This is a genomic window from Pseudoalteromonas sp. JB197, assembly GCF_002332205.1.
In the GTDB taxonomy this organism is placed as follows: domain Bacteria; phylum Pseudomonadota; class Gammaproteobacteria; order Enterobacterales; family Alteromonadaceae; genus Pseudoalteromonas; species Pseudoalteromonas nigrifaciens.
This window is the reverse complement of the sequence record NZ_NRGZ01000003.1, coordinates 1-115,343: the sequence shown is the minus strand read 5'-3', so window position 1 is coordinate 115,343 and position 115,343 is coordinate 1. Positions and strand designations below refer to the sequence as shown.

Genomic DNA, 115,343 nt, shown 5'->3' with positions numbered 1-115,343 from the left:
CTGACGGGTATTTTGTTTGCTCAGTTGGAAATGCTTCTGCTGATACAATTCGAAAATACATTCAAAATCAGGGCTAGTTATTCCGATTCATCCCATCGACGCCGCTTCGCGTCGATCAATGGGTTTTCTCGGAAGGATTCGATAAAAATTGGATAAAAACTTCTAACATAGTCTTTTTTAAATAAATTATTTATTGAGGAAAATACAATTTCATTCGGTATATCGCTTAACTGATAACTAAAAGAAAGGAAGTCGATATGCAATTCTTACATAGCCCTAAAATACTCACCTTATTACTCAGTGTTCATCTTGGGGTTACTAGTTTAGCAATGCCGATATTGTCACATGCGGCTAGTCCAATTACACATACATTTAATATTCCCGCGGGTAAACTTAATAATAGTTTAAATCAGCTCGCGATAACTGCAGGTATAGAGTTCCATTTAGATGCTCGTTTAACACATAAAAAACAAAGCCCTTTACTTAAAGGTAATTATAGCGCTGAGCAAGCTTTGAGTATTTTGCTCTCTAATAGTGGACTTTATAGTTTAATACAAGCAGATGGTTCATATAGAATTTTAGCAAAAGTAGATGAGAATAAAATAATTTTAAATACAATTAATGTAGCAACAGGAGATAACAATGGTGTCACTCGTGATGAAGCTGGTAAGCATGCAATTTATGATGACGATATATCTACGGTATATACATCAATAGATGAAATAGAACGATATAAGGGCAAAGATGCTGCTGATTTATTCAAAGGTATGCTCAATATTTACAGCGGTGATGCACGAAATGGTGGTGGTGTTGACCCCAGTATTCGCGGAGTGCAAGGACCTGGGCGAGTGCCATTATCAATAGACGGTACTGAGCAAGCAATTACTGTGTGGCGTGGTTATAGAGGGGTTTCAAATCGAAATTACGTTGATTCAAATTTAATTGGCAGTATTAAAGCAATAAAAGGTCCCTCTTTAACTCCGAATACACATACTTCTGTTGGTGGTGGGGTGCAAGTTAGTACTATTAGTGCTAGCGACGTACTGCTTGAAGGGGAAAGCAGCGGCGGGGGGCTTGTCATAGAGAGCAGTAATAATGCCGTTGATCCTAAGCTGCCCACTTTATTCACAGGGCAGGATTACAGGGATGTAGAAGGTTTCCCGCAAATGTCACCTAATTTTGCATATGGAGATCCTTCATTATGGCAAGAGATGAGTGGTAATAAAGAAAATAACCCTTTGTCAGGTGAAGATTACGCTTATCGTTTAGCGCTAGCTACGCGCCAAGATAACTATGAATTACTCGCCGCCTATGCATATCGTAATAAGGGCAACTACTTTAGTGGCACCAAAAAATCAGAGTTTTACAATAACCCTAATGATCAAGAGTTCAATATTACTAAAATGAATCCGCGTTCTCTAGCGCACCGTCAACGACCAGGTTATGAAGTGCCAAATACATCGAGTGAGTTGGAATCTTTCTTACTCAAAGGTGAATTTAAAATTAGTGAAAACCAGCAATTAAACTTAGGTGCACGTGTCACTAATGCGCAATATGGTGAAATTATGGCAAGTCGAGCTGGTGACATAGGTGAAAATGGTGAAATGGCGCAATGGCCTCTTAGTAAAGTTGAAGCACAAGCCTATAACATAAAATATCAGTGGAACCCGAAAAGTAAGTTTATTAACGTCACTTCAAACCTATGGAGCACCCATACTATTAGCAATACTAATTCTGCTGGCGGGTTCCCAAATTACGCTAATGCAATATGGGAGTTAGCGGATCCTGATGCAAGTCCAATAATACGTAATACAGCAGTTGCCAGTAACCGTGAGAACCGTTTTGGCTTTGATGTAAGTAACCAAATGATGTTATCCGATGAGTTGGAGCTAACTATGTCAGCGCGTTATCAATATCATAAAATTCGCTCAGAAGATGAATACCGGGGTACAGTCGATGGTTGGAAGCACTGGCCACGCGAGGGTAGACGAGAAGAGCTTGAAGGACAGTTTAATTTTAAATGGATGCCTAGTGAGTCGCTGATACTTTCAGCAGGTGCAAGTTATAAAAGTTATTGGGCGATAGATGACTTTTTATCAAGCCGTATTTCGGCTGGAGACGAGCGCTTTACGAAAGAACACTCTGCCGCTGAAGGTGTATATTTAGAATATAAAACAGCTTACACAGAAGCTGAACACCAAGAAATAAGAGAGCAAGAGAGAGAGCAGTTTGGTGATTCAAGCTTCTTTGTTGATAATCCTGCAGGATTGGAGAGTTTTCTTGATTTTAGAGAGAGTGATCGTAGAAAAAAACACAAAGCGGTCTTAGATCCATGGTTACATAATGGTGAGGGTAAATACCGCAGAGAGAATAATATATGTGTTAACGGGGAATTGAATAACGTAGCTAATTATATAGAAGGCAGTTGTCGCCAAGCGGGTGGGCCTGTAAATGAGTACGATAAGCAAATTGATGGCGGTAAAAAAAAGGGGAACCACTGGGCTCCAGCACTTGCTGCAACCTACTTATTAAATGAACATAGTCGAGTGTACATACGTTATACCGAGGGTATCCGCTTCCCGAGTATGTTCGAAAGTACCTTAGGCTTCTCGGCTAATAACAACCCTTACACAGGTATTAAACCAGAGCATACCTATAATTATGAAACTGCGTTTGTACATAACTTTGAGCAAGGGGATATTAAATTAACCTACTTTCATCATAAAACAAAAGATGTCATAGAACGCTCAGGTAATTTACTACGCTTTTACAATATTGATAAGCAAACATTGCAAGGGTTTGAGTTTCAAGGTCGCTATGACAATGGTTCGTTTTTTGCTGATTTAAGTTTATCTCATATGACTAAGAATGAAGTCTGTGATGAAAGCCTTGCAATTACTCAGGACCCTGTCGAGGGCTCAGTTCCGAATTGTGTACATGCTGGTTTTGCAGGTGGTTACTTAAGCGATCAAGCTATTCCTAATGACTCGGTTAATTTGAGCCTTGGTGGTCGTTATTTCGAAAATTCCCTAGAAACCGGATTACGAAGTGTTTATCTATCAGCAAGTAAAAGTGAAGAAGATCTTGAACGAGATAAAGCGCTGACTTTTGACGCATATGCAAAGTATAGCTGGAGTGAGCGCCTCAACGTTGAGTTGATAGCCACGAATTTAACCGATCTTTATTATATTGATCCACTGGTTCGTTCGAGTGTTCCAGCTCCTGGTAGAACTGTGAAGTTAAAACTACAAATGAGCTTTTAATTTATTGAATTAACTTAGTTGATTAGCTTAAAAAATAAACCCACAAACTAAATAGTTATTATTTTTTGTGGGTTTTTGTTTTTCGTTCGGTGTAGTTAATGAAAGCACCTTAGTTGTGCTTTTTATTTCATTGATTTTTATTTAAAAGGAACTGAAAAATGAACAAGTTATTCGCAACACTCGCAGTACTCACAACCACTTTTAGCTTTGCTGCTCATGCAAACTACGTAGGTACTCAAAATGACAATACCAATATTGAAGTAGGAGAGTCTACGGTTAATGGGTGAGCGTCTAGCGAACTACACCTATGTTTTAAAATTCCAGGGTAACAAGCTGTCGATATCGGGCTCAGGCTGGCACAGTTCATCAAGGCAAGCACAGATGTAATTAAATGGGATTAGACCATTTATCTTGGCGGTTTCCACAATGCTGTAAAGGGTGGCACTAGCATGGGCACCGTTAGCCGTTTGGCTAAATAACCAATTCTTTCGGCCTATCACAAACGGTTTTACCGCGCGTTCTGCTCTATTATTATCGATGCTAAGTCGGCCATCATCAACATAGCGTATGAGCTTGTGCCATTGATTTGCCAGGTAATTAGCTGCCTCTATCAGTTTGCTGTTCCCCACTAAATTTGGCTGATCCTGCTCAAGCCATATTTTTAGCTTGCTAAGAATAGGCAGGCTAACCTCTTGTCTTGCCGTATATTTGTCATCCACACTTTTATCTTTGATGCGTGACTCAACGCCGTACAGTTTTTGGATAAGGCTCAATACCACATCCACTTTGCCGGTTTTGTTTTTACCTTGTAGCTTTTTCGCGTCGATAAATTTACGACGAGCATGCGCCCAGCAGCCGATTAAGGTTGCCTCTGTTCTGGCATAGGCTTGATAGCCATCCACGTGCAAGTACCCTTGATATCCATCAAGATAATTGACCACGCAGGCGGCCGCGCGACTATTGTGGAAGTCGTAAAGTACGATATTAGGGATGGGATTATTCGGGTCTGGTGAATCTCGACCCGAGCAATACACCCACATGTAACTGTTTACTTTGTCCGATTTCACCACCTTTAATGGCGTTTCATCGGCAAACAGCGTGGGTTGCCTTAACAGCTCGGCTTTAAGCCGTTCAACTAATGGCGCGAAGAGTGTGGCTGATTTGTCTATCCAGCTGCTCATGGTCTGTCGACTGAGTTCAATACCGTATTGCTTAAACATCGCTTCCTGGCGATACAGCGGTAACCCGTATTGGTATTTACTGGTGATAAGCTGACTGAGCAAACTGCTGGTTGCAATGCCTTTGTTGATGGGCATGGCAGGCATTGAGGCTTGTTTAATCTGTGTCTGAGTTGAGGATTTATCACAGTGACGGCAGGCGTATTTAGGCCTAATATGCTCAATCACTTTGATTTTAGCGGGTATGAACTCAAGCTTTTCTGACTTATCTTCACCCATTCTATGTAGCTCACCGCCACAGCAATCACAGGTTTTGTCGATGATGTCGTGAATAACCTGCTCACGAGGTAAGTCTTTTGGCAGTGGCTTACGCACCGGCTTTTTACGGGTATAGCTAATGGATTGTTGCTCTGCCTCAACTTCCTCAACAATTTCTTCCACTTCATTGAATAACTCGCCTTGCCCGGCAAAGCCTTCAGCACTTTTGCCGAATTGTTTTTGTTGGGCCAAGCTCCAGCGCTCTTCCAATGCCGCAATCTGGGCATCCTTCTGCGCTAACAGTTTTTCAAGTTCAGCAATGCGCTGTTTAAGGGCGAGTTCATTTTTCATGACGCCTATTTTAAGGCATCCTCAAAGGCTTTGCAGTGCTAACTGAACTCACTTTGATGATCATCAATCGATCGCAAATATTAAAGCATTTTCTTACCTGCGACATCAATTTTACTGTGTCCAATCACATCATAACCCGATAATAACCAGTGTAATTGCTGCTCGCTTAAGGTCATGGTGGGTGACATGAGTTTGGGCCATTTGAACTTATGCTTATCTAATCGCTTATACCACAGTGCAAAACCGGTGTTATCCCAGTAAAGCAGTTTGAGTTTGTCACGGCCTTTATTACAAAACACAAATAGCGCACCACTGAGCACGGGTAGTTCAAGCTCTGCTTCCACCAACGCCGCCAGACCATTAATTGATTTTCGAAAATCAACGGCATCGACACATAAATAGACGGTGGGTACATCAACGAACATCCTCATACCGTTAGCCCTTTAATAATGGCAACGATATCGGCCGTCGCTAAATCGATAGGAAACGTGAGTTGGCCGGTTAGCGTATCAAACTGCAGCGTATTTTGACGAGTTTGCGCGCAGACTTCAGTAGTTTGTTTTACCTGGACAAAACGTGATGATGTAAGGCACTGCGTGTGCACTGGCAAGGTGGAATTAGGCTGGTCTTTTGCCAGTAAAGCACGTTGTTTATAATAAGTCGTAATAGCGACATTATGGTGTTGGCAGAATTCAATATTAGTACCACTAAACGTACTGCGTTGCAGCAAAAGCTGCTGCCACTGTGCGCTTGTTCTGTAAGTTTTCATCACCTGCTCCGAATTTATCATTGAGCAGGTATTTTTAGATAATCAGAACATCGATGCTAGGTGTGGTTCGCTAGACGCTTACGTTAATGGTGGTCCTCATGTAGCAGGGCGAGCTGGTATTGGCATCGCAGCAATGGGCTCTACTCAACAGAAAGTCGATTTTCAGGCATTATCAGCTTATGCTCAACCAACTAACGGTATTCACTCTTTAAGCATGGGTCATGGTGGTATTGGCGCATTTAATTTTGCAAAAGTGGGTACTAGTGATGTTTGGTTTGGTGAATGGTCACAAGATTTTAACGGTAATGGCAACGACCGCGCAGTATATTATGTTGGCAATAGTACCAACACGACAGTACCAGTAAGCGGCACGGCTAGTTATGCCATTAAAGGGGTTAATAAATTTAGCGGTAGTAATCAGTTAACCGGGGATTTTACGGCTAATTTTGGTACACAAAAGTTAACTGGTAGCTTGGCTAATTCAGCGCTTTCAGTGAGCATTGATGCAGATATCGTGACATCTACGGCAGCTTTTTCAGGAACGGCGCTTGCCAATGGTGTGGTATTTGGTAATAGCGAAGGCCATTTCTTTGGTGCTGATGCAGCATCACTTGCAGGTATTGCCACTTTTGCAAACCGTCAATTAGATACTGCGTTTGGTGGAGCTAAAAAGTAATCGCAATTATTTAGTTGGGGCTAATATTTAGCCCCTTTAATTGACGCTTTTGAGTATTATTATGAGCCATCAAAATAAAAATCATTACTACCGAACAGTAATACAATTATGGGTACTAATGTTAGTGTTAAACTCCCCTTTCTTATCTGCATCGACTGAAACGCGATTACATTTACAGCAACGTATAGAGCAAAATATAAAACAAAATGAGCATTCAATCGTTGCCGATGCGGCGCGTGATTCAGCTAAACCTTCCTCTTTTACAATTAATGGGCAACAAATCCAAGTTAATAACAATGTTCATGAGTTGGGCCAAGCAGTCTATTTTTTAATTCAGCATAAGCAATGGCCAGCTGCACAAAATTTGTTATCTCGTTATGTGGCATTAGAAAATTACGATGTGATGCTAGTTCATTATGCGCAAGGTGCGATTGCTCGATCTGCTGGACGTTTAAACGAAGCTGAGCAGCAACATTTGGTTGTGTTGGCTCAACAACAAGATTTTTTACCTAGTCAATTAGAGTTGGCGCGGGTGTTGTTTGATAACAATAAAAATACTGATGCGCTTATATTGTTTGAGCATATTGCTGAGCAGTTACCAAATGACAACCCTAAGGTTGACGGTGTTCGTCACACTGTAAACAGTTTTATTGATGCGCTTAACTATCGTCAAGCTTGGCGAGGGTCTTTTTCGTTAGGGCCAAGTCTTAGTGATAACTTAAATCAATCATCACAAAGTTATACGTGTTTGCTTTGGCTACCGACTGAAGAGTGTTTAATCGAGCGTAAAACCCCGCCTGAAATATCGGGAGAGGGCGTTGACTTTGATGCAAATATTAGTAAACGATTTACGTTTTCTGGTCACCACGGGTTGAGTTTTCGAGGCCTTGCTTATGGCAGTAATTATTTAAATAACAGTGAATATAATGAGCACACTGTGATTGCTAGCTTAGGTTATAGCTATCAAACGGCTTATGAACAATTTTCAGCATCTGGGCAATTTAAATACAATGCATTAGGTAATAGCACACTTTACAGTGCTGCGGGTATTAAGCTTGATTGGCTAAAAAACCTTTCAAAAAAACTAAATATAAAACTTGAACTTGAAATTGAGCAGCAATCTTATCAACCTCAGCACTATAGTTATCAATCCGGTACACAATTGGCAAATTACAATACCCTTTGGTATCAGCTTAATGAACAATGGTTACTATTTGGTGGTCTAGATTACAGTAAAAAGAATAACAGTGAACAGGTACATGCTTACCAATTATTTTCGAGTAGATTTGGTGTCAATAAGCGCTGGGGTAACGGGGCAGAGGCAACATTATTTGCATCACTCAGGGCGCGTAAATATGAGCAGTATAGTGCTTTATTGGCACATAAGCGTAAAGATCTTGAACAAAATTACACACTGATTGTAAGCATGCCAAGTCTAGCCGTATTTAGCATGACACCAGTTTTTACCTTAAATCATATAACAGTAAACAGTAATGTTGATTGGTTATACAGTTACGATAAAAATACGGTGAGTTTAAAGTTCGAAAAAATATTTTGAGCTTTAACGCTTGTCACAAGCAGAAAAATTAATTAAGCGCTACTTTAAGGTTTCATTACTTTTAATTCAAGCCTAGATTCAAATTGTAAGTGCATAACTTGTTTTTGCTAGATTAAGTGGTCAGTTGCCTAATTCCTGTTGTATAAAATCGACAAAAACTCTTGTATTTGTGGGCAAATAACGACGATTTGAATAAAGCGCGCATAAATGTAATGGAGCCGCTGGTTGCTCAAACTCAACCTCTATTAAACGTCCGTCAGTAATACTGGACTGGCAGGCTTCTCTAGATAAAATAGCAAAGCCAACACCAGAAATTGCAGCATGCAAGGCCATCTCACCGCTGTTGACACGATAGTTTCCATTCACCGTGATTGTCTCGAATCCCCCCTTTATATTGACGAATTGCCAAGGGACACCTTTTAGTGCACTTACCGTCGTAATACAGGGTAATTTTTTAAATTGGTCAATATGAGTGGGTGTGCCCCAACGTTTAATAACCGAGGGGGCAGCAACGATGGTACAGGGGATAGTGGCTAGGTTACGGGCTATATAATCACTGTCATCCATCTGTCCACGGGTAATGATAATGGCTAGATCTAAATCTTCTCGTAGTGATTCGAGGCCCGACAAATTCGTGATACAGCTAAGCTCTATATCTGGGTACTGATTGGCAAAATTGGCAATAATAGTCCCCAGTGTTGCAGGTCCAATTTCGTTTGGAATACAGATACGTAATGGACCTTTAATTTGAACTTGCCGTGACGTTAACTCGACTTCTGTTTGTTCCAACAACTCCAGTAATGGCTTTGATCGCGCATAGAGTAGTTGGCCTAACTGAGTCAATTTCATGTGTCGGGTACTGCGCTCAATAAGCTGAAGATTCAGTTTTTTTTCTAACTGAGAAATACAGCGACTTACGTTTGATGTGGGCATTTTAAGGGCTTTAGATGCTCCGACAAAACTTTCCTTTTCCACCACCGCAATGAAAATTTTTAAGGTTCTGAAATCTAGAGCAGTATGCATATATTATCCCAGTATTGATAATAGAGAGTGCTAATTGTACCTACTAGTGCTCAATATTGATAGCGGTTAAGCTGTATGCATCTTTAATCTATAGGTCGCCGATGATGCCACTAGCTAAACATAAATTTAAATATAGAGCCCTAATTCAAATAGCGGTTGTAACATCATTCATCCAGTTTACGAATGCACTAGAGTACATGGTGTTCAACCCTATTTTTACTTTTATGGCAGGGGATTTCTCAGTTCCTGTATCATTCTCAGGCTATGTATCCGGTGTTTATACATTCGGTGCAGTCCTTTCCGGAGTTTTTGCTTTTTATTGGTTAGACCGGTTTAATAAAAAGCGTTTTTTAATCATAAATATGGCGTTACTAGGCACGCTGACACTTCTGATTACGCTCACTACCAATTTTGGTGTCCTTCTGATACTACGATTCTGCGCAGGGTTGGTTGGAGGGACGACGATGGGGGCAAGTATCAGCTTATTGATTAACTGCACTCCGATCAACTTGCGTGGCAAAATGCTGGCAACGGTGATTGCATCATTTTCGGTGGTAAGCATTGTAGGAATGCCCATGATATTGTTCTTGTGCACACATTATGGCTGGCATGTCGCCTTGGGGTTAATTTGTGCATTTTGTCTGTTGGCGTTGCCATTGATCGTATTTATCATTCCCAAAGATTCTGTCCACTCAGAGACTAAGAACAGACTGTCTCTCGATGCTGACACTTTACTATTTGCCTCAAGTAATGCACTGGTACAGTTCAGTCCGATGCTGATTATTCCCATTTTAGTGCCATTAATGACGCAGCAGTTAGGCGTGCCGCAAAACTTGTTGCCCTGGTTGTTCTTCACGGGAGGTATCGCAGGTTACCTATCTACAAAGATAACTGGCTCATTAATCTCACATTATTCCACTCCGCTTTTGGCTATAGGTTCAACCGCAGTTTTTATGCTGAGTTTGTTAATCCTCGCCATGAACTATCAGAATGCGACACTGTTCATCATCTTATTTCTCGGTGCATCGTACAGTCGCTTGGTCTCATCTTCGACTATTGCGATTCAGTTCCCTGATGATAAGCAACGAGCTGGGTTCGTTTCATTGCAAACTTCAATTATGTATCTGGTAACAACCATTGCATTCTTTCTTTCTCCTCTGCTGATACCCAACGACGACATGACGCTACAGAACCTGGACAGATTGCTTATGATATGTGCAATAGCCGCATCAGGGTTTCCAATTATTGTGTTTATCTTGCAAAAGAAACTAACTAAAAACTTTCGCTTGTTAGAAAGAACATCCTAATCGCCAGCCTTCCCTATGGATGTAAAGAAGAAGATGCTGTTACTACGGCTTCTATTGCGCCAACAACAACTCAACACCTTTCTGCGAATAGAATTGGGGATGGAGAGTTAAAGGATAAATGTGTTGTGGACTTTGTAGAATTTATTAATATGACAAAGTCCCAGTTTCCAACTATTTTGTCCGTCTACAATTATGAATAGGTACAACTCTTGAACTAATTGCGAATGAAATGTATTATCATTACCATTAGGTTGTTTGGAGTAATACTAAGTGATGGTGATCAATCCTGCTAATATCGCGTGCGTTGATGATATGTATAGAAAACACAATAATTGGCTGTCCATTTATATTCAACGTCGATTAGGATGCTTAGAAGTAACTGCTGATTTAGTACAAGATACTTATTTGCGTATTCTAACAAAAGCATCATTACCAGATATAAAAGATTCCCGTCGCTATTTAACTCATATCGCAAAAGGGTTAGTCATCGATTTGTACCGAAGACGCAATATTGAAGCGGCTTACTTAGAACTAATAGCGAATGATCCACTTACTTCGTCTGAATCTCCAGAGTCTCATCTTATTATGGTTGAGGCATTAAATGAGATTGATATGCTTCTACGGCAACTTCCGGAAAAAGTACGCCAAGCATTACTTATGCGTCAACTCGAAAATATGAGCTATAAACAAATTGCAGCAAAATTAAAGGTGTCAGTATCATCGGTAGAAAAGTACATTGCTAAAGCTTTGCAAAGTTGTTTAATAGTTAATATTGAGATGCAGTCTTGACTATGGAAAAAATTTCTTCAAATACTATTCAACAGGCTGCGATATGGATGGCAAGATTATGGGCTGACGATGTTAATCAACAAGATGAAATTGCTTTTCAGACTTGGTATGAAGAAAAACCTGAGCATGCTTTAGCATGGCAACAACTGGAGTTATTACAAGAAAAATTTCATAAAGTCCCGCAATCTGAGCTTAGTCGGAAAGTATTAATAAGTCAGGAAAAAGGATTGTCGCGTCGACATCTACTTTTATTAGGACTTTTTACTTTAGGGAATCTGAGTTTAATTTTTTCTGGCTTGGCAGGGCACCCTGGCAGGCGTGAATATGTTACTGCCGTAGGTGAAATAAAAACAGTTACTCTAAGCGATGGAACAGTAATGTCAATGAATACAGATACAAGTGTCTATGTTGACTTTGAACAATCAGAACGTAGGTTGTATTTGTTGAAAGGTGAAATTATGATTTCTAGTGCACAGGACATAAAACCTTTTTATGTAACGACGCGTGATGGCAAAGTGGTACCAATTGGAACTTATTTTATAGTAAATCAACGTGAGCAAGAAACCATAGTGAGCGTGTATGAGGGAGTTGTGGAGTTACGGCCAATGAGAAGCATACAGTTTGTGCAATTAAAAGCGATGCAGCAAGCTGCTTTTAATACTAAGGGGACTATGCCGATCCAGCAATTATCGACTAGTCGAGCATTATGGCTGGAGCATAAAATACAAGCAACCAACAGTAAATTAACTGATTTTATAATCGAACTCGCTAGATACCACCGTGGTGTTATCAATGTGGCGCCAGAGCTTGCTAAATATAAAGTAACAGGTATTTTTTCAATAACGAATATAGATAAAACCCTACATCATCTTAGTGAAATTTTGCCGATAGAAATTACTTACTATTTTAAACGTTGGATATATATTAAGGAAAAGCCTAAAAATCTACATTAAAACCTTGGTCTAAGTTGAGTGTTAATATTGTATCTGGTCATAAAATTATCTATCCAACTATCATAGGTCGTGTTTATATTAATGCAGAAGTTAGGTTTTGATTTAATGATTATTAGTTGTTATTGTAGTAATTACTGTTGTACCTCCAGTCACTCAATTAATAGGGCGCTGATCCATTTCTGTGTTGGTCTGCTATACTGATTAAATCAGATTATGTATAGGAGCACTTATGAATAATATTCAGTTTGCCAATCTTCAATCTACTTTAGAAGAGCTAACTTTTGTTCAGTTGAAAAGGCTCCGACAGCATATTGAGGATATGATTTCTTCGAATCATGCTGGCAAAGCTATTGCTGTCCATGAGGAAGGTGTTGCTGAGTGTGCTCATTGTGGAAGTCACGAGTTCACTAAATACGGCACTACTGCGCGAGGCCAACAAAGATACATGTGTAAAGTTTGCTCTCGAACATTCAATTCGCTCACTGGTACACCACTATCTGGTATGAAAAAGCAAGATAAGTGGCATCAGTATTCTGAAGGTATGTGGTTTACAGCAAAGATCAGAGAGGCTGCAAGTGAGTTGGGCATTAACGTTAAAACCGCTTGGCGATGGCGGCATCAGTTATTATCCAAGCCAAGACAAAGCAAGCCTTCAGAGCTTCACGGCATTATTGAAGCTGATGAGACTTTTATCAATGAGTCGTTTAAGGGGAAGCGTCAACTGGATAGGCCAGCACGTAAGCGTGGAGTTAAAAGCAATGATATACGCAAAGTCCCTGTCACTCATTTTGTCTTGCAAAGGAACACCAGAGAAGAGTTGGAGAGGTCGCTAGCTCCAGTATTAACGCCAGAGAGTGTCTTGTGTACTGACGGCAACTTATCTTATCAAACTATCGTTAAAAACCTGCCTTTTGAACTTGATCATAAACGGCTTATAGCTGTGGATAATCAGAGAGTTATAGATGGAATTTATCACATACAAACACTGAACAATTGGATGATGCGCTGGAAACAATGGCTTAGACAGTTTAATGGCGTTGGAACTGATTACCTCGATAATTACGTTGCTTGGTTTAGGCAAATGGATCAGTCACAACAAGACGATAGCTGGATAGTTCTGGCACTATAAATAGTTGGAATTTTAATGAAGATACTTAAGATATTTACCGTTTTTTTTATTACGTTTTTCATAGCTTCATTTGGGTACTTTAAAAAAGACGCTATTGCTTGCGAACTGATAGGGATCTACCACTTTAATGAAGTGTCGCCAAACTTTTATGTTGATCAAAGCATCGACAACCTACAGCAAATTGAGCTATCACATGCTTTACAAGATGCAATACAAAGAGTTTCAGATATCTATGGCGTTCCTACCTCCAGTCCTAGAATCATTGCAACAGCCGAAACTAAATATGCCAAATTCGGATTTAACCCCACAGGTATGCAAAGTTCTGGGTTCTTTGGAGAGTGTATATTTCTGGGTCCAAAGGGACTAAATACTGACGTAATAGCCCATGAGCTTGTTCATGCCGAAGTAAGGCACAGAACAAATCTGTTTGTCGAACTAACTCAGCTACCAGCTTGGTTCATTGAAGGTACAGGAATCAAGGCAGATTACCGAAAGCCTTTTTTATTAGAAAACATTGATGTGACAAATGATGACGTAACTAAGATTAAGTCGGTGTTTTACCTTAGTGACTTCCCCAACACCGACGTAAAGTATTACCAAGCATCGCTAATCGCTGTCGAGCCGATGGACCCAAAGAGCATGTATAGTGGCCTAGAAAGATTGAATAATGGCGAACAGTTTGAGGACGTTTTTAACGAACTTTTTAATTATTGATTAATCTTGAAAATTTTTATTATCAAAACAGAAATGGAACAGCGCCATTAATAGGCATTGATGCTTCCCAAAAAAATTATATTTTATATTACGGTAAAGGGCGTGAAATTACATAATATGCACATATCATTAAAAATAGTGCCACAACACTAGCCAGCAATAAAGAGGGTTGCCCCCCTAAATAAAACAAAATATAGCCAACGGACATGCCGAGACTTGCGATTATCTTTACTGGTTTAGAAATAGTGCCATGCGTTTGCCAATTGGTGAGAGTTTTCCCAAAACGAGGATGATTAAGTAGCAGGTACTCAAAACGCTTTGATGAGCGGCTAAAACAAAAAACTGCACCAATCAAAAAAACAGTTGTAGGCATAATAGGTAAAAATAAACCTATTATGCCTACTCCGGTTAATAAAAATCCACTTACCAAGTATGTTATTTTTTTTAAGTTACCAGCAATTATTTGCGGGCTAGTTTTATTTATGAATTTCATAATTTACCATTTCGTTTTTGCCAGCTCATACAAATAGTTACACTACTCGTTATTCAAATACACTATCAACGGTACTACGTACTAGGCTAAAAGCATCCCGGGCACCATCAATGACAAGGCTTTGCTGTTCATACGTGAGCTCAATAGCATTTAAAGCGGTTGTAAATACTTTCCATGACTGTCCGCGACCAATCGCTGCTGGAGCCAAATGAGTGGCACCAAACTCTTCTGATAGGCCAATACGTTTTGCTGCTTTTAATAAATACTCGGCACCTAAGTTAGATCCTTCAGATACATAAAGCCAACCAAGAGAAGCTGGGTAGTCAATGTTTGGCAAATTATTCTCGGCTTTCATATCATTAATATCGGCATTTAAATCTAAATAATCTTTTTTAAGATAACTAAGACGCGCTCGTTCAGGTAAATCCGTAAATAAACATAGCAGCTTAGGATCACAATAGAGAGGCGCTATGGCTAAATGAAAACGATACTGTACCGCTAAAAATAAAGCGTAACGGCCTAAGTCTGTAAAAGGTCGTTTTGTCATAATCATCTTATCTAAGCTGTCATGTGTGGTTGTGGTGTCGAGCTTTAGCCTTTGGGCCAGAGTGAGTATTTTAGCTTCTTCGTTAACGTGTAACTCTTCAATCATGGTCTATCCTTTAGTATTAACTATTTATCATGTAATTAGTAATGGTTATATAAACACAGCGATATCACTGTTAATGAATAAAAAACGCAACAGGAACGGCCATGCTAATTGGGTCCCCTGTTACTGTGTTAGGAGGTGCAGGCAAAGGCTCTGCACGTCTAACTAATTCGATGACCTCTTGATCTAATGTAGCTATTCCACTGGGCTTAAATAGGGTGACATCCAGTACATTCCCCTCTCTGTCCATGGTAAAGCTTACCCACGGAATACCTTGTTGACCCCGTAATTTAGCCATTCGTGGGTAACGTTTTTTCCTTTCTAAATGTAGCTGTAACGCACTTTGCCAAAGTTGTTTAGCCGAACTTTCATGTTCACTCAAAGCACCTTTTACAGGGCCAGATGCCACTTTGGCTTCTTTTACTGGTAACGCAGCAGGTGCACTCGTTTGATCTACGTATTGTTCACTCGCCCCCGTTGCCGTTGTGCTATTAGGTTGTGACTTCGGCACAACGTCTATTTTTTTCTCAGTGGTTCTTTTTAATGGTTTACTTGGCGCAGGCTTAATTAGTTTGTCTTTAATGGTAAAGTCAGACTTACTTTCTATAATTGGCTTTACTAAAGGCTCTATTTTTGTAGCCTCAGGTTCACTGCGCTGCTGTTTCATTGGCGTTGATTCTTGTTGCTTTGGCCCAACAGGTAGCGCTAATTGTTCAGACTTTGGTGCAGCAACAATGCTTACCTCAAAGACCTGTGGGGATGCTTGGATAGGCACATTGTTATTATGTTCTTTTGGTAATAAAAAATAACCTGCAATAGCAAAGTGTAAAATAACAGCCCCTAAAATAGCGATAATTACTTGCCATGATACTAAGCGAGAAGCTTTCTCAGTGGTGCCTATAAACATACTCACTGGGCAACGTCCGTTTCGTGTTTTAAGCCCACTAGCGCCACTTTTGAGTAGCCTGCTTTGGTTAATTGATTCATTAATACCATAAACTGCCCATATTCAACTTTGCTATCAGCACGCAATAAAATACGTTGCTCAATTTCAATTCCATACTGCTTTAGTTCTTGAGCCAAATTTTGTTGTTGAATGACATCGCCCTCACCAAATATTAAGGTTAAGTCTTCTTGTAACGTTAGATAGGTAGGATCGTCATTCTCTGGATGCGCTGGGGCTGCAACTGCAGGAAGTTTAACGGGCACGCTCACTGTAGCAAGGGGGGCTGCGACCATAAAAATAATCAGTAATACCAACATCACATCAATAAAAGGGGTAACGTTAATTTCATGCTGTTCATCTAAACTATCGTTATCGGTATTTTTAGTAGTAAATGTCATTATTTAAGACTCTTTAGATACGATGTTAACAGGGCTTTTATCATCATTAAGTAAGATAGCTAAAGGCTTTGCTTGAGGGTTTTTTCTATCAAGATCACGACTAATTAGTATCATGGTGGCAGTAAGAATGTCAGTCAACATAGCTTTATAACTGCCAATCGAACGAGAAAAATGGTTATACATAACAACAGCTGGAATTGCTGCAACTAAACCCAAAGCGGTTGCAAGTAGTGCTTCGGCAATACCTGGTGCGACTACGGCAAGGTTCGTTGTTTGTGTTTTAGCAATGCCAATAAAGCTGTTCATAATGCCCCAAACAGTACCAAACAAACCAACAAATGGTGCTACAGACCCAATAGTTGCCAGTACACCAGTGCCTAGATTCACATTTGCAGATATGGATGCTTGTACGCGTTCTAAACGAGCTACTAAGCGCTCTTTTAATGCTTCGTCTGTAGTCGGCCCTGCAGCACTAAGATGTAACTCATGTTGAGTTGCCGTTAAAAATATTAGCGCTTCGCTTTTTTGTTGTGTTAAATCATGGCTCGCCTCTGAAAAGCTTGTGCTTTGGAGTAAATGTGTAAGTAATTTTTTACTGTGCCGTTTGGCAATATTTAGCTGTATAGATTTAAATATACAGATAGCCCATGATATTAATGATGCAATAAGCAGCCCTATAATTACACTTTTCACTACAATATCAGCGGCTTTGTACATTCCCCAAGGAGATAGGTCATGTGTTTCAAAAGTGGCTTCACCAAGTTTATGCTCTACATTAGTTACGTTAATGGCCTCATCACTAGATGGTGTAATAGATGGTTGTTCGACGACTGATGAAGTAGCTACTATCTCACTTGTTACTATTGACAGAGGTACCTCAGCGGCGTGTATTGTCATAGACAATTGTACAATTCCAATACTTAGCAGGGATAATAACAATATAGCTTTTGTAAACATTTTGATTCCTTATCTTTTTTAATATGGCCCACAAACTCAGCTGTGTATTAGCAACAAGCAATATTAAAGTATGCATCTGATGGGTTACTTTATTAGTTATATAACTAGATGCCGAACGAGAATCGGTTTTCATCAATTAATAACAAAATTATTTTAATTAAACTTTACTGAACATTATAACTAACTGTTGAATGAGAATGAAAATCATTTATAGTGTTGGCTGATATGCTACAGGAAGACCAAAATTTTGACCAGAAATACCGCTAATTCAGCAGGGTTTAATACGCTTTATCAGGAACACCATGAGTGGCTTGTTCGCTGGATTGCGCGTCGTACCTATAGCACTGACACTGATAGTGCACAAGATCTTGCTCAAGATACGTTTATACGTTTATTAAATAAAACTTCTTTATACAGCGAAATACGTAGCCCAAGAGCATGGCTTACAAAAGTTGCTGGTAACTTAGTAACCGATGACATACGGCGCAAGATTTTAGAAAAGAACTATGTAGATTTTTTAGAAAGCATGCCAGAAACAGCCTATTTCTCACCGGAAGAGCAATTTCAGTTATTGAGGCTATTAGAACAAATAGACCGGTTATTAAGTGGTTTAAGGCCAATTGAAAAAACAGCATTCTTAATGGTTAGACTAGATGGGCTCAGCTATAAAGAAGTGGCAAAACAACTCGATGTAAGCTTATCATCTATTGAAAAGTACATCGCGAAAGCCATGTTTGAGTGTTATACCCTCACTTATTCGGATTAAAAGTAATAGATGGATACCACTGTTGTGCAAAAAGCAAAACACACGCCGTTACCTGATCAAATTGTGCAACAAGCGATTGCTTGGTGTATTTGTTTCGAGTCAGGCAACGCACAATCTAAAGATCTTGATGAGTACCAACGTTGGCGCTTAGCTGATCCTATGCACGAACTGGCATGGCAGCGGATTGAGTTATTAGAATCAACATTTTCAGGCGCGACAAAAAAAAGCGCCAGCATCGTTCATTCAACGTTACAAAAAACAGATCGTGACATACAGAGCATGAGCCGCCGCCAAGCATTAAAGAAAATAGCAGGTACCACACTTAGTTTAGCAAGTGTTAGTTGGTTAGCTGATAAACAAGGCGCTTGGCAATACCTTAACGCAGATTATGCAACCACTAATCAACGTGAACTTTTTACGTTAGCCGATAACAGTCAGCTTTGGCTTAATAGTGGTAGTACCGTTGAGCTTAATTTTAACAACTACAATAAACACATTCATTTAACGCGTGGAGAAATGCAATACACCGGCTCAGTTAGCACACAGCCGATCCAAATAAAACTTAATCATGGAGTGCTAATAAGTGATAGTAAACAGTTTTTTGTGCGTCATGAAGATGACCATGCACTAGTTAAAGTTATGCAGGGCAGTATTGTTGTACAGCAGCCAAATACTTTCCTCACTAACCAAGTAATGAATGCAGGAGCGCTTTATAAAATAACCTCAAATTCAGTGCAGCAGTTAGATAATCATATATTTGATTACAGTAGTTGGACCGAAGGGCTTCTTTCTGTGCGGAACATGCCCATAAAGCACTTTTTAGCGGAGTTATCACGTTATCACCGTGGGTTTGTAAAATGTGCGCCAAATTTAGATGATTATTTAGTATCTGGGGTGTTTCAATTAAATGATACTAACCTCATTTTAACAACTCTTGCTCGCACTGCTCGCGCCAAAGTGCATTACATGACTCGTTGGTGGGCTGAAATACGGCCTTAATTATTCAATTAGTTACCCAGTTCAATAGAGTTATATAAAAATATAAAATAATTATCATTTAACCTTACGGGGTTTCTATTTTCATGCGTCATATAAGTATGCATTAAAGAAATAGGAAATCATTCATGCCCCGCGCTGCACTACACTTATTATCCGTTGTAACTTGTTTGTTGGTTATCACACCCACTGCAAGTTTAGCTGAACAAGCAACAGCGACATCACAAATAAAAATGATCAATTTTGATCTACCCGGGGGCGAACTAGGGGATGTACTTAGATTATTTTCGCGCCAAGCCGGTGTAACGCTGTCATTTGAAGAGCGGACTGTACGTGGTTTTTCAGTTACTGCAATGTTAGGTCAATACAGCACTGAATCAGCATTGTTGACGCTATTACAAAATACTGACTTACAGGCCTTACCAATTAGTAGTCGTGCATGGTTAGTACAAGAAAAAAATCAACAAGATTTAATAACCCTAAATACTATTAATGTGCAAAGCCGTAACGTTGATCTAAAAGATCAAACCTACACCGAAGCTGCCTCAGTAAACTTGATCACTCAGCAAGATATTCAACGTTTTAGAGGAACCAGTGTTGGCGATATTTTTCAGGGCACGCCGGGTGTATTGATCAGTGAAAACCGCAACTCTGGTGGTCTCGATATAAATATTAGAGGTATGCAAGGACAAGGTAGAGTACCTGTGGTGATCGACGGCAGCCGCCAAGAAACCACGGTTTATCGCGGTTACTCTGGGGTGTCAAGTCGTAGCTACATTGACCCTGACTTAATTGGATCACTTAAAATTAGTAAAGGCCCGGTAATGAGTGCTGATGGCACCGGCGCGACTGGTGGCTTAGTGAGTGTAAGCACATTAAACGCCGATGATATTGTAAAAGAAGGCGAGTTAACGGGCTATCGATTGCGTGTTAGCGCCATTGGAAATAGCTCAAATGCACCCGATCCTGGGACTTATGCGGGTTATTATTTAGCACGTAATGCGTACCGCTCCGAATGTCGGTTTTCGAGCTACTGTAGTGATCAATATTTAATGCCAGAGCGCTTTGCACCTGATGAAGGCATGGATAGACCAAGCTTATTTGAATTTAGGAGTTATGCCGGTAGTTTTGCAGCAGCTAAACATTTTGAATGGGGCGACCTTATTGGCGCCTATGCAAAAAGAGAGCAAGGTAACTACTATGCAGGCAGTAATGGCCCTGCACCAGAGGTCATTTACGGCGAGCCAGACAAACTTGCTTGGTACACTGAAACGCAAGTATCAATGCAAGGCGCGTCACGTTTTCGTGCTAATGAGCGTATCCCCAATACTAACTTTTCGAGTGAATCTTGGCTGTTAAAAAGTAATGTACTGCTGCCCGATGATCAAAGTCTAGAAATGAGCTATATACGTTATAACAGCGCGTATGGCGAAATGATGCCTTCACAAATACGTTCTTTTGGTCAGGCAAGACAATGGCTTGATAGCGAAGTAACCAATCAAACTTACACATTGCGATACCGTTGGCAGCCAATTAAATATGACTGGGCTGATTTTAAAGCCAATATTTGGCATACCGATGCACTTACTCAGTTAAATACCCCAGGTGTTGGCTCAGTAGATATTGTTGATAATGTCGCTCGCAGTGATGACTATCAACGCTTTGGAACTGATATAAGTAATAGCATGATGTTTTACTCAGCAGGCGAATTAGAACTAAGTTATGGCTTTGCTGGACAGTATGAAAACATGGACACTAACACCCCTGAAACCGAAGGTTTTTATGTGGGTTCGCGCAGCGGGTGGCGTAAAGAGTTCAGCGCTTTTAGTGCAATAGATTGGCAATTTGCATCAGCATGGTCACTAGAAGCAGGTTTACGTTTTACTCATTTTTCTTCTAAAGACAACAATCCTCTTGCTATAAACACGAATGATCCCGCCTGCATATCTGACGATGCAGGTGGTTGCTTAGAAGTGCAATATGAAAATAGTCATTCAGGTACTGCGCCGTTAGTCGCTATAAAATGGCAAGCATTTAAAGGATTACAGTTTTACCTTCGCCATAGCGAAGCATTGCGCATGCCGAGTTTATTTGAAAGCACCTCAGGCTGGTCTGTAAGCCCTGTATTAGATATCCCTTTAGAACCTGAACATGCAACTAATCAAGAAGTTGGCCTAAATTATTTAAACGACTCATTACTGGCCAATGATTATAAAGTGGGTTTCAAGCTCGCGTATTTCCAAAACCACGTTGAGGACTACTTAACCCGCACCCAGCCAAATGCATGGGAGCAAAAGCAAGGTGGCTTTGACTTCTTCCGAATGCGAAATATCGACAGTCTTGATCTAAATGGCTGGGAACTTAATTTTAGCTACGACACAAAATACTGGCTTGTAGAATTAAGCGGTACGCATTACACCCATATTGAAGTGTGCAATGTAGGGAGTTACGTACGTTACTACTGTAATGATTGGGGCCTACCTGAGAGTTATATAAACAACATGATCCCGCCAAATTGGCATGCAAGTGCTCACCTTGGTGTGCGTTTATTTGAACAGCGGTTAGAAGCGGGACTAAGAGGCACTTTCATGGGGCAACGTAACTCAATCCCTCGTTACAACGCTCCAACAGGGTTTAATGAACCCGTCCTTTGGCACAGTTATAACCTGCTGGATATCTATGCCAGTTATAAATTTAACGATGATACGACACTCGATTTCACCGTAGACAATGTCACCGATCGTTATTACCTCGATGCCTTGAGCTTGGGTTTAGTACCTGCACCAGGAAGAACAGCACGACTGAGCTTAACCTTACAATTTTAACTGATAACACCTATCAGACAGGAGAATAAAAGCATGAAAAAAATATTTGGCGTAATCGCTATCATCGGGCTTTCGCTCACTATGTCGGCCTGTGGCGGCAGTAGTGATAAAAAAGCCGACACCGAAGTACAAGTCCCGCAGCAAAAGCCAATTGCTGTCATTGAGTTACAATCGCCCACGGAACAAATATTTTCATTAGAAGCTGGCGCGGTACAAGTAACACTCAATGCTGATACAAGTACCCATACCGAAGGTACTAGCTTAACTTACACGTGGCAGCTTATTGAGCGACCAGCTGCAAGTAACTCAGATATTACCAGTGCAGACAGTGCAATAACTGAATTTACAGCTGATTTCCCCGGTGTATATGTAGTGAGCTTAATCGTAAACGATGGCACCAAAAACAGCGAAGCTGTTCGTTTTACGCTCACTGCAACCAGCCCGTATCCAATTGCAATTACTGAGTCAATTTATAGTGTAAACTTGGGCACTGATAGCATTGGTCTTGATGGTAGTCAAAGCGTAACACCGACTGGTGAAACCGGCTCATTAGAATACCAATGGGAGCTTATTGAAAAGCCAATAGATAGTACGGGATATTTAAACAATGCAGATCAAAGTCAAAGTACTTTATTTGTTGATTTAGCCGGTGATTACAAACTGCAATTTATAGTGACTTATAATGGCATTGCCAGTGAACCCGTTAATGTTACGGTTAGTGTGGCAGAGGGTAATGCACCACCAGTTGCTAAAGCAGATGATATTACTATTATTTTAGGTGAAGAAGCCGTACTTGATGCCTCATCGAGTATTGATCCAGAAGGTGAGCAACTGCAATATCGCTGGCAATGGGGTTATAGCCCAACGGAGCCTGATAATGTACCCTTGCCAAAACTTGACGGTGCAACAACCGCCAAAGTGCGTTTTACTCCACAAGCTGTAGCAAATTATAAAGTCATGCTATTTGTATTTGATGGCACGCGAAAAAGTGAAGAAAAAGAAATAATCGTCACAGTCAATAAAAACCCTGAAGCGACAACCAATGCGGCACCTATTGGTGAGTTATCAGCAACTGGTTATTATCCGTCTTACAGTATTGGTGAACAAGAAGTTGGTCTTCGCGCCGAGTTTAACTTTACTGGTTATGATCCAGAAGGTGAAGCGCTGCAAATTATCGACGCGACACTTGTTGAAAAACCTGAAGGTAGTTTAGCTGAGCTTGTTGATATAGGCTCTTGGAAACCGATGGGTAAAAAAATCCAAAAGTTAGATATAGCAGGTACTTATTTAGTTCGAATGGTGATTTCTGACGGTGAAAATCAAATGTCACTTGATGCCACGATGGAAGCAAAAGTAGGTAACGTTAACGGCCAACCTTCAACAAGTGGCGTTAATGCACAATCAAAATCAGTATTGGTTGGTGATGCGTTAGTATTTGATGCTTCAAGTAGCGATCCTAATGATGACCCAATTACCTTTCACTGGGAGCTAACAGATAAACCCGATGGCAGTAACGCCACAATTGAAGCCGTGATCGAGCCAGAGAGCCAAGAGTATCGCCGTGCAAAAGTGATCACCGATGTGCCAGGTTCTTACACTGCACGTTTGATTGTAGAAGATGACCGTGGCTTATTTGCCAAAACATATGCGCAAGATGATGGTTTAGCTAAATTAACCAACACAACACCAGAGATACGCTCAGTAGTATGGGCACGTAACTGGGGGCGTTTAAGGCCGGGTGAAGACTATTATCAAATTCTAACATGTATGTCGTTATTGCATCGCCCGGTGACAATTGATGCCGATGGTGATGAAGTATTCACGCATGAAGAGCTGATCAGTACACCTGAAGGCGGCGAGTTTACCAGTAGCCCAAGTGAGGCCGATTGCTCTAACACCCGAGGTCAAGTATTTACTAAACCAGGAACGTACACATTCAGATACTCTGCAACAGACTTAATTGATGATGCTCCACAGTACGATTTTGTAGTAAAAGTTGACCCAATAGCTGAGGCTAAAGGTGTTCGTTTACGCAGTTTAAATGACAATAATGAAAGCTTATGGCAGCCATTACCATATGAAAATATCCCTCCATTTGCTAATGACTTTTATGCAAGCTCTAAGCCTTTCCTTGAAGAAGGTTATGTAAGGTGGTCATTAACTGCAACAGATGCAGATTACACCATCGAAAATCTACATGTTAGTCATATCAATGGTGATTTAGAAAGCTTAACACCTCGCTTTGAAAACTTAATGCAAGGGCAAGTTATTGGCAAAGGTGAGTCAGTTGAGTTTAAAACTGTATTACCTGCGGTAACGTGTGTTGGAAACAAAGAGGCATCAGAAGGATTTCATTTTTCATTCAGAATTAAAGAAATTCCTGAGATCACTTTTGTATATGAAACATGGCGCACAGCTAACCAATCAAGCTTATTTGATGAGTGGAGAGAATGTGAGAGCGACTAGTTAGCATAAATCGATACTATTTAAAAAGTGTAGAGTGATTTTAATGCCACTTACCTTAGAGCAAGTGGTATTTTTTATTGGAAAGTTATGAGTCTGTAACGGATTCTGTGTAACTGCCCGTTTTTAGATTTTAAATATGTTTACTGAGGTTTTCCTCAAATTCAATGATAAAACCGCCAGTCTCGTATTGGTATCCGTCCATTTTTTTGATGCCTCTTTTATTCCTGAATAAATCATTTTTCTTGCAGAGTCGTCATTTGGAAATAGCTTACGGTTTTTAATCGCTCGGCGAATAACGCTTTTGAGTGATTCAATGGCATTCGTTGTTTAAATGGCTTTTCGTATCGCCTCAGGGTAATTAAATAACGTATTTTGATTGTCCCATTTCTCTGCAAACCGTTCCAACTCTAGCAATGTCTCTTCTTCTGTCGTAATGGCTTTATAATTTTTCCATGAAACCTATTTCAATGAGTTGGGAACCATATGATCTATGTATAAGTTATTTTTGTGGAAATATGCATCACAATCCCAGATAAATAGGGAATGCTCCAATTTATCGTAAGCGTCTAGCGAACCACACCTAGCATCGATGTTCTGATTATCTAAAAATACCTGCTCAATGATAAATTCGGAGCAGGTGATGAAAACTTACAGAACAAGCGCACAGTGGCAGCAGCTTTTGCTGCAACGCAGTACGTTTAGTGGTACTAATATTGAATTCTGCCAACACCATAATGTCGCTATTACGACTTATTATAAACAACGTGCTTTACTGGCAAAAGACCAGCCTAATTCCACCTTGCCAGTGCACACGCAGTGCCTTACATCATCACGTTTTGTCCAGGTAAAACAAACTACTGAAGTCTGCAAGCAGTAATTTGTCATCTGCATACATACTCAGTAATAATTGATACACATCACTATCAGCATCTTTCAATCTACTCGGGTACCATGTATTCGCTTGTGGGGTGTTGCGTAAGCTAAGGGGGGTTGAACGTGCAAGAGCAATCGCATTGACATTTCTTTGAGTTATAGCCCTTGCTAGCCAGCCTGAATCATGATCAATTTTAGGTAAACCACTTTCTAAATAATCTTGACCATCAAAATGAGATCGTTCTTTATAACCTGATGAAACTGCAACTATGGGTGTTAGCTGCTTACATTTATACCATTGATGTAGGTTCACTAGTGCAGGGTGAAAACCATAACCATTATCAAGCGGGAGTAGTTGATCCTTGATACTACTTGCGAGCTTTGGTCGTTGCTTGAGTAAGTGAGGGGCAAATGCCGGTACGACAGTATTTAGAGAGTCCATAGCCCCTCGTAACATGACCCATACAAGTTTTGACGGCTGTGTTTTAATTGGCTTACTTGTTTTTAAATCCATAGCTAATAAAGGAGTTTGAAAAACCACTAAACTTGCGCTTAACGCTTTAATAAAGTCTCGACGTTCCATCATTATCTCCTTAAAAACTCTGGGCTCATTAAAAACAATGTAAGGGCTTGCTTGCGACTTTCCGCTCTAGATATGGTTTCATAGCTCAATTGACTTATAGACTCAGAAAAACTATTTTTTATGATGGCTTCAACCTGTGCATTTTTGGCTCTAGCTGCAACTGTTGATGCCCAGTTAACCCTTGAAATTAAAGCACTAGCGCCATCCCAATCATCTTGCTTATCACTGTAACCTGCCGGAGACCCTGCTTTAAATGGTTGCTGACCCAGTGTTACAAGCGATGAATATAGCTGTCGATTATTGGTTTTTAAATCCAGCGCTCTAAGCGATGAAATTATAAATTCACGAGGGGTTTTAAATTTTAGCTTCTCTGCGTGCCATGCTTCATCAGCGTTGATCAATGTGGTCATGACTTCTTTGATATTACCATTTGTGGCCTGCCAACGAGCAGCCATTTTATTTACTAGACTTGCAGGAGGATCATCACTGATAAAATGATGAGCTAACTTATAGCTAATATGGTGAGCTGTTGCTGGGTACATGGCTAAATCGCGAAGCATGCTTTCGCCTTGCTCAATATCTTTTTGTGAATACGTTTTATCTAATAGAGTACGAATTCCTGGTTCATGTCCTGAGCGACGATATTTAAAGCCCTGCGCTTTATCTTTAAGTGAGTTAGCTACGCTCCAACCTGTAATTCCTTTAGCTAATTCAATTACATCTTTTTGGCTGTAGCCACTATTTACTCCCAATGTATGGAGTTCTAAAATTTCACGCGTTAAGTTTTCATTTAAACCTCGGCCACTCTTTTTAGCAACCTTTGAGTTAGGTCCAAATGATTTCTCGTTGTTTAAATAAATTAACATGGCAGGGTGTTGTATAACACTAATAAGCAAGTCATCAAATTGTCCCAATAAGTTGGGAGCAATGGCTTCACGCTCTAGCATTGACGCTAATGCGGTCATCACAGGACCTGCGCTACTAACACTAAAATGATTAGAGAAAAAGTCTAATAATCGCCAATTCAAACTATGCTCTGAGCTAATAGCATGTTCAAGCGTATCAATACTCAGTTGTAGGTGAGTTTGTCGGTGATAACTTACTTTTGGTGCTTTGGTTTGCGGTGTCTCAGAGGGATTATCACTTTTGAGATTATTTTTATCCGATTTCTTTTGCTCACGTAATTCAGCCAACTTTTGCATGATTTCACTTGAGTGAGCTACATTTGAGTCAAAGTGAATAGCAGGTTTAAGATGCAATTGACTAATAAGCTATTGCTTAGGATCTTTATTAGCAGCAGTGAGCTCTGAGGGTTTTGCTCCCAAACCAAAGCGGTTTATCGCAATAGTAGCTTGAACTGACATAATGACCTCAAAGAATTGTACTTAATTATTGAAAATAAACCTTCCAGTTTTTATCGCTATTTAATTTACATATCTTTACTCAGCTTTCTTATATTCAGGGCAAGGATATCTACCAAAGTTCACATTAATTAATATAAATCGACTGAATAACCTAGGAAAAACTATTGGTTGCGCGCGTTAAAGGTATAAAAGAGACAATAACGCACAGTAGGAGCTGCGGTAACAGTATTGTTTTATTATTAGCTCGATATAAGAAATAGTGTTTTTTATTATTGCTGGTATACAGCTAATAATAACTGACGTAAATTGTAATCAATTTATAATAATTACAGTTTTTTTGGATATAAAATGATTATTTCAGCCTCTACAGATTATCGCAAAGCCGCTAAAGCTAAATTACCGCCATTTCTATTTCACTATATTGATGGGGGGTCTTACAAAGAACATACTTTAAATAGAAATGTACAAGACTTGTCGGATATTGCTTTAAGGCAACGTATTTTAAAAGACATGTCAGAGTTAGATTTGAGTACTGAGCTATTTGGCGAAAAATTAAGTTTGCCTTTAATTTTAGCGCCAGTGGGCTTAACAGGTATGTATGCTAGACGAGGAGAAGTGCAAGCTGCTAAGGCCGCAGAAAATAAAGGAATTCCTTTTACGATGTCTACCGTATCAGTGTGCCCAATTGAAGAGGTTACGCCTAATATTGATCGCGCTATGTGGTTTCAGTTATATGTTTTAAAAGACCGCGGTTTCATGAAAAATGCGCTTGAAAGAGCGAAGGCGGCAGGCGTAAAAACGCTGGTGTTTACGGTTGATATGCCGGTTCCAGGGGCACGATACAGAGATATGCATTCTGGAATGAGCGGCCCATTCGCAGCTTCAAGAAGAATTTTACAAGCGATGACACACCCTCGTTGGGCGTTGGATGTTGGTCTACTGGGAAAGCCGCATGATCTTGGCAATATTTCTGCATATCGTAATGAGAAAACCTCATTAGTTGATTATATTGGCTGGCTTGGAAGCAACTTTGATCCCTCAATTAGTTGGAAAGACCTAGAGTGGATCAGAGATTTTTGGGATGGTCCAATGATCATCAAAGGCATTTTAGACGAAGAAGATGCAAAAGATGCCGTACGATTCGGAGCTGATGGCATTGTAGTTTCAAATCATGGTGGTCGACAACTTGATGGTGTACTTTCCTCTGTAAAAGCATTACCTAAAATAGCTGATGCAGTGAAAGGAGATATCAAAATTCTAGTAGATTCAGGGATTCGAAATGGACTCGATGTAGTAAGAATGCTGGCTTTAGGTGCAGATGCAGCGATGCTTGGGCGCTCTTATATATACGCCTTAGCTACAAACGGTCAGAAAGGGGTTGAGCATTTACTTGATTTGTATACCAATGAAATGAAAGTCGCCATGACGTTGACTGGTGCAAAATCAATTAATGACTTGGGAGCACACTCCTTAGTCTCGTATTAACGACTTATTCAACGATCTAAAGTGTTTAGCCAACGGATTTGGTTTTATTTTCTGAGCTTATCAGGATGAAGCACACTAATTATCTTATAATACTTCAGAATCAAAGAAATTTGCCTCATAGGGCAAAAGAGCCCTAAGGGCTACTACTGGCAAAGCTTACGTTTTTAATTTATGCCTTGCAGGGCAATATAGCCCTGTAAGGCATTTTTATCATTTGAGCCGAAAAACTCCGTCCTTTAGGTCGGGGATGTAAGGTTTTAGCGCAACGCGCTAACAATAGAGCTTGAATCTTACAAAAACACTGTGTATCTTGTAAGGCATGAAAGAGATAGCGGTTAAACAACGGTTCTACCCAACACCTGAGCAAGTAACCTTACTTGAACAGACGTTTGGCTGTACGCGTTTTGTTTACAACTCTATTCTTCGTTGGCGTACTGATGCTTACTACAATGAGCAAATCAAGATTAACTACAGCAAAGCATCAAGCTATCTAACTGAACTCAAGAAAAACCCTGAGTTCCCTTGGCTTAATGATGTTTCTAGCGTTCCTTTGCAGCAAGCAATCAGAAACCAACAAACTGCTTTTAAGAACTTCTTTGAGGGTCGAGCTAAATACCCAACTTTCAAAAAGAAGCGCTCGAAACAAAGCGCACAACTAACCAAAGCAGCATTCAGATATACTGATGGTCAGTTGTTCATGGCTAAATCTAAGCAACCTATAAATGTTCGTTGGTCGCGAGAGCTGCCTAGCGAACCAACCACCATTACAATTAGCAAAGACAGTGCGGGTCGCTACTTTGTATCTTGTCTGTGTCGCTTCGAGCCAAAACCACTATCGATTAGTAAAAATACAGTCGGTATTGATTTAGGTTTGACTGACCTTGTTATTGCCTCCAACGGTTTCAAGTCTGGAAATCCCCGTCACACCAAGCGTTACGCTAGTAAACTAGCTAAGACTCAACGTGTGCTATCGAAGAAGAAGAAAGGTTCTTCTAACTTCCACAAAGCCAGAAAGAAAGTCGCTCGCGTTCAAGCAAAGATTGCTGATTGTCGTCACGACTTCACCCACAAACTGACTTCCCAATTGATAAACGATAATCAAGTGATTAGCTGTGAAAGTCTGAGCGTAAAAAACATGGTCAAGAATCGAAAACTTGCTAAAGCAATTAGCGATGCCAACTGGGGCGAGTTCGTGCGCCAACTTACCTACAAAGCTGAGTGGTACGGTCGAACTGTAGTTAAGATTGATAAGTGGTATCCAAGCTCTAAACGCTGTAATTGCTGCGGTTACGTTGTCGATCCCTTGCCGTTACATATCCGCAAATGGTCGTGTCCTCAATGCTCTAGCGAGCTAGACCGCGACATAAATGCGGCACTGAATATTAAAGCTGTCGGGCAGACAGTGTTAGCCTGTGGAGCGTAAATAAGACTTTAGATTCTTTTGAATTTAAAGCGATACGCTATGAAACAGGAATCCCCCTCCTTTCCCGACTTGTCGGGCGCGAAGCGAGGTGGGGGAGGATGTCAAAAGTTTTGAAAATAAGCAATCAAATCGATGTAAATCAAAGGTGTTTCTATGTCGGAATAGAGGCTTATATCAATTATATAAAGCGGACATTTATCAAAAATTTGATGTGTTTAATTTCTTTACTTAATTAATATGGTTATATTTTTTACGTTTGTAACACAATAATTAAGCGTTACTGGTTAAGCCAGTAACGTAGGGAGTAGGGCTTCGTATCAATTATTTAAAGCTGATAATTCTCTATAGTTAATACGATTTATTTTTTATATATTAAATTCAGTTGGTTATAGGTTCTTGTTTGCGCCGTAAGCGCGCATTCAGCGTTGATATCGTACTGCCTAAAAAGGCACACAAAATACCAATATTACTAACACGAGATGAGGTTCATCGCCTGTTTTTAAATACGGTATCTGTACAAAAAAAGTTATGCTTTGTATTTGCTATGGGTGCGGGCTCAGAATTAGTGAATTAGTGAATTAGTGAATTACTGAATTTACGGGTTGTTGATATTGAATTCAGCCAAGACTGCCTATGGGTCAGAGCAGGAAAATGGATAGTGATGAATAGTAAGTCGAACAGTTAAAAGCAACTCGTTAACTAAGTTGGTGTAACACTGAATCAGCTTAGATGTGGTGCTGCCCAAAATAAATACAAAGGATGACAGTAGACAATAAGCAGGCAGAAACGATATAAAAAAGCGTAGAAATGTAATTAATAAACAGTAACTAACCTGTCTAGTAGTAAAAGGGTGTCGAATAAATCTGCAATCAACAACTTCCCTAAAAAAAGAGAATACCTATAGCATTATGCATACCAATAAAAATGTTGGATGAGGAGCATACTTCGTTCAACAAGGTATTTATACGATACAAACAACGTAACGTATAAATACTAAGACGTTAGATACCACTAAGCGCATAGATGCTCCTCACAACTAAACTAGCACTTCAAGCCTGACATTATTATTTTTAATAGTTTACAATAAGTCCTATAAACATTAGGAGATATATCATGAAAGGCTGGCTTTTTCTTGCTATTGCAATAGTTGGCGAAGTAATCGCAACATCCGCATTAAAATCTAGTGAGGGATTTACTAAGTTTGCCCCATCCGCCGTCGTAATAATCGGCTATGGCATCGCATTTTATTTTCTTTCACTGGTTTATTAGACGTCAACTAACTTGTCCGGTCGGCGTCAATTAACTTGGCCGGTATTTGAGTTTAGTTTCATTGCTTGTTTTTTACGGTAACTTTCACCTTGTATTTGATAGATATTACTATGGTGAACAAGTCTGTCTATAGCGGCAACTGTCATCATGTTGTCACCGAATATGTTATCCCATTCACTGAAGGCTTGATTGGATGTGATCAACAAACTACCTCGTTCATATCGATGAGCAATCAATTCAAACAATACCTGACTCTCACTATCAGTCTTTTTCACGTAGCCGATATCGTCCAAAATCAATAGCTCATATTTATCAAGTTTTCTTAGGGCATCATTTAAACCCAGCGTTTCTTTCGCGCGTTGAAGTTCTTGAACAATAGCCGTACTAGTACTGAATTTAACGCGCACTGCTTTTTCAAGTAATGAGTAGCCAATAGCGCAAGCTAAGTGAGTTTTCCCTAAACCACTAGCGCCAAACAATAAGATATTATGGCCCTGTCTAAGCCAATCAATCTGACTAACTTTTTGTTTGATTTGCAGTGACGTAACTCCTTCTACTTCGTCAAAGTTATATTGATGAAGCTGCTTACCTACGGGTAATTTACTTTCTTTAAGTAACCGTTTTAATCGACTTTCATGACGATGATTAGCTTCAAGCTCACATAGCTCGGCAAGGAATAACTCTGGCTCCCACTCCTGTGAAACAGCCTTTTGGGCAAGAGCCTCCCATTCTTTGGCTATCGCACTTAAGCGCAGCTCTTTGAGTAATATTGGTAAGCTTTGAACATTAGCCATGTAACCCTCCAAGTAAACTATCGTAATCACTTATTTTGTGTTGATGACTGACAATATTTGGTATGACGACCGTGCTAGGACCAAACAATTTACGGCACATATCAATGGTTATACGCTTACCTTGCTCGTGGTTTTTCAAGACATAACGACCAAGAGCCTGCTCGCAATTATAATTATGAGCGAGTAACAATAGCTCAACCATATAACGACAGTCTTTATCGCTGACATGCTCAGATGTTAACTGCTGCCACAATAAACTGAAATCACCTTCTGGGATCAAGTCTTCTCGTAACTGCGAGTATTTAAACGCATTAGGCTTTTTCGCCAGTGAGTGGATCACATGTTTATAATCTACTGCGCGTGATCTTAGATGTCCTTGAGCATAGACTCTGGTTAGGAATAACGTCTTTTCATGACCAAGAAATAAATCCAGCCGGGTATCATAAATGTGTACCAGTAATCGATAACCAATCAGTCTGGAAGGTACGGTATACGTCACGCGTTTAACACTGATGGTACTGCTTGATGTGACTTTAACGTATTGCTCGCAGAAGTCGTTGGTGCGACGTTTAGGCAAATCATTTAAATGTTTTCGTTCTTCATCAAATCGAGTTTTGCATTGGCGATTAATTTTGGCGACAATTACATCAAGAAACGATTGGTACTCGGTAATTGTCGCGAAATCTCGACTGCCACGTAATCGTAACTGCTGATCTACTTTTCGTTTTAAATGACTATGCGCTACTTCAATCGCCCCATTTTCGTGAGCCACACCTTTATTGTTACGCGTCGCAACGACGCTATAGTGAGCACATAGCTTTTGATAACGTTCAGTTAACGTTTCCTGTTCATAGTGGTTATTAAATGCAGCACTTAAGCTATCGGTTCGGTGTGTTTGTGGTACACCACCACTACGCCAAAATGCATTTTGTAAACCAGTAGAAAGTGATTCGAAGCTTTCACCACAAAAGACAAGTTGAACATATGTCCAGCCACTAAACACTAATTTGTAATGAAAGAGCTTATGAGAGAATACTTGGCCTGCAATGGATATTTCAAGTTTGTTCATCCAAGTATAATCAGATATTCCCATAAATCCGGGCATGTACTTTTGACGAAAGATAACTTCTTGCTCTGGCCCTTCAGTTGCTAACCACTTTTTGACTCGACGCTGTAACGTACGTAAATGGTTGTGACCAAACTTACCTGGCATGAGGGTATCGAGCTGATCTAATAACGTTATAGGTTGAAGCTTAGGATCTGCTTTGAGTAATGGCACTAGATGTTCTTCAAACGCACCATCAAATGGGTCTTTGCGTGTTCGATAGATTCTGGGGGTATTTTCTGTTGAATGTTGACCTGAGTCGATGCGCCGAGCCGTACGCTCTGACATACCAGACTGAGCTGCGGCTGTTGTTTGTTTATGATCCTTACGATAAGACATATATAAATTAACCTGTTGCTTGGTTATGGGTTTTCCAGACATATCTTTCTCTGTTGAATTTGATATATCTGAAGTGTACCAAAACCGGTCAACCTAATTGTCGCGACTCGGCCAAGCTAATTGTCGCCTAATACTGGTTCTGAAGTCCATCCCTGTAGGTGTTGCTTATGCAGTCTGGTCTGGTCTCGGCGTAGTCATAATTACAGCGATTGCCTGGCTGCTTCATGGTCAAAAGCTTGATGCATGGGGTTTTGTAGGTATGGGGCTCATAGTCAGTGGTGTAGTAGTTTTAAACATGCTTTCCAAAGCAAGTGCTCATTAATCAAATCAGTCATCTAATTACGCGCTTACTTTTTAAGTACAGTCGGAGCTGCCAGTGTGATGGCAACTTTCCCTTCAATTGCTCGTGCAATGGCTATCCCTGCTCAAGTACGTAGCGGCACCATCAAAGACATTGAGCACGTAGTTATTTTGATGCAAGAAAATCGTTCATTCGATCATTATTTTGGTACGCTTGCGGGATTTCGCGGTTTTTCTGATCCTTATCCAGCGCCAGGAATGTAAGCGTCTGGGCATCTACACTTACTTTTTAACATTCCATGGTAACAGGCTGTCGATATCAGGTGCTGTCTGGCACAGCTCATTAAGGCAAGCCATGATGTAATCAAATGGCACTAAGCCATTTACCTTTGCGGTTTCCACAATGCTGTAAAGTGTGGCGCTTGCATGAGCCCCATTTGCCGTTTGGCTAAATAACCAATTCTTTCGGCCTATCACAAATGGTTTTACCGCTCGCTCTGCACGATTATTATCAATACTCAGTCTGCCATCATCAACATAACGAATGAGTTTGTGCCATTGATTAGCCAGGTAATTAGCCGCCTCTATCAGTTTGGTATTACCTACTAAATTCGGTTGGTTTTGCTCAAGCCATGCTTTGAGCTTGTCCAGTATTGGCACACTGACTTGTTGTCTTGTCGTGTATTTATCATCCGCACTTTTTTCTTTAACGCGTGACTCAACAGCGTACAGTTTTTGGATAAGGCTCAATACCACATCGGCTTTGCCGGTTTTATTTTTCCCTTGTAGCTTTTTCGCGTCGATAAATTTACGACGAGCATGCGCCCAACAGCCAGTTAAGGTTGCCTGTGTTTTTTCATAAGCTTGATAACCATCCACGTGTAAATACCCTTGATATCCATCAAGGTAATTGACCACGCACGCGGCAGCGCGACTATTGTGGAAGTCGTAAAGCACGATATTAGGGATAGGATTATTCGGGTCTGGTGAATCCCTACCTGAGCAATACACCCACATGTAGCTGTTCACTTTATCTGATTTCACCACTTTTAATGGCGTTTCATCGGCAAACAACGTGGGCTGCTTTAGCAGTTCGGCTTTAAGCCGCTCAACGAGTGGCACGAAGAGTGTGGCGGATTTGTCTATCCAACTACTCATGGTTTGGCGACTGAGCTCAATACCGTATTGTTTGAACATCGCTTCCTGGCGATAAAGCGGTAACCCATATTGGTATTTACTGGTGATAAGCTGACTGAGCAAACTGCTCGTTGCCATGCCTTTGTTGATAGGCATGGCAGGCATTGAGGCTTGCTTTATCGGTGTATGAGTCGAGGATTTATCACAGTGACGGCAAGCGTACTTAGGACGAATGTGCTCAATTACTTTGATTTGAGCGGGGATAAACTCAAGCTTTTCTGACTTGTCTTCACCCATTTTATGTAGCTCACCGCCACAGCAATGACACAATTTATCTTCAATATCGTGAATAACCTGCTCACGGGGTAAGTCTTTTGGCAGTGGCTTACGCACCGGCTTTTTACGGGTATAACTAATGGATTGTTGCTCAGCCTCAGCGGCTTCAATAATCTCTTCCACTTCATTGAATAACTCGCCTTGCCCTACAAAGCCTTCAGCACTTTTGCCGAATTGTTTTTGTTGGGCTAAACGCCAGCGCTCTTCCAAGGCTGCGATTTGTGCATCCTTCTGCGCTAACAGTTTTTCAAGTTCAGCAATACGCTGTTTAAGGGCGAGTTCATTTTTCATGAGGCCTATTTTAAGGCATAACAAAAGGCTTTCCAGTGCTAACTGAGCTAACTTTGATGATCATCAATCGATCGCAAATATTAAAGCACTTGCTTACCTGCAATATCAATTTTGCTGTGGCCAATCACATCATAACCCGACAATAACCAGTGTAATTGTTGCTCGGTTAATGTCATGGTGGGTGACATGAGTTTAGGCCATTTGAACTTATGCTTATCTAAACGCTTATACCACAGGGCAAATCCTGTGTTATCCCAGTACAGCAGCTTGAGTTTGTCGCGGCCTTTATTACAAAAGACAAATAGTGCGCCACTGAGTACAGGTAGTTCAAGTTCAGCTTCCACTAAGGCGGCTAGTCCATTAATCGATTTACGAAAATCGACCACATCGGCACATAAATAAACGGTGGGTACATCAACAAACATCTTCATGCCGTTAGCCCTTTAATGATGGAAACGATATCGGTCGTTGCTAAATTGGCAGGAAACATTAACTGGCCTGTGCGGATATCAAACTGAAGCACATTTGGATGAGTTTGCGCGCAGAATTCAGTGGTGGTTTTATTTACCTGAATAAAACGTGATGAAGTGGCATTAAGTGATTGCTGCGGTAAGTTTGGGTTTGACTGCTTAACAAGTAGGGCGCGCTGTTTATAATAAGTGGTAATAGCGACATTATGGTGTTGGCAGAATTCAATATTAGTACCTTTAAAATTACTGCGCTTCTGAAGTAGCTCTAACCACTGTGCCGCTGTTCTGTATGTTTTCATCACCTGCTCCAAATTTATCGTTGAGCAGGTATTTTCAAATAGTCAGATTAACGATGCGAGGTGTGGTTCGCTAGACGGTTACAATTTATCCCTGCAATAGCTATGTATAAGCTATTTTTGTGGAGATATGTATCACAATCCCAGATAAATAGGGAATGCTCCTATCAATCCTCTGTAATAGCTATGTATGAGCTATTTTTGTGGAAATACGCATCACAATCCCAGAAATACAGGGAATTCTCTTATCAATCCCCTGTAATAGTTATGTATAAGCTGCCTTCGTGGAAATATGCATCACAATCCCAGATAGATAGTTATTTGGGAAGTGATTGGAAAGTTCCATGGGGTTTATTCTAAGTAATGAGGCAGAGTATTTTCCCCATTTAATGATAGAAGTTCTGCAGATGAGAGGTTTTGTTTACTAACGAAATACTTGAAAGCAAGTCGTCAACAAAGAAGGGCGTTTCGATAGTACAATTATCAAATCGGTACGGATGTGAAATCCCTAATAAGAAAACTTTTTATCAACTTTTTGCCGTAAAACACCGTTCCTTTAGGTCGGTGATATAAGGCAATAGTCGCGAAGCGACTAAGTGGGTTGTTCCTTTTTGATTGACTGTATATAATAACAGTATGATTATTCGCAAAGCTTATAAATTTCGTTTAAAAACAACACCCGATATTAACGCTAAAATGGCGCAATATGCGGGAAATTGTCGATTCTTGTGGAATAAAGCCTTAGCGATTAACTTATTTAAGTTACAGAATGAACAAAAAATTTGCTACTACCAAGAGTTGGATTTCTTTTCCAAACTTTGGAAAAAAAGCGAGGAGTATGGCTTTTTAACACTATCGCCCGCACAAACTATCCAACAAACATTAAAACAGCTTGAACGCGCCTTTAAAGACGCATTCGATAAAAACCAACCACTCAAACGGGTGCCTACTTTTAAGAAAAAAGGAGAGGTGAATAGCTTTAGTTTTCCACAAGGCTTTAAAATCGACAAGAATGGGAAACGTATTTTTTTACCTAAAATCGGTTGGGTTAATGTTAGAAAAAGCCAAGCTATTTTAGGAAAAGCTAAAAACGTCACTGTTTCACAAAAAGGAAAGCACTGGTTTGTTTCAATCCAAGTTGAACAAGAAGTAGCACCACCTAAGCACCCATCAAACGCCATAATTGGCGGAGATTTAGGCGTGAAACGCCTAATTACCTTTTCTGATGGCAGTTTTGTGGAGCCGATAGATACCAGTAAACAGACAATCAGGATCAAACGATTACAGAAGCAACTTGCTAGAAAAGTGAAATTTTCAAGTAACTGGAAAAAATTAAAAGCAAAGATCACAACATTTCATACGAAAGTTGCCAATATTCGTCATGACAAATTACATAAGATCTCAACACAGTTGAGCAAAAGCCACGCAATCATCGTGCTAGAAGATCTTAAAATTAGAAATATGACGAAAAACAGCAAAGGCAACAGTGAGCAGCATGGAAAAATGGTGAAACAAAAATCTGGCTTAAACCGCGTCATTCTCAATCAAGGATGGGGAATGTTTAAAGAGATGCTGAAATATAAGCAGGATTGGCTCGGCGGTCAGGTTATTTTTGTTGATCCGAAACATACCAGTCAAACGTGTCCAGCGTGTGGTCATCAATCAAAAGATAACCGATTAACGCAGTCTAAGTTTGAATGTGCGAAGTGCGGTTATCAAGATAATGCGGATCATGTTGGCGCATTAAATATTTTAGCGCGAGGTCATCGCGTTCTAGCCTGTGGAGAGATTGACATTAGTCAGCTTGTTGAAGCAGGAACTTGCCTTATGAGTGATCATAAGGCCCCGATGGTTTTAAACTAATCGGAATCCCCCTCCTTTCCTGAACTTGTTCAGGCGCTTAGCGAGGTGGGGGAGGATGTCAAAAGAGGGTTGCTCAATGCTGGCACAAACTAGCGATAAAAACCTTTACCCCAATCAAACTTAGATTACGAAGAAGTAAGTTGCGGGCTGGTGACTTCTTTGGCCAGCTTTTGTGATGTCAGGATAGATAGCGCTTTAACTAGTTTTTAAAAGCGCTACCTACGGCCCACCACCTAAACCCTATAGTTGGTTGCATCGGTTTTCCCAGATAGAGCCGGAATAACCCCCTGAAAACACCTAAATACAGGGAAATAAATCAAATTCCAACCTAAGTCATTGATCTATAACTAGAGGTTTACTGCATCGGTTTTCCGAAGAAATCCCAGATAAACTCTCTTTCAAGCCTAAGAGAAGCAGAGCTTAAAGCACAAAATAAACCTAAGCCATTGTTTTATAACTATAGGTTTGTTGCATCGGTTTAAAGCAGGGTATATAGGTTTGCTGCATCGGTTTGAGTGATTGACAATGGTGAACAAGGATTGATACATCAGAACATACGTCAAATGGATAAAAAACAGTCTAATATCACAACTTATTTCATAAAATACAAAAATCACCTGTGAGCAACTGAGGTAAATAGACCGAAAAACCCTATAGGTTTAGTGCATCGGTTTAAGAAAAATAGTGAAAACTCCGATATTACAATCATAAACGCACGAGGAGGCGTTTGTAACTGTGCGTTCTTAGTTCTTCTTACTACCCAACATCAACTGTGTTGATATGAGACACATGATCATTACATAATCTTTGCCCCTTAATCTTAATGTGTATATTATCTCAACTAATAAAACAAAAGGATTAGCTGTTTAGTTATTAACTAATACGGCTTGGCAGGGAATAGTATGTCGTTATCAGATTACCAATCATTCATGACTCCATTACTGCAGTGCTTAGCTAACGGTAAAACCGTCAAGCTTAAAGACATTGAAGCAAGCGTTTATCAAAACCTCGGTTTATCAGTAGAGCAGCTTAAGCTACGTATACCTAATGGTAAACAAACCTATGCCTACCATCGCTTGCAATGGGCTAAAACATACTTAGTTAAAGCAGGGTTAATTGAGCAACCTAAAAGAGCCTTTTGTACCATTACGAGCAAAGGTTTATCTGCGTTAGCAACAGGTGAACAAATCAATAACCAGTATTTAAGCCAATATCCTGAGTTTTTAGATTTTAAAACCCGTACTAAAGATACTAGCGACTCACTAGACGAAAACACCACTAGCTTAGTAACACCCGAAGAGCTTATAGAAGCAGCGGTAGATACACTCAACACTAACTTAAGCGACGAAATACTACAGGCCGTGCTGTCAGCCTCCCCAGCCTTCTTTGAAAACCTTGTAGTCGATTTAATGCTAGCCATGGGGTACGGTGGCTCTCGCAAAGATGCAGGGCAAGCCACACAATATACTCAAGACGGTGGTATTGATGGGGTGATCAAAGAAGATAAACTCGGCCTCGAAATGATATACTTGCAAGCCAAACGCTACACCAACAAAACGCTACACCAACAAAACCGTAGGTAGGCCAGATATACAAGCCTTTGCAGGTGCGCTAGATATGCACCGTGCAAAAAAGGCGTATTCATCACTACCAGCAGCTTTAGTAAAGACGCACTTGAATACGTAGGTATGATTGAAAAGCGTATTGTACTGGTGGACGGTAAACAGCTTACAGAGCTAATGCTTACCCATAACTTAGGCGTTAGCACCAAACAAGTATTTGAAGTAAAAGCGCTCGATAGCGATTACTTTTTAGAAGATTAACACGCACGTGCAGTGCGTATGTAGAAGCTCTACACAACTAATTAAGAGATTAGATTAATGGTTCAACAACACCAACAAGAATTAAAAAAGCAGCTTTGGAATATTGCTAACAGCTTGCGTGGCAATATGTCGGCTGATGACTTTCGTGATTACATACTTGGGCTTATTTTTTATAAATACCTGTCAGATAAGCTCAATACCTATGCTGATCAGCTACTAAGTGAAGACGGTATTGTATTTGCTAAAATTGACGAAACTACAGCAAAGGGGCAAGAGTACTTAGAAGCTGTAAAAGAAGAGACACTTGATAAGCTTGGCTACTTTTTAAAACCAGCAGAGCTGTTTCATGTATTGGCTGAGCGCGGTGCTAACGATAAGTTTATTTTAGACGATGTAACCAACGTACTTAACCATATTGAACAAAGTACTATGGGCGTAGACAGCGCTGATGACTTTAACGGTTTGTTTGATGACCTAGACCTAACCTCTAACAAGCTAGGTAAAACACCGGATACGCGTAATAAGTTAATAGCCAAAGTATTAGAGCACCTTGATAACATCGACTTTCACCTAGAAAGTAGCGAAATAGACATACTTGGCGATGCTTACGAATACCTTATTGGTATGTTTGCTAGTGGCGCGGGTAAAAAAGCAGGTGAGTTTTATACTCCGCAAATGGTATCTAAGTTACTAGCAAAATTAGTAACCTTAAATAACCCGCACATTAAATCGGTTTACGATCCTACCTGTGGTTCTGGCTCATTGTTGTTACGTGTTGCAAAAGAAGCTAATAACCCCGATTTAAAGTTTTACGGACAAGAGCAAAACCCAAGTACTTACAACCTAGCCCGTATGAACATGATTATGCACGATGTGCATTACACTAAGTTCGATATTCAAAACGACGACACGCTAGAAGTTCCCGCGCACTTTGAACAACGCTTTAGCGCCGTAGTAGCTAACCCGCCATTTTCGGCGGACTGGTCTGCCAACCCACTACACATGAATAACGAGCGATTTGCCGACTACGGTAAGCTTGCACCAAAAGGCAAAGCCGACTTTGCTTTTGTACAACACATGATCCACCAGCTTGACGACAATGGAACAATGGCAGTGGTGTTACCGCATGGCGTGTTGTTTCGTGGTGCTGCCGAAGGGCATATACGTAAACACCTTATTAAAGAAAAAAACTACCTTGATATGGTAATAGGCTTACCTGCTAATATATTTTTTGGCACGTCAATTCCTACCTGTGTATTGGTGCTAAATAAACACCGTAAAGCCGACGACAACGTATTATTTATAGATGCCAGTAATCACTTTGAAAAAGGCACTAACAACAACGTAATGCGTGAGGAAGATTTACAACGCATTTTAGATGCCGTAAGCAAACGCGATTTTATTGATAAATATGCTTTTACTGCCACGCAAGCTGATTTAGCAGAGAACGACTACAACCTCAATATTCCGCGTTACGTAGACACCTTTGAAGATGAAGAACTTGTGGATTTAAATGAAATTGCAAAACAACTTATAGCAAATGATAAAGCGATGCTTGAAACGGACAAAACAATTGCAGGTTTTTGTGATGAGTTAGGAGTTAGAGCGCCTTTTGGAGTTTTAAAATGCTGAATATTATAGATAAACCTCCTTTACACTTTAACTCTTCAGTTAATTATGCCCACGCTTATTTAGGGGCTTTGGCAGATATATCGACAGGAGGAAAAGATACAAAAGACGCTGTAGATAGTGGAAAGTACCCTTTTTATGTTCGTTCTGATAGCGTTAAAAGTATCAACTCTTTTTCTAAAAATACTGAAGCTATTTTAACTTCTGGTGATGGTGTGGGAGTTGGTAAAAATTATCACTACGTTAATGGAAGGTTTGATTATCACCAAAGAGTTTATTGTTTAGATAACTTCAAAGGTGTTTTCGGTAAGTACTTATATTTTTTATTCTGTAAGAACTTTTATAAAAGAGTTATCAGGCTAAGCGCGAAAAACTCTGTAGATTCGGTTCGAAGAGATATGCTCACAGAAATGGACGTCTTTATTCCTGACTCAATTGATGAACAACAAAAAATAGCAAACTTCCTTGCTTCTGTAGATACAAAAATCAGCCAGTTAACTGAAAAGCATCGCTTATTAAAAGACTATAAAAAAGGCGTAATGCAACAAATTTTTAGCCAAAAAATCCATTTTAAAGACGATGATGGAAACGCTTTTCCTGAGTGGAATACACATGAATTAGCTATGCTTTCTGAATCAGGTATTTCTAATGGAGTTTTTAATGACCCTAAAAAGGTAGGAAAAGGCTTCCGATTGATTAATGTTAAAGATATGTATAAAGGTGATTCAATTGAATATTCTGAATTGACTCTTTTGGATCTGGAGCCAAAACTATTCGAAAAAAACAAAGTGAAATACGGAGATATATTTTTCACTCGATCATCAATCGTTCCCACAGGAATTGCTTTTAGTAATGTTAATTTATCTGAGAAAGAAGATATAACTTTTGATGGACATTTAATGAAAATAAGCCCTAATAAGAAGCTTGTTGATCCTCTTTTTCTTGCATATTACCTCAGAAGTTACACTCCACGTAAAACATTAGTTTCTCGAGGTAAGCAAAGCACTATGACTACTATTGCTCAAGATGATATTAAAGATATTAAATTAAATATACCGGCTTTAAAGGAACAGCAAAAAATAGCGCAGTTCTTACAATCGATAGATAAAAAAACAAGCGCTGTTAATGAGCAGATTGAACAAACTAAGCTATTTAAAAAAGGCTTACTACAGCAAATGTTTGTGTGAGAAATAATGACTAATAAAATTAATGACAATCCAATAGCGAATATTATTGATATTCAAACTTTGCAAGAGAGCGTAGAGGTTGAGTGTAAGCAGGCGAGTGGCCGCGATGGCCATGGTGCAGTGCCTAATGATATGTGGGAAACTTATAGCGCGTTTGCCAATACTCGTGGTGGCTTAATTTTATTGGGCATTAAAGAAAAAAAAGGCACGTTTACAGTTGAGGGTATAACAAACCCAGCGCCGCTAATTAAGAATATTTGGGATATTGTTAATAACCCCAATAAAGTGAGTATTAATTTGCTCAGCGAAAGCGATGTGCGCGTTGAAACACTTGAAGGCAAATCGGTTATTGCGATTACTGTGCCACGCGCTCCGCGTCAAAGCCGCCCTGTATTTATAAATGCAAACCCACTTAATGGGACCTATCAGCGCCGTTATGAGGCCGACCAAAAGTGTTTGCCACCGACAGTAAATAAAATGCTGGCAGAGCAAGAGGAAGTGCGTGATAACCGCATTTTAGAGCACTTTACCCTAGACGATATAGACCCCGAAAGCTTGCGCATTTACAGGCAAATGTTTGTTGACGCTAAACCGCAACACCCCTTTTTAGAATTGAGCGACCAAGAGTTTTTGCGCTCAATACGTGGCTGGCAAAAAGACCGCGTAACAGGCAAAGCAGGCTTAACCCTTGCAGGCCTGGTAATGTTTGGTAAGTGGGATGCAATTCAAGACGCACTACCAAGTTTTGCACTCGATTATCAAGAAAAAGACGACAGTACACACCGCTGGATAGACCGAATTTATACCGATGGTTCTTGGTCGGGTAATGCTTTTGATTTTTATCGTAAGGTGTATCGTAAGCTCACGGTAGATTTAAAAGTAGGCTTTAACCTAACCGATGGCGGGCAACGGCAAGATACAACCCCAGCGCATGAGGCTATTCGTGAAGCACTTGTTAATACACTCGCACATGCAGACTTTAGTACCGAAAGTAATATTTTAATTGAAAAACACCCTGACTTTATCGGCTTTAGAAATGCAGGGCTTATGCGAGTGCCTGTACATGAAGCTAAAGCAGGCGGTAATAGCCAGTGCCGTAATCCCGCTATTCATCAAATGTTTTTAAATATTGGTTTGAGCGAAAAAGCAGGCTCGGGTATTCCTAAAATATACAGTAATTGTAAAGCGCAAAACTGGCAGCCCCCACATCTATACGAAAAAGACGAGTTAAACCAAACCTTATTAGAGCTGCGTATGGTAAACATGGTATCGCCAGAGTTACACCAACGCCTAATTGAAACGTATGGTGAAGGTTATAACAAACTAAGCGAGCTAAAACGCACCATTTTAATGACCGCTATCACTGAGTCATGGTTTAACCACGAGCGTATTTGTTCGCTCACTTCAGAGCATACGAGAGAAGTGACACTTGCGTTAAGCCAGTTAGTTAATGCAGGGTACTTGGAGTCGGCAGGCCAGCACCGAGGCAAGATATATCATTTAAAAGGGATAGAAGTGCCAACGCCAGACAATGAGGCTGGTAGGAACATTAGCTTTGTATTATCACCTAGTCAGGCAGCGTTGCCCTTGATTGGTAGTAAAACAATTAATGAAGTGCCGGACTTAACAGAGCCAATGCCGGAGCTTAACCCGCCAGTGCCGGAGTTAGTGCCGGAGCTCAATCCGCCAGTGCCGGAGTTCGATTTAAGTGCTTCTAACCTTTGGCTTGAACTCAAAGAAATAGCATCGTCTATTGCCAAAAATTCAGGACGTAAACAAAAGCCTGATGTACAAAAAGCGATAATTGATTTATGTACTAAGTCGGCTCCTAATTGCTTAAGGCTTAGCGATATAGCGCAGTTGCTTAACATGAATACTGATACATTGAGAAAGCATTACTTACGTGAGATGGTTAAAGAGCAGGTATTATTTTTGGCCTACCCAACAATACCGAATCACCCTGAGCAGGGTTATAAGTTACACAAAGATTAGCAACAAGCTATGAATGTATTGCATAAGGCTAGTACCAAGGAATTGTAGATATAATGACTTACCAAAGTGAACAACAATTAGAAGATGACTTAATTGCACAGCTTAGCGAGCAAGGCTTTACGCGCGTAGTTTTAAAGGACAACGCCGCTCTTGAGGCTAACCTTAAACACCAGCTAGAAAAAGTGAATAACTGTAAGCTGAGTGATACTGAGTTTACACAAATACTAGGTAAGCTTGGTAAAGGGAATATATTTGCTAAAGCCAAAATATTGCGCGACCAGCTTGATGTAGCACTTGATAACGGCGATAGCAGGCACTTAACCTTGTTGTTTGATGAGCCGAAGCAAAACAGCTTCCAGGTAGCGCAACAAATAACGATAAAGGGCACGTACACTAACCGATACGATGTAACGCTATTGGTTAATGGCTTGCCGCTGGTACAAATAGAGCTAAAGCGCCGTGGTATTGAACTAAAAGAAGCGTTTAACCAGATTAAGCGTTATCAAAAGCATTCGTTTCATGCCAACCATGGTTTGTTTAACTATGTGCAGCTGTTTGTAATGTCGAATGGGGTTAATAGCCAGTACTTTTCTAACAACAGTGAAATGTCGGCTAAGCAAACCTTTGACTGGACTGATAGCGAAAACAATAAAATAAGCCAGTTGCATGACTTTGCCGAAGCGTTTTTAACGCCTTCCCACCTAACGCATATGCTCACTAAGTACATTGTGCTTAATGAAACAGGTAAGTACTTAATGGTGCTTAGGCCGTACCAGTTTTATGCAGTTGAGGCGATTGTAGAGCAAGTTAAAACCACAACTGATAATGGCTATATTTGGCATACAACGGGCTCAGGTAAAACATTAACCTCGTTTAAAGCCGCACAGATTATGACCTCTCTGAGTGAGGTTGATAAAGTTGTGTTTGTAGTTGACCGTAAAGACCTAGACTACCAAACAGCGCTTGAGTTTAATGCGTTTGTAAAGGGCTCTGTAGACAGCACTGACAACACAAGTATGTTGTTCCACCAGCTGTTAGATAAGCCTATGAAAGGCAGAAAAGTTAACCAAAACCGTAATACTAAGCTGGTGGTAACTACACTACAAAAGCTTAATAACGTGGTGACTAAACAGCGCTACTTAAAAGAAATGCAAAGCCTGCAGGATAAGCGCATTGTGTTTATATTTGACGAGTGCCACCGCAGTCAATTTGGCGATACGCATAAAAACATTACCGAATTTTTTAATAACGCGCAGTTGTTTGGTTTTACGGGTACGCCTATATTTGCCGACAATGCCGTTGCTAAAAATTCAGTTAAGCGCACCACTAAAGATTTGTTTGGTGAATGCCTACACCCGTATGTAATTGTGGATGCGATACGCGACGCTAACGTGCTTAAGTTTGCTATTGAGTATGTTGGGCGTTACCAATACAAAGATGGCTCTAACAACAACCTAGACATTGAAGTTGAAGACATCGACACCAAAGAGCTTTTAACCTCTCCTGCGCGCTTAGATAAAATAACCGATTACATTATTTCCCAGCATAATCGTAAAACGCATAGTCGTGAGTTTAACGCTATGTTTTGTGTTTCAAGTGTGGCTGAGCTTATTCAATACTATGAGCTATTTGCAGCGAAAAAGGCACAGGGAAAACATAATCTTAAAATTGCCACCATATTTAGCTATGAGGCTAATGAAGAGGAAGAATACGAACTAGGTAATAGTGATGCACCAAGGATTAAAGAAACCTCTGTTAAGTATTTAAATGAAGGGCAAGCCGTTAAGCTACATAGCCGCGATAAGTTAGACTCATTCATTAACGACTACAATGCTATGTTTGGTACAAGCTACTCCACTAAAGATGGCAAGTTATTTGATGACTACTACAAAAATATATCTAAGCGTGTTAAAGCCAAAGAGATTGATATATTGCTGGTGGTGAATATGTTTTTAACAGGCTTTGATGCCCCAAAACTCAATACGTTGTACGTTGATAAAAACCTTAAATATCATGGTTTGGTGCAGGCCTTCTCGCGCACCAACCGATTATTGGGTGAAACTAAATCGCACGGTAATATAGTGTGTTTTAGAAACCTTAAAAAAGCTGCTGACATTGCTTTTACACTGTTTTCAAACAAGCAGCCTAAAGAATATATAGAAACCCCTTCGTATAATGAGCTGCTAGCCGATTTTAACGACGCCTATGGTGCGCTAATAGCAATTACGCCTACCGTTGACTCAGTTGATACTTTACCTGATGAAGAAGCTCAGGCGTTGTTTGTGAGGCAGTTTCGTGAGCTTATGCGCTTAAAGAACATGTTAAGCAACTTTGCTGACTTTGATATGGACTCTACCGCGATGGGCGAGCAAGAGTTTCAGGATTATACGAGTAAGTATGCCGACCTTGGCAGGCAGCTACGTGAGAACTCAAGTAAAGAGAAAGTATCGGTTTTAGATGACGTTGATTTTGAACTAGAGCTACTACACAGTGATATAGTAAATGTAACCTATATTTTGCAGTTATTACGAGAGTTACACGGCGAAGAAAGCGGCGACGAAAAAGCCCGTAAACGTCAAGTAATAGCAAACCTGATAGCCACCGACCCAACCTTATTAAGTAAAAAAGCACTTATAGATAAGTTTATGGATGAGCACTTACAAGGTATACCTGCCAGTGCTGACGTTGATGAAGAGTTTGAGCTTTATTGGGAGAAAGAAAAGCGCCTAGAGCTTGAGAAGTTTGCCCACGAGCAAAAGCTAAACCAAGAACGCTTAGAAAAGCTAGTAACGCGTTATGAGCTAAGTGACGAAATGCCATTAAGGGATGACTTTGCTGATGTACTAGAAACCAAACCCAGCCTTTTACAGCGCAGAAAAATGCTGCCTGTAATAACGGATAAATTTAAACACTTTGTTGATACGTTTATCGCAGGGTTTTAAAGGAATGAGGTGTTTTTCGTAAACCGTGAGCGGTTTGTTAGGGACGTATAAGAAAATGTTGTATTTATGAATTTCAAACGTATTTGGAGTGAGTTTACGAAAACTGTATCTTAGTGTAGCAGGGCAACGTGGATTGAAATTACACAACAAAGTATAAAAATGAGACTGTAAGGCTGATAACTTTTTGGACTAGTTTTTTCGGCCGCTACGTGCCATAAGCCGACTATCAGCCGTAACTCGTTTCTGCCCCATTATTAGTTAGAATAATGGGGCTTTTGCATTTTGTTCATCCGGTTTTGCGATATAAAAATTTATCAGCCCTCACTATTACCGCTCTATGTTTCGATAATAGAAGGTTCTTGTCCTTGAACGTTAAATAAAACGCCCCAGGGATATTGAGTAGTTTGATCTGAGTTATTGACGTATTCATAAACTATGCATTCTGGATGGTTGCGCTCAACTTGTCGTCCCATTGCGAAATTAAATGATGACTGCGCGGCACAAAATATATGAACTCGCTTAACTCCATCAGTATTAAATGTTTTCAAAATCTCTCTAAACTTCTGCTGAAACCCCTCGATTTTATCAAGGCTAGACATACTGTCATACTTAACTTCAGGCATACTTACGGATACAATACCTCTTCCATTTAATAAACTACCAACTTGTTGATGAGAAACTTCAAAAGAAATTCCCATTAGTAAACAAACATCTTCTGTTTTCTTATAATCCTCCCAATTTATAATTGGAACATTCAAGTCTGATGGGGTGTCTTCAAGGGCATACCACTCTGATTTATCGCGATCAAAATCCCATAAAGAAACTTTAGAAGTATTACCTATAGAGTGTCCAAGTACGAAACCAATAGGAACAGATGGTGTACCACCATAGTGCAATGTGACATTGGTTGTATCTGCATTTCGCATCAAATTCGAGAACGTGTTTTTGAAACAAGCAAGGGAATAGTCTAAAGCCTGTTTATTTGAAACTAATAGCCCCTGATTATAATAATTTGATATGTCTATGTATAGACTACTTCCTAGCCCTGTTTTCTTTTTTGCTGCTTCGGTTAAACTTTGATTTTTGGGATATCTAAGGCCTATGTGCTCAATGAATATATTTGGATTTCGTCGCTCACGTTTAAAACCTAAATAAGATGCCAGAAAAGCTGATATAATACCTATTAAAAAAGCTGAGTATGTAATCATGGCGGTTACTGAATCTTGCGTAGAATACCCTGTACTTATACTCTGTGTGTCAGAGTACTTCCAAGTCACATTAATTGCACTATATAGCCCACCACAGATTCCTGTTGATAGAAGAAGCAGAGCTAACTTCCAAAGTCGGTTTTCTAAAGTCTTTGGTTTAAAATACCAATTAAAAACTTTATTGAAATAATATTTCATATAATCATTCTGCCACTACCCTTTATGAACACTATTTTTAAGAGAATACTCTCCTAGAAGTGTTATTTTATAATTTTTGTTGTTGCTTATCCAGAGTCGAATGTCTTTGTGCCCAACGATAATAAAAATTAACGACTGGCCTTCATATTGACCTTGTTTTAAGACTTTATGCCAATCTTTCTTATCCTCATTAGAGTACTCAGGCGTTGGTTCAGGGTGTGTATGCCAAAGGCCAACTAGGTACGCCTCCCCATTACTAGCTTTCCATTTTCCATTTAAAATTTTGTTATGAGCATTCGAGCGAAAAAATGAGTACCTAGTTCTTTTATCACTTGGTTGAGGTAACGTTAAGTCATTTACCTCAATTTCATTGTTTCCCCGTAGACAGCCCATAAGTGCTCCTCCTGCCTCACAATCATGCTTACCTAGTTGCCTGTAACTAATCAGGGTATTAATTACTTCTGAGTCAATTACTATATTCCCATATTCATCTGACTCAATTAACCAATTCTCAGTTATTACTGTCACAACATATACACTCATCGTTTTTTGATAAACTTATTTCTTCCATCAATGCCATACTTTTAAATCTATTAGTTGTTTGTAAGGTGCCTTTATCAATACCTTTCCATGATGTTACTTTTGGTTCCATTTTACCCGAAGTTAAAAAAGTAATAGCTTGCTGAGCTGCTGCTGAGGCGGTTTTAGTTGAATCTAAGTAAGAGAATGGTGTAAAAACACCCGCGCAACCTGTTAAGTTTTTGGATATAGCTTGTCCGAACTCAACTAAATTTATAGAAGTGCTCGGACTACTTTTTTTGTATAAAACACACTCAAGACAAACTTGATCTAAATTTAGAGCAACAGAGTGCCCACCGTAACCATCGGGCTCATTCCAGCAATAAATAACATTGTTGAATTGATGCTCTTTCAAGCTGCGATTGAGTAATAGACTGATGGATGGATTTCCAATAGCTACAATAACAATATCTACCCCTTTCATTACGCTTTTTACGTTGTGAGCTGAAAGTGAATACTGGCAAGCTTCAACGTGAATATGGGGAATATTTACCCTAATTTCTTTTGCTAATGCTCTCACCTTAGATATCTTTCGCACTTTTCTATCCTTGACAGAAGGACTGAAGTTTAAGTAGCGACCACCAAGGCTATGCCTATAGATATTGTCTGCATCAAGTAAATCGTCATCGATCAGTTTAATAGCCCCTACACCTGATTTGGCTATTAACATAGCAATTTCACTACCTACAGAGCCACACCCTACCACTGCTACTGTTTTGTTGTTTATGCTTAAATTGGCTCCGCCTCTTTCGAGTAGGTATTCTTTGTTATGCCTATTCAAAAGGAAAAACTTCAGTTGCCAATCTGTACTATCAGTGAGAATTGGGTGTAGCGCTGGTGCTTTAGCTTTGAACTGACAGATAAACTCACTTCTCTCTCTAGAGCTTCTTGGCATACTTACCAAAACAAAAAATTGGCGTTGTTTCTTAGAATTTTGTCCCAACAGCTTTATAAGTATTTTTGAGTTTTCTTCTGATATCTGCTGTTTTAACTCTGAAATGAAACGGGACGCTGATTCGCTTGTTGTAGACGGAACAACTGGAGCACTTAGGGGAATGTGAACGATATTCACTAATTGGTGTTTATTTAGTGCTTGGGTGTTGCTGAACCCGCAAGGTATATCGCTTGTGCTTTTGGCTAAAGCTATAGGATTTATGTCGGAAGGAGCTAATAGGTTGCTTGATGGTGCTATACGTAGAACTAACTTTTCTACCGAGCTACCTGCTCTGTAGAAGGAGTTAATGGTATCTGCGCCATGTATAAAGCCTTCTAGTTCATCATACAATTCACCTTTAAATACCCGCAAAGAGGAGCGTTCTAGAGTTTTTAAAGTTTGGCATAAGAACGTTTCGATAATCTCACTTGGTGAATGATAATCAACTAGTATCGAATCTCCCTCTTCAACACATAAAGTTCCTTTCGAATTCACATGTGGCATTTTGCCTATGTATTCTTCATTGAGGATTTGCGCAAGAGGTAAGCTAAATGGGAATGTTAGGTAGAAGTACAGGCGGACGTTCCATTTAATGGATCGCCCTTGTAGTTCAAAGTCAAAGGTTCTTTCATCGACTTGCTGTTTCGAAATAAGCTGATTGAATGTGATGCTTTCAATCAAGCCAGCTATTATTTCTGGGGTCATGCACTCATGCCTGTAGGCAAGTAGGGCTGCTTATTCGATTTAACAGCGTCGCTTATCACAGGGAAGTCGCCAAATACCTTGTTTAAAATTGTACTACTCTCCGAGAGACTCTCTTCTTCTTGAGCGGCCTCCAACGCTTCGACTAGTTCATCAACTTTGTTATAGTAGTTATCAAGTTGCTTTTTAGTCATCTTATAGTAAACGTTTTTGCCTGGCGCAACTGGTAGTGGCACATCCACGACTTTATAAAACTTCATATCATCAACACTAAACGATAAAGTAAAGCTATCACGAATACTCTTTGCTATGCCTATAAGGCAAGATAGGTCGTCTTCTTTTTTGTAAACAAAAGAAGTTTTTGCTTGGATTGTTAATCCAATTGAAGGGGGAGCAGTATTGCCGTTAGATGTGAAATTTTTGTTTTTCCAGCGCTTAAGGTATCGCACACAGCGTCTGAATTGTGCTCTTTGCTCACCATCGTTAGAAACGTCCTTGACCCATTGCTTTAAACCTTCTGGGTCTGACTCATACCAGACGTGTTCTGAGGACGTTTCTTTGCCCCATGCAATATGTATATTTCCGCCATTTTTGGCATATACAGGTATATCAACATGATAGCCTGCGGCATAGTTGACGCTAATACAAGGTCGGTTATATGAAACGTTTCTATTATTTTGTTTATCGAGTTTATCTCGAACAAGTTTCTTCAATTTTTTTGAATCATAGTCATCAGTATTGATGTCAAAGATCACCCCAACATCGATATCATAGTCATCATCAAGAGGTTTGACTCCTGTATGCATCGAGTAAGAGCCTTGATCGATCTTAGAAAAGGTCAGTTTCTTTTCGGTATTAGGAATCTTCTCGTCACGTAAAGACTCTTTAAGCCCATTTATCAGTAAGTCTCGCTTATCGCGCAACGCCTTATTTTCATCATATGTGCCTAGTTTTATTTGATCATGATAATCTATAAATGCTTTCTGAATATCAGCCACTGCAACCTCCACGATAAATTACTCAGTATTAAGCATTAATTATATGGGGGCGTTGTGGGTAAACCCAACCCATAAGATTATGATTTAATTAATGGTTGATCTGTCAGTAGTGCTAACTTGTCAGAGCGAACAGTATCACTTTCAATCCGTTAAGTATGATAAGTCTAAATTATCTAACACGCAGCCAAGTAACTCGCACCACTCAGATTGAACACTTCATTAAACGAGTTTGTCATACTTAAGATAATTTATTGATTTGCTAATTTAGTAAGGTTACTGAATTGTTTCTGTCCAAAAACGAGTTTACTCGACCGTCTGCTTCTCGCTCTTTGCCGAAGTTCGGCTCAGTGCCAATTGCGGACATTAGTAACTCTGCACTCTGCCGCTCGTCGGCAGCAGCTTGTTAGGCTATTTTTTTCGATAATTCACCTGATTAAACAGGTTTTCCGTCGTACCAATTTCAAGCATCGCTTTTACCAAAGACTTCAACAGCATATCTGATGCTTCGTACAAACCAGTCAAAGCTATGGAAAAATCCATGATTTTCAGCTCTGAGATAATTTCGTACTGATGTAGAGCGTCGGCCTCTCTATGGGCAATAGTGTTGTGCCTTGCCTCAGAAATTTCATTTTCAATTGCTTTTCTTGCTTTCTTTAATTTTTTTAGGGCATCAACAACCATACTCCTTGAAGAATCAGACAATCCTGTCGATTCGTATATAAACTGCATTCGCCGTCCAGTAACTTTTCCCATATCCCACTCATAAATGGTTAAAAGCAGTGCACGTAACGCAATATTCCTTTTTGTCTCATTAGGATGAGCGAAAGCATCAGCTTTTAAAGCTTGGATATCTCTCTCAGCAAGCAAGAAATACAGGCCAATATTTAGAAACTGCTTTGTCGCAGGAAACAGCTCCTCATTGACCTTCTTGCATTCTTTCACTGTGATTTCTATAGCTCCGTTTATAACTTTATCTTTTGCTTTAAATTCTTTTTCCAATTTACGGTAAAGTCGCCACAAGAAAACAGCTTTTATCTGCAGCCCAAAATTTCTGTGGAATTTCATTCGAAACCACCGCTCTTGAACACTTCTATCTTTATCGAAAAACCTACTATTGAGCATCAAACTTCCATTGGTTTATTGCCTAACTAGACTGTAGAATAACTCCAACAGTCAAATTCAATTAAAAAATAGCTCCTACAATTCACTCTAAGCCTTTTTAGAGCATTAGGTAATGCATTTGGAACACATAAAACAGGCTGTTTTCCTTAAAAAAAGTAATTCTGCAGCCTCAACTCCACGTTAAAGTGTGACAACCGTGTGCCATATTGTGAGCGCAGCAAAACTAGCACACGTTTGGAGTTACTCTTGAACGTTTTTTTCGTTACATTTATATTTCGAAGGTAAACATTGACTTAAAGCCACAATCAACGCGATGTTGAATGATTTTATGAACTGAATCATGTAACTCGTCAAACCTTTGCTTCTCTCGAATCACTCCATCCATATTTTGTCTACTGCTTACAAAATGGAATAATTGATTGTTCAAAACTGAAGATATCACACTAATATTGTCCAGTGACTTATTCAAATAGTTGTAGTCTTCTACAGCCTCTTTAGCTAGACAAACATTCCAGAATGATAGCTCTCTATTAGATTTATAAAGGTTTCGCCGTGCTTGATATAGGTTGCCCCAAACAATATTAAGATGCTCAATACGTTTGATTGATACATCTTTATCCTCAACCATCAATCCTGGTGTAGGACATATATGATCATAATGAAATCGCAACTCATGTAAGTTTTCTTCTATTTCATCTATAGCAGCGATGTATCTTTTGGCGACTAAATATGAATCCTCCTTTCGCTTGTTATTTAACCATTGAAAGTAGGTATAGAAACCAAAAATAAAACCAAGAGATGTAACAACTAAAGTACCAACATCAGTCCATTTGACCCCGTCAAACATAGCCGCTCTATCTGTAACACCAATGAAAAAGCCACAAGCTACCAGATACAATCCAACAACCATAAGTATAAGTACATTTTTCAACTAGTTGACACCTTTAATTCTGAATAACTCAAATATAAAACTAACATTTTATAGTCCGCTTATCGCGCATATTTCTGCCGACTTAACGCTCATTTTTCTGCTTTATATAGTTTTAACAAATAACCTAAGGTATTACTATCACTAAGTTTTCTAAAATTTTTGAGTAAAGTTAAATAGATCAATATGCGCGAGCAGCTCATTTTCATGAATATATGAGTAAAGAGCAGTTTGACCAATCAATTAACTATTATATTTAGCTAATCTCAATGACCGGTTATCGCTCAAAGCTGCTCATTCTGAATTAAAAACTAACTAATAAAAGCTGAGAGTTTCACGTTAAAAATCACTTGATTGATTATTAATTCTAAGCTTTCATAAATCATGATTAAGATGATATGTTTAAAGACCTCTACTCTCACAGCGACTTTTTACTACATCATTTTGATTCTTTTGTAGCTTTGAAATTTTTTCTGCTCTAGTACATTCCCAAGCATCTACAGGATACATTTTATCCCACGCATTCATTAGCTGGCTTTGTGCTTTACTCATGCTGTATCGTTTATAGGTGTTCTCCATATACAGATAAGTACGCGCAATTTGACCTCTAGCCATTTCAGGTGGCTCAGCTTTGCTGTCGTCAATCTTCATCGCACAACGTCCAAAATCGCTTTGAGCCGCTGGAAGCATAGTAAAGTTATGATTACTTCTCAGCGCATTCACGGCACCAATGGCCGGATAGAGGTTGAACATATCAGCTTGCATAAAACGGTATTCTGTATTTACTTTTTCTGCACATCTTCGACCCTTAAATGACTTCCTCACACTATTTACACACTGCTTATGTCCATCTCGCCATTCGCTAAAAGTACGACCAAAGTTTTCTGCCGGAACGACATGTTCCCATTCAATTTTTTTAGCTCGTTTGACGTACTTTGTTGTAGAAAAGCCCTCCGGTGCGGTTACTTTTTTACTAGCGTCAAATGTCGCACCACAATAAAGTGTAACGCGGTGGTTGTTATAAACTTGTTTTTCTAACAGTCGTTTAGCTTTGCTAAATGAGTCGATTTCTTGATTTGCTGAAGAGGCAGCAGAGAAAATAAGTGTTGCTAACAGTGAAATTGTGGATGCTTTCATTATGATTCTAGGTACCTATTTCAGTTTAAATATGTCACATATAATAAATGAGTTAATAAGCTAGTTCTCATTTGTGGTTACTGATAATTTTAATTTTTAGAACTAAGATATTGTGCTTTTAAAATTAATTGGGAAAGCTACTTCCCAGTCCATGTATTATCATTTTGATACTGTCCAGAGCAAGCGCTGTTATTTGCAAATTGGCCCGTAGACTTATCTCGACAGCGCCAGACTAAGTTGTAGTTACCATCATAAAACTGGTCCCATGCATAACCAGAAGAATAGTTATTTGACCCGCCAGCTCCTGCTGCCGCAACAGCTAAAACAACGACACCTACCGCAACGACAGCTGCAACAACGCCTTGAGCGATTTCTTTTCTGTCTTGCGCGGCTAATATCTCACATTTGTACTGAGTGAGTGCTCTATATTTAACTTCTCTATTAAGCGCGTAGATATAGTTCGCTTCATCAGTATTTTCGGCGGTATAATTTTTAGCGAGGATATCTTTATCATTAAGGTAATTTCGACACACTTGAGCATCTGTTAATTCAGAGTCACCGGAAATGATGGCGTGTCTAGAGGCTGAACAGCCAGTAATAAAGCTAAGTATCAGAAAAGATACAATAGTGTTTTTAACTAAAGTCATCAGTAAATTATTCCGTAATTAAAATAAGCTTTGAGTAAGCTCATAATTCCTTTGTGAAATTTTAACAAACCGATGGTAATTTTACTAATTGTTATTAAAGGGGTTTTTAATCTTTAAGTCTAAAACATGCTTATACCAGATCTAATTAAACTATCGTCTTCACAAAAAGAACCTTGGCATAATTTGAACCTTAAATTACACTGTATATATAAACAGTGCTTGAGGTGTGTATGTTCGTTATTCCAATTTTTATAGAAGCAGGCATTACCGGCTTTGAATCTCCTGTCGCAGAATATGTAGAGCTCGGTATTTCAATCGATGAACTAATCATTAAACACCCGAATGCTACTTTTATTGGTATAGCTTCTGGGCAATCCATGCAAGAAGTAGGAATATTCGATGGTGACTTATTAGTCATTGATAGAGCTGAGGATGTAAGTACCGGCGATATTATTGTTGCAAGTTACAACGGTTCGTTTGTTTGTAAAATCATAGATAAATCGAAACGCTTACTTATCTCTGCCTCTAAAGATTATAAGTCTGTTTATATCTCTAATGATGATGACTTTAAGCTCGAAGGCGTCGTTACTGCGAGCATCCGCCTACACAGAAATAAAGCTGAGGTAAATCGATGTTTGCCCTCGTAGATGCAGTGGCATTTTATGCCAGTGCGGAGAAGGTATTTGACCCATCCATTCGCTTTAAACCCGTTGTTGTTCTGACAAATAACGATGGATGTATTTGTGCCATATGTCCTATTGCTAGAAAGCTCAATATCCCGAAATTTGAACCTTACTTCAAAATTAAACCCTATTTAGAGCAGCATAATGTCATCGTACGCTCTTCAAATTATGAACTTTACGCTGATTTGAGTGAGAGAATGATGACGGTTATTAATCGTTTTTGCGATGACCATTATGTTTATAGTATTGATGAGTCATTTTTACGCTTTACTGGTTTTTCTAAAATCATTAATGACTGGGCTGATTACGGACACACAATACGACGAGCTGTATGGCGTGAGACAGGATTGCCTGTTGGTGTAGGCTTTGGCATTACGCCTACGCTAGCTAAAGCAGCCAATCATGCGGCAAAAAAACTCTCTGGTTATAACGGGGTTGCTGTTATTAATGATGATATCTCACGCCAGGAAGTCCTTATGCGTATGGATGTTACCGATGTCTGGGGTATTGGCTCTCGACTCGGTAGAAAACTTAAGGTCATGGGGATTAAAAGTGCATGGGATTTAGCAAACCAGAACCCTAAAGCAATGCGACGCATGTTTAGCGTTGTTGTTGAGAGGACCGTAAGTGAGCTTAACGGCATCGCCTGTTTAAGTTGGAATGAAGTAAAACAGAATAAAAAAGAAATCTACTCAACGAGAAGTTTTGGGGAAAGAGTAAGTGACTTAAATACATTAAAATCAGCCCTCGTAACACATGCAGCGATTGTTGGCCGCAAACTAAGGAAACAGCAATCATTAGCAAAACGACTCGTTATATTCGCTGCAAGCTCGCCACACGAAGACGTGTATTATAAAAAATCGTTGCTCTATGATTTCCCTATACCTACATCAGATACCAGTGTTATAGCCAATGCTGTTTCAGGTGTTATTGATGATATTTTTAAGGCTAACACGCGCTTTTATCGCTGCGGTATTGGCGCAATAGAATTAGAAAGTGAGTTATTTCAACAAGCGGATATGTTTTCTGTAAGTAAAGATAACCCAGAAGTAATGGCGTGTTTAGATGCTATAAATAAACGTTATGGGGTCGGCACTTTATCTTTAGGAAGTGAAAAGCTCACAAAATCATGGAACATGAAACGGGCTTTTTTATCGCCCCATTACACAACTCGCTGGTCAGATATTCCAATCATAGATTGTGATTGAACTGGGTTAGAACCATCAAATATTGAATGTGATAACAAGTGGTCAATAAAATTTGGCCACAGTTTTAGAGTCTTTATATCTAACCTCAGATTCATTGCCTGACATAGATTTCCTAAAAGTTAACTGATTTATCGACTAATTAGAAGTTACAATGTAACTAATTTGGTGCCTAGCAAACTAGAGAAGTCCACTAACGCTTCAATTTGTTAAGTGTTAAAGGCACGATACTAAAAACTCTGGGTTGAAGTACAGTTTTACCCGCCCCTTTCCAGATTCATATACCACGTTATCCAAAAACTTTATAGGTTCTTTTTTACCTTCGAACTGAACCATAGCCTTGGAGAAGGCAGAGGCAGCCCTTTTCATGTATCTGTATGGATTCTCCGAATTAATAAAAACTTCTTGCCACTCACTTGCAAAAATTGTTACTGGGTTGGAGATGCCAGACAAATAACTTAGAGGCTCTAATTTCGACAATGCTAATGTTCTCAAGCGCATGGCGCTGAGTGGCATATTATAGGAAGCATTAGTTAATTTGTTCGGCACATAATAGGAAGCTTCAATTAATTTGTTAGGCATATTAATCATGGTAATACTTTTCTCCTGAAGTGAAATTTTTTATATCTTTTCACTTTTCGAAACTAAAGTAACGACCATTCACCCATACTTACGTTTTTTACATTTAACACCTTATTGAACACCATTTTGGTGGTTTAACGTACCAAAATGGCATATATTACATACCTTAATAACTCCATTAATATGCCGTTTTACAATGTTATGGGACAGATTAAGAGTCAAATCAAAACAAAAATAAGTTTAACTCTTCAATATCCGTTTATCGCTCAAAGCTGTCATTCTTCTTCTAAATTCCAACTCTAAGCTGATGAGAATCGGTGACCAAAGTCATGAGAATATCAGCTAGGTGCTGTAAGTAAGTAGAAATATAGTCATGCACCATGATAACGATGATTATTTTACAGATCTAATGCCGTGGGAGGGCTTAGCTAGACTTCGATTATAGCTAAGCTGTCTGTACACACTTCATCACTTTGAAGTAGGGGGAAGTCTGAGATTAAAATTCGCTTGTCGTAGTTGCTTACCTAATTAGCTTTCAAGCTTACTCCAAGAAAGTATCAATTTTCCTGAATTCACTAGGCGCTATACCCACTGATTTTTTAAACCGTTTAGAGAAATTAAATATATTTGGATACCCCACGTAAACGGCAATATGTGCAATAGGCCAGCGGGTATTTAATAATAAGTTTTTAGCCCGCTCTATTCGTAAATAAATAAGCTGTTGTATGGGGCTTTTACCAAATTGAGCTAGACATAAACGATGTAAATGCGGCGGTGAGTAATGTGCATACTCGCACATTTTCTTTATTGTCCAACCAAACTGTAAACGCTTATCTACCTCTTCAAATAAACCAATTAAACGATTATGCGCCGCCCCCTGAGAGTTGTTTTGTAATGTAGTATTTAAATAATGACTTAAAACAGGCGTTACGCTTTTGCGTAAGTTAGCGTTGGGTTCGCTGTATAAAAGCTCCATAGCAAGATGCAACGACTCAAGCTTTTGATCGGTTAATACCAATGCTTGCGCAAGGTTTAAATGCTTCCAACGTTTGGTGTTTGCAAGGTTTAACCAAATCACATCCCAATGTTCCCCATCTATTTTAACTTCAAAGCTTTGCTTAGCTGGTAACACAATAAGTGTATTGGCATTAAGCGTGTACTGCTCATTTTGTGTGGTTAATTTACCTTGCCCCGCAAGCGTATAAAAAAGCGTATGTTCTAAGGGGGCTGTACGTGCCACGCAATAACGCCCCAATAGGTTTGAACAACCTGCTAGCGCTATTTCTAGGTTTGGCATTTGTGCGAGCGTTTGTGAATCTATAAAGCGCTCTGTGCAGTGCGGGCCAATATCGAGTATATCTTTAATGTTGTAGCGCATAATACAATGATAGCTTTGGATAAATAAATGAGAGCTTTAAGCATAACCCCTGTGATTATTTTTAGCTATATTTAGCGCATTATAATTGCCCGCTTATGCAACAGGAATAAACATGACCTCTTTACAGCACATAATTAATCGTCGCGATTGGGAAAATCCAATTACAGTACAAGTTAATCAAGTAAAAGCACATAGCCCACTTAACGGCTTTAAAACAATTGAAGACGCCCGTGAAAATACACAGTCGCAGAAGAAAAGTTTAAACGGGCAGTGGGATTTTAAATTATTTGATAAGCCCGAAGCGGTCGATGAGTCGTTATTGTATGAGAAGATAAGTAAAGAGCTAAGCGGCGACTGGCAAAGTATTACTGTGCCTTCTAACTGGCAACTACACGGCTTTGATAAACCCATTTACTGTAATATTAAATACCCATTTGCAGTAAACCCGCCATTTGTACCAAGCGATAACCCTACTGGTTGTTACCGCACTGAATTTACAATCACACCTGAGCAGTTAACGCAGCGTAACCATATAATTTTTGAAGGCGTTAACTCGGCTTTTCATCTTTGGTGTAACGGGCAGTGGGTGGGGTATTCACAAGATAGCCGCTTACCGAGCGAATTTGATTTAAGTGAGCTTTTAGTTGTCGGTACTAACCGTATTGCCGTTATGGTTATTCGTTGGAGTGATGGCAGTTATTTAGAAGATCAGGATATGTGGTGGCTAAGCGGTATTTTTCGCGATGTTAACTTACTTACAAAACCGCAAAGCCAAATACGCGATGTGTTTATAACCCCCGATTTAGACGCTTGCTATCGCGATGCAACGCTACATATAAAAACTGCGATAAATGCGCCAAATAACTACCAAGTAGCAGTACAGATTTTTGATGGTAAAACATCACTGTGCGAGCCGAAAATTCAAAGCACTAACAATAAACGTGTTGATGAAAAAGGGGGGTGGAGCGATGTCGTATTTCAAACAATAGCAATACGAAGCCCTAAAAAGTGGACCGCCGAAACGCCGTACTTATATCGTTGCGTAGTAAGCCTGCTTGATGAACAAGGCAATACAGTCGACGTTGAAGCCTATAACATTGGTTTTAGAAAAGTAGAAATGCTTAACGGGCAGCTGTGTGTAAATGGCAAACCGTTACTTATACGGGGTGTTAACCGACACGAACATCACCCAGAAAACGGCCATGCTGTTAGCACTGCCGATATGATTGAAGATATTAAGCTGATGAAGCAAAATAACTTTAATGCCGTACGTACAGCTCATTACCCTAACCATCCACTTTTTTACGAGCTATGTGACGAGCTAGGTTTATACGTGGTTGATGAAGCGAATATAGAAACCCATGGCATGTTTCCTATGGGGCGTTTAGCAAGCGATCCGCTATGGGCAGGTGCATTTATGTCGCGTTATACGCAAATGGTTGAGCGCGATAAAAACCACGCCTCAATTATTATTTGGTCACTTGGAAACGAATGCGGGCACGGCGCAAATCATGATGCTATGTATGGCTGGTCAAAAAGCTTTGACCCTTCTCGCCCAGTGCAATACGAGGGCGGCGGTGCAAACACGACAGCTACCGATATTATTTGCCCAATGTACTCCCGTGTAGATACCGATATTAAAGACGATGCGGTACCTAAGTATTCAATTAAAAAATGGCTGAGCTTACCGGGTGAAACTCGTCCACTTATTTTATGTGAGTACGCCCATGCTATGGGTAATAGCTTAGGTAGCTTTGACGATTACTGGCAGGCATTTAGAGAATACCCACGGCTGCAAGGCGGCTTTATTTGGGATTGGGTAGATCAAGGTTTATCTAAAATTGACGAGAACGGCAAGCATTATTGGGCTTACGGCGGCGACTTTGGTGATGAACTAAACGACCGCCAGTTTTGTATAAACGGCTTATTGTTCCCGGATCGTACACCGCATCCTAGCCTATTTGAAGCTAAATACAGCCAGCAACATTTACAATTTACACTGCGCGAGCAAAATCAAAATCAAAATCAAAACCAAAACCAATACAGCATTGATGTATTTAGCGATTACGTATTTAGGCACACCGATAACGAAAAACTCGTTTGGCAATTAATACAAAATGGCGTGTGTGTTGAGCAAGGCGAAATGGCACTTAATATTGCTCCGCAAAGTACGCACACTTTAACCATTAAAACTAAAACAGCGTTTGAGCATGGTGCGCAATATTACCTTAATTTAGATGTAGCACTAATTAACGACTCACACTTTGCAAACGCTAATCACGTTATGGATTCAGAACAGTTTAAGCTTATAAATAGTAATAATTTAAACAGTAAATCATTTGCATCAGCTACAGAGAAAAGCGTTATAAGTGTTAATGAAACCGACTCCCACCTAAGTATTGAAAACAATACATTTAAACTTGTTTTTAATCAACAATCAGGACTTATAGAGCAGTGGTTACAAGACGATACACAAGTTATTAGTAGCCCACTGGTTGATAACTTTTATCGTGCCCCACTTGATAACGACATTGGTGTAAGCGAAGTGGACAACCTAGACCCTAATGCATGGGAAGCACGCTGGTCGCGCGCAGGTATAGGGCAATGGCAGCGCACATGTAGCTCAATCAATGCTGTGCAATCAAGCGTTGATGTCCGTATTACTTGTGTATTTAATTACGAATTTAATGGCGTGCTACAAGCACAAACACAGTGGCTATATACGCTCAATAATACAGGTACTATTAGCTTAAATGTTGATGTGAACTTAAACGACACCCTACCACCAATGCCGCGAATAGGGTTAAGTACAACGATTAACAAGCAAAGCGATACAAAAGTAAACTGGCTAGGGTTAGGTCCTTTTGAAAACTACCCAGATCGTAAATCCGCTGCACGTTTTGGTTATTACAGCTTGAGCTTAAATGAGCTATATACACCGTATATATTCCCAACTGATAACGGTCTGCGTAGCGATTGCCAATTACTGAGCATTAATAACTTAATCGTGACTGGCGCGTTTTTGTTTGCCGCCAGTGAGTATTCGCAAAATATGCTAACGCAAGCTAAACACACTAACGAACTAATTGCTGATGATTGCATTCATGTACATATTGATCATCAACATATGGGTGTAGGTGGCGATGATTCGTGGAGTCCAAGTACCCATAAAGAGTATTTATTAGAGCAAAAAAATTATAATTACTCGCTTACACTTACTGGGGGGATTACAACTTAACCTGTTTACTTATCATAAATTCATAGTAAGTAGATTATGTTTATTCAGTAATTTAATTAAAAGGAAAGTATTTTGATTGCTAAAGAAAGAAATTCTTTACAGAGTATCCAGCTTAGTGATGGTGAGAACTTAATTGCAGAAATAATACCATTCGGCGCAATAGTAAAAAGTATTAAATTTAAAAAACAGGAGGTTACGCTTAGTGTAGATGATCTCCAATACTATGTTGAAAACCCTTTTTATTTAGGTGCCACTATTGGCCGGTATGCAAATCGGATTGAAGGGGGGTGCTTTAATTTATCAGGTACACAATATAAGTTAGCAAAAAACAATGGTCCAAATAGTTTGCACGGTGGCATAAAGGGTTTTAATAAAGTGCTTTGGGAAGTGAGCAAGCAAAGTGCTAATGAAGTAGAGCTTTATTATTGCTCTGCAGATGGCGAGGAAGGGTTTCCTGGTCAGCTGCAAGTTTGGCAAACCATTACCGCAAACAATGGTCAATTAGTCTTGAGTTTTAAAGCCGTCAGTAATAAAGAAACTCTAGTCAATTTTACTAATCATTGTTACTTCAACCTTGAAGGTAGCGACACTATTGAAAATCATTTATTACAAGTAAATGCCACGCACTTTTTACCTATTGATGAAAACAATATTCCAATCAGTGAGCCTATTCCTGTTGCTAAAAGCTGCTTTGATTTCACTCAATCTAAACTGGTGGGTAGCGCACTTGAACAAAGTCATCCGCAGTTAGACATAGCTTCTGGAATCGACCATTGCTATGTATATGAAGATGATAATAGCCTCAAGTTAATGGCTAGCTTAACATCCACTCTTACTAATATTAATTTAACGCTTTTTAGTACTCAGCCAGGTATGCAGCTTTACACTGCTAACTTTGTTGACTTACCTTTTAAAGCGCGCCAGGCATTGTGTTTAGAGGCGCAAAACTGGCCTGATGCACCAAATAAAAAGGGTTTTCCTAAAGCAAATTTATTGCCAGGTGAAACGTATGAACAAGTTATCATTTATGCATTTTCATAAAAACACACTGAATAATGTTAATTTAAATGAGTTAAAAGTTACTCAAAGTTAAGTGAAAGGTTGCGCTTTAAGTCAATTTAAAGTATTTATAGTATAAATACTATTTGAAGCAATTCAGACCACACGACAATAAAATGACTACACACAATCAGGAGTTTTTTAAAAATGGTAATTAACAATAAGTTATCGTTCAACAAGAAAACCGCACTCAGTATTGCTATCACAGGTATATTGGCAAGCGGAACTGTTGCGGCTCAAGGTGTTGAAAACGACACACCTACAGTCGCGAATAAAGATGTTGAAGTTATCGCAGTAACAGGTATTCGTAGTAGTTTGCGTTCATCGATGTTGGATAAAAAAGCATCTAATGTGGTAACCGATGGAATTAAAGCAGAAGATCTTGGTAAATTCCCTGATTTAAACGTAGCAGAATCTCTGCAACGTATTACAGGTGTAGCAATTGACCGGAGTGGTGGTGAAGGACAAGCGGTAACTATCCGTGGTTTTGGTCCACAATTTAATACTGTACTTGTTAATGGCCGTCAAATTGCAACAGACAGTGCAGGCCGTGAGTTTAATTTTGATGTATTAGCTGCGGATCAAATCACCGGTGCTGATATTTATAAAAGTAACACAGCAATACTTCAGGAAGGCGGTATTGGTGGCACTGTTAACGTAACTACAGCTCGCCCTTTTGACTTTGGTGGTTTGCATGTTTTAGGTTCAGTTAAAGGTATGTACGAAAGCCTTTCTGAAGAAGTCTCACCGTCAGCATCATTTTTGATAAGTAATACGTTTAATGATGACAAGCTAGGTGTTCTTTTTGCTATCACTAACCAACAACGTAAGCTTCAGAATAATCAAATACTAACAGCAGGTTGGCGCGGCGGCCAAACAATATCTAATCCACAAGATGGCGTATTGTTTGACAATGCATACATTCCACGCAACTGGGACCAAATAGTTGATGAGCAAGATCGTGAACGTACGAACGCAAGCTTAGTACTTCAATATGCGCCGTCGGAGGATGTCACAATCACTGTTGATGGTATGATTTCTAAATTTGAAGTCGATTCAACGGTACGAAGTTTAGCATCGTGGTTTGAACCTGATCGCGTTGGTAGCGCAACTATCGATCCAAAAACAGGCACGCTTTTGACCTTTACTCAAGAAGTTGGTTTAGGCGCACCTAGTGGTGACCCTGCAAGTGACTTTGTATCAAAAACAAGTAATTCACGCGATGTAACTAATAAAGCATTTGGTATTAACGTTGATTGGCAAGTAAACGATTCATTAAAAGCAAAATTTGATGTTTCTCGTTCAACGGCTGAAAACGACCGTGCCGGTAAAGATCGCACTAACGTCGTAGGTATTATTAATAGCTATAACTTTGATGGTACAGGTAGTATACCAACAGTCCAACATGATGGTTTCGAAAACGGGGCATTACCAGATCCTAGTCTTGCACGCCTTCATATCAACGTAAAGGGTGATCAATTTACAGACGAAGATGAAATTACTGAAGTAAAGGCTGACTTCGAATATGTGCCCGATAAAGGTCCTGTTGAAAGAATTAATTTTGGTGCTTACCGTCAAGAGCGTGAAAAGTCGAGTTTCCAAATTTATGGAAATCAAGGTCATTTTAGTGGGTATACAGTTCCAGCACCACTTGATGCTATTGATTTTGAAGCCTACTCTGCTAGTAATTACTTCCCAGGTTTAATTGATACATTTTATAGCTATGACGGCGATAAGATGGTTAGTTATTTAGCTGAACAAGGTTTTCCTATTGAGCCAACGCTACAAAATAACCGTTATACAATCAACGAAGATATCACTAGCTTATACATGGACTTTACACTTGGTTTTGACCTAGCTGATATGCCTGTAACTGTTAACTTAGGTGCACGTTATTCTGAAACTGACATTGATGTCGCAGCAGTACAAAGTTTTATCAGTGATGTAGTACCAACTCCTGATGCAACATTGTTTGCTAACGTATTTGGTCCAGCGACAAATATTGAACAAGGAACTAGTTACTCAAACTTACTACCATCTCTCAATGTGAAGCTTGAACTACAAGAAAATATGATACTACGCTTTGCTGCATACGATAGTATAACACGCCCAACCATGTCGCAGTTATCTCCTGCTACAACATTTAATGAGCCACGCCGTCAAAACTTAACAGCCAATGGTGGTAACCCTGCACTCAAACCATTCCAATCAGAAAACTGGGATATCTCTTATGAGTGGTATTATAACGATGCAAACTTATTTAGTTTTGCAGTGTTTAGTAAAGAAGTTGATGATTTCATAGTCACATTAACAGGTTCTGAAACTTATGAAATGGCTGACAGAACAGGTCCTGGCTTTGCATGTACTACATGTACAGGGCAAATCGATGATGAGCTAAATGGTAGTTCAGAAGTATACACTACCACTCGACCTCAAAATGGTGAGTCAGCGAAAGTAACAGGTTACGAACTTGGTGTAACTCATATGTTTGAAAGTGGCTTTGGCTTTATAGCTAATGCGACCGTAGTTAATAGCGATATTAGCGTTGGTGCTGACACTACACAAACATTCGCACTTGAAGGGTTAGGCGATTCACAAAATTTGGTGTTGTTTTATGAGCAAGATAACTGGCAAGCGCGAGTTGCATTTAACAACCGTGAAGGTTTCTTACGCTTAGTTGATAATGGATTTAATGGCGAACCTGTGAATGTTGAAACCTACGGGCAATGGGATATTAGCGCAAGCTATGATATCAACGAGAACTTTACTATTTTTGCAGAAGGGATCAACATTACTGAAGAAGAGTTAGTACAAACAGGTCGTTTTGCTAATCAAATTTATTCTATAGAAGATAATGGTTCGCGATACGCGTTTGGTATTCGAGGGTCGTTTTAACTAATAATAGAGGCAAGTACTTTGCCTCTGATTATTTTATTAGAGTGCTACATGTGCTAATGCCAATAAGTTTGGCTTAGCCATAGCGCCCAACCCTAAGAAATTACGTCTATACAGCAAATGCCCGTTAGGGCATTTGCTGTATAGACGTTACTAGAAAGCGTTCAAAGAGCAGTTCATTATGAATAAAACAATAAAAACAGTCGCGGTAATTGGTGGCGGTACAGCCGGATGGCTAAGTGCTGCAATTATAGCATCACATCACCAAAGTCAAAATGGTGATGGCTTAAAAGTGATGTTGGTTGAATCCTCAGATATTCCAACTATTGGCGTAGGTGAAGGTACTTGGCCCACGATGAAAAATACACTTCAGCAAATAGGTTTGCGTGAAGTTGATGTTTTTAAAGCCTGTAATGCCACTTTTAAACAAGGCGGGAAGTTTGTAAATTGGACCCATGGCAATAACGACTTCTATTACCATCCATTTACTGTACCACTAGGTTACGGACGTATAGATTTAGCTCCTTACTTAGATAACGTTGAAAACTATGCACAACAAACTAACTTCCAACATGATATTTGTGAAGAAAACCTAGCACCACGCAGTATTACACAAGGTGAATATCAAGGTGATTGTAACTATGCTTATCATTTCGATGCAGGTGCCTTTGCTGATTTATTAAAGCAGCACTGTAAAAATAACCTAGGTGTTGAGCATATTATTGGCACAGTTGATAAAGTAAAGCTTGATAATAGTGGAGAGATAAACGAGCTTACTCTGAAAGATAGTACTCATACTATAAACGCCGATTTATACATAGATTGCACTGGTTTTTCATCGCTGTTGTTAGGTCAAACGCTTAACGTACCATTTAAAAAAATAGACCATGTATTGTTTAACGACAGTGCACTTGCTATGAAAGTCCCTTACGGTGAAGATGATCAATCCATTGCTAGTCATACTATTGCTACCGCTCAAAATGCAGGTTGGATTTGGGATATAGGCTTAACAGACCGCCGTGGTGTAGGTCACGTATATTCAAGCAAATTTTTATCGGATGACGAAGCTGAGGAAAACTTACGGAACTATTTAGGCGATGCAGCGAAGGGCTTAACCGCTCGCAAAATAAGCTTTGAATCAGGGTATCGTGAGAAGTTTTGGCATAAAAACTGTGTTGCTATTGGTATGTCGGCAGGATTTGTAGAGCCACTTGAAGCAACCGCAATTATGTTAGTAGAGATTTCAGCTCGCTTCGTAGCAGAACACATGCCAACTGATACACAGGTCATGCCTATTATAGCTAAACGCTTTAACGAACAGATGGATTACCGTTGGCAGCGTATTATCGATTTTTTAAAACTGCATTACATGCTGTCTAAGCGTCCAGAACCTTATTGGCAAGCACATGTTAAACCTGAAACTATTCCACAAAGCTTACAAGAAGACCTGTTGGTTTGGGGAGGGCGCGGTCCACTTATTCAAGATTTCCATGGTTCATTAGAGTTATTCCCTGCTGCTAGTTATCAATATGTTTTGTATGGTATGGGTTTTAAGCCCGACTTTACTAAGCAAGCGTATTTATATACACAACATACGCAAGCAAAACAAATAATTGAACGTAACACTCAATTAACACAGCAGATGTTGCAAACTTTGCCGCCACACCGTGCTTACATAAACCAGTGGTTGGCAGCTAACTCAATTTAAGGATGTGTGAAGATGGCAATTAAAAAATTATCAAACACAGAACATCAAGCATTAAAAGTTAACCCTAATGCTGCGGCAATTTATGCATCAACCAAGCATTTACTTAATTTAAGAGCAACAGAAGTAGCTAAAGTAACGTGCGATCTTCCTGTGTTTTTTGCACGTAATGCACAAAATGGTAGCTATACAATTTCAGCCCTAACCAGTTTTAATGCTAATAAAAATTTATTAGTAAATAACACAAAATGGCACGCACTTTATACACCAATGTGTATGCAATCATATCCACTTTATTTATTAACACACGATGCTAATAGTAGTGATTACTTTGTTGCTATAGATGAAGAAAGCTCAGTAGTAAATATAGAGCAAGGTGAAGCGTTATTTGATAATAAAGGAACCCCAAGTTTATTTTTAAGCGCGCAGAAAAAACTACTCGAAGCTGATTTAAAAAACGATTATCTCACTTATAAATTTACACAAGAGTTAGTGCGTTTAGGGCTTATAAAGGATATTGATATTATTTTGCAGTTCGAACAAGGCGACCCTCAAACTATTCAAGGCTTGAGTACCGTTGACGAAGATAAGCTTCAAGCACTTGATCATGACACTATTGTTAACTTACATAAGCAAGGTTACTTAAATGTGTTAAATAGCATGTTAATTTCACTTTTTCAGCTTAACGCCTTAGTAAAAATTCATAATCAGCATCCAGAACTCAAGCCTTTAAAGCAAATTAAATTAGAGCTAAGTCGAGATGCGCACGCATTTTAGCGTGTCTGTTTTCACACACATATAAGAGACACACACATGTCAGATAACATTTTACAGTTAGTGGTTTTTGTTTTTGTCACCGCATTAATTGGTGGCCTTACTTATTGGAAATGTCGAGGTCAAAATCGCAATAACGGACAAAGCCAAACCAAAGAGTATTTTTTAGCGGGCGGTGGCCTTACTTGGATTTTTGTTGCAGGTTCGATCACATTAACTAATCTAAGTACCGATCAGCTTGTAGGTATGAATGGTAACCAAATGGCGTTACTAGTTTGGTGGGAATTAGCAGCAATTATTGGCTTAATTATTTTAGCTAAAGTGTTTATTCCAGTTTATTACAAATACAATTGTACTACCACGACAGAGTTATTGGAAAAGCGCTATAACAACAAGCATATTCGCGCTGTTATTGGTGGGTTGTTCTTTTTAGGTAATGCACTTATTTATATGCCAGCGGTAATCTACTCTGGTGCGCTATTTATGCAAACCATGTTTAAAGTGGATATTCCGTTAATGTATATTGCGACAGCCTTTGCCATTATTGGTGCTGTTTATGCCTTTTTTGGTGGCCTGCGTGCAGTTGCTGTATCGGATACCTACAACGGTATACTTGTACTCGGTATGGCTGTTTTAGTGGTGTTTTTAGCACTTAATGCAATTGATTATGATTTTAGCGGTATTCCAGAAGAACGTTTAACATTAATTGGCGATGCTGATTCACCTATTCCGTGGCCAACACTTTTAACCGGCATGATCTTCATTCAAATGTTTTACTGGGGTACTAACCAAACAATTACGCAGCGAGCAATGGCAGCGCCTAATGTTAAAGAAGCGCAAAAAGGTATATTTGCAGCTGCGGGGATTCGCTTTTTAATCGTCCCAGCAATCGTGGTATTACCGGGTATTATTTCGTTTAAGCTTTATGGTGATATTGGCGACGCCGCTTATGGTCGAATTGTGGGCGATGTAATACCTACATGGTTAACAGGTGTGTTTGCCGCAGCAATGGCTGCAGCAGTGCTTTCAACTTATAACAGTTTAATAAACTCATCTACGGCATTATATGTGTGTGATATTCACGAAGCATATTTTAATAAAGAACCAAGTGTTGTAAAGCTAAGTGGTTATGTAACATTGCTACTAACAAGCTTAACGCTTGTACTTGTGCCTATTTATCAACAGGCCGATAGCATCATTAATTTACTGCAACAATTGAATGGCCTGCTAAGCATGCCTATATTTTCTATTTTTGTTGTGGGCTTGCTATTTAAAAATGTTGATGCGCGAGCAGGTATTGCAGCTGTAATCTTAGGAGTTACTATGTACGGTATGCTGACCTTTAAAAACTCACCATTACATACTGATTTGCATTATATTCATGTAATGCCTATTACCTTAATTGTATGCGTAGCTTTTGCATTGATTGTAAATAAGGTTGTATTTGGCTTAACAGCTCAATGGGCTGGTAAGTCACCTGCAATTGAAGTTATTGGATCTGCTCAAGAGCAAAAATAAATTACCAATTGTTAAAGCTGACAAATCGGTCAAGGGGGTGCTCTGGCCGATTTTTACTTTTAGAAGCCTTATTAAGTACAGGAAAGTTTGTGATTTAGGTGCAATAGTCTATTAACAATTTATTTGTATGATATATACTATTATTAATTATTCCCATCTGATAGATTATGCCTTGAGCAACGATAGGCATATAAACTCAGGATATAACTAATATACCTTCATTATATTTACAACTCACACAATGGATAAAAGGATAGGAGAATCATGGCTGACACTAAATTATTTTATCGATTAGACAGTGCAAATTGCACTGTAATTTTCGACTGTCAAAGAAAAACACCTTCGTTACTATACTTTGGTAAAAAATTATCAGAGCAAACTACAGAAACTATGTTAGCTCAACTTGCTACCCGCCAAGAAGTGAAATGTGCTGTAGTTGAAGAAGCACCCATTTCCCTTTCACCATTATTAGGTGAAGGTTTTACTGGTGCACCAGGGCTTGAGTTAATAAATGATTCTATTGCTTGGTCAGTTGGTCCACAGCTTAAAGAAGTTCGCCAGCCTTTAAATTCAACAATTGAGTTTTTAAGTGTAGATACATTACGTGGTATTGAATTACTGCACAGTATTACGCTCGATAATGATACCGATGTATTGAGCGCGCATACTGTACTAACTAATTTAGGCGATTTGCCATTAAACGTTAACTTCTGTGCTGCACCAACATTTCCGTTACCAGATAGCATAAATAAAATTGTAAGCTTCGAGGGTCGTTGGGCGAATGAGTTTCAACGCCAATCAGTTGATTTAACACTAGGTAGTTTTGTACGTGAAAATCGTAAGGGTAAAACATCACACGACGTATTTCCTGGTTTATTAGTACATAGTGAAGGCGCAGGAGAGCAGCATGGCGAGTGTTATGGTTTCCACTTAGGTTGGAGTGGTAATAATAAATTGCGTGCAGAGTTATTACCCGAAGGGCGCCGTTACGTACAAATGGGTGAATTGCTATTACCTGGTGAACTTACTCTTTCTAAAGGCGAAACTTACCAAAGCCCTAATATTTATAGCTCATTCTCAAACAAGGGGTTTAGCGCGCTTTCTCGTAATTTTCACCGTTTTGTTAAAGCAAATCTACTTACTCAAGCACAACGTGAGAAAGCACGTCCGGTGCATTATAATACATGGGAAGGAATTTACTTCACCCATGATGTAGATACTCTTAAAGAGTTAGCTGACAAAGTTGCTCCATTAGGTGTTGAGCGCTTTGTACTTGATGATGGTTGGTTTAAAGGGCGTCATGACGACAATGCAGGACTTGGTGATTGGACTGTAGACTATGATGTGTATCCTGATGGCTTGTTGCCAATAATCGAGCATGTAAATGGCTTAGGTATGGAGTTTGGCCTTTGGTTTGAGCCTGAAATGGTAAACCCAGATAGTGACCTTTACCGTGCTCACCCTGATTGGGTGTTAGGCTCAGAAAATAATGAGCAATTAAGCTTCAGAAATCAATTCGTGCTTGATTTAACTCGTACAGAAGTTATTGAGTACTTATACACAGCAATCCACGATATCTTAGTTGAGTACCCAGCGATAAAGTATATTAAGTGGGATATGAACCGTGATATTAACCATGCAGGTAACTTTTCAGGAAAACCTGCGGTGCATCAACAAACACTTGCACTTTATCGTTTAATTGACCGTATTAAAGCCGCGCATCCTGGGCTTGAAATAGAAAGCTGTTCATCAGGTGGTGCCCGTGTAGATTACGGCGTACTTGCACATACAGACCGTGTATGGACGTCAGATTCTAACGATGCGCTTGATCGCCTTGAAATTCAGCGTGGTTGTTCGTTCTTCTTCCCATCGTCGGTAATGGGGGCTCATGTAGGTCCTCGGGATTGTCACATTACAGGGCGTAACGTAAGTATTGAAATGCGTGCTGCTGTATCAATGTTTGGTCATATGGGCATTGAAATGGACCCACGTGAATTAACTGATCACGAATACAGCGCACTTAAAGCAGCTATTTCTCTACATAAAGAGCATCGTGACTTTATTCATGCTGCAGATTTATACCGCCTTGATAGCGACGATTTATCAATTAACTTTGGTTTAATCGATGAGCGAAAATCAAAAGCATTATTTGCTTATAACAGCGTGCGCGAAACACCGCGTACAGCGCCTAATAAGCTTCGCTTTGTTGGCCTAGATGCTGATGCGCAGTACACACTTAGCTTAGTATGGCCTGTTAAATTTGAAGAGTATCGTCCATCTTCTATTGCTGCGGTAAATGGACAGAAATTCACAGGTGAAGCGTTAATGCAATTTGGTCTACAAATGCCAATATCATTTCCACAAACATCACTTGTTTTTGAACTTAATAAAATTTAAAGTTTAAAGAAAAAGTAGCAAAAGGGAGCAAGTAAGCTCCCTTTTTAAAGCCTTCAAAATATTAAACTAATCTAGATTCAATTAATTCAAGGGCTTCTTCTAAAATTGTTTCTACTGCTTTTTTAGCTCGTTCAGGGTTGCGTGATTTAATGGTATTTAAAATATCTGCATGTTTTGCTACATCAGCACCAGGCACGCCTTTTATATGATTTGTATAACGAATGCTTACGCGTAAAGCTGTACTGATAAACTCAGTTAACTGTACAAAAAATCGATTATTACTGGCAACTAATATACTAGTATGAAAAGCAATATCTGCTTCCAGCGTATCATCCAATCCTTTGTCAGCATCTGCCATACGCGCTAATGCATTATCAATTTCTGCGAGTTGCTCAGCTGTGGCACTTATAGCTGCAAGGGCTGCAGCCTGTGGTTCAAGCGCTACACGTACTTGGGTGAATTCTTTTAACAATGAAAGTGACGGGTTACTGCTTAGAATCCAGCGTAATACATCAGTATCAAACATATTCCAGCTACTTTCAGGTAGAACACGAATACCTTGTTTAGGACGAGAAGATATTAACCCTTTAGCTGAGAGCATTTTTACCGCTTCTCGAGTTGCGCTGCGGCTTACATCGTATTTAATACATAAGTCAGCTTCAGAAGGCAGCCCTTCATTTATAGGGTAAATACCACGCACAATAGCAAACCCTAGATCGTGAGCGAGTTGTTGCGTTAAATTTTGACGAGGTTGGCTTTTCATTACGCAGGATTCCGAGTTGAGATATTACTTTATTATATAGCATATATCATATTAATGTACGTATAGATATGCTATAAACTTTTATTAGTAAATGTTTAACACAGTGATAAAAGCTCTGCTTGGTTCATTATAGATTTATTATGGTGTTAAATAGGAGTGAATATACACTGTATGGAGAATCTAATTTGAACACCTTAGCCCAATATCATAGCCTTAGAGGTAAAGTTATCTTTATTACTGGCGGTGCTTCAGGCATCGGAAAGGCAATGGTTGAATCGTTTGCTAAGCAGGATGCTAAAGTGGCATTTATAGATATAGATGATGACTCCGCACGAGTGCTTATTAACAGCCTCCCAGAGGCTAATTTATGGTATAGACAAGTCGATGTAACAGACTCATATGCTCTGCAAAAGTCACTAGTTGATGCGAGTTTAGTTCTTGGTAATATTAATGTACTAGTTAATAACGTAGCAAACGATCGTCGCCAAGCAAGTGAAGAAGTTACGGTTAATGATTGGGAACAATGCTTACAAATAAATTTAAATCCAGCCTTTTTTGCCTCTCAAGTCGCAATGTCTTTTATGCAAAAAGAGAACTCAGGTAGCATAATAAATTTTAGCTCTATTAACGCTATTATGGGGCAACCCCAAATGGCAGGCTATGTAACCGCTAAAGCGGGTATCATAGGAATGACTAAAGCATTAGCTCGAGATTATGGTGAATTTGGTATTCGAGTAAACGCTATTTTACCTGGTTGGGTCGCCACAAAGCGGCAACTAGCAAGCTGGTTTACTGAGGAAGAACAAGTAAAATGGATGGCAGCTATGGCATTAAAAAAATTAGTTACACCTGAGGATGTTGCAAATTTAGCACTATTTTTAGCTGCAGATGAAAGTAGTATGATCACCGGGCAAAGTATTAAAATTGACGGCGGGAGGCTTTAAAACTTGACTGCTTCACCATCTTTTATTGCTGTTGACTGGGGAACGAGCCATTTACGTGCTTATTTATGTGAAGTACAAACGCAATCAACATTTAAGTTATTAGCGCAACGCGACGGACCCGGCGTAGTAAAAGCTAGCCAACACTTTGGGCAAACCTTAGTTGATACAGTTGGTGACTGGGAGCAAGAGTATGGCAGTTTACCTATTTATATTTCAGGGCAGATCACCTCGAATATTGGCTGGCATGTAACGCCTTATTTAGAGTGTCCAATTAACCCTGAAGAGTTACTTAATTTAGCAGTGAGTTTTAGTTATGCGGGACTTACTATAAAGGCGTTACCTGGTACAAAGTGCATGCTAAAAAATAATTTATTTGACGTAATGCGTGGTGAAGAACTTCAAATTTTGGGGTTTTTAAAAGAAAACCCCGAATACCAGCATGTTAAAGTGCTACTTTGTTTGCCGGGTACCCATACAAAGTGGGTGTTATTAGACCGCGGTGAAATAATATGCTTTAAAACAGCAATGACCGGTGAATTATACGATTTATTATGTAATCAAAGTGTTTTAATTCCTAACGATTGCGCAAAAGGAGAGTTTGACTGGGAATCATTTGAACAAGGTTGTGAGCTTACTTTAGGTAGTGATAACGGGAACTTGGCGCATGGTATTTTTAGTGTGCGTACTCGTCAACTTTCAAAGGATTTAACTCCAGTACAAGCAAAAGCATATTTATCGGGCGTCTTAATTGGCAGCGATGTAAGAGCATCTCGCCATGCTAGCGAATGGCAATTATTAAGTGATACGCAAGTAGTAGTTATTGGTACAGAGCAACTTAATAAATGTTTTATTACAGCACTGAAGCAAATCGGTGTTAAGAGTATTGGGGTTGATGTTAAAGCAGCGACGCTTAGTGGCTTTAATTATTTATTTAATTTAGAGATGAAAGAATAGCCCCTCTATTATGAGGGGCTATATGACTGCATGTTATTAAGCACTTTTAGCTGACTTGCTGTACTCAATATAGTGATTAAGTGTAGTAATTTGTTCAGGATTGAAACGTAGTCCTAGCTTTGTGCGTCGCCACAATATGTCGCTTGTACTATTAGCCCATTCATAATTCAATAGATAATCCACTTCTGCCGCATATAAATTATGACCGAAGTTTTGACCTAAATCACTCAACTGCTTTGTGCCACCTAAAACATTTACAGCACGCGTACCATAAGTACGTATCAAACGATTTAAGAGTACCTCTGGTAACCACTTATAGCTTGATTTTAATTGTTTTTTAAGTGTTTTTACAGAGCTAAAATCACCACCGGGCAAAACATTATGTTTCGTCCATGGTTTGCCTATTTGCGGATAAAAGCTTTCAAGCTTATTAATTGCTGCTTCTGCAAGTTTTCGATAAGTGGTAATTTTACCGCCAAATACACTCAGTAACGGCGTGCGCTGACCGTCACTTGAAAGTTCTAATTTATAGTCCCGAGTAACAGCCTGTGCATTAACCGACTCGTCATCAAGTAATGGCCTTACCCCAGAAAAGGTATGTACTATATCTTCACGTTTAATAAGCTTTTTAAAGTAGTTATTAGTAATATCGATAAGATAATCGATTTCTTCGTCACTTATTTTTACATCCTGTGCAGCACCATTATATTCAACATCGGTAGTACCAATTAGAGAATAATCATCCTCAAATGGCAACACAAACACAATGCGATTATCTTTATTTTGTAAAATATAAGCATGTGATTCATCATGAATACGCGGTACAACAATATGACTGCCCTTTACAAGGCGAATATTTTGTGGCGATTTTTCTTCAAGTGTTTCATCAAACAATTTAGCAACCCAAGGGCCTGCAGCATTTACAATACCTCTAACTGAAATATCATAGTGCTGTTTAGTCTCTTGCTGTTCTAGGGTTACTTGCCATGTGCCTTGCTCGCGGTGCGCTTTCACGCATTTTGTTTGTGTGGCAATAACAGCGCCTCTTTCTTGAGCGGCTAATGCATTTAAAATGACTAAACGAGAGTCATCAACCCACCCATCCGCATATTCAAAGCCTTTAGTGATTGTAGGCTCTAATACACTATGTTCGCCAAATTTTATACTTTTAGACGCAGGCAAGGTAACCCGTTTAGCCAAGTTATCGTACATAAACAGACCAATCCGAATCATCCAAGCTGGGCGCAGATGTTTCTGATGTGGTAATCTAAAAGTAAGTGGCCACATAATGTGGGGAGCATTTTTTAGAAGTACTTCACGCTCAGCTAGCGCTTCTTTTACTAATCTAAATTCGTAATGCTCTAGGTAGCGCAGTCCACCATGGATCAGCTTGGAACTATTTGAAGATGTTGCAGAAGCTAAATCAGACTGTTCGCACAAAAGTACTTTAAGCCCTCTTCCTGCAGCATCAGCTGCTATGCCTGTGCCGTTTACGCCACCACCGATGACGAGTAAGTCATATTCATTATCTGCTAATTTCACCGCTCACCTTCTATTAATCATATGAAAACATTGAATTTACTGGTCACAACTATCATTAGTTAAGCAAACTTGAGCAACACAGTGCTGCCATTTTGCATATAGCTCGTTACGTTCGTCGACGCTCATTGTTGGTTCGAAACGGTGATCACATGTCCACATTTTAGATAATTGCTCTGTTGACTCGTAAACCCCTGCTTGAAGACCTGCTAAGTAAGCGACACCTAGAGAAGTTGTTTCGCTTACTGTAGGACGCTCAACTGTCGCACCTAAAATATTTGATAAAAACGCCATTGCCCAATTATTTTTAACCATACCACCATCAACACGCAGTACACTTGGGCGCAAACCATCACGCTCCATCGCCTTTTGTAAATCTTTAGTTTGATAACCTACCGATTGCAACGCTGCGGCAACGATGGTGCTAATACCTGAGTCACGTGTGAGGCCTAAAATAGCGCCACGCGCATTAGGATCCCAATACGGAGCGCCAAGCCCTGTGAATGAAGGAACTAGGAATACGCCATGATCCAGTGGTACATCTTTTACTATCGACTCACTTTCACCAGCATGGCTTAGTAGTTTCAAGCCTTCAACAATCCACTGCATGGTTGCGCCAGCCATAAAAATACTGCCTTCAATAGCATAAGTTGATTTGCCATTTAAGCGATATGCAACAGTGGTTAACAAACGATTTTCAGAAGTAAGTGCTTTTTCACCGGTATTAAGCATGAGAAAGCAACCTGTACCATAGGTGCTTTTTGCCATTCCTTGTTCGAAGCATGCATGACCTACAAGTGCGGCTTGTTGGTCACCTGCAATACCACAGATACGGATTGGCGAACCAAAAATATTATCACTCGTTGAACCAAATTCATCTGCTGAGTCCATCACTTCTGGCAGCATGGATTCTGGAACCTCAAATAAATCGAGTAATTCTGGATCCCACTGTTGAGTATGGATATTAAATAACATGGTGCGCGATGCATTCGTTGCATCAGTACGGTGTTCTTTCCCACCGGTTAGGTGCCAAAGTAAATAAGTATCAACTGTCCCAAAAGCAAGCTCGCCGGCAAGCGCTTGTTCGCGAGCACCTTCCACGTTATCTAAAATCCAACGGATTTTAGTGGCGGAAAAGTACGGGTCGAGTATCAAGCCTGTTTTGTCGCTTATAGTTTGGCAAAAATCATTTGTACTTAAGCTTTCGCAGTAATCACTGGTGCGGCGATCTTGCCAAACAATTGCATTGTAAATAGCTTTTCCTGTTTTTTTATTCCACACCAAGGTAGTTTCGCGTTGATTAGTTATACCAATGGCAATAACTTCTTCAGGCTTCACATTGTTTTTAGTTAACACTTCACGGCTAGTACTAAGCACTGTTTGCCAAATATCGTAAGGGTCGTGCTCTACCCAACCATTTTTTGGAAAGTGCTGAGAAAACCCTTGTTGTGCTGTACCAAAAACGTCAGCATCCTTTGTAAACAAAATGGCCCGAGAGCTTGTGGTGCCTTGATCAATCGATAGTATGTATTTAGACATAATTATTAATATTATTTATCTTATATATAACTAGATTGCCTTTAACGCTAGCTAATGGCAATGGTTTTTCTTAAAATATTTGTATAAAAGTAAAATATGCTTGTTTTTATAGATAAGTTTCTTATATAAAAGCTGTTTTACTTTAGAGGATTTTTAAGTGTGAACACGACTATTTAAACAAAAAGCAGCTTTGAATTTTCACTACTTACTGTGAGGACTTGTTTGTTGCCAGTCCATACCGGTAGAAAAACGATTATCAAACCCACGCCACTGTGGCAGTGGCTTGCCATCAACAACAGCTTGGTCGCCGCTTTGTGGTAAATCTAAGTATTTACATTCGCTGGCGATACCTTTTACGTGGCAATCCATCATAGCAAGTACAAAGTGTTTATTGATTTCGTTTAGCGTGCGCATAGACCACGATGACTCGTAGTAATGACCTATATCTAACTCACTACTACTTTGTGCAATAGCTGGAGCTGGGTGCGGTGCAATATTATGGCGTGCATTTTTGTAAGTAAGCATGTACTTATTTTCGCTGCCCGTTTGGTTATAAAGACTTTTAATACCTTCATACCCTGATATATCATCTAAACTACCGGATATATAAAGCGAAGGTACTTTAATATTTCCCATCGCTTTGGTATCAAATATATCGTGCTGTCCGCCCCAAGGCGCAAAGGCCACCATCGCTTTTATACGTGGGTCTACTTTTGGATTTTGGTATTGCCCACCAGCACAGCTGTTTAGTAATTGTTGTACTTTTTTAATTTGAGCTGGGTCTTTCATACCCGTAAACATAGCCGTAGTTTGCTCATTAAAAGCATAACAACCACCAATGGTATTTACCGCGCCATAGCCACCCATTGAGTAACCAATTACGCCAGCGTTTTTGCTATCTACTTGCTTGCTTGCAAAGTTTTTTTGCTCGTTAAAGTAATTAATAACAAATTGCTGATCGCGCGAGCGATTTATGAGCGTGCTAAAAAAGCCCGAAAATGGTGCGTTTTTAAAATCAACATCAGCATTGGTTGAGTCGGTATGATCAATTGCTACAACAATGTAGCCATTCGAGGCTAAATGCTCACCAAGGTAGTACATAATGGTGCGATAGCCAGTATAGCCGTGAGAAAGTACAATAACAGGGTAATGCTCTTTATTATTAATGGCTACATCGCGCATAGCATCGGCTTGCAGAGTAAATTTTTTACCTGAGCGAGTTTGATCGGTGTAGCTGGTAAGCGGCGTTTGTGCTGTATTTGCAGCCGGATACCATACCTCGACTTTTAGAGGACGATCATTTTGACCTTGTGTAGCTGGGTCAAATTGCTCAGGGTTAACTAAATCAAGTGTTTGCACTCCTACATTATAGCTACCTTTGGCTGCAAGCTCTGGGAGTACTTCGCTAGTGATTGGAGGATATAGTTGCTCTGGTTTATTAGACTCAGCAAAGGTTACACTGGCAGATAAACTGCACGTAGCGAGTAATATAGCTTTTGAAAGCGCTTTGAGTGCGTGTGTCATTGTGTGTCCTTGTTGTGTGTTTTTATTTTGTCAGTTCAGCCGACTCAATAGCGTAGTTATATTTCAGTTGCCATTGTGCCCGTAAGGTATCCATTATGTTTATAACTCGTAAGCTAGTACTTAGTGGTAACACGGTGCTTTGCGTCTGTTTTTGTAATATACACTGCGTAACATGTGCAATTTCAAACTTAAAGTTTTCATCATCACTAAAGCCGTATTCAAAGTGTTGCGAGTCTTGGCCATATATATGGAGTTCTATAGATTGAGCGCCTACAAATTCAGGAATGCGAATGAAGCCAAGCTCACCATTAATACATGCCTCAGTTGGGCCGCTTTGTTGGAGTGCACTAGCAAGAGATGCAAACTGTCCGTTACCGTAATCAACTATAGCAGTGCTTCGCTCATCAACACCGGTTATGCTTTTGTGTACAAAAGATTTGATTTGTTCTGGGGCTTTATTAAATACCACATCAGCAATAGAAATAGGGTAAATACCTAAATCTAGCAGGGCGCCACCCGCTGTTGTAGGGTTCATTAAACGATGCGTGCTTGCAAAGCTGCCAGGTAAGCTAAAGTTCGCATTCACGCTATGTACATTACCAATAATATCTTCGCTTAGGAGTTGCTGTAATTTTACTATTGCCGGTAAAAAACGCATCCAAACGCCTTCCATTAAAAAGCAATTTTTCTGCTTTGCAAGCTCGGTGAGGCTTTCCAATTGCTGAGCATTAACAGTAATTGGTTTTTCGCTTAGTACATGCTTATTGTGTGTTAAGCACTGCGCTATCGTTTTAAAATGTTGCTCATGCGTATTAGCTATATAAATAGCATCAATATTTTGGCATTGCATAAGAGCTTGATAGCACTTATAACCTTTAATATTGTACGGTGTTGAAAACTCTTTTGCGCGCTGCTCGCTAGTCGATGCTGCGCCAATAAGCTGAGCATCAGCGCAATGCGCAATGCTTTTAGCAAAGGTGTGAGCAATATTGCCACACCCAATAATTCCCCAATTAACCTTTGCCATGCTTATTCCTTAACTTTATTTAAAAAGACGTAATTTGTAACCCTGAACCCGCTGAACATACGTAAATGTCGGCATTTAAGTTAAAGCGTTCAAAGTAATGCTGCTCAACCGCTGCTTTAATTAGTGGCACTTCTGCATCACGACATAAACATACAATAGCACCACCAAAGCCGCCTCCGGTCATACGTACTGCACCGCGATCGCCCATGGCTTCTTTACAAATTTCTACTAGGCCATCGGTCGCTGGTACGGTTACTTCAAAGTAATGCTTAAGCGACTGGTGCGATGCAGCCATTAGCTCACGTAGCGCGTCAATGTCGTTATTTTGCAGCGCTTTAGTTGCTGCAATTACACGGTCATTTTCGCTAATTACATGGTGTGCACGCTTGTATTCGTTTTCACTCAATGCGTCTTTTGTTGCTTCAAGCGTGGCCATGGTTGCTTTACGAAGTGTTGCTACATTCATTTTTGCAGCTGCTTGCTCACAGTCAACACGACGTTGGTTGTATTCGCTATCTACCAATTTACGAGGGTAGTTAGAGTTAACAATAACAATATTTAAGTCATCTGGAACTTTTACAGACTCGGTTGCTAGGTTTTCACAGTCAATTAAAAGAGCATGGCCGTTTTCGCCTTTTGCCGAAATAAGCTGATCCATAATGCCCGATTGGCAATGCATAAAGTCGTTTTCGGCTTCTTGGCCTAGTAATGCTATTTTTTCTTCGCTTAAACCAAGTTGTGCAATATGGTTAAACATACCACCAACAGCAACTTCTAGCGCAGCCGATGACGACAAGCCACTGCCTTGCGGTAAGTTACTGTCGATAAGTAAATCGGCGCCGCGTAAAGTATGGCCCGCACGCTTTAATACAAATGATACTGCACGAATATAGTTACCCCATTGCGATTGTCCTTCGCTGATTGCTTCATCAACACTAAAGCTGTCTTTTTCGCCTGGGTAATTTAAAGAATGCACAGTGATAATGTTATCGTCGCGCTCTTTAAACATAACTTGAGTACGAAACTCTAACGAGCACGGTAAAACAAAACCGTCGTTGTAGTCGGTAAATTCACCAATTAGGTTTACACGCCCTGGAGCGGCTGCAATACCTTGAGCAGGCACGTCATACAGTGACAAAAATTGTTGTTGGAATTCGTTAAGCTTCATTTGTGTGTCCTGCTGTATTTTTATAGTGTGTGGTACTGGCTGCTTGTAAAATAGAAGCGGCGGTTTCTGCGCTTAAGTCGCGCTGACTTTCGGCTAGCATTTCGTAGCCAACCATGTGTTTTTTCACGGTAGCTGAGCGAAGTAGCGGCGGATAAAAATGGGCGTGCAAGCGCCAATGTTGCTCATCTGAGCCACGATTAGCCGGTGCATTGTGCCATCCCATAGAATACGGGAAGCTACAATTAAATACGTTGTCGTATTTAGTGGTTAATACTTTAAGTGCTTGTGCGAGTGTATTTATTTGTATATCGTTTAGCTGGCTAAAATTTTGAATATTATCTTTAGTTAATAGTATTGTTTCAAACGGCCAAGCAGCCCAAAACGGGACAACAACAAGCCAGTGTGCGTTTTCAAATACAACACGTGTTTGATCTGCTTGTTCTTTTTGCGCGTAATCGGCAAGCATTGCGCTGCCATGCTTTTTATAATAGGCAAGTTGCTGTGTATCTTCTGCTTCTATTTCGGTAGATGAGTGCGAATGAGCCCATATTTGGCCGTGTGGATGAGGTTGCGAGCACCCCATGATTTCCCCTTTGTTTTCAAAAACGTGTACACATTCATAGTGCTGTGCAAGTTCAGTGTAGTTTTCTTTCCAGGTTTTTACTACTTCATACAGGGCGTCGAGCTCTAGCTCAGGTAATGTTTTGTTATGCTCTGGCGAAAAGCAAATTACACGGCATTCGCCGCTTGCTTCATCGGCAATAAATAAATCGCTGTCTGACTCTAAGCTTTGAGATTGGTCGCTGGCATTAGGTGTCAGTGCGCCAAAATCATTGCTAAATACATGCGTGTATTCGTAATCTGGATTGCTGTCGCCATTTGCACGGGTGTTACCTGGGCAAAGTGGGCAGCTTTCATCGTGCTTAGGCAGTGCGCTTTCATTTACAGCTTCTGTTGCGCCTAACCATGGGCGGTTATTACGATGCGGTGACACTAACACCCAACGACCCGTTAGTGGGTTTTTACGTCTGTGAGTACTTTCTAATAAAGCCATGTTAACTCTCCAACCCACGAGGGTAATTAGTTTGCCAGCGCCATGTATCGTTGGTCATATCGCTAAGTGTTAGTTCTGCGTGCCAGTTAAGTGTATTTTTCGCTTTTGTGGCATCGGCGTAGTTGCAGGCAATATCGCCTGCTCGGCGCGGTGCACTCTTATACGGAATATCTTTATTGGCTGATGCACTAAATGCCTTAATCATATCAAGCACTGAATAACTTTGGCCTGTGCCTAGGTTGTAAGCATGAAAAGCGGTATCTGTTTTATGCTGCATAAATGCCGCTACATGGCCTTTAGCTAAATCTAAAACATGAATATAGTCGCGCATGCCTGTGCCATCTTCGGTGTCGTAGTCGTCACCAAAAATATTAACCACCTCGCGTTTACCTACCGCTGTTTGAGCAATAAATGGCATTAAGTTATTAGGAATACCATTGGGGCTTTCACCTAATAAACCACTTGGGTGCGCACCTACAGGGTTAAAGTAACGCAGCGCTATGCCCATAAATTGACTATTGGCATTACATACGTCTTGCATAGCTTGCTCAACCATGACTTTAGTCCAACCATATGGGTTAGTAGCGCGTATAGGGTGCTTTTCGTCAATAGGGAGGTAATCTGGCTCGCCGTACACAGTGGCCGATGAGCTAAATATAATGTGGTTAACATCGGCTTCTTGCATGCTTTGTAACATACTTAATGTGCCCGACACATTATTTTGATAATAGCGCAGTGGTTGCTCGGTAGATTCGCCAACGGCTTTTAAAGCCGCAAAGTGAAATACAGCTTCGGCTTTAGTATGTTTTAGAGCGAGCTTAAACTGTTGCTCGTCTTGTATGTCGCCCAAAATAAACTCAAACCGAGTACCCGTAATCTTTTCGAGTTGGTCAAGTACCTGCGCACTTGCATTAGACAAGTTATCATAAATAACAGGTGTAATACCTGCGTCATGTAATGCAATACATGTGTGGCTACCTATGTAACCCATGCCGCCAGTAACTAAAACTCTCATACATATACCCTAGTACTATTTATACTATAAATAGTACTATTTAAGCTGTGGAAAAACAATAGCCAAAAATACATTCGATTCGGTATAAAAAATAGATAACCCACTAGCACCTACTTATTAAAATGACCCTTTTAGAAAGTAGAGCCTGTGATATAATAAATATCGAGTCAACACCATCAGAATTTAAAATTAGAAGCTGTAATTTAGCCGGTGATACTGAGTAAAATAAACACAAATAATATGTCCGTACTTCATTATTTGGGGTTGTTCTAAACACACAAACTTAAACTTAGTATGGAGCAAAAGCACAAAGTTACTTTGAGGCATCAAAAAATGCACGAACAAAACAAAGATGAAAATACCGAAGTCACATTTCTCCCTGCAGAGCGTACTTTTGAAGTGTTAAGTGCGGAGGCTGCGGGCACTGGTGTAAATGGTATTGAAAAAAACCCTGCAGTTTCATACTTAATGGGCTTAAGGGCTGAAAGTAGCCGGCTAGCCATGAGGTCGTTTTTAAACAACATCGCTAAAATGATGGGTTACCATGATTTAAGAACCTGTCCTTGGGGTATGCTTGAGCGGCACCATGTACAGGCAGTTTTGACCATGCTCACTGATGCGGGAAAAGCACCGGCCACCATAAATAATTACTTGGCGGCAATAAAAGGTGTAGCCGTAGAGGCGTGGACACTTAAGCTTATTAGCACTGACACTTACCAACATATCAAGTTAGTTAAATCGGTTAGAGGGTCAAGGATACCCAAAGGTAGAGCCCTGGCCCCTGCTGAAGTGAAGAAATTATTTTTCACATGTGAAAGTGATAAGTCTGCTATTGGGGTTAGAGATAGCGCTATTTTATCTGTTTTAGTCGGGTGCGGATTACGAAGAGCTGAAGTTGTATCCCTTGATTTTGCTCATTATAACCGGCATAACCGCTCGCTAAAAGTGCTAGGTAAAGGTAATAAAGAGCGCATGGCATACTTGCCAGATGGCGCATTTCAAAGGCTTGAAAGCTGGGTTGAGGAAGTGAGAAGTGATATTCCAGGGCCGCTATTTAGTCGTATTCGCAGATACGATGATGTTACCTCAGAGCGCATGACTAGCCAGGCAATTTACCATATTTTAAATAGTAGATCTGTCGAGGCCGGTATAGAAAAGTGTGCCCCGCATGACCTAAGAAGGACATTCGCTTCGTCAATGCTAGAGAACGGCGAAGATCTAATTACAGTTAAAGATGCAATGGGCCATGCAAGCTTAGCAACAACGCAAAAATATGACTTTAGGGGTGATGAACGCCTAAGAGCAGCAAGTAAACGCTTAGATATTTAGGGGGAAGAATGTCACAACAGAACAACTTTGGTGAAACACTTACATTTTATGCTGATAGGCATCCAGATCCATTAAAGCGCACAGCTATGAACGTTCAGTACACATCTAGTCGGCTTGGCTTGCAGACGTTAAGTATTGAAATGACCACCATTAACTCCCCTGGTGAATCACCAGACTGGGCAAATAAAACAATAATACAGCTGACTAAAAGCGAGTTAACCGGGTTGTGCGGCGTGTTGTTTGGCTTGAAAAGCGAAGTAAAAGCTTCATTTCATGGCGAGAATAAAAACAAAGGGATGGCAGTTTATAATAATGGTTCACAGGGGGCTGCTGTCACTATCTCAGTCGCTGGCCGACACTTACATCACTTTTTATCACCCGAAGATAGACTTGAATTAGGTGTTTTTACTTTACGCAGATTGTCGGGCGCGTGGCAAGTCACACCTTCGGATACCTTGGCTATATTGCGTCAAAATGAGTTAATAAGAAGAAGCCAGTAATGCTTTTAAAAGTGAAGTAAGGTTTTAAATTTCACTACATTTGCCCTAAATGAGCTAATAGACACCTCCTATTAACCTTAGAAATGATGGATAATCACTTTAGCCTATATTAATAAAAGGGGTATAACCGTATGAGAAATGGTGGGAAGTTTATAGAAAAATGCCGCTATCCGGCTCATTTTAAATGGATAGAAGAAAATGTACCGCTATTTAAATAACTAGCAGTGTGAGTATTAGGCTTTATGGCGGGAATGGCCGCACAATAATTAGGGAGATAAGTCAAAAATGACTATAAAAACAAGTTTGACGTATATAGGAATAGCGACACTGACAGTATGCATATTTACAATACTATTGCCATTTGTAACTGTAAAATCAATCGGTAACTACCAAAAGAAACATAAAATCGAAACGTTTGAACAATATTTAACGCACCCAGCTACATTGGAAAAATTTGCCCGCACATCAATAGTTGACGCTTGTAAGATCGAAGGTGAGTGTTTAGAAAATGTGGCGTTGTTTGTGGGGGATATAAATAAGCAGAGTGCAGACGATTTTATTGAATTTATAAATAAACACCCTGAAGTCGATACGGTTTGCTTAAATTCTGGTGGCGGAGAAGTAAGCGATGCATTGAGAATGTCTAGGCTAATTTCCGAACGTGAACTTGCAACTTGCATGGCAGACTATTACAAGATCGGTTTAGATAAAACAACGACAAGAGGCGGAATCTGCGGGAGCGCTTGCAACATGCTTTTATTGTCTAGTAAAACACGCATACAGCAAGGCGTTGACCTAAGGTTTGCGGGTCATAGCTTTGCTCGCACTGGTAAAGCTACGTTCTCATTATTATGGCTAGATTGGAGTATCGTAGATACATTTACAGAAGAACCAGTAGACTTTGAGGAGGCTCTAAATATCGCTGACACACCAGACAAGCAAAAACATTTAGATTATTTATCTGAAGTTAAAGATATCAGCCACTTAGACTCAATGAAAATACTTAGTAATAATGAATTGAAAAAGTATAGAATATTTACGCAATAGCTATGACCTACACCAATAAGCATACTAGACCATCATGCAAAATAAGGGTTTGTAATAAACAAACCCTTAACCCCGAGCTCCTTCTCGGCCAACTTCATTGCCTTTTCTATTTTTTCTCTCTTTTTCTCTCTCTTTCTCATCCTAATCTCAGGGCGGGGCCAGCCAAAGCAGTACCACAAAAGTTAATATTAAAAGAACTACATGGTTAAGGGGTTCTAGGGATTTTCCCCTCTAAAGTAACATAAATCGCCACAACCCTCGCAGTTAATGGCTTGTGGAGCTGGGTTACCTTTCATTTTAGACTTCATTTTCAACAATAGGCCTAGTTATTTCCTGTAAATCAGGTAGTTTGCGGTTACTAGCGAACTGATAAGTGCCGCTCAGATTAATGTTCTGCCATGCAACGGGTGATACTTGTCGAGTTATTGCTGCTTTTTCCTCGTCACCAACTTCTTCAAAGTGCAGTAATAGATGACTTAGGATCATCGAGTTAAAGTAGATAATAGCATTTGCCGTCAAACGGGCACACTCGTTCCAGACGACTATTTCTGATTCGTTTTTTCCACGGAACTGGTCACGATTGACCGATGCAATAGCTCGCCTGAGGAAATGCCAGGCTTCGCCTCGGTTCAGTGCTCGTTGAACATATTGGCGCAGACTTGCATCATCAATATAATCAAGTAAATATTGGGCTTTGATGAGCCTATTATATTCCGTTAATGCTTGTAATATAGGGTGTCTAGATGGATAACCAGATAATTTGCGTACTAGCAATGCCTGTGTTGTGCGTTTTTCTTGAAGGGATAACACAATACGCTGAATATCCTGCCAGCCTTCTTCAATCACATTCATTTTTATCGGCTTTTTCAGCGCCAGATGCGTGTTTCCGTCGTCGCTTTCAGTTACGTTAAATAGGTCATTGATCACACTGGTGAACTGAGCATACCTAGGCGCAAAACTATAACCGCATAAATCCAATAAGGCATAATTAACATGATTAACACCATGGGTGTCGGTTGAGAGGACATCTGGCTTAAGATCACTAGTATTAGATTGTAGTAAGTCGTAAATATAATGGGACTCATGCTCATTAGATCCTATGATACGGGCATTTAACGCACTATGATTGGCAACTAACGTCATGGCCGTAATACCTTTGTTGGTGCCGAAGTATTTCGAGGAGTAGCGAGTTTTAAAAGTCTCAAGGTGAGTTTCAAATTTTTGCCCATCGGTACTGGCGTGCAGGACGTCTTCTTGGATGTGATAGTGGCGGAAAATAGGGAGTGCCGCTACTGCGTTATTGATGATATCACTAGCCTCTTGCAAGGTTTCAGGCCTAATATAATTAGCTTGTATAGTGCTTAGATGCTCATAACTGCGATCAGATATTTGTGCCATCCCATATACGCCGCGATGTGTCGCATTCGCAATTAGAATAGCCAATAAATCATCCTGATTGGCGCCTACTTGTTTTTGTATTGGCAGCACGTGTGCGAAGCATTGCATAAAGTTGGTTTCTTGTTCAACATAACGCAACACATCAGCAATACTGACGGGGATCATTTGTTTAAAGAAAGGGTTGTTGACAAGTGATTGGGAGCCTTTAACTGGCAGTCGCCATCGTGTGCCACTTCGGCTCTTCATGATCACATTGCGGTTATCACCATTATCAATGTGACGAGCAACATCTTCTAGGGATGTTGTTAAGCGTATTTGTTTTACTTGCAGTAGCTTCTGAATCGGCTGCTTTAGCTTTTCCAATGTTGATGATGCCAATAGATCAGGCTGTATTGACGATGCAATTAAGTCGTCTTCTAGCGCACGATATTTAGTGACGTTTGATAAGTAAATTCGACCATTAAGCCGAGAAGCCAGTTGACGGTAAAGCAACCATTCGTATCGCTGTGGATGAACAACATCCTTGTTAATTAACCATGGACGATGTTTTTGTTGGATAAGTGTACTATCCATTGTTTGCAATGTATTACCTGCTAATAGTTCTGTTTTTGTGGTTTTGAGCTGGGTCACTAATGCTTCTGAGCCTTTACCTGCTTGGCATTCAAGACATAGAAACACGGGCCTTAATAACTGCTCAATTAACCCGTTTTGATCATCATAATATTGCCATTGATATTCTTCTACCGTGCGTTTTTGCTTTTTTAAGTACAGGCATAGCGTTTCTATATCTTGGTTATTCATTACACTTAATGCTTGTTGCCTAACCGTTGCAAATGGTTGATTATCGTCGATACTGTCATCAACAAACAGATGCAGTAATTCTGCGGCTTTGGTGACATTGTCTGCAGCTGACCTCCATGAGTCAAACACTGCCTGTTGGGCAAACGCATGCGCAGCTTCTTGTTGTTTACGGATATGATGAATAAACCCATCAGCCAATCGCTCTAGGCTTTGCCGTATGCGTTGAGTCAGAAAACACAGCAACCATAGGTGTTGCTGTGGACGCTTAAAGCGTTTTAGTTTACTGCCATAATAATCCACCATTTCACCGAAGTGTTGTTGGTTTTTAGACGATAAGGCTAAGCCCTTAACAGCATTATCAATCTGTCTTGTATAAGGCTGTAACTGATGATACACCGTCAGTTCTTTTTTTAGCTCTGTCACCATAACGCTTTTTGCACCGGCTCGAAGCTGGCTTAAGGAGAGCCCATCTTTGTCATCGATAATAGTATTTAGAAATCCGTGTAGTTCAGATGAAACATGAATACGAAGCTTATTATTTAACGCCTTCTTGACCTGTTGGATAACACGACTGATAAGCTTTTGTAAGACAGTATATTTAGGGATGGCAATTCTATGCGTTGCTAGATATTCAGCGGCTGCATCGAATAGATAACGAGGCTCAAGCCAAGCTTTGCCGACCATAACAAGATGTTCGTACAGCGGCGCAAAGTGCAGACTTTCGTCCCATTTCTGATAGTTTAATAACCTCAGTATTCTTTGATATATACGGTCACGCTGCATCTTATTAATGCTGAAAGGCCTGATCCCTTTGCCTCCTTGAACTTGCGTTGAAATAAACTGCATATCGTCAAAGATGAGGTTAAAGCTAGGTGAAAGAATCACAGGCTTAGACTTAAAATACCCTAATAACGCAATGAAATAGCATCGGTGGTTCCTTAGGCGAATACTTTTCAACTCTGTTAACTCGATCTCGTTTGGCGTAAAATACAATCGTTGTTGTTCAAGTGATAATAGCGGCGGAGAATATAGATCAAGCTGCTCAGCTTTGGTAAGAATTGATAGTTCGTTTTTTATAGCCATAGGAATTAAATTAAGTTTAAGGGGTTGTTAACCTCATAATTTGCCATACTTTGGAGAAGTAACCCACCTTTGTATGCCTTTAAATATGGTGAGTATGGCGATTTATGTTACTTTAGAGGGGAAAATCCCTAGAACCCCGTTAACTTCCATTATATTGCATGATGGTCTAGTCTTAGGCTATTAACTGTACTCTGTGCTTTCACAACAAATAATGAACCATACTATGCATTTTATTACTGATCGATTTGATGAGCTGAAAAACAATATCCGTTCTCTCAATACAATCCTCACACATACGCAACCATTGGCCGCCCTTGCCTACCCACTACCCTGCACCTCAAAGGGAATGGAAAGTGAACCGGTTAAATATATTGCAGCAGAAGAACATACCGGACATAAGGCTGTTGAACTCGCGGCTTCCTGCTACCAAGACCTTTACATACAACCAGGCTATTCACAAAAATCAGCGCGGCGCACTGTCGGCGTTATTTGGCTCTCCCCTGCCCAAAACCCAACAAGCATTACTATCCCTGAGCTGGTGGATAAAATAAACGCGGCAAAAACGGATATCGAAAACCATATCATTCAAACGTATGAAACAAGGCAAGACCGGTTTGAAGCGCTTCGCGCAGAGTGCCCTGGTATTATGACCATGCACCTATATAGGCATATTCGGTGTTATTCAGAGCAAAACATTCAATCAATTCGCTTTGCCTGGCAAAGAAAGGACTCGCTATCAAAGCCGGTTAAAAAAGACCTTTTACTTAAAATTGAAGAGGAATTTGATAGATCGGGGCCTGAATACCGCGTACCTCTTGAGCAATTGATCAATAGAATTAAACAAACTCCTGGGGAGCAGCTTAGGATACGCCGGCAGGTTCGCGTACAACCGGCAGCAAATATACGCTTTGATGCTGGAATAAAAACAGTAACAGCACCAATGCCTATAATCATAATTCAAAGTAACGATCTTAAACTTAAAGCCTTAACGGATTTTGATGCTAAATCACAAAGAAAAATACGCTCTGATAAAGTGGCATCAGAAGTTATCGGCTCCTTTGGTGGGGTAACGATTGAAGCGTATAATTTTCTAATTTAACTAACGGGTGAATATAGCCTTCAAAATATATTAAGCCAATAATTCAGCCAACCAACAATGCGACTCAACTTTTATCACAAATGAATTATTTGTTCTGGTTTCCAAATATCGCCTGAGTTATGGGTGACAACTAATAAAGTGCATTTTAGTTCTTGTAATTGTTTTATAATAGATGCCTCTGTTTGAGAGTCTAGTGCTGATGTTGCTTCGTCAAGAATAACAATAGGTGCATTTTTGATAATAGCTTGAGAGAGTGCCAGACGTTGTCGTTCACCGCCAGAAAGCGCTGCTCCATATTCGCCGACAGTTTGATTGATCCCTAATGGTGAACGGTCAAGTAAATTACCTAACATCATTGCCCGTGCGATTTTTTCTACTTCTTGATCACTTGCATCGGGTTTGCTAATTCGAATATTACTCGCAATTGTGCCACTAAAAATGACGGGGACTTGGGGTACATAAGCAAAAAAACTTGCTCGCTGTGACAGTGGTATTGTTGTTAGCGATGTTGTGCCGATTTTAACATCACCGTGCTTAGGATCATCAAAACGCATTAGTAAATGCAATAATGTGGTTTTGCCTTTACCGCTAGCACCATTGATTAAAACCCGCGTTCCTTGATTTATAATGCATGAAAAATCATTAAAAATAGGCGGATAACTAATATCCTCTATCGAGACCGTATAGTTTTCGACTAATACTTGTTGTGTTGAATCAAGCTCTGGCAATGTTGGCGCGGCTAAAATCTCGCGGTAATTTTTATATGCAGCATATTGATCGTTCACACTGAGCGCAGCTAGGGCTAGTGCTTCTATTGGGAAGGTCGCGCGAAGTGCTAAAAGCATGACGACGAAATAAAGCTCGTGTTGTTTAACACTGGTTAAATATAAAAATAATAATGCACCGAGACACGGTAATATCGCGGCAATAGCAGAGTAAAATGTTGCCAGCGCAGCTGCTGTATTTGTTTTAAATAGCGCAATACTTTGAGCAGACCATGCTTGCTCTACTCTTGCTGTTGCATTTTTACACCCTCCTGCAGATCGTAGTAATTCAAGGTGTTCAACTAACTCAAGTGCCGCATGTGTGGCTTCGACTTCGGTTTGATTTCTTTGCTGATCTGTTTTTGCTAAAGCTTGCTGAGCACGATACTGTAAAAATAATGACAAACAGAGCAAACTTGCAAACAATAAACCTACTTGATAATTAACAATTGAAAATAGAGCAATCGTAATAATAATAGGTACTAATGGGGCATGAATAAAATTTTGCAGTTGATGCGCGGGAATACTCATAAAACCTGGTATATGCTGGGTGTTGAGCTTCAATAACTGTGATCTATTGTGAGTTGTAAACCAAGTTACTTTAATACGACTTAGGATAGTTGAAACTATATTATAAATCGAACCAGCAAGCTTGGCGCCAGTATGAAATCCGGCATTTGTGACCATTGATGTCGAAATTACAGTTAGTATACCAAGAATTATGATGAGTTCACTTGGCCACTGTTTTAAGATTGCGCAGGCGATAGCGATATAACTCAATGATTCCAGTAGAGCGACAGCGCACCAACCGAGTGAAACGGGAATTAGTTTTTTAAATGCGTGATCTTTCAACACAGCGTATAAACTCATAGCTTTTCTCCGCATAGGGTGTCTTTTGTCATGTAAAGATGTTCGTTGGCTTGCGCCGCAAGAGTATGATCGTGAGTGACCATGATGATGATTTTTTGTTGGGTTTGCGCGTAGCTTTTTAATTGCTTAATACAGCGCATTGCTGTTTTTTCATCTAATGCGCTGGTTGGTTCATCTAATAAAATAACTTTAGCTTTGCTTAAAAATACACGTGCTAAATGTAGGCGTTGCTTTTCACCACCAGAGAGTAAGCTAGCACTGTGTGATAATGAGATAGGTAATTGCGCTTGTTCTAACGCATTATTATAGTGTTCGTCTGTTGTATTGGGCTGAGTTAATGCGAGGTTTTCTTTTACACTGGCGTCAAGCACAGGTAATTGTTGTGGTAATAACAGTGCTAAACGTGACCATGCTTGCTCGCTTAATGAAGAGCAGTCTTCTCCTTGATATAATATTCTTCCTTTATATGAGGGCTCAAACCCCGAAAGGGCGCGTAATAAACTCGACTTACCAATACCACTTACCCCGCTAATGGCCAACAAAGTGCCACTTGATACAACAAAATTAATGCGTTGTGTCATCAATTGCGCCGTGATCTGTAAACTCAACTGTTCAACGATTAAAGAACCACTTCCAGTCACTAAATTTGTCTTTTGGCCAAAAGGGATTACAGGTGTTTGTAAGAAATCTTCAATACGTTTTGCTGCGGCCTTTCCTGCGCGGACATAATCTAAGCCATGACCTAACTTTAATGCTGGAGTGACAATTGCTAAGCTAAAAAACAATAATGAAGCGAGCTCTTCTATTGGCCAATTTCTACCGACTGAATATGCAATTGTAAACGTTGCAACCGCTTGTAGCATGGAAGTTGCAAAAGCCACAACACCAGATACGCGTTTTATACGAGAGCTGATATTTTTTATAAAGTGATTTGTGGCATGCTTGAATTGATTTAGCGGGCCTGAGTTCGTTATATATGTTCTATATGTTGTAACACCGTTGCTGTATTCATTCAGTGACGTGGTTATTTCAGCCATAACATCAAAGCGTTCAGTTTGTTGTTTCGCTGTCAGTTTTGGAATAATTACTAAATAACATATTGCAGCTATGAGCCCTGGTAATAATACGACTAACGCGATTAATCGTGTCTCTACGAGTAAAAAAGCAACCGTTAGGCAAGGTAAAATCAATAAATTTGCTACTTCAGTAGGTAAGTGAGCTATCAAATGATGCATTGCAGTAATATCGTCACCTAAAAGCCGTTTTAGGTTATCACTTTTATAATTAGCGAGTTGATGTGCCGGTAGTCTTGTAAGATGAGAGGCTACTTTGTGTCTTAATTTTTCTGAAAATTGCGCTTCTGAAAAATGAGAAATCCAAGCTGATAATGCAAATAAAAGGGCGCTTACACACCAACACAAACTGGCAAAAATTAACCAATATGCAGAGTCTTTTCCGCCAATCAATTGAATAATACACCAAATAGCAAGCAAGCCTAAAACTCCTGCTAATACGGCACATAACGCACCAAACAATAGCATGGGTAAGGAAGGAGCTAGTATCGAAGAAAGCTGATTGCTTTTTTTTAAGTTAAACAACATATGACAGACCTTTCGCTAAAAATAACGCTAATGAGTATTGGTTTAATAAGATATTTAAACCGAAAAAAATAAGTTCGAATTATTTATCAACAAAGTGTTGATAAATAATTTAGGAGATAGTAATCTAAATGAAAATTATTATCAATAACATAATGGATAGTTAAGAAATGCGCAGTAATAAGTTTACTTACTCACAGATAATATCAGCTTTGTGCTTAATTTTTCTAACAAACTCATCTTTTTCATGGAGTGCTGCTGCACAAATAAGCATGCCGAACGATGATGAAGCAGAGAATAAAGGTGTTGAAAAAGTGATTATTTATGGTCAAAAGCTTGAGCGTACTTTAAAAGAAACTGCTAATTCAGTACGACTTATTACTGCAGATGACATTAAAAAGAATGCAGATCAAGCCACCATATCAGAAATATTACGAGGTACAGCAAACATTACTTTTGCAAGTAATACTGATGCGCCAATCATTCGTGGTACTGACACCAAGGGGCCTGTAAGTAATGGTAATGCTTATTTATCTAAGCCTGTACCAAGTGCAACAATTAGTGTTGATGGCAGATATTTAACTTCAAGTGAACTTGGACTAGGGGCCGCAGGTTTATGGGATGTAACTTCTGTTGAGGTATTTCGTGGACCACAAACCACCTCTCAAGGCGCCAATAGTATTGCCGGTGCTGTTGTTATTAAAACAAATACCCCGACATTTACACCTGAATTTGCGTTACAAAGTTTAGTTGGAAGTCAAAATAAAGTACGTATTTCAGCTCTTGCATCGGGGCCGTTAGGTGATGATTTTGCTGCTAGAATAGCGGTTGATTATAGCTCAAGGGATACGTTTGTCACTTACACAAACCCTGAGTTTACTGCTCATGACTTTGATTTAGACTTTAAAAATAAAGATTTACGTGCCAAGTTATTATGGCAGCCAAGTGCTTTTGATGGTTTATCAAGTATGTTGACTTATGCGTATAACGAAGTTAAACGCCCTCGAAATGAAATTGTTACAGCACCATACGGTAATTTAGAAAACTCATCTTTGTATCAAGATAATCAAGTAAGTAGCAGTAACGTTGGGTTATGGGATTTAGAATATGAATTTGATAATGGCATCACATTGTCTAATCAAGCTCAATATTCAGAAGGTGACTACGATTATAACTTCGCTGAGCCTTATGCGGGTATAGCAATACGAACAAATAAGAATCTATCAGATGAATTGACCCTAAATATCAAAGATGAGCAAAATAAATACCAAGCAGTGGCTGGGCTTTTTTATTGGAAAGATAAAACAAATAACATATTGAATAATACTTTTGGTCAAGCGGACGCGGATCTAGAGCATGAAAGTATTGCGGCTTATGGTGAGTTAGCTTGGCACTTTACGGCTAAGTGGGAGTTGACCACCGGATTACGCTATCAAAAAGATACTATTAGCCATGAAGGTATGGCCACTTATGCTCCTGATCAATATTATGTTTATGAAAAAACGTTTGACACTTTACTGCCTAAATTATCGTTAACTTATAAGATTAATGACACTATTAATGTCGGGGCTTTGGTTAATAAAGGGTATATACCTGGAGGAACAGGCTTAAACTTTCGTGCCGGTGAGTATTATACCTTTGATGAAGAGTACGCTTGGAATTATGAAATATTCACTCGTGCAAAGCTATTTAATAAAAAGCTAACAATCGATGCCAATGTATTTTATACACAATTTAAAGACTCTCAGCGAGCTGTCACTGATTACCTCGACGGTCGCCCATTTGGCACTATTATAGTTAATGCGGATGAAGCGAGTAGTTATGGTGTGGAATTAAACGCAATGTATGCACCAAGCGAAAGCGTGTCATTGTATGGAGGGATCGGTTTATTAGAGACTGAGATCAGTGAATTTGAAGACTTCAGAGGAGAATCCTTTGTTGGTAATGAATTCAGTAAAGCGCCTGGTTATATGTTTAATTTAGGCACAAATTACAAAATAACCGATGAGCTACTACTGGATATTAATATGCGCTACAGCGACTCTTATTATTCATCAGACACCAATGAGCCTGAATTACGAGTTAGCGGTTACACCGTTTTGAACATGAATGCTTCTTATCAGTTCAGTGAAATGACCGAAGGGTTTATTTATGCCCGAAATGCGTTAGATAAACATGCCCCATTAGCAAAATTTTCTGACCGAAGTACCCAAAGCGAATCTGCTTATTTACTTGAACCACGAGAGCTGGGTATTGGTGTCAGAATGAATTTTTAAGTTGCGAGTTCCTTCGTTTTTATTATTACTTTGTTACTGTTTTTAAATAAAACATTTTTTGTATAGCGCATCCTCGTTAAACTGTTTTTTATTTTATGAAGGAGTGATCTATGAACGAAGCAAATAATAAAACGGCGCAGCGTGGCCGACCGAATCGAATTTCGCGAGAAATTATTGCACGAGCAGCGCTTGATATGGGTATACAAGACGCGACCTTAATGGGAGTTGCGAAGAAGCTAAAAGTAGACCGTTCATCACTGTATCACCATGTTAAAAGCCGTGATGATGTGATTCAGTTAGCCGCGGAAATTGCAGTAAAGGATTTGCAATGGCAAGCCCCTGCAGATGTGAGTTGGCGTGAAGAACTTATAATTCTGACTGACTCACTGTGGCAACTTTATGCGCAACACCCAGGATTAGCGCAAGTAGTGCAACAAGCTAAAGTAACACCTATTGAAGGCATTCATGCTTTTTCGGAATCTGTGATTCGACTCCAGCAAAAAGGGTTCTCCCTTAATGACGCTGTGGTGAGTGTTGATCTACTGGTCGATATGGTGTGCGATAGTTTTTTAGGGTGGTGGTCAACCGATATAGTTGAAGCAAACGGTCTGTTGCGTAAAGAGCGTTTAATTACGTTGTGGCAGCAACAAGCAGACTTGCACCCTAAGCGCGCAGAGCCAATCAATGCCATGGTAGCCATTATGCAAGCAGGTTCGTTGCAATGGTGGGTAAATAAACGCGACTTAATTTTAGATGGTATAGCACTAAGGTTAGACGCTGCTAAATAATATCACGACCAATGTAACCAGTTGAGTAGTGACAGTTAAAAGACAAAATATGACAGTTAAATCACAGTTACTCTTTTTAATATTAATTACTCTAATATTTGCTTTCAGCTCGCTTTTTTTAGGGGTTGCAGAAGTTCCATTACAAGCACTTACCAATGGCTCTCAAGATGCTTGGTTTACAGTTCTAACAAGCCGTATTCCTCGGTTGTTTTCTTTAATTCTAGCCGGTGCTGGATTGGCCGTATGTGGTGTGATTTTACAGCAAGTAGTACAAAACAAATTTGCGGAACCTGCCACAACAGGCGGGTTAGATGCAGCTAAGCTTGGCGTACTTATTGCCGTTATTCAGTGGCCGGAGTTTGGTATACAAGGAAAAGCGCTAAGCGCTTTACTCTTTTGTTTATTAACCAGCTCGGTTTTTGTGCTTTTTTTACGTCAAATACGTATAAAAAGCACTATATTAGTACCTGTAATAGGTTTGATGTATGGCAGTGTCCTAAGCGCTATCGCTAATTTCTACGCTTATCAAAATAATTTAATGCAAAACATGCAGGCTTGGTTGTTAGGGGATTTTTCTAAAGTGATTCAAGGCAACTATGAAGTACTCTATTTCATTTTACCGATAGTCATTATTGCTTACGTTTTTGCACAGCGTTTTAGTATTATAGGCATGGGTGAAAGTGTTGCCACTAGCTTAGGACTTAATTATTTTGTAATGATGAGTATCGCATTATTCATCGTTTCTTTATGTGTTGCGACCATTATGGTAACGGTCGGAAGTTTGCCTTTTGTTGGCCTTGTTATTCCTAACTTAGTTGCTATACGTTATGGCGATAATATCCAAAAAACACTGCCTTTATCTGCATTATTCGGTGCTTTATTTTTGATCATATGTGACATTATCGGGCGCTTAATAATTTATCCTTTTGAAATACCTATCGGCCTAACTTCAGGGTGTATAGGTGGTTTACTGTTTCTATTAATTTTAAAGAAAGTAAAACAGCAATGAAGCCTCTTAATATCAGTGTGTACGCCTGTATTTTCACTTTGTTGATGCTTTTTTTATTTTGGGATTCAGGTTTTGATTTTCAATATGTGATCCCGAATCGTTTAATACGCTTAGGAGCTATTATTGTCGGCGGTGTTTGCGTTGCTTTTGCGGCGATTTGTTTTCAGACAATCACAGAAAACCGGATTATTACTCCTGCAGTAATGGGGTACGAAGCGATTTACTTGTTATTTCAATCATCACTTATTTTAGTTTTAGGGGCTGCGAGTCAAATCGTTGTAAGTAAAAATATAAACTTTTTTTTATCAATTTTGGTGATGATAACTTACTCATTTATATTACAACATTGGCTGCTTAAAAGTACCCGTAAGCAAGTGTTCCACTTACTTTTAGTTGGGTTGGTAGTAACAATTGTGTTGAGTAGTTTTACCCAGTTGATTCAATTTAGTGTCAGTCCTGGTGAGTTTGCAATTTTTCAAAGCTATAGCGAGGCCACTTTTAATCGTGTGGATATTACTCAGTTGAGCATCGCAGCTGGCTTAACAGTCCTAGTATGTATTGCTTTAGTAAAGCAACATAAATATTTTGATATTTTGTCTTTAGGTCGTGAGCAAGCAATCTCATTAGGCATTGATTTTCGACACTTTTTAAAATTAAATTTAGCTCTAATTGCAGTTTTAGTTGCGATTTCAACAAGCCTTTTAGGCCCTACTGCTTTTATGGGCGTATTTGTAGCAAATTTAGCCTATTCCTGTGCAAAAAAAGCCCGTCATTTAAGAATTTTATTCATGGGGGCAGTTATCGCTATCACATCCTTTTTAGTCGCCCAATTACTGGTAGAACATATTTTTAATTATCGTATCACGGTCAGTATTTTAGTTAATTTGATCTGCGCTATTTACTTTTTTGTCATTATTATTCGTCCTCGGAGTTCTTTATGATCTCAGTAAAAAATTTATATAAAACGTATCAAGATAAAGTCGTACTGAATGATATTAATATTGATTTTCCTGTACATAAAGTGAGTTCCTTGATTGGTCCAAATGGTGCTGGGAAAAGCACTCTATTAATGACGATAGGCCGACTGTTAGCACAAACATCGGGAGGTATAGAGCTAAATAATAAAAATATTTGCACAACACCTTTACGCCAGTATGCGTTGCAAGTCGCAACATTGAGGCAAACGCCCCATTTTGATTTGAAAATAAAGGTACGAGAACTTGTCGCGTTTGGTCGGTTTCCTCATAACCGAGGTGCGCTTACGAAACTAGATGAACGGGTTATCGATGAAGCATTGGATTTTCTATCTTTAACTTCTCTTAGAAATGCCTATATAGATGAGTTAAGTGGTGGGCAGCGGCAAATGGCCTTTTTAGCGATGACAATTGCCCAACAAACACCGTATTTATTACTTGATGAACCACTCAATAATTTAGATATGAAACATGGCGCGCACATTATGAACGCATTAAGGCGGCTATGTGACGAACAACAACGAACAATAGTTTTAGTCGTACATGATATTAATTTTGCAGCGAACTATTCAGATCATTTAGTCGCCATGAAAAACGGCAAAATTCACAGCTGTGGCTCTATAAATCATGTTATTACTGAAGATAATTTACGCGACTTATATGAACTTAATATAGAGGTTTTGCAGAGCAAAACAGGGACTATTTGTAATTACTTTAATTTAACAACAGAGCAAAGTCGATGACCCTACAAATAAATCAATTACTTTTATTAATATTATTTATAATTCTCAGTGGATGTGATCCAGTTACTGAAAACAATAAGCAGGTTATAGAGCAAGACCGCCAATTTGAAGCAATTAAAATTACCCATAGTTTAGGAACGAGCGTAATTAATTCGATACCTAAAAAGGTTATTGCTTTAGATATGAATGAAGTTGATACTTTAGCGCAATTACATATCCCAATAGCAGGTATGCCAAAAGACTTTGTTCCTCATTTTTTAGCTAATTTTGAAAAAGACCCGGACATTCAAGATTTAGGCGCAATTGTGCAGCCTAACTTAGAGCGAATCTATGCACTCAAACCTGATTTAATCTTAATTTCATCATTACAAGCAAACCATTACCAAGCACTCTCTAAATTAGCACCGACCTTGTATTCAGAGGTTAACTATATGCAAAGTAGTGATGACCAAATTAAAAAAATTGAAGAGCATATACTCTCTGTGGGGAAGATCTTTAACAAACAAGTTAGAGCGAATCAGGTTGTTGATAAATTAGAAGTCAAAATACAAAGCACACGAACGAAAATTGAAAACCGTTCTGAAACTGCAATGATAATCCTGCACAACAATGGTGCATTACGGTTTTTTGGCCCACAATCACGCTATGGATTTATTTATAGTGCACTAGGTATGAAGTCTGCAAGCCCTTCCGTTGAAGCGGGTTCCCATGGACAACCTATTTCCCATGAGTTTATTTATAAATATGATCCTGACATTATTTACGTCATTGATAGAACGGCCGTTATGGAGGGTAAATCAACAATAAGTTATCAGAATTTAGATAACCCATTACTACGTAAAACGAAAGCCTGGAAAAATAAGCATATTCATGTTGTTGATCCAGAAGCTTGGTATGTTACGGGAGCAAGTTACTCTGCTTTAATGATTATGATGACAGATATCTTAGTCGGCTATGATGCTGTTTAAAAAGATTTCTTAATTTTACGTGCGTAAATACGGTGCTGTGTAGTGGTACGAAAAGCCATTTAAACAACGAATGCCATTGAATCACTCAACAGCGTTATTCGCCGAGCGATTAAAAACCGTAAGCTGTTTCCAAATGACGATTCTGCAAGAAAAATGATTTATTTGGCAATAAAAGAGGCATCGAAAAAATGGACGATGCCAATTCGAGACTGGCGTAATGCAATGAGTCGTTTTATCATTGAATTTGAGGAACACCTCAGTAAACATATTTAAAGTCTAAAAACGGGTAGTTACACAGAACCCGTTACAGGCTCCAAAAATATCTCTAACCCACGTTGTTCAACAACCTGACTATCAATAGAGTCATTCAGCAACTAATTGACATCCTCCCCCACCTCGCTTCGCGCCCGACAAGTCGGGAAAGGAGGGGGATTCCTGTTTCATAGCGTATCGCTTTAAATTCAAAAGAATCTAAAGTCTTATTTACGCTCCACAGGCTAACACTGTCTGCCCGACAGCTTTAATATTCAGTGCCGCATTTATGTCGCGGTCTAGCTCGCTAGAGCATTGAGGACACGACCATTTGCGGATATGTAACGGCAAGGGATCGACAACGTAACCGCAGCAATTACAGCGTTTAGAGCTTGGATACCACTTATCAATCTTAACTACAGTTCGACCGTACCACTCAGCTTTGTAGGTAAGTTGGCGCACGAACTCGCCCCAGTTGGCATCGCTAATTGCTTTAGCAAGTTTTCGATTCTTGACCATGTTTTTTACGCTCAGACTTTCACAGCTAATCACTTGATTATCGTTTATCAATTGGGAAGTCAGTTTGTGGGTGAAGTCGTGACGACAATCAGCAATCTTTGCTTGAACGCGAGCGACTTTCTTTCTGGCTTTGTGGAAGTTAGAAGAACCTTTCTTCTTCTTCGATAGCACACGTTGAGTCTTAGCTAGTTTACTAGCGTAACGCTTGGTGTGACGGGGATTTCCAGACTTGAAACCGTTGGAGGCAATAACAAGGTCAGTCAAACCTAAATCAATACCGACTGTATTTTTACTAATCGATAGTGGTTTTGGCTCGAAGCGACACAGACAAGATACAAAGTAGCGACCCGCACTGTCTTTGCTAATTGTAATGGTGGTTGGTTCGCTAGGCAGCTCTCGCGACCAACGAACATTTATAGGTTGCTTAGATTTAGCCATGAACAACTGACCATCAGTGTTACCAGCAATGCAAAAATGATCCACTTCAACAATTGAAATCTGATCCAGTTAACTTAACACTGGTGCTTTTCGGTAAGCACCATGATTTCAAAAGAAGAGTTCATGAAAATAAAAGTCTTAGCCATGCAAGGCATGTCTCAACGAGCCATTGCTAAACAGTTAGGCATATCGCGTAACACCGTTAAAAAATACCTTCAAGGTGATTTTGACGAGCCGCATTATGCTACTCGTAAAACGGGTATTTCAAAATTAGAGGCCTTTAAACCGTATTTGCATTCTCGGTTAGCTAAAGCTGCTCCAATACACTTATCAGCCGTTGTTTTGCTGAGAGAAATTAAAGAGCAAGGCTATACCGGAGAAATATCGTTACTACGTCAATACCTGCATCAATATCGAGGTAGCGTTGAACCCCAACCCATTATTCGCTTTGAAACAGAAGCAGGTAAACAAATGCAAGTTGATTGGGGTCAAATGCGCGGAGGAAAGTCACCTCTGCATGCCTTTGTCGCTGTTTTAGGCTATAGCCGTGCATTGTTTGTCGCGATTACTGACAACATGCGCTATGAAACGCTCGAAGCATGTCATCGCCAAGCCTTTGAGTATTTTCAAGGCATTCCACAGCAAATATGGTATGACAATATGAAAACCGTTGTAATAGAGCGTGATGCTTACGGTGAGGGTAAGCACCGCTTTAATCAGCACTTTTACCAATTTAGTAAAGAAATGGGGTTCATTCCAAAGCTATGTAAACCCTACCGCCCGCAAACAAAAGGTAAAGTAGAGCGAATGGTACGCTATGTGCGCGATAACTTTTATCAGCCATTGGCCACTAAATTATCTGCCCTTGAACTTACTTTGGACGTTGAAACTGCCAATGTTGAAGTCATTAACTGGTTAAATACGGTTGCTAACCAGCGCATTCACGACACAATAAAAGTAAAACCCGCAGATAGATTAAAAGAAGAGCAAACATACCTGCAATCTTTACCCCCGCTCCAACCTGTTGCACCACCACAGCCGGCAGAAGTGAGCATGCCTTTATTTGATATGTCCTTTGAAACTCAACCGTTACATCATGATTTAAACATTTACGCGCAGTTTTCGGAGGCTTTATGAACTTACAATTAGCACGTTTGCATGAGCTAACAGAGGAGCTTCAACTCGCTGGTGTTGAAACGAACGCGACAGCGCTAGCACAGCAAGCAGCAAAAGAAGAATGGGATTATTTACAGTTTCTAGAGCGCATACTGCAAAGCGAGCAGAAGCACCGGCATCAACGTAAACAGGTTATGTTTACACGTATGGCTGGGTTTCCGTCATTAAAATCGCTCGAGGAGTTTGACTTTACGTTTGCCACTGGTGTGCCCAAAAAACAGGTTAACGAGCTTGCCACACTCTCGTTTATTGAACGAAAAGAAAACATTGTTCTGCTCGGGCCATCTGGTGTAGGCAAAACACATATTGCTAGTGCGCTAGGTTACAAGGCAGTGCAAGCAGGCTTGAAAACCCGCTTTATTAGCGCGTCTGATTTAATATTACAATTAACCACCGCTCAACGACAAGATAAGTATAAACAAGTGATGCAGCGGTCAGTGTTGGCACCCAGGCTACTAATAATTGATGAAATAGGTTATTTACCGTTTAGTGCTCAAGAATCCAAGTTATTATTTGACGTCATTGCAAAGCGTTATGAAAAAGGAGCAATAATACTCACAAGTAATCTCCCATTTGGACAATGGGGAAGCATTTTTGCGAATGATACAGCGTTAACATCAGCGATGTTAGATAGAATTTTACACCACACATTGTTCAAATTAAGGGAGAAAGTTATAGAATCAAAGAAAAGAAACAAGCAGGGTTAATGGAAAACCTTAATAAATAGTGGATCATTATTCAAATGGTGGAGTGGATCACTTTTCGGTTGTTGTTGACAATCAGTATATCTGAATGCTGCTTTGGTTAGTTGTGCGCTTTGTTTCGAGCGCTTCTTTTTGAAAGTTGGGTATTTAGCTCGACCCTCAAAGAAGTTCTTAAAAGCAGTTTGTTGGTTTCTGATTGCTTGCTGCAAAGGAACGCTAGAAACATCATTAAGCCAAGGGAACTCAGGGTTTTTCTTGAGTTCAGTTAGATAGCTTGATGCTTTGCTGTAGTTAATCTTGATTTGCTCATTGTAGTAAGCATCAGTACGCCAACGAAGAATAGAGTTGTAAACAAAACGCGTACAGCCAAACGTCTGTTCAAGTAAGGTTACTTGCTCAGGTGTTGGGTAGAACCGTTGTTTAACCGCTATCTCTTTCATACCTTACAAGATACACAGTGCTTTTGTAAGGTTCAAGCTCTATTGTTAGCGCGTTGCGCTAAAACCTTACATTGTTTTAACTAGAAAGAGCTAAAGGACGGAGTTTTTCGGCTCAAATGATAAAAACTCAACATATCGCCCATCAGTTCTGTTGTACTTGCTACTCACTTGAACACCTCTTTAGTTGACACATCTTGTATGTGAGCTTTTATAGTGAATGTCTTAATATCTATAATCTGAACTTCGTTACTGTAATTTATTTTTAAATCTTGGATTAGCTTGCTTATGCGAACACCGTTTATATTGGATTTATTAGAATCGCTCGCTTGAGCTAGGTCTTTAAGGTTGATGTTTATGTATTCACGATTACCATGCACTTTAAATTTGTGAGCTAGTAGAGTTTCGCCAAGGCTGCCCTTTACGCTGGTGGTTGATTTAAAAAAGAATGAGTGTGATCAGTCTTGTACTTGATAGTGGTAGTGATGGTTTTCATTCTACCTGAATGCTTAGTAACTGCTCTTTGTTGGGCTTGAGTCTTTATTTCAGGTGTTAACGATTTTGCTTTTTGTGTTTTATTCGTCATTTTATAACTCCGTTGTTGCTTTAGTATTTAATTTATTTAACAGCTTTAAGCTTTGGTGAATGCTATTAATCAAGGTTATTACTGGTTCTGCTTCACTTAGAAACCTATCAATCTGTTCTACTTCCCAGCTCACTGCTTCTTTAGTTAATTTGAAACGGCTGGTGGTGCCATCTTTATTGCGCTTAATTTCTTTAGCATAACGAAGGGTCTGCTTATCTTGCTTGGCCGCATTGAGGCGCGCCCAGCTGTTTTCGTAAATTCGCCATCTTAAAATTATTCGATCATGTGCCTTGGTAGCGTATACACGAATACTTGGAGCCACTGCGCCTACGCGGGCAACTGAGTCTGGATTGCCGCTTTGAGATATAATGTTCCTATTGGTATCTCGCCATGTAACCCAGTATTCATCAACCAGTGATTCAAGTTGTGAAGCTAGCTCATCCTTTTTAGAAGTTAAATATTCAATAATTTCCAAAACGTCGTTATTCATTGATTAGGCCTCTTGTATCTACAATTTTTCTATTTTCACTCACGAGCTTCAAAGATTGAAAAAATACAGAGGGTCAAAATGCATGTTGTAACTTTCTACCACCTACCGGTGAGTTTTTAATATGCCCAAAAATCTAATTGGGGGCGCTTTGTGAAAACTGCCCCTTATAGGTGAGTACCGCCAAACTGCCCCCAATTAATAGGGGAGATTTTCTTAGTTAATGTTTTGTTGTTTTGAACGTAACTACGGGATATTAGATTAGTAATCTAAAACGCCCCTATAGGGGCGCTAATTTAATTTAGAACCAATTAATTGGGGGCAGTTTTCAATTTTAATTAAGTGTGTTCTAAAATAGCGCCCCTAAAGGGGCGGGAAAGTTTATTCGCCCCATTAATTGGGGGCAGCTTTGTATAATGTGTTTCATGTGAGCTTTAGATTTGTAGCGGAGTTAAGGGGCTGGATGTGCTTAAGTATTAGGATAACAAGCACCTATTTGGGCGTGAATTATACGCCCCATTAATTGGGGGCAGTTTATTTTTTAGCTGTGTTTATCGAACGTCCTATTAGGGGCACTTTCATAAAGGCCCACTTATTAATTAGAGCTATTGATAAGTGTAATACTTAATAAGTTTGAGTAAGCTGAAATTAAAACGCTTCCCCACACTTCAATTTAGTACATCAATTACTTTCAATCACCAGACTAGGTACTGCCAGCTTTAATGCAAACAATTCTGCGTATTTACCGAAAACCGACCGATTAATGTCACTTTTAGACCCTTTACTGCCGTGTGCATGCTGCTACGTATTGGCTTACCATTTTCAGGCCTTTTTGTATCACTTTTTAGCTCCGAGTGATTGAGTTGAAAGTTAATTTTAGATGTGTGTAGTTTTATGTCATTTTCATGTCACTTTTGAGCCTTTATATTTCTTGTATGCGAAACATGCTGATTGAAACTTTACAAGTATGATTTTGGGTTTCCCTAAAATTTTCTGCTTTAAAAACTGAAGTGTATTATTTGCGTGAACTATAAATTTAGGAGTATTCAAATGGCTAAGAAGATCATACGAGCCGCTGAGGTTGGATTCGGAACTGTAAGCTTTACAGTCTCAGGAGACGATAAGTAAGCGCGCATTTAAGCAGTGCGCTTAGCTATAATCAAAGTCTAGCTGCACATTCCACGGCATTAAGTCGGTAAAGTCATCATCACCCACATCTCTGCTCGGCAACGTTTTAAATAAATGCAGAAAGTAGTAATAAGTGTTGATGTCATTGGCGCGGCAGGTCATCACAATACTATAAAGTATCGCGCTGGCCTGAGCACCATTAACCGATTTTGAGAATAACCAGTTTTTTCTACCGGTAGTAAACGGCCGGATATCTCGCTCGGTAATATTATTATCAATGCCTAAATGGCAATCTTCAACGTATCTAATAAGTTTATGCCACTGGTTGAGATTGTATTTTATCGCTTTGCCAATATAACTTCCCGCAGTGACTTTATCACTGGCTTCATCAAGCCATGCTTTGAATTGTAATAATATCGGTAAGGCTTTTTCTTGACGCAGTTGATACCGCGCTTGAGGAGATAACTTTTTTTTTAGCGTGGGTTTCCAGTTTATATAATTGGCTGATAAAGCTAATGGCTTTATGAGCACGACCTTTGTTTTTTGATTCTGCTTTTAAAGCTTCGTCATATTTACGTCTAGCGTGTGCCCAACAGCCCACAGGAATAATGCCTTCAATACCGTCATAAACACTATAACCATCGCATTGTAAATACCCTTGATAACCCGCGAGAAATTCTTCTGCGCAAGCGCGGCTGCGACCCGCCTGATAGTCGTAAATAACCACAGGCTCATCGCTGGCTTCATTGCTGCGATAAACCCACATGTAAGAATTGCTGCTAGGGTTTTCACCTTCATCTAACACTTGTGTACGGGTTTCATCAGCACACAAGCTATGCTCACCAAGCAAGTGGCGCTGCATAGCTGCTACTAATGGCTTGATAAGCAGACCCGCTTTAATGCACCAATTAGCTAACGTTCCGCGAGATAGCTCAAGACCGCCACGACCCAGCGACCCAGTATGTCAACTAAACGATAAAGCGGTAAGGCATCACAGTATTTGCCCGTAACAACCGCCGCTAACGCTTCTGGACTCGCAATGCTGCCAGGAATAGGCTGCTTGGGTTTAGGCGCGGTGATTATTTTACTGGTCAGTTGTTCGTGCTCGCAATGTCTGCAAGCATATTTAAATTGCTTGTGCTTAATGACACTCACTTTCGCCGGAATAATCTTCACTACCGCAATGGTGCAGTTGTTCACCACAGCATGGGCAATCAAGTACCATTAACCTGTGCTCAACTTCTTCGCGCTCAAAATGCGCCGCTAATGTTTGCTTACCTTTTTTATGATGTTTAGGCGGCTCTGTGGATTTATGCTGCTCAGCTTCGTTGAAGGTACCTCGCGGGGCTTTTTCACTTTTCTTGCCGTATTTTTGCGATTTACTTAACTTAAGCTCAGCAAGCAAGTGGTCAATCCGCGCTTGCATTTCAACCTTATCTTCTTGTAAAGCGTCAAGCTTAGCCTGCATAAGTGCAAGCTGATTTTGGAGTTCGGTGATGAGAATAGTGTCTGGCATGTTGATAGCATGACACAGGGGAAAGATCGTTCAAGTAAAAAAAACGATCTGGTTAATTTACATCACCGATAACCCCGATAAAGCCAGGTGCCGAGTTTGATTACTGACTGGTAGCCCCGATAGTAACCATTGTAATTGGCGTTGCTCAATCCCCATAGCCGTGTGTTCATTAGTCTCTTTGGGCCATTGAAATCGCCCTTGCTCTAAACGACGATAATAAAGCCAAAAACCGTTGGTATCCCAAAATAAAATTTTTAATTTATCGCGTTGTTTATTACAAAAAACGAACCATGCTTGGCTTAAAGGATCGAGTGATAGGGTATCGCTGACAATAATACTCAGGCCATTGATTGATTTTCACATGTCAGTGACCCCCGTGACCAAGTAAACTTGGTGGGTGCAAGGTTTCACAGTACGCTCAATAATTTGGCTAGTGCTTGGTGCGCTAATGTCGACTCGAAATCTAATTGGTAGCCGTTTAGTGTGGTGAGCTTAATCATTGAGGGTTGTGTAAAGGCTTGCTCATGAATAACAAAGGGGATCACCTGTTGCTTTTTAGCCGGTGGTATTTCGCTAGCAAGGCGTTTACGCCAAGCATAGAAAGTGGATGGGTTAATGTTGTTATCACGACAAAATTGAATGGTAGTTAACGCGCTAGATTCTTGCTGCTCAAAAATGTCTTTCCAGTACTTTATTTTTTGTTGTTTTTTCATAATTATCTCAGGTTAATATGCTGAGGTAATTATGCATAGGTACCATTAACATTGGTATGTGGGGTTAATTACGCGCTTACCTTCATATTGTGCTATGAGTATTCGAAGCTTTAGTCGCTATTTTAAAGCTAACCAAGGAATAAGTTTCAAACTATGGCTGAATAATTTGCGTCTAAATCGTAGCCAAGAGTTACTTGAGTCAACGGCCCTGTCTATTACCCATATATCAGAACAGGCAGGGTTTAGCTCAGAACAAATATTTCGTAAACACTTTAAGCAGCGATTTGATACAACACCTAATGCTTGGCGAAATTTGTTTAGAAGTAAAGTAGCGAGTGCCGAACCTCATATTTGAAAATGTTTTACAATTGGTACTGCTATTTATTATAAGTCTTTAATGACCGTTATGGTTACATAACGGACAGTTAAAACTCGCTACGTGCCATCGCTATGACTGCTCATGACACATAGCGGCCGAAAAACTAGCCCAGAAAACTCTAAACTTTATTATCTTGGTTTCATACTTTAGTTTAGTTTTAACTTTTTAATATCAACCCAGCAGATATATGAGCGTGAGTCAGGCTAGATACAGTTGATTTATTCAGCCTGAATAACTACAAATAAAAAACACTAAAAACCTTAAAAACAATAACTTAAAACAAAATCTCCGTTGAGGAACCTAAAAGGTATTCACTCATAAATTAGCTATGACTGAATACCTTTATTATTAAAGCGAGTCTTGCAACACTTTAGCAATAGCCTGGTCTAAAGTATCTTGTACTTCTTTTGTTAGCTGTGAAAACTCATAAGCGAATTTTCTACCTTTAACGCGCTTACGTGCATAGGTATTCTTTTTGCTAAAATTTGCAAGTGGAGTAACGATAGCCTGCTCGGTTGGCTTAGGTTTGTATGTTTTAATAGCGTCTGTAACTATTTTTAATATAGCTTCTTTATAATCGTCTTGAACTAATTCACTATTGATATTAATTATATTGCTTTCTATATCCTTTATAAATTCATTTACGTTTTCACCTAACGTTTTTTGTACTGTATTTAATACTTTGTAGTCTGAGTGTGACAATAAAGAAATATCCGGAAACAGCTCAATAATAGCACTATCGATAGAGGCAGCAGTTAGCGCCTTACTTACCTTGGCTTGGCTTAAGCCCATTTCTTCAGCTAATTCAGATTGCGTGAGTTTTTTATTATATTTTTTTTCATAAAGCTGACTTTCTAACTGACAACGCATACCAATTTCACGTAAGTTGTGCTCTTTACTAACTTGCAGCTGCTTAGCTAATGCTTTAGCGTCACCAGAGCTAATATCGTCATCTGTGACTAATATTTTAAATGAGTTAATTTTACCTGCTTCAAGCAAAAACCTAGCTCTACGCCTGGAGCCATCTAGCAGATCAATTACGCCATTAACTCTTCGGCCTATAGCTGGGTAATATTGTTGTATACATAATGAGTCTAGATCTTGAAGAGATTCTTTGGTTAGACCAGATTGATCTCGACCATTCACTTCAAATGTGACCGAAGTAAGCTCTTTAACTTGCTGATAACTTAATGTAATAGGAACAAATTGCGCTATTTTTCCTGATTTTAACTTCCAGGATACACTCTCTCCAACATTACTTATCCCTAGATGGGTTTGTAATACATCCATTAGTGATAATTTAGAACCAGTGATCTCTGCTTTTAATTGCTTTGCAAGCGACTCTATATTACTTTTCTGTCCTGACTCGATTGCATCTTGCGCTCCGACTGCATTGCCAAGTGGTGATCTTATTCCACGTTTTCTAGCCATGATTTTACTCCTGCTCCTGCTCTTGCTTACGCCATACATTTACAATATCGCGCTGTAGTTGACTTGTTACTTCATAAGCATTTTGCTGTGCCACTTGGTATGACATTTTACTTTTTGGGTACTCACTTTTAGACATATCAAACACCGTTGATAATAAAGATGATGCCTGCCTTACAGCTTCACCATTTTTAAATTCTTTAGAGTATAAATAAGGTGAAAAGCTATCATTAAGGCTATTGAGTAACTCCGTTGTTGTTGAACTGTCTTTATGATTTGTAATAAGTATTTTCATGAAGTCATACCCCTGATGCTTCGCATTATTCAATAATCCCCAGACTTGCGGTATATATGAAAAATAAGAACACGTTGCATCTATGTCATTTTCTGTAATTGATAGTGGGAAAAGTACACTGGTTGCGGCGTAGTAAGCGTTATACGTTGCATAGCCTAATGATGGAGGGGTATCTATTATGATAATATCGAATTCATCTTCAACTTCATTTAAAATCTTACTCAAAATAGAGTAGGGCGAACTTAGAGACTTATTAAATACGCCTTCATGAAACCACCCCTCAATACCACGATCTGATTGTGAGGCAGGTAAAATACGGAGGTTTGGAATTGTAGTAGGTAAAAAGGCACTTGAAATAGCTTCTTTTTTAGTTTCATTTTCGTCTAATTCATAGTTTCCCATGATCAGATCGCCTACAGATAAACAACCTTCTTGTGCTGATTCAGGGGCGTAATACATTGATAGTGTAGCTTGTCCATCCATATCAATAAGGCCTACGCGATACTCTTGATGAAACTCAGTAGCTAGTCCTGAACCTATTGTTGCACTTGACACTGTTTTACCAACACCACCTTTTTGATTCTGAATCACTATAATCTGTGCTTTCTGCTTATCACTACGTTTGAACTTAGGTTCTTTACGTAATTCAACAGAGAGCGAATCTCTTACTTTATAAATTTCTTCGATGTCAATTGACCACTGTGCATCTTCGTGTCTACGTGGGTCAATACCCAGTGAAGCGCAATACCTATCTAAAGTTTTTACATCAATATCTAAATATATAGATGCTTCAGCTCGCGTAAAACTTCTAAGCTCCTTACGATGATTTACTAAAAGCCTCTGATTGCGTCTTTTTATATAGCGATCAGCGCCTTCCTTTAAATCTTGAAAAATGTGAGTAGTCTTTTCAATGGTCATAGATGAATCCCTTTTTATTTAAAACAAGTGTATCCCTTGTTTTTTGAGTTGTCCATGTATTTTAGAGGTATTTGATTTTTTGTTTTAGTTTTATAATTTGAGTTATTCACATTGAATAATTACCAAAAAAGAAGCCGTAGGTGTTGGCAAATAGGGATTGTAGGTAAAATACAACTTGAGGAATATTTTTATCGTTATTTTAAAAAATGACTATTGAAATACAAGCTCCCCTCATCATCGAAATATAAGCTAATTAGAGAGTATATTTTAATGTCTAATATGTGTAATCTAGTAAAAACACCAAGAATATGTCATCAACTAGCAAATACAGTCTCGACATTGGAAGAAGAAATGAGCATCGATGAGAAAAAGAAAGTAGTTTCAAGGGATTCTCTTCCTAAACACATAAAAAAGAGCCATCAGATAGTATTTAGTCGCCAAGATTTATCTGCCCGTGAAGCAGATATATTTGCACTCATGATTGCAACTATGAAAGAAAGTGATTGGGTTGGAACAACCCCTAAATACGAGTTTTCAGCATCTCAGCTCTCCAATTGGCTCAATATAGCGCCAAAACATATAGCGACATACCTTAACCCTGTAGCTATGCGGCTATCACGATATAGCGTTGGTATAAAAACTGAAGATGGTAATGGTGAAATTGAATTTGACTATAAACCAATATTTAAAAATATAAGCTATAAAAACCGCACATTTACAATGATACCTAATGATCTTCTGAAGTCTGAGTTTATAGAGTATAAGCAAGGATTTGCGCTGATCAATACCACAAGCTTTTTATGCATAAAACAGGAATACGCAAAGCGACTCTATGAAATACTTAGTAGGTTTAAAGAGCCCGGCTACGAAATGCACTTGATTAAGCTTGATGAACTAAAAGGTTTATTTGGTCTATATGATGAAAAAGGGAATTTAAAATCAGATAAATTATCTTTTAAAAATAATGGGGTTTTTATGCAGAGATGCATTAGAAGCAGCATTGATATTCTCAAGGCCAATCCGACAACAAATAAAGAGCTATTATTTTATGAAAGTGCTAATGGTGAAGTTGGCTACGAATTAAAAAAACAAGGCAACAAAATCATAGCTATCAAATTCCTTATGAGTTGGATAACAAAAGGCAATATTGAGGAATTTAATGAACGCGATGCTATTGCAACTATTAAAAAGCTAGAGCTTAAAAGGCAGCAATTAAAGTCTGAAGGCAATGGTAAAAAATTATCAACTGCAGAACTTAAACTGTTACTTTCTGCATACAATTACACTGGTAATGAGGAGCTATCTAATAAAATAGCTACAACCTTGATTGAAAGGCGTAATAACCGCGCAGAACAAGCATCCAGCAAAGAAGAAATTGATATTGCGAATAAACTGACTATAGATAATTTAGATATTCCATATTAAAAAGCATATTACATATTTTTGGTGTTATTAAGAGTACACACCAAAAATATGTAATGTAGCTCATATAAAATATGCTCACATAGACCTATTTTTAATAACTTCCCATAAAATACGACGAATATAGCCCTACAAATAAATAAAACACCAAGAATATGTCACGTACATGCAAAGATATAACCCTCAACACCAAAAATATGTTACGTACATACAAAGATACAAGCTCTCAACACCAAAAATATGTTACGTACATACAAAGATACAAGCTCTCAACACCAAAAATATGTTACGTACATACAAAGATACAAGCTCTCAACAC

95 protein-coding genes and 6 pseudogenes are annotated in these 115,343 nt (G+C 39.5%); 52 read left to right on the top strand and 49 right to left on the bottom strand.

Annotation, left to right across the window (positions count from 1 at the left end; all coding sequences use genetic code 11):
• Nucleotides 1–257: 257 nt before the first annotated feature.
• Both CIK86_RS18965 and CIK86_RS19480 read left to right on the top strand, forming a co-directional pair.
• Nucleotides 258–3,263 carry a TonB-dependent receptor gene (locus CIK86_RS18965; protein WP_086998525.1) on the top strand — a complete coding sequence of 1,002 codons (3,006 nt, stop codon included), beginning with the start codon at nucleotides 258–260 and terminating at the stop codon, nucleotides 3,261–3,263.
• Nucleotides 3,264–3,421: 158 nt separating this feature from the next.
• The gene (locus CIK86_RS19480) at nucleotides 3,422–3,550 is read left to right on the top strand and encodes a hypothetical protein (RefSeq protein ID WP_254910765.1); all 129 of its coding nucleotides are present in this window, start codon (nucleotides 3,422–3,424) and stop codon (nucleotides 3,548–3,550) included.
• 18 nt (nucleotides 3,551–3,568) lie between these two features.
• Here CIK86_RS19480 and CIK86_RS18960 read toward each other — a convergent pair whose 3' ends face one another.
• The 3 genes from CIK86_RS18960 to CIK86_RS18950 all read right to left on the bottom strand — a co-directional run bounded on the left by CIK86_RS18960 (nucleotide 3,569) and on the right by CIK86_RS18950 (nucleotide 5,819).
• Nucleotides 3,569–5,050, bottom strand: coding sequence for an IS66 family transposase (locus tag CIK86_RS18960; protein WP_008467384.1), 1,482 nt, complete (start codon nucleotides 5,048–5,050; stop codon nucleotides 3,569–3,571).
• A gap of 80 nt (nucleotides 5,051–5,130) precedes the next feature.
• Complete coding sequence (gene tnpB / locus CIK86_RS18955; RefSeq protein ID WP_086996409.1) at nucleotides 5,131–5,481, bottom strand: IS66 family insertion sequence element accessory protein TnpB; 351 nt, start codon at nucleotides 5,479–5,481, stop codon at nucleotides 5,131–5,133.
• Nucleotides 5,478–5,819: a hypothetical protein gene (locus CIK86_RS18950; RefSeq protein ID WP_024591408.1), complete on the bottom strand. Its 342-nt coding sequence runs from the start codon at nucleotides 5,817–5,819 to the stop codon at nucleotides 5,478–5,480. The genes tnpB (CIK86_RS18955) and CIK86_RS18950 overlap by 4 nt, the downstream gene beginning before the upstream one ends.
• A gap of 133 nt (nucleotides 5,820–5,952) precedes the next feature.
• Between CIK86_RS18950 and CIK86_RS18945 the strand changes: the two genes are divergently transcribed.
• Both CIK86_RS18945 and CIK86_RS18940 read left to right on the top strand, forming a co-directional pair.
• Nucleotides 5,953–6,495, top strand: coding sequence for a Slam-dependent surface lipoprotein (locus CIK86_RS18945; protein WP_096317122.1), 543 nt, complete (start codon nucleotides 5,953–5,955; stop codon nucleotides 6,493–6,495).
• Between the two features lie 61 nt (nucleotides 6,496–6,556).
• Nucleotides 6,557–8,053 (top strand): surface lipoprotein assembly modifier, encoded by a 1,497-nt coding sequence (locus CIK86_RS18940; protein WP_086995637.1) that lies wholly within the window; start codon nucleotides 6,557–6,559, stop codon nucleotides 8,051–8,053.
• A 120-nt stretch (nucleotides 8,054–8,173) separates the two neighbouring features.
• On the opposite strand, the gene CIK86_RS18935 is transcribed toward CIK86_RS18940, so the two are convergent.
• The gene (locus tag CIK86_RS18935; protein WP_086995634.1) at nucleotides 8,174–9,076 is read right to left on the bottom strand and encodes a LysR family transcriptional regulator; all 903 of its coding nucleotides are present in this window, start codon (nucleotides 9,074–9,076) and stop codon (nucleotides 8,174–8,176) included.
• Nucleotides 9,077–9,177: 101 nt separating this feature from the next.
• Here CIK86_RS18935 and CIK86_RS18930 point away from each other — a divergent pair, with 101 nt between their 5' ends.
• The 5 genes from CIK86_RS18930 (at nucleotide 9,178) to CIK86_RS18910 (ending at nucleotide 13,968) form a co-directional block, all read left to right on the top strand.
• Nucleotides 9,178–10,383: an MFS transporter gene (locus CIK86_RS18930; RefSeq protein WP_086995631.1), complete on the top strand. Its 1,206-nt coding sequence runs from the start codon at nucleotides 9,178–9,180 to the stop codon at nucleotides 10,381–10,383.
• A gap of 273 nt (nucleotides 10,384–10,656) precedes the next feature.
• A complete protein-coding gene (locus tag CIK86_RS18925; RefSeq protein WP_217896479.1) occupies nucleotides 10,657–11,172 on the top strand; it encodes a sigma-70 family RNA polymerase sigma factor in 516 nt (171 codons plus the stop codon).
• A 2-nt stretch (nucleotides 11,173–11,174) separates the two neighbouring features.
• Entirely contained in the window at nucleotides 11,175–12,125 is a 951-nt protein-coding gene (locus tag CIK86_RS18920) for a FecR domain-containing protein (protein WP_086995625.1), read from the top strand.
• Nucleotides 12,126–12,354: 229 nt separating this feature from the next.
• On the top strand, nucleotides 12,355–13,254 hold the full coding sequence (locus CIK86_RS18915) for an IS1595 family transposase (RefSeq protein ID WP_086995622.1): 900 nt from the start codon (nucleotides 12,355–12,357) through the stop codon (nucleotides 13,252–13,254).
• Between the two features lie 15 nt (nucleotides 13,255–13,269).
• Entirely contained in the window at nucleotides 13,270–13,968 is a 699-nt protein-coding gene (locus CIK86_RS18910; protein WP_086995619.1) for a hypothetical protein, read from the top strand.
• Between the two features lie 88 nt (nucleotides 13,969–14,056).
• Here the strand turns inward: CIK86_RS18910 and CIK86_RS18905 are convergent, their stop codons facing one another.
• From CIK86_RS18905 to exbB, 5 genes are all read right to left on the bottom strand, one after another.
• Nucleotides 14,057–14,461, bottom strand: a complete 405-nt coding sequence (locus tag CIK86_RS18905; protein WP_086995616.1) for a YbaN family protein — start codon at nucleotides 14,459–14,461, stop codon at nucleotides 14,057–14,059.
• A 49-nt stretch (nucleotides 14,462–14,510) separates the two neighbouring features.
• Nucleotides 14,511–15,113 carry a biliverdin-producing heme oxygenase gene (locus CIK86_RS18900; protein WP_086995613.1) on the bottom strand — a complete coding sequence of 201 codons (603 nt, stop codon included), beginning with the start codon at nucleotides 15,111–15,113 and terminating at the stop codon, nucleotides 14,511–14,513.
• A gap of 70 nt (nucleotides 15,114–15,183) precedes the next feature.
• Complete coding sequence (locus CIK86_RS18895; RefSeq protein ID WP_086995610.1) at nucleotides 15,184–16,017, bottom strand: energy transducer TonB; 834 nt, start codon at nucleotides 16,015–16,017, stop codon at nucleotides 15,184–15,186.
• Nucleotides 16,018–16,019: 2 nt separating this feature from the next.
• Nucleotides 16,020–16,454, bottom strand: coding sequence for a biopolymer transporter ExbD (locus CIK86_RS18890; protein ID WP_086995608.1), 435 nt, complete (start codon nucleotides 16,452–16,454; stop codon nucleotides 16,020–16,022).
• Between the two features lie 3 nt (nucleotides 16,455–16,457).
• Complete coding sequence (gene exbB, locus CIK86_RS18885; protein ID WP_086995605.1) at nucleotides 16,458–17,411, bottom strand: tonB-system energizer ExbB; 954 nt, start codon at nucleotides 17,409–17,411, stop codon at nucleotides 16,458–16,460.
• A gap of 247 nt (nucleotides 17,412–17,658) precedes the next feature.
• Between exbB and CIK86_RS18880 the strand changes: the two genes are divergently transcribed.
• The 4 genes from CIK86_RS18880 (at nucleotide 17,659) to CIK86_RS18865 (ending at nucleotide 24,464) form a co-directional block, all read left to right on the top strand.
• On the top strand, nucleotides 17,659–18,177 hold the full coding sequence (locus CIK86_RS18880) for a sigma-70 family RNA polymerase sigma factor (protein WP_086995602.1): 519 nt from the start codon (nucleotides 17,659–17,661) through the stop codon (nucleotides 18,175–18,177).
• A 9-nt stretch (nucleotides 18,178–18,186) separates the two neighbouring features.
• Entirely contained in the window at nucleotides 18,187–19,176 is a 990-nt protein-coding gene (locus CIK86_RS18875; RefSeq protein ID WP_086995599.1) for a DUF4880 domain-containing protein, read from the top strand.
• Nucleotides 19,177–19,301: 125 nt separating this feature from the next.
• Entirely contained in the window at nucleotides 19,302–21,998 is a 2,697-nt protein-coding gene (locus CIK86_RS18870) for a TonB-dependent receptor (RefSeq protein ID WP_086995596.1), read from the top strand.
• A 33-nt stretch (nucleotides 21,999–22,031) separates the two neighbouring features.
• Complete coding sequence (locus CIK86_RS18865; RefSeq protein ID WP_086995592.1) at nucleotides 22,032–24,464, top strand: PKD domain-containing protein; 2,433 nt, start codon at nucleotides 22,032–22,034, stop codon at nucleotides 24,462–24,464.
• Between the two features lie 130 nt (nucleotides 24,465–24,594).
• Here CIK86_RS18865 and CIK86_RS18860 read toward each other — a convergent pair.
• The 3 genes and pseudogenes from CIK86_RS18860 to CIK86_RS18845 form a co-directional block, all read right to left on the bottom strand.
• Nucleotides 24,595–24,956 (bottom strand): annotated as a pseudogene (locus tag CIK86_RS18860) (transposase); the annotation flags it as partial.
• A 337-nt stretch (nucleotides 24,957–25,293) separates the two neighbouring features.
• A complete protein-coding gene (locus tag CIK86_RS18850; RefSeq protein ID WP_176359667.1) occupies nucleotides 25,294–25,923 on the bottom strand; it encodes a hypothetical protein in 630 nt (209 codons plus the stop codon).
• Entirely contained in the window at nucleotides 25,923–27,179 is a 1,257-nt protein-coding gene (locus CIK86_RS18845; RefSeq protein ID WP_254910720.1) for a DUF1800 domain-containing protein, read from the bottom strand. The genes CIK86_RS18850 and CIK86_RS18845 overlap by 1 nt, the downstream gene beginning before the upstream one ends.
• 453 nt (nucleotides 27,180–27,632) lie before the next feature.
• Between CIK86_RS18845 and lldD the strand changes: the two genes are divergently transcribed.
• The 3 genes and pseudogenes from lldD to CIK86_RS18830 form a co-directional block, all read left to right on the top strand.
• A complete protein-coding gene (gene lldD / locus CIK86_RS18840) occupies nucleotides 27,633–28,769 on the top strand; it encodes an FMN-dependent L-lactate dehydrogenase LldD (RefSeq protein WP_086994769.1) in 1,137 nt (378 codons plus the stop codon).
• Between the two features lie 319 nt (nucleotides 28,770–29,088).
• A complete protein-coding gene (locus CIK86_RS18835; RefSeq protein ID WP_096317104.1) occupies nucleotides 29,089–30,192 on the top strand; it encodes an RNA-guided endonuclease TnpB family protein in 1,104 nt (367 codons plus the stop codon).
• A 1,113-nt stretch (nucleotides 30,193–31,305) separates the two neighbouring features.
• Nucleotides 31,306–31,455, top strand: a pseudogene (locus tag CIK86_RS18830) (SMR family transporter); the annotation flags it as partial.
• A gap of 32 nt (nucleotides 31,456–31,487) precedes the next feature.
• Here the strand turns inward: CIK86_RS18830 and istB (CIK86_RS18825) are convergent.
• Both istB (CIK86_RS18825) and istA (CIK86_RS18820) read right to left on the bottom strand, forming a co-directional pair.
• A complete protein-coding gene (gene istB / locus CIK86_RS18825) occupies nucleotides 31,488–32,255 on the bottom strand; it encodes an IS21-like element helper ATPase IstB (RefSeq protein WP_086996779.1) in 768 nt (255 codons plus the stop codon).
• On the bottom strand, nucleotides 32,248–33,741 hold the full coding sequence (gene istA / locus CIK86_RS18820) for an IS21 family transposase (RefSeq protein WP_086996774.1): 1,494 nt from the start codon (nucleotides 33,739–33,741) through the stop codon (nucleotides 32,248–32,250). Before istA (CIK86_RS18820) ends, istB (CIK86_RS18825) begins: the two co-directional genes overlap by 8 nt.
• 91 nt (nucleotides 33,742–33,832) lie before the next feature.
• Here istA (CIK86_RS18820) and CIK86_RS18815 point away from each other — a divergent pair.
• Together CIK86_RS18815 and CIK86_RS18810 are read left to right on the top strand one after the other, a co-directional pair.
• A pseudogene (locus CIK86_RS18815) lies at nucleotides 33,833–34,021 on the top strand (SMR family transporter); the annotation flags it as partial.
• 59 nt (nucleotides 34,022–34,080) lie between these two features.
• Nucleotides 34,081–34,263 (top strand): alkaline phosphatase family protein, encoded by a 183-nt coding sequence (locus CIK86_RS18810; RefSeq protein WP_254910746.1) that lies wholly within the window; start codon nucleotides 34,081–34,083, stop codon nucleotides 34,261–34,263.
• A gap of 18 nt (nucleotides 34,264–34,281) precedes the next feature.
• Here CIK86_RS18810 and CIK86_RS18805 read toward each other — a convergent pair whose 3' ends face one another.
• From CIK86_RS18805 to CIK86_RS18795, 3 genes are all read right to left on the bottom strand, one after another.
• Complete coding sequence (locus tag CIK86_RS18805) at nucleotides 34,282–35,763, bottom strand: IS66 family transposase (protein ID WP_096317121.1); 1,482 nt, start codon at nucleotides 35,761–35,763, stop codon at nucleotides 34,282–34,284.
• An 80-nt stretch (nucleotides 35,764–35,843) separates the two neighbouring features.
• Nucleotides 35,844–36,194, bottom strand: coding sequence for an IS66 family insertion sequence element accessory protein TnpB (gene tnpB / locus CIK86_RS18800; protein WP_036984835.1), 351 nt, complete (start codon nucleotides 36,192–36,194; stop codon nucleotides 35,844–35,846).
• The gene (locus tag CIK86_RS18795) at nucleotides 36,191–36,532 is read right to left on the bottom strand and encodes a hypothetical protein (protein WP_008110143.1); all 342 of its coding nucleotides are present in this window, start codon (nucleotides 36,530–36,532) and stop codon (nucleotides 36,191–36,193) included. The genes tnpB (CIK86_RS18800) and CIK86_RS18795 overlap by 4 nt, the downstream gene beginning before the upstream one ends.
• Before the next feature lie 633 nt (nucleotides 36,533–37,165).
• Here CIK86_RS18795 and CIK86_RS18790 point away from each other — a divergent pair.
• The 8 genes from CIK86_RS18790 (at nucleotide 37,166) to CIK86_RS18765 (ending at nucleotide 47,965) form a co-directional block, all read left to right on the top strand.
• A complete protein-coding gene (locus tag CIK86_RS18790; RefSeq protein WP_096317084.1) occupies nucleotides 37,166–38,392 on the top strand; it encodes an RNA-guided endonuclease TnpB family protein in 1,227 nt (408 codons plus the stop codon).
• 902 nt (nucleotides 38,393–39,294) lie between these two features.
• Nucleotides 39,295–39,975, top strand: a complete 681-nt coding sequence (locus CIK86_RS18785; RefSeq protein ID WP_343252019.1) for a winged helix-turn-helix domain-containing protein — start codon at nucleotides 39,295–39,297, stop codon at nucleotides 39,973–39,975.
• A gap of 7 nt (nucleotides 39,976–39,982) precedes the next feature.
• Nucleotides 39,983–40,078, top strand: a complete 96-nt coding sequence (locus tag CIK86_RS19515) for a hypothetical protein (RefSeq protein ID WP_343252020.1) — start codon at nucleotides 39,983–39,985, stop codon at nucleotides 40,076–40,078.
• Nucleotides 40,079–40,080: 2 nt separating this feature from the next.
• Nucleotides 40,081–40,215 (top strand): hypothetical protein, encoded by a 135-nt coding sequence (locus CIK86_RS19475; protein WP_254910738.1) that lies wholly within the window; start codon nucleotides 40,081–40,083, stop codon nucleotides 40,213–40,215.
• 57 nt (nucleotides 40,216–40,272) lie between these two features.
• Nucleotides 40,273–41,847 (top strand): type I restriction-modification system subunit M, encoded by a 1,575-nt coding sequence (locus CIK86_RS18780; RefSeq protein WP_086996394.1) that lies wholly within the window; start codon nucleotides 40,273–40,275, stop codon nucleotides 41,845–41,847.
• Nucleotides 41,841–43,031: a restriction endonuclease subunit S gene (locus CIK86_RS18775; RefSeq protein ID WP_086996390.1), complete on the top strand. Its 1,191-nt coding sequence runs from the start codon at nucleotides 41,841–41,843 to the stop codon at nucleotides 43,029–43,031. Before CIK86_RS18780 ends, CIK86_RS18775 begins: the two co-directional genes overlap by 7 nt.
• A 6-nt stretch (nucleotides 43,032–43,037) precedes the next feature.
• Nucleotides 43,038–45,023 carry an RNA-binding domain-containing protein gene (locus CIK86_RS18770; RefSeq protein WP_086996386.1) on the top strand — a complete coding sequence of 662 codons (1,986 nt, stop codon included), beginning with the start codon at nucleotides 43,038–43,040 and terminating at the stop codon, nucleotides 45,021–45,023.
• Nucleotides 45,024–45,076: 53 nt separating this feature from the next.
• Entirely contained in the window at nucleotides 45,077–47,965 is a 2,889-nt protein-coding gene (locus tag CIK86_RS18765) for a type I restriction endonuclease subunit R (RefSeq protein ID WP_086996383.1), read from the top strand.
• 335 nt (nucleotides 47,966–48,300) lie between these two features.
• Here CIK86_RS18765 and CIK86_RS18760 read toward each other — a convergent pair whose 3' ends face one another.
• The 8 genes from CIK86_RS18760 to CIK86_RS18725 form a co-directional block, all read right to left on the bottom strand.
• Nucleotides 48,301–49,371 (bottom strand): SAVED domain-containing protein, encoded by a 1,071-nt coding sequence (locus CIK86_RS18760; protein WP_086996380.1) that lies wholly within the window; start codon nucleotides 49,369–49,371, stop codon nucleotides 48,301–48,303.
• Nucleotides 49,372–49,386: 15 nt separating this feature from the next.
• Nucleotides 49,387–49,899, bottom strand: coding sequence for a Mov34/MPN/PAD-1 family protein (locus CIK86_RS18755; RefSeq protein ID WP_115121855.1), 513 nt, complete (start codon nucleotides 49,897–49,899; stop codon nucleotides 49,387–49,389).
• Nucleotides 49,883–51,589, bottom strand: coding sequence for a ThiF family adenylyltransferase (locus CIK86_RS18750; protein WP_086996374.1), 1,707 nt, complete (start codon nucleotides 51,587–51,589; stop codon nucleotides 49,883–49,885). The genes CIK86_RS18755 and CIK86_RS18750 overlap by 17 nt, the downstream gene beginning before the upstream one ends.
• The gene (locus tag CIK86_RS18745) at nucleotides 51,586–52,584 is read right to left on the bottom strand and encodes a nucleotidyltransferase (RefSeq protein WP_086996406.1); all 999 of its coding nucleotides are present in this window, start codon (nucleotides 52,582–52,584) and stop codon (nucleotides 51,586–51,588) included. Before CIK86_RS18745 ends, CIK86_RS18750 begins: the two co-directional genes overlap by 4 nt.
• A gap of 408 nt (nucleotides 52,585–52,992) precedes the next feature.
• Entirely contained in the window at nucleotides 52,993–53,649 is a 657-nt protein-coding gene (locus tag CIK86_RS18740; protein WP_140391187.1) for a hypothetical protein, read from the bottom strand.
• A gap of 325 nt (nucleotides 53,650–53,974) precedes the next feature.
• Complete coding sequence (locus CIK86_RS18735; protein ID WP_086996371.1) at nucleotides 53,975–54,637, bottom strand: hypothetical protein; 663 nt, start codon at nucleotides 54,635–54,637, stop codon at nucleotides 53,975–53,977.
• 399 nt (nucleotides 54,638–55,036) lie between these two features.
• The gene (locus CIK86_RS18730; RefSeq protein ID WP_086996368.1) at nucleotides 55,037–55,771 is read right to left on the bottom strand and encodes an endonuclease; all 735 of its coding nucleotides are present in this window, start codon (nucleotides 55,769–55,771) and stop codon (nucleotides 55,037–55,039) included.
• 137 nt (nucleotides 55,772–55,908) lie between these two features.
• Nucleotides 55,909–56,418: a hypothetical protein gene (locus CIK86_RS18725; protein WP_086996365.1), complete on the bottom strand. Its 510-nt coding sequence runs from the start codon at nucleotides 56,416–56,418 to the stop codon at nucleotides 55,909–55,911.
• Nucleotides 56,419–56,648: 230 nt separating this feature from the next.
• On the opposite strand from CIK86_RS18725, the gene CIK86_RS18720 reads away from it, so the two are divergent.
• Both CIK86_RS18720 and CIK86_RS18715 read left to right on the top strand, forming a co-directional pair.
• Nucleotides 56,649–57,065 (top strand): S24 family peptidase, encoded by a 417-nt coding sequence (locus tag CIK86_RS18720; RefSeq protein WP_086996362.1) that lies wholly within the window; start codon nucleotides 56,649–56,651, stop codon nucleotides 57,063–57,065.
• Nucleotides 57,050–58,309: a Y-family DNA polymerase gene (locus tag CIK86_RS18715; RefSeq protein ID WP_086996359.1), complete on the top strand. Its 1,260-nt coding sequence runs from the start codon at nucleotides 57,050–57,052 to the stop codon at nucleotides 58,307–58,309. The genes CIK86_RS18720 and CIK86_RS18715 overlap by 16 nt, the downstream gene beginning before the upstream one ends.
• A gap of 213 nt (nucleotides 58,310–58,522) precedes the next feature.
• On the opposite strand, the gene CIK86_RS18710 is transcribed toward CIK86_RS18715, so the two are convergent.
• Both CIK86_RS18710 and CIK86_RS18705 read right to left on the bottom strand, forming a co-directional pair.
• Nucleotides 58,523–58,897 carry a replication initiation protein gene (locus CIK86_RS18710; RefSeq protein ID WP_086996356.1) on the bottom strand — a complete coding sequence of 125 codons (375 nt, stop codon included), beginning with the start codon at nucleotides 58,895–58,897 and terminating at the stop codon, nucleotides 58,523–58,525.
• Nucleotides 58,898–59,429: 532 nt separating this feature from the next.
• On the bottom strand, nucleotides 59,430–60,266 hold the full coding sequence (locus tag CIK86_RS18705) for a helix-turn-helix domain-containing protein (RefSeq protein WP_086996352.1): 837 nt from the start codon (nucleotides 60,264–60,266) through the stop codon (nucleotides 59,430–59,432).
• 112 nt (nucleotides 60,267–60,378) lie between these two features.
• Here CIK86_RS18705 and CIK86_RS18700 point away from each other — a divergent pair, with 112 nt between their 5' ends.
• The 7 genes from CIK86_RS18700 to CIK86_RS18670 all read left to right on the top strand — a co-directional run bounded on the left by CIK86_RS18700 (nucleotide 60,379) and on the right by CIK86_RS18670 (nucleotide 73,852).
• The gene (locus tag CIK86_RS18700) at nucleotides 60,379–63,504 is read left to right on the top strand and encodes a beta-galactosidase (RefSeq protein ID WP_086996349.1); all 3,126 of its coding nucleotides are present in this window, start codon (nucleotides 60,379–60,381) and stop codon (nucleotides 63,502–63,504) included.
• 75 nt (nucleotides 63,505–63,579) lie between these two features.
• Nucleotides 63,580–64,545 (top strand): aldose epimerase family protein, encoded by a 966-nt coding sequence (locus CIK86_RS18695; RefSeq protein ID WP_086996403.1) that lies wholly within the window; start codon nucleotides 63,580–63,582, stop codon nucleotides 64,543–64,545.
• Between the two features lie 165 nt (nucleotides 64,546–64,710).
• Entirely contained in the window at nucleotides 64,711–67,458 is a 2,748-nt protein-coding gene (locus CIK86_RS18690) for a TonB-dependent receptor (RefSeq protein ID WP_086996346.1), read from the top strand.
• A gap of 181 nt (nucleotides 67,459–67,639) precedes the next feature.
• Nucleotides 67,640–69,166, top strand: coding sequence for a tryptophan halogenase family protein (locus CIK86_RS18685; RefSeq protein ID WP_024604794.1), 1,527 nt, complete (start codon nucleotides 67,640–67,642; stop codon nucleotides 69,164–69,166).
• A gap of 12 nt (nucleotides 69,167–69,178) precedes the next feature.
• Nucleotides 69,179–69,940 (top strand): SapC family protein, encoded by a 762-nt coding sequence (locus tag CIK86_RS18680; protein ID WP_024604793.1) that lies wholly within the window; start codon nucleotides 69,179–69,181, stop codon nucleotides 69,938–69,940.
• Nucleotides 69,941–69,976: 36 nt separating this feature from the next.
• The gene (locus CIK86_RS18675; protein WP_086996343.1) at nucleotides 69,977–71,455 is read left to right on the top strand and encodes an SLC5 family protein; all 1,479 of its coding nucleotides are present in this window, start codon (nucleotides 69,977–69,979) and stop codon (nucleotides 71,453–71,455) included.
• A 264-nt stretch (nucleotides 71,456–71,719) separates the two neighbouring features.
• Nucleotides 71,720–73,852, top strand: coding sequence for an alpha-galactosidase (locus CIK86_RS18670; protein ID WP_024604791.1), 2,133 nt, complete (start codon nucleotides 71,720–71,722; stop codon nucleotides 73,850–73,852).
• Between the two features lie 61 nt (nucleotides 73,853–73,913).
• Here CIK86_RS18670 and CIK86_RS18665 read toward each other — a convergent pair whose 3' ends face one another.
• Nucleotides 73,914–74,615 (bottom strand): FadR/GntR family transcriptional regulator, encoded by a 702-nt coding sequence (locus CIK86_RS18665; RefSeq protein WP_024604790.1) that lies wholly within the window; start codon nucleotides 74,613–74,615, stop codon nucleotides 73,914–73,916.
• 185 nt (nucleotides 74,616–74,800) lie between these two features.
• Here CIK86_RS18665 and CIK86_RS18660 point away from each other — a divergent pair, with 185 nt between their 5' ends.
• Nucleotides 74,801–75,559 (top strand): SDR family oxidoreductase, encoded by a 759-nt coding sequence (locus tag CIK86_RS18660; protein ID WP_086996340.1) that lies wholly within the window; start codon nucleotides 74,801–74,803, stop codon nucleotides 75,557–75,559.
• Between the two features lie 3 nt (nucleotides 75,560–75,562).
• Nucleotides 75,563–76,513 (top strand): 2-dehydro-3-deoxygalactonokinase, encoded by a 951-nt coding sequence (locus CIK86_RS18655; protein WP_024604788.1) that lies wholly within the window; start codon nucleotides 75,563–75,565, stop codon nucleotides 76,511–76,513.
• Between the two features lie 36 nt (nucleotides 76,514–76,549).
• On the opposite strand, the gene glpD is transcribed toward CIK86_RS18655, so the two are convergent.
• The 7 genes from glpD to galE all read right to left on the bottom strand — a co-directional run bounded on the left by glpD (nucleotide 76,550) and on the right by galE (nucleotide 85,379).
• Complete coding sequence (gene glpD / locus CIK86_RS18650; RefSeq protein ID WP_086996336.1) at nucleotides 76,550–78,055, bottom strand: glycerol-3-phosphate dehydrogenase; 1,506 nt, start codon at nucleotides 78,053–78,055, stop codon at nucleotides 76,550–76,552.
• Between the two features lie 36 nt (nucleotides 78,056–78,091).
• Nucleotides 78,092–79,591, bottom strand: a complete 1,500-nt coding sequence (glpK, locus tag CIK86_RS18645; protein ID WP_086996333.1) for a glycerol kinase GlpK — start codon at nucleotides 79,589–79,591, stop codon at nucleotides 78,092–78,094.
• Nucleotides 79,592–79,792: 201 nt separating this feature from the next.
• Complete coding sequence (locus CIK86_RS18640) at nucleotides 79,793–81,115, bottom strand: dienelactone hydrolase family protein (RefSeq protein WP_086996330.1); 1,323 nt, start codon at nucleotides 81,113–81,115, stop codon at nucleotides 79,793–79,795.
• Between the two features lie 22 nt (nucleotides 81,116–81,137).
• Entirely contained in the window at nucleotides 81,138–82,142 is a 1,005-nt protein-coding gene (locus CIK86_RS18635; protein ID WP_086996327.1) for a Gfo/Idh/MocA family oxidoreductase, read from the bottom strand.
• Nucleotides 82,143–82,161: 19 nt separating this feature from the next.
• The gene (gene galK / locus CIK86_RS18630) at nucleotides 82,162–83,310 is read right to left on the bottom strand and encodes a galactokinase (RefSeq protein WP_086996324.1); all 1,149 of its coding nucleotides are present in this window, start codon (nucleotides 83,308–83,310) and stop codon (nucleotides 82,162–82,164) included.
• Nucleotides 83,300–84,364 (bottom strand): UDP-glucose--hexose-1-phosphate uridylyltransferase, encoded by a 1,065-nt coding sequence (locus tag CIK86_RS18625; protein ID WP_086996321.1) that lies wholly within the window; start codon nucleotides 84,362–84,364, stop codon nucleotides 83,300–83,302. The genes galK and CIK86_RS18625 overlap by 11 nt, the downstream gene beginning before the upstream one ends.
• Before the next feature lies 1 nt (nucleotide 84,365).
• Nucleotides 84,366–85,379, bottom strand: coding sequence for a UDP-glucose 4-epimerase GalE (galE, locus tag CIK86_RS18620; RefSeq protein ID WP_086996318.1), 1,014 nt, complete (start codon nucleotides 85,377–85,379; stop codon nucleotides 84,366–84,368).
• A gap of 333 nt (nucleotides 85,380–85,712) precedes the next feature.
• Here galE and CIK86_RS18615 point away from each other — a divergent pair, with 333 nt between their 5' ends.
• From CIK86_RS18615 to CIK86_RS18605, 3 genes are all read left to right on the top strand, one after another.
• Nucleotides 85,713–86,708 carry a tyrosine-type recombinase/integrase gene (locus CIK86_RS18615; protein ID WP_086996400.1) on the top strand — a complete coding sequence of 332 codons (996 nt, stop codon included), beginning with the start codon at nucleotides 85,713–85,715 and terminating at the stop codon, nucleotides 86,706–86,708.
• An 8-nt stretch (nucleotides 86,709–86,716) separates the two neighbouring features.
• Nucleotides 86,717–87,208, top strand: coding sequence for a hypothetical protein (locus CIK86_RS18610; protein WP_086996315.1), 492 nt, complete (start codon nucleotides 86,717–86,719; stop codon nucleotides 87,206–87,208).
• A gap of 285 nt (nucleotides 87,209–87,493) precedes the next feature.
• The gene (locus CIK86_RS18605) at nucleotides 87,494–88,255 is read left to right on the top strand and encodes a hypothetical protein (RefSeq protein ID WP_086996312.1); all 762 of its coding nucleotides are present in this window, start codon (nucleotides 87,494–87,496) and stop codon (nucleotides 88,253–88,255) included.
• A 297-nt stretch (nucleotides 88,256–88,552) separates the two neighbouring features.
• Here CIK86_RS18605 and CIK86_RS18600 read toward each other — a convergent pair whose 3' ends face one another.
• The gene (locus CIK86_RS18600; protein ID WP_008126957.1) at nucleotides 88,553–91,537 is read right to left on the bottom strand and encodes a Tn3-like element ISKox2 family transposase; all 2,985 of its coding nucleotides are present in this window, start codon (nucleotides 91,535–91,537) and stop codon (nucleotides 88,553–88,555) included.
• A gap of 223 nt (nucleotides 91,538–91,760) precedes the next feature.
• On the opposite strand from CIK86_RS18600, the gene CIK86_RS18595 reads away from it, so the two are divergent.
• Nucleotides 91,761–92,636, top strand: coding sequence for a DNA replication terminus site-binding protein (locus tag CIK86_RS18595; RefSeq protein WP_086996397.1), 876 nt, complete (start codon nucleotides 91,761–91,763; stop codon nucleotides 92,634–92,636).
• Nucleotides 92,637–92,710: 74 nt separating this feature from the next.
• On the opposite strand, the gene CIK86_RS18590 is transcribed toward CIK86_RS18595, so the two are convergent.
• Together CIK86_RS18590 and CIK86_RS18585 are read right to left on the bottom strand one after the other, a co-directional pair.
• Nucleotides 92,711–93,931: an ABC transporter ATP-binding protein gene (locus CIK86_RS18590; RefSeq protein ID WP_179300461.1), complete on the bottom strand. Its 1,221-nt coding sequence runs from the start codon at nucleotides 93,929–93,931 to the stop codon at nucleotides 92,711–92,713.
• Nucleotides 93,932–94,266: 335 nt separating this feature from the next.
• The gene (locus tag CIK86_RS18585; RefSeq protein ID WP_086996306.1) at nucleotides 94,267–95,871 is read right to left on the bottom strand and encodes an ABC transporter ATP-binding protein; all 1,605 of its coding nucleotides are present in this window, start codon (nucleotides 95,869–95,871) and stop codon (nucleotides 94,267–94,269) included.
• 167 nt (nucleotides 95,872–96,038) lie between these two features.
• Between CIK86_RS18585 and CIK86_RS18580 the strand changes: the two genes are divergently transcribed.
• The 7 genes and pseudogenes from CIK86_RS18580 to CIK86_RS18550 form a co-directional block, all read left to right on the top strand.
• Complete coding sequence (locus tag CIK86_RS18580) at nucleotides 96,039–98,144, top strand: TonB-dependent receptor (protein ID WP_086996303.1); 2,106 nt, start codon at nucleotides 96,039–96,041, stop codon at nucleotides 98,142–98,144.
• 110 nt (nucleotides 98,145–98,254) lie between these two features.
• Nucleotides 98,255–98,932, top strand: a complete 678-nt coding sequence (locus CIK86_RS18575; protein ID WP_086996300.1) for a TetR/AcrR family transcriptional regulator C-terminal domain-containing protein — start codon at nucleotides 98,255–98,257, stop codon at nucleotides 98,930–98,932.
• Between the two features lie 49 nt (nucleotides 98,933–98,981).
• A complete protein-coding gene (locus CIK86_RS18570) occupies nucleotides 98,982–99,941 on the top strand; it encodes an iron chelate uptake ABC transporter family permease subunit (protein WP_086996297.1) in 960 nt (319 codons plus the stop codon).
• Nucleotides 99,938–100,882 (top strand): iron chelate uptake ABC transporter family permease subunit, encoded by a 945-nt coding sequence (locus CIK86_RS18565; protein WP_086996294.1) that lies wholly within the window; start codon nucleotides 99,938–99,940, stop codon nucleotides 100,880–100,882. The genes CIK86_RS18570 and CIK86_RS18565 overlap by 4 nt, the downstream gene beginning before the upstream one ends.
• Nucleotides 100,879–101,658 carry an ATP-binding cassette domain-containing protein gene (locus tag CIK86_RS18560; protein ID WP_086996291.1) on the top strand — a complete coding sequence of 260 codons (780 nt, stop codon included), beginning with the start codon at nucleotides 100,879–100,881 and terminating at the stop codon, nucleotides 101,656–101,658. Before CIK86_RS18565 ends, CIK86_RS18560 begins: the two co-directional genes overlap by 4 nt.
• Nucleotides 101,655–102,626: a siderophore ABC transporter substrate-binding protein gene (locus tag CIK86_RS18555; protein ID WP_086996288.1), complete on the top strand. Its 972-nt coding sequence runs from the start codon at nucleotides 101,655–101,657 to the stop codon at nucleotides 102,624–102,626. The genes CIK86_RS18560 and CIK86_RS18555 overlap by 4 nt, the downstream gene beginning before the upstream one ends.
• Before the next feature lie 45 nt (nucleotides 102,627–102,671).
• Nucleotides 102,672–102,899: pseudogene (locus CIK86_RS18550) on the top strand (transposase); the annotation flags it as partial.
• Between the two features lie 210 nt (nucleotides 102,900–103,109).
• Here the strand turns inward: CIK86_RS18550 and CIK86_RS18545 are convergent.
• Nucleotides 103,110–103,880, bottom strand: a complete 771-nt coding sequence (locus CIK86_RS18545; protein ID WP_257010488.1) for a transposase — start codon at nucleotides 103,878–103,880, stop codon at nucleotides 103,110–103,112.
• A gap of 57 nt (nucleotides 103,881–103,937) precedes the next feature.
• Between CIK86_RS18545 and istA (CIK86_RS18540) the strand changes: the two genes are divergently transcribed.
• Nucleotides 103,938–104,972: an IS21 family transposase gene (istA, locus tag CIK86_RS18540; RefSeq protein WP_096317110.1), complete on the top strand. Its 1,035-nt coding sequence runs from the start codon at nucleotides 103,938–103,940 to the stop codon at nucleotides 104,970–104,972.
• A pseudogene (gene istB / locus CIK86_RS18535) lies at nucleotides 104,969–105,738 on the top strand (IS21-like element helper ATPase IstB). The gene istA (CIK86_RS18540) and the pseudogene istB (CIK86_RS18535) overlap by 4 nt, the downstream one beginning before the upstream one ends.
• Here istB (CIK86_RS18535) and CIK86_RS18530 read toward each other — a convergent pair.
• From CIK86_RS18530 to CIK86_RS18505, 8 genes and pseudogenes are all read right to left on the bottom strand, one after another.
• Complete coding sequence (locus CIK86_RS18530; protein ID WP_257010487.1) at nucleotides 105,715–106,155, bottom strand: helix-turn-helix domain-containing protein; 441 nt, start codon at nucleotides 106,153–106,155, stop codon at nucleotides 105,715–105,717. The pseudogene istB (CIK86_RS18535) and the gene CIK86_RS18530 overlap by 24 nt on opposite strands.
• A gap of 418 nt (nucleotides 106,156–106,573) precedes the next feature.
• Nucleotides 106,574–106,738, bottom strand: a complete 165-nt coding sequence (locus CIK86_RS19270; RefSeq protein WP_157696016.1) for a hypothetical protein — start codon at nucleotides 106,736–106,738, stop codon at nucleotides 106,574–106,576.
• A gap of 1 nt (nucleotide 106,739) precedes the next feature.
• Nucleotides 106,740–107,228 carry a hypothetical protein gene (locus CIK86_RS18520; protein ID WP_086998892.1) on the bottom strand — a complete coding sequence of 163 codons (489 nt, stop codon included), beginning with the start codon at nucleotides 107,226–107,228 and terminating at the stop codon, nucleotides 106,740–106,742.
• Between the two features lie 1,146 nt (nucleotides 107,229–108,374).
• Nucleotides 108,375–108,884 (bottom strand): transposase, encoded by a 510-nt coding sequence (locus CIK86_RS19470; RefSeq protein WP_257010486.1) that lies wholly within the window; start codon nucleotides 108,882–108,884, stop codon nucleotides 108,375–108,377.
• Nucleotides 108,885–108,894: 10 nt separating this feature from the next.
• Nucleotides 108,895–109,254, bottom strand: a pseudogene (locus CIK86_RS19465) (transposase); the annotation flags it as partial.
• A gap of 11 nt (nucleotides 109,255–109,265) precedes the next feature.
• Nucleotides 109,266–109,508 carry a hypothetical protein gene (locus CIK86_RS19460; RefSeq protein WP_257010485.1) on the bottom strand — a complete coding sequence of 81 codons (243 nt, stop codon included), beginning with the start codon at nucleotides 109,506–109,508 and terminating at the stop codon, nucleotides 109,266–109,268.
• Nucleotides 109,495–109,869, bottom strand: a complete 375-nt coding sequence (locus tag CIK86_RS19455) for a hypothetical protein (protein WP_254910767.1) — start codon at nucleotides 109,867–109,869, stop codon at nucleotides 109,495–109,497. The genes CIK86_RS19460 and CIK86_RS19455 overlap by 14 nt, the downstream gene beginning before the upstream one ends.
• 407 nt (nucleotides 109,870–110,276) lie before the next feature.
• On the bottom strand, nucleotides 110,277–110,582 hold the full coding sequence (locus tag CIK86_RS18505) for a hypothetical protein (RefSeq protein ID WP_086998895.1): 306 nt from the start codon (nucleotides 110,580–110,582) through the stop codon (nucleotides 110,277–110,279).
• 94 nt (nucleotides 110,583–110,676) lie between these two features.
• Between CIK86_RS18505 and CIK86_RS18500 the strand changes: the two genes are divergently transcribed.
• The gene (locus CIK86_RS18500; RefSeq protein WP_086998905.1) at nucleotides 110,677–110,937 is read left to right on the top strand and encodes a helix-turn-helix domain-containing protein; all 261 of its coding nucleotides are present in this window, start codon (nucleotides 110,677–110,679) and stop codon (nucleotides 110,935–110,937) included.
• 372 nt (nucleotides 110,938–111,309) lie between these two features.
• On the opposite strand, the gene CIK86_RS18495 is transcribed toward CIK86_RS18500, so the two are convergent.
• Nucleotides 111,310–112,392 carry a ParB family protein gene (locus CIK86_RS18495; protein ID WP_086998898.1) on the bottom strand — a complete coding sequence of 361 codons (1,083 nt, stop codon included), beginning with the start codon at nucleotides 112,390–112,392 and terminating at the stop codon, nucleotides 111,310–111,312.
• Between the two features lie 4 nt (nucleotides 112,393–112,396).
• Nucleotides 112,397–113,602 carry a ParA family protein gene (locus CIK86_RS18490; RefSeq protein WP_086998901.1) on the bottom strand — a complete coding sequence of 402 codons (1,206 nt, stop codon included), beginning with the start codon at nucleotides 113,600–113,602 and terminating at the stop codon, nucleotides 112,397–112,399.
• A 351-nt stretch (nucleotides 113,603–113,953) separates the two neighbouring features.
• Between CIK86_RS18490 and CIK86_RS18485 the strand changes: the two genes are divergently transcribed.
• Nucleotides 113,954–115,027, top strand: coding sequence for a replication initiation protein (locus tag CIK86_RS18485; RefSeq protein ID WP_086998909.1), 1,074 nt, complete (start codon nucleotides 113,954–113,956; stop codon nucleotides 115,025–115,027).
• The last annotated feature ends 316 nt before the right edge of the window (nucleotides 115,028–115,343 follow it).

Coding starts and splice junctions, on each gene's coding strand:
- CIK86_RS18625 (WP_086996321.1), bottom strand. CDS start 84,364: ATGGCTTTATTAGAAAGTACTCACAGACGTAAAAACCCACTAACGGGT.
- CIK86_RS18640 (WP_086996330.1), bottom strand. CDS start 81,115: ATGACACACGCACTCAAAGCGCTTTCAAAAGCTATATTACTCGCTACG.
- CIK86_RS18900 (WP_086995613.1), bottom strand. CDS start 15,113: ATGATTGAAGAGTTACACGTTAACGAAGAAGCTAAAATACTCACTCTG.
- CIK86_RS18585 (WP_086996306.1), bottom strand. CDS start 95,871: ATGTTGTTTAACTTAAAAAAAAGCAATCAGCTTTCTTCGATACTAGCT.
- CIK86_RS18835 (WP_096317104.1), top strand. CDS start 29,089: ATGAAAGAGATAGCGGTTAAACAACGGTTCTACCCAACACCTGAGCAA.
- CIK86_RS18810 (WP_254910746.1), top strand. CDS start 34,081: ATGGCAACTTTCCCTTCAATTGCTCGTGCAATGGCTATCCCTGCTCAA.
- CIK86_RS18950 (WP_024591408.1), bottom strand. CDS start 5,819: ATGAAAACTTACAGAACAAGCGCACAGTGGCAGCAGCTTTTGCTGCAA.
- CIK86_RS18505 (WP_086998895.1), bottom strand. CDS start 110,582: ATGAAAAAACAACAAAAAATAAAGTACTGGAAAGACATTTTTGAGCAG.
- CIK86_RS18565 (WP_086996294.1), top strand. CDS start 99,938: ATGAAGCCTCTTAATATCAGTGTGTACGCCTGTATTTTCACTTTGTTG.
- CIK86_RS18740 (WP_140391187.1), bottom strand. CDS start 53,649: ATGAAATTCCACAGAAATTTTGGGCTGCAGATAAAAGCTGTTTTCTTG.
- CIK86_RS18875 (WP_086995599.1), top strand. CDS start 18,187: ATGGATACCACTGTTGTGCAAAAAGCAAAACACACGCCGTTACCTGAT.
- CIK86_RS18580 (WP_086996303.1), top strand. CDS start 96,039: ATGCGCAGTAATAAGTTTACTTACTCACAGATAATATCAGCTTTGTGC.
- CIK86_RS18940 (WP_086995637.1), top strand. CDS start 6,557: ATGAGCCATCAAAATAAAAATCATTACTACCGAACAGTAATACAATTA.
- CIK86_RS19270 (WP_157696016.1), bottom strand. CDS start 106,738: ATGACGAATAAAACACAAAAAGCAAAATCGTTAACACCTGAAATAAAG.
- lldD (WP_086994769.1), top strand. CDS start 27,633: ATGATTATTTCAGCCTCTACAGATTATCGCAAAGCCGCTAAAGCTAAA.
- CIK86_RS18780 (WP_086996394.1), top strand. CDS start 40,273: ATGGTTCAACAACACCAACAAGAATTAAAAAAGCAGCTTTGGAATATT.
- CIK86_RS18690 (WP_086996346.1), top strand. CDS start 64,711: ATGGTAATTAACAATAAGTTATCGTTCAACAAGAAAACCGCACTCAGT.
- CIK86_RS19480 (WP_254910765.1), top strand. CDS start 3,422: ATGAACAAGTTATTCGCAACACTCGCAGTACTCACAACCACTTTTAGC.
- CIK86_RS18725 (WP_086996365.1), bottom strand. CDS start 56,418: ATGACTTTAGTTAAAAACACTATTGTATCTTTTCTGATACTTAGCTTT.
- CIK86_RS18930 (WP_086995631.1), top strand. CDS start 9,178: ATGATGCCACTAGCTAAACATAAATTTAAATATAGAGCCCTAATTCAA.
- CIK86_RS18530 (WP_257010487.1), bottom strand. CDS start 106,155: ATGAAAGAGATAGCGGTTAAACAACGGTTCTACCCAACACCTGAGCAA.
- CIK86_RS18795 (WP_008110143.1), bottom strand. CDS start 36,532: ATGAAAACATACAGAACAGCGGCACAGTGGTTAGAGCTACTTCAGAAG.
- CIK86_RS18805 (WP_096317121.1), bottom strand. CDS start 35,763: ATGAAAAATGAACTCGCCCTTAAACAGCGTATTGCTGAACTTGAAAAA.
- CIK86_RS18700 (WP_086996349.1), top strand. CDS start 60,379: ATGACCTCTTTACAGCACATAATTAATCGTCGCGATTGGGAAAATCCA.
- CIK86_RS18490 (WP_086998901.1), bottom strand. CDS start 113,602: ATGACCATTGAAAAGACTACTCACATTTTTCAAGATTTAAAGGAAGGC.
- CIK86_RS18865 (WP_086995592.1), top strand. CDS start 22,032: ATGAAAAAAATATTTGGCGTAATCGCTATCATCGGGCTTTCGCTCACT.
- CIK86_RS18895 (WP_086995610.1), bottom strand. CDS start 16,017: ATGTTTATAGGCACCACTGAGAAAGCTTCTCGCTTAGTATCATGGCAA.
- CIK86_RS18770 (WP_086996386.1), top strand. CDS start 43,038: ATGACTAATAAAATTAATGACAATCCAATAGCGAATATTATTGATATT.
- CIK86_RS18935 (WP_086995634.1), bottom strand. CDS start 9,076: ATGCATACTGCTCTAGATTTCAGAACCTTAAAAATTTTCATTGCGGTG.
- CIK86_RS18910 (WP_086995619.1), top strand. CDS start 13,270: ATGAAGATACTTAAGATATTTACCGTTTTTTTTATTACGTTTTTCATA.
- CIK86_RS18705 (WP_086996352.1), bottom strand. CDS start 60,266: ATGCGCTACAACATTAAAGATATACTCGATATTGGCCCGCACTGCACA.
- CIK86_RS18615 (WP_086996400.1), top strand. CDS start 85,713: ATGCACGAACAAAACAAAGATGAAAATACCGAAGTCACATTTCTCCCT.
- CIK86_RS18560 (WP_086996291.1), top strand. CDS start 100,879: ATGATCTCAGTAAAAAATTTATATAAAACGTATCAAGATAAAGTCGTA.
- CIK86_RS19475 (WP_254910738.1), top strand. CDS start 40,081: ATGATTGAAAAGCGTATTGTACTGGTGGACGGTAAACAGCTTACAGAG.
- CIK86_RS18775 (WP_086996390.1), top strand. CDS start 41,841: ATGCTGAATATTATAGATAAACCTCCTTTACACTTTAACTCTTCAGTT.
- CIK86_RS18945 (WP_096317122.1), top strand. CDS start 5,953: ATGGGCTCTACTCAACAGAAAGTCGATTTTCAGGCATTATCAGCTTAT.
- CIK86_RS18715 (WP_086996359.1), top strand. CDS start 57,050: ATGTTTGCCCTCGTAGATGCAGTGGCATTTTATGCCAGTGCGGAGAAG.
- CIK86_RS18905 (WP_086995616.1), bottom strand. CDS start 14,461: ATGAAATTCATAAATAAAACTAGCCCGCAAATAATTGCTGGTAACTTA.
- CIK86_RS18850 (WP_176359667.1), bottom strand. CDS start 25,923: ATGATGGAACGTCGAGACTTTATTAAAGCGTTAAGCGCAAGTTTAGTG.
- CIK86_RS18635 (WP_086996327.1), bottom strand. CDS start 82,142: ATGGCAAAGGTTAATTGGGGAATTATTGGGTGTGGCAATATTGCTCAC.
- tnpB (WP_036984835.1), bottom strand. CDS start 36,194: ATGAAGATGTTTGTTGATGTACCCACCGTTTATTTATGTGCCGATGTG.
- CIK86_RS18785 (WP_343252019.1), top strand. CDS start 39,295: ATGTCGTTATCAGATTACCAATCATTCATGACTCCATTACTGCAGTGC.
- CIK86_RS18495 (WP_086998898.1), bottom strand. CDS start 112,392: ATGGCTAGAAAACGTGGAATAAGATCACCACTTGGCAATGCAGTCGGA.
- CIK86_RS18670 (WP_024604791.1), top strand. CDS start 71,720: ATGGCTGACACTAAATTATTTTATCGATTAGACAGTGCAAATTGCACT.
- istA (WP_096317110.1), top strand. CDS start 103,938: ATGATTTCAAAAGAAGAGTTCATGAAAATAAAAGTCTTAGCCATGCAA.
- CIK86_RS18965 (WP_086998525.1), top strand. CDS start 258: ATGCAATTCTTACATAGCCCTAAAATACTCACCTTATTACTCAGTGTT.
- glpK (WP_086996333.1), bottom strand. CDS start 79,591: ATGTCTAAATACATACTATCGATTGATCAAGGCACCACAAGCTCTCGG.
- CIK86_RS18605 (WP_086996312.1), top strand. CDS start 87,494: ATGACTATAAAAACAAGTTTGACGTATATAGGAATAGCGACACTGACA.
- CIK86_RS18870 (WP_086995596.1), top strand. CDS start 19,302: ATGCCCCGCGCTGCACTACACTTATTATCCGTTGTAACTTGTTTGTTG.
- CIK86_RS18750 (WP_086996374.1), bottom strand. CDS start 51,589: ATGACCCCAGAAATAATAGCTGGCTTGATTGAAAGCATCACATTCAAT.
- CIK86_RS18500 (WP_086998905.1), top strand. CDS start 110,677: ATGAGTATTCGAAGCTTTAGTCGCTATTTTAAAGCTAACCAAGGAATA.
- CIK86_RS18685 (WP_024604794.1), top strand. CDS start 67,640: ATGAATAAAACAATAAAAACAGTCGCGGTAATTGGTGGCGGTACAGCC.
- CIK86_RS18675 (WP_086996343.1), top strand. CDS start 69,977: ATGTCAGATAACATTTTACAGTTAGTGGTTTTTGTTTTTGTCACCGCA.
- CIK86_RS18610 (WP_086996315.1), top strand. CDS start 86,717: ATGTCACAACAGAACAACTTTGGTGAAACACTTACATTTTATGCTGAT.
- istB (WP_086996779.1), bottom strand. CDS start 32,255: ATGGCTAATGTTCAAAGCTTACCAATATTACTCAAAGAGCTGCGCTTA.
- CIK86_RS19455 (WP_254910767.1), bottom strand. CDS start 109,869: ATGCCAGACACTATTCTCATCACCGAACTCCAAAATCAGCTTGCACTT.
- CIK86_RS18760 (WP_086996380.1), bottom strand. CDS start 49,371: ATGAAATATTATTTCAATAAAGTTTTTAATTGGTATTTTAAACCAAAG.
- CIK86_RS18925 (WP_217896479.1), top strand. CDS start 10,657: ATGGTGATCAATCCTGCTAATATCGCGTGCGTTGATGATATGTATAGA.
- galE (WP_086996318.1), bottom strand. CDS start 85,379: ATGAGAGTTTTAGTTACTGGCGGCATGGGTTACATAGGTAGCCACACA.
- istA (WP_086996774.1), bottom strand. CDS start 33,741: ATGTCTGGAAAACCCATAACCAAGCAACAGGTTAATTTATATATGTCT.
- CIK86_RS18485 (WP_086998909.1), top strand. CDS start 113,954: ATGAGCATCGATGAGAAAAAGAAAGTAGTTTCAAGGGATTCTCTTCCT.
- CIK86_RS18730 (WP_086996368.1), bottom strand. CDS start 55,771: ATGAAAGCATCCACAATTTCACTGTTAGCAACACTTATTTTCTCTGCT.
- tnpB (WP_086996409.1), bottom strand. CDS start 5,481: ATGAGGATGTTCGTTGATGTACCCACCGTCTATTTATGTGTCGATGCC.
- CIK86_RS18600 (WP_008126957.1), bottom strand. CDS start 91,537: ATGGCTATAAAAAACGAACTATCAATTCTTACCAAAGCTGAGCAGCTT.
- CIK86_RS18790 (WP_096317084.1), top strand. CDS start 37,166: ATGATTATTCGCAAAGCTTATAAATTTCGTTTAAAAACAACACCCGAT.
- CIK86_RS18680 (WP_024604793.1), top strand. CDS start 69,179: ATGGCAATTAAAAAATTATCAAACACAGAACATCAAGCATTAAAAGTT.
- CIK86_RS18590 (WP_179300461.1), bottom strand. CDS start 93,931: ATGAGTATTCCCGCGCATCAACTGCAAAATTTTATTCATGCCCCATTA.
- CIK86_RS18960 (WP_008467384.1), bottom strand. CDS start 5,050: ATGAAAAATGAACTCGCCCTTAAACAGCGCATTGCTGAACTTGAAAAA.
- CIK86_RS18710 (WP_086996356.1), bottom strand. CDS start 58,897: ATGATTAATATGCCTAACAAATTAATTGAAGCTTCCTATTATGTGCCG.
- CIK86_RS18555 (WP_086996288.1), top strand. CDS start 101,655: ATGACCCTACAAATAAATCAATTACTTTTATTAATATTATTTATAATT.
- exbB (WP_086995605.1), bottom strand. CDS start 17,411: ATGTTTACAAAAGCTATATTGTTATTATCCCTGCTAAGTATTGGAATT.
- CIK86_RS18915 (WP_086995622.1), top strand. CDS start 12,355: ATGAATAATATTCAGTTTGCCAATCTTCAATCTACTTTAGAAGAGCTA.
- CIK86_RS18595 (WP_086996397.1), top strand. CDS start 91,761: ATGCATTTTATTACTGATCGATTTGATGAGCTGAAAAACAATATCCGT.
- CIK86_RS18665 (WP_024604790.1), bottom strand. CDS start 74,615: ATGAAAAGCCAACCTCGTCAAAATTTAACGCAACAACTCGCTCACGAT.
- CIK86_RS18920 (WP_086995625.1), top strand. CDS start 11,175: ATGGAAAAAATTTCTTCAAATACTATTCAACAGGCTGCGATATGGATG.
- galK (WP_086996324.1), bottom strand. CDS start 83,310: ATGAAGCTTAACGAATTCCAACAACAATTTTTGTCACTGTATGACGTG.
- CIK86_RS18765 (WP_086996383.1), top strand. CDS start 45,077: ATGACTTACCAAAGTGAACAACAATTAGAAGATGACTTAATTGCACAG.
- CIK86_RS18890 (WP_086995608.1), bottom strand. CDS start 16,454: ATGACATTTACTACTAAAAATACCGATAACGATAGTTTAGATGAACAG.
- CIK86_RS18520 (WP_086998892.1), bottom strand. CDS start 107,228: ATGAATAACGACGTTTTGGAAATTATTGAATATTTAACTTCTAAAAAG.
- CIK86_RS18575 (WP_086996300.1), top strand. CDS start 98,255: ATGAACGAAGCAAATAATAAAACGGCGCAGCGTGGCCGACCGAATCGA.
- CIK86_RS18570 (WP_086996297.1), top strand. CDS start 98,982: ATGACAGTTAAATCACAGTTACTCTTTTTAATATTAATTACTCTAATA.
- CIK86_RS18720 (WP_086996362.1), top strand. CDS start 56,649: ATGTTCGTTATTCCAATTTTTATAGAAGCAGGCATTACCGGCTTTGAA.